The 114,407-nt window shown below is 57.4% G+C and carries 106 protein-coding genes, 12 tRNA genes and 2 pseudogenes (1 of these 120 running past the window's edge); 55 read left to right on the top strand and 65 right to left on the bottom strand.

What is annotated here, in order from left to right:
• Nucleotides 1-20: 20 nt before the first annotated feature.
• From lipB to leuS, 13 genes are all read right to left on the bottom strand, one after another.
• Nucleotides 21-665, bottom strand: coding sequence for a lipoyl(octanoyl) transferase LipB (gene lipB / locus AC1M2H_RS19925; protein ID WP_480148728.1), 645 nt, complete (start codon nt 663-665; stop codon nt 21-23).
• Nucleotides 666-758: 93 nt separating this feature from the next.
• Nucleotides 759-1,022, bottom strand: coding sequence for a DUF493 family protein YbeD (gene ybeD, locus AC1M2H_RS19920; RefSeq protein ID WP_004859527.1), 264 nt, complete (start codon nt 1,020-1,022; stop codon nt 759-761).
• Nucleotides 1,023-1,136: 114 nt separating this feature from the next.
• Entirely contained in the window at nt 1,137-2,336 is a 1,200-nt protein-coding gene (gene dacA, locus AC1M2H_RS19915) for a D-alanyl-D-alanine carboxypeptidase DacA (RefSeq protein ID WP_480148727.1), read from the bottom strand.
• 143 nt (nt 2,337-2,479) lie between these two features.
• Nucleotides 2,480-3,607 (bottom strand): endolytic peptidoglycan transglycosylase RlpA, encoded by a 1,128-nt coding sequence (gene rlpA / locus AC1M2H_RS19910; protein ID WP_480148726.1) that lies wholly within the window; start codon nt 3,605-3,607, stop codon nt 2,480-2,482.
• Nucleotides 3,608-3,618: 11 nt separating this feature from the next.
• Nucleotides 3,619-4,731 carry a peptidoglycan glycosyltransferase MrdB gene (mrdB, locus tag AC1M2H_RS19905; RefSeq protein ID WP_464414824.1) on the bottom strand — a complete coding sequence of 371 codons (1,113 nt, stop codon included), beginning with the start codon at nt 4,729-4,731 and terminating at the stop codon, nt 3,619-3,621.
• A complete protein-coding gene (gene mrdA / locus AC1M2H_RS19900; protein WP_480148725.1) occupies nt 4,731-6,632 on the bottom strand; it encodes a peptidoglycan DD-transpeptidase MrdA in 1,902 nt (633 codons plus the stop codon). Before mrdA ends, mrdB begins: the two co-directional genes overlap by 1 nt.
• Nucleotides 6,633-6,659: 27 nt before the next feature.
• Nucleotides 6,660-7,127, bottom strand: a complete 468-nt coding sequence (gene rlmH, locus AC1M2H_RS19895) for a 23S rRNA (pseudouridine(1915)-N(3))-methyltransferase RlmH (protein ID WP_041144581.1) — start codon at nt 7,125-7,127, stop codon at nt 6,660-6,662.
• Between the two features lie 3 nt (nt 7,128-7,130).
• The gene (gene rsfS, locus AC1M2H_RS19890; RefSeq protein WP_004859547.1) at nt 7,131-7,448 is read right to left on the bottom strand and encodes a ribosome silencing factor; all 318 of its coding nucleotides are present in this window, start codon (nt 7,446-7,448) and stop codon (nt 7,131-7,133) included.
• Nucleotides 7,449-7,657: 209 nt separating this feature from the next.
• Nucleotides 7,658-8,287, bottom strand: coding sequence for an adenosylcobalamin/alpha-ribazole phosphatase (locus AC1M2H_RS19885; RefSeq protein WP_480148724.1), 630 nt, complete (start codon nt 8,285-8,287; stop codon nt 7,658-7,660).
• 54 nt (nt 8,288-8,341) lie between these two features.
• A complete protein-coding gene (gene nadD, locus AC1M2H_RS19880) occupies nt 8,342-8,992 on the bottom strand; it encodes a nicotinate-nucleotide adenylyltransferase (RefSeq protein ID WP_480148723.1) in 651 nt (216 codons plus the stop codon).
• A complete protein-coding gene (gene holA, locus AC1M2H_RS19875; protein ID WP_480148722.1) occupies nt 8,985-10,016 on the bottom strand; it encodes a DNA polymerase III subunit delta in 1,032 nt (343 codons plus the stop codon). Before holA ends, nadD begins: the two co-directional genes overlap by 8 nt.
• Complete coding sequence (lptE, locus tag AC1M2H_RS19870) at nt 10,016-10,591, bottom strand: LPS assembly lipoprotein LptE (protein ID WP_480148721.1); 576 nt, start codon at nt 10,589-10,591, stop codon at nt 10,016-10,018. Before lptE ends, holA begins: the two co-directional genes overlap by 1 nt.
• 14 nt (nt 10,592-10,605) lie before the next feature.
• Nucleotides 10,606-13,188: a leucine--tRNA ligase gene (leuS, locus tag AC1M2H_RS19865; protein WP_480148720.1), complete on the bottom strand. Its 2,583-nt coding sequence runs from the start codon at nt 13,186-13,188 to the stop codon at nt 10,606-10,608.
• Between the two features lie 225 nt (nt 13,189-13,413).
• Between leuS and AC1M2H_RS19860 the strand changes: the two genes are divergently transcribed.
• Entirely contained in the window at nt 13,414-13,896 is a 483-nt protein-coding gene (locus AC1M2H_RS19860; protein WP_426815523.1) for a zinc ribbon-containing protein, read from the top strand.
• Nucleotides 13,897-13,956: 60 nt separating this feature from the next.
• Here AC1M2H_RS19860 and AC1M2H_RS19855 read toward each other — a convergent pair whose 3' ends face one another.
• The 9 genes from AC1M2H_RS19855 to miaB form a co-directional block, all read right to left on the bottom strand.
• On the bottom strand, nt 13,957-14,682 hold the full coding sequence (locus tag AC1M2H_RS19855; RefSeq protein ID WP_045854468.1) for an amino acid ABC transporter ATP-binding protein: 726 nt from the start codon (nt 14,680-14,682) through the stop codon (nt 13,957-13,959).
• Nucleotides 14,682-15,356 (bottom strand): glutamate/aspartate ABC transporter permease GltK, encoded by a 675-nt coding sequence (gene gltK, locus AC1M2H_RS19850; protein ID WP_426812692.1) that lies wholly within the window; start codon nt 15,354-15,356, stop codon nt 14,682-14,684. The genes AC1M2H_RS19855 and gltK overlap by 1 nt, the downstream gene beginning before the upstream one ends.
• A 2-nt stretch (nt 15,357-15,358) precedes the next feature.
• Nucleotides 15,359-16,099: an amino acid ABC transporter permease gene (locus AC1M2H_RS19845; RefSeq protein WP_480148719.1), complete on the bottom strand. Its 741-nt coding sequence runs from the start codon at nt 16,097-16,099 to the stop codon at nt 15,359-15,361.
• A 163-nt stretch (nt 16,100-16,262) separates the two neighbouring features.
• Complete coding sequence (locus AC1M2H_RS19840) at nt 16,263-17,174, bottom strand: glutamate/aspartate ABC transporter substrate-binding protein (protein WP_480148718.1); 912 nt, start codon at nt 17,172-17,174, stop codon at nt 16,263-16,265.
• Nucleotides 17,175-17,551: 377 nt separating this feature from the next.
• Nucleotides 17,552-19,090: an apolipoprotein N-acyltransferase gene (gene lnt / locus AC1M2H_RS19835; RefSeq protein ID WP_480148717.1), complete on the bottom strand. Its 1,539-nt coding sequence runs from the start codon at nt 19,088-19,090 to the stop codon at nt 17,552-17,554.
• Nucleotides 19,091-19,112: 22 nt separating this feature from the next.
• The gene (gene corC / locus AC1M2H_RS19830; RefSeq protein WP_095095048.1) at nt 19,113-19,991 is read right to left on the bottom strand and encodes a CNNM family magnesium/cobalt transport protein CorC; all 879 of its coding nucleotides are present in this window, start codon (nt 19,989-19,991) and stop codon (nt 19,113-19,115) included.
• 98 nt (nt 19,992-20,089) lie between these two features.
• Entirely contained in the window at nt 20,090-20,557 is a 468-nt protein-coding gene (gene ybeY / locus AC1M2H_RS19825; RefSeq protein WP_041144593.1) for an rRNA maturation RNase YbeY, read from the bottom strand.
• Nucleotides 20,554-21,600 carry a PhoH family protein gene (locus AC1M2H_RS19820; RefSeq protein WP_480148716.1) on the bottom strand — a complete coding sequence of 349 codons (1,047 nt, stop codon included), beginning with the start codon at nt 21,598-21,600 and terminating at the stop codon, nt 20,554-20,556. The genes ybeY and AC1M2H_RS19820 overlap by 4 nt, the downstream gene beginning before the upstream one ends.
• Nucleotides 21,601-21,777: 177 nt before the next feature.
• Nucleotides 21,778-23,202 (bottom strand): tRNA (N6-isopentenyl adenosine(37)-C2)-methylthiotransferase MiaB, encoded by a 1,425-nt coding sequence (gene miaB, locus AC1M2H_RS19815; protein WP_480148715.1) that lies wholly within the window; start codon nt 23,200-23,202, stop codon nt 21,778-21,780.
• Between the two features lie 261 nt (nt 23,203-23,463).
• Here miaB and ubiF point away from each other — a divergent pair, with 261 nt between their 5' ends.
• Nucleotides 23,464-24,642 (top strand): 3-demethoxyubiquinol 3-hydroxylase, encoded by a 1,179-nt coding sequence (gene ubiF, locus AC1M2H_RS19810; protein ID WP_480148714.1) that lies wholly within the window; start codon nt 23,464-23,466, stop codon nt 24,640-24,642.
• A gap of 121 nt (nt 24,643-24,763) precedes the next feature.
• On the opposite strand, the gene AC1M2H_RS19805 is transcribed toward ubiF, so the two are convergent.
• From AC1M2H_RS19805 to nagB, 12 genes are all read right to left on the bottom strand, one after another.
• Nucleotides 24,764-24,838 (bottom strand) — tRNA-Gln (locus tag AC1M2H_RS19805).
• Nucleotides 24,839-24,873: 35 nt separating this feature from the next.
• A tRNA-Gln gene (locus AC1M2H_RS19800) sits at nt 24,874-24,948 on the bottom strand.
• 44 nt (nt 24,949-24,992) lie between these two features.
• Nucleotides 24,993-25,069: transfer RNA gene (locus AC1M2H_RS19795), tRNA-Met, on the bottom strand.
• Nucleotides 25,070-25,090: 21 nt separating this feature from the next.
• A tRNA-Gln gene (locus AC1M2H_RS19790) sits at nt 25,091-25,165 on the bottom strand.
• A gap of 37 nt (nt 25,166-25,202) precedes the next feature.
• Nucleotides 25,203-25,277: transfer RNA gene (locus AC1M2H_RS19785), tRNA-Gln, on the bottom strand.
• Nucleotides 25,278-25,299: 22 nt separating this feature from the next.
• A tRNA-Leu gene (locus AC1M2H_RS19780) sits at nt 25,300-25,384 on the bottom strand.
• Between the two features lie 10 nt (nt 25,385-25,394).
• A tRNA-Met gene (locus AC1M2H_RS19775) sits at nt 25,395-25,471 on the bottom strand.
• A 227-nt stretch (nt 25,472-25,698) separates the two neighbouring features.
• Entirely contained in the window at nt 25,699-27,363 is a 1,665-nt protein-coding gene (gene asnB / locus AC1M2H_RS19770) for an asparagine synthase B (protein WP_426812686.1), read from the bottom strand.
• 280 nt (nt 27,364-27,643) lie between these two features.
• On the bottom strand, nt 27,644-28,396 hold the full coding sequence (locus AC1M2H_RS19765) for an HAD-IIA family hydrolase (protein WP_015584887.1): 753 nt from the start codon (nt 28,394-28,396) through the stop codon (nt 27,644-27,646).
• Between the two features lie 51 nt (nt 28,397-28,447).
• Entirely contained in the window at nt 28,448-29,668 is a 1,221-nt protein-coding gene (gene nagC, locus AC1M2H_RS19760) for a DNA-binding transcriptional regulator NagC (protein WP_480148713.1), read from the bottom strand.
• A gap of 8 nt (nt 29,669-29,676) precedes the next feature.
• Nucleotides 29,677-30,825 (bottom strand): N-acetylglucosamine-6-phosphate deacetylase, encoded by a 1,149-nt coding sequence (nagA, locus tag AC1M2H_RS19755; protein WP_480148712.1) that lies wholly within the window; start codon nt 30,823-30,825, stop codon nt 29,677-29,679.
• Nucleotides 30,826-30,965: 140 nt separating this feature from the next.
• Nucleotides 30,966-31,766 (bottom strand): glucosamine-6-phosphate deaminase, encoded by an 801-nt coding sequence (gene nagB / locus AC1M2H_RS19750; RefSeq protein ID WP_045854476.1) that lies wholly within the window; start codon nt 31,764-31,766, stop codon nt 30,966-30,968.
• Nucleotides 31,767-32,079: 313 nt separating this feature from the next.
• Between nagB and nagE the strand changes: the two genes are divergently transcribed.
• The 4 genes from nagE to AC1M2H_RS19730 all read left to right on the top strand — a co-directional run bounded on the left by nagE (nt 32,080) and on the right by AC1M2H_RS19730 (nt 38,100).
• Complete coding sequence (nagE, locus tag AC1M2H_RS19745) at nt 32,080-34,032, top strand: PTS N-acetyl glucosamine transporter subunit IIABC (protein WP_480148711.1); 1,953 nt, start codon at nt 32,080-32,082, stop codon at nt 34,030-34,032.
• Nucleotides 34,033-34,210: 178 nt separating this feature from the next.
• Nucleotides 34,211-35,878: a glutamine--tRNA ligase gene (glnS, locus tag AC1M2H_RS19740; RefSeq protein ID WP_480148710.1), complete on the top strand. Its 1,668-nt coding sequence runs from the start codon at nt 34,211-34,213 to the stop codon at nt 35,876-35,878.
• A gap of 438 nt (nt 35,879-36,316) precedes the next feature.
• Nucleotides 36,317-37,720 (top strand): chitoporin ChiP, encoded by a 1,404-nt coding sequence (gene chiP, locus AC1M2H_RS19735; protein ID WP_480148709.1) that lies wholly within the window; start codon nt 36,317-36,319, stop codon nt 37,718-37,720.
• A gap of 47 nt (nt 37,721-37,767) precedes the next feature.
• Complete coding sequence (locus tag AC1M2H_RS19730) at nt 37,768-38,100, top strand: ChiQ/YbfN family lipoprotein (protein WP_480148708.1); 333 nt, start codon at nt 37,768-37,770, stop codon at nt 38,098-38,100.
• A gap of 79 nt (nt 38,101-38,179) precedes the next feature.
• Here AC1M2H_RS19730 and fur read toward each other — a convergent pair whose 3' ends face one another.
• The 4 genes from fur to ybfF all read right to left on the bottom strand — a co-directional run bounded on the left by fur (nt 38,180) and on the right by ybfF (nt 40,805).
• Nucleotides 38,180-38,632: a ferric iron uptake transcriptional regulator gene (gene fur, locus AC1M2H_RS19725; RefSeq protein ID WP_480148707.1), complete on the bottom strand. Its 453-nt coding sequence runs from the start codon at nt 38,630-38,632 to the stop codon at nt 38,180-38,182.
• Nucleotides 38,633-38,923: 291 nt separating this feature from the next.
• Nucleotides 38,924-39,454, bottom strand: coding sequence for a flavodoxin FldA (gene fldA / locus AC1M2H_RS19720; protein WP_480148706.1), 531 nt, complete (start codon nt 39,452-39,454; stop codon nt 38,924-38,926).
• A 150-nt stretch (nt 39,455-39,604) separates the two neighbouring features.
• Nucleotides 39,605-39,898, bottom strand: coding sequence for a LexA regulated protein (gene ybfE / locus AC1M2H_RS19715; RefSeq protein WP_041144611.1), 294 nt, complete (start codon nt 39,896-39,898; stop codon nt 39,605-39,607).
• 133 nt (nt 39,899-40,031) lie between these two features.
• The gene (gene ybfF / locus AC1M2H_RS19710; protein WP_480148705.1) at nt 40,032-40,805 is read right to left on the bottom strand and encodes an esterase; all 774 of its coding nucleotides are present in this window, start codon (nt 40,803-40,805) and stop codon (nt 40,032-40,034) included.
• A 183-nt stretch (nt 40,806-40,988) separates the two neighbouring features.
• Here ybfF and seqA point away from each other — a divergent pair, with 183 nt between their 5' ends.
• Nucleotides 40,989-41,537: a replication initiation negative regulator SeqA gene (gene seqA / locus AC1M2H_RS19705; RefSeq protein ID WP_480148704.1), complete on the top strand. Its 549-nt coding sequence runs from the start codon at nt 40,989-40,991 to the stop codon at nt 41,535-41,537.
• A 33-nt stretch (nt 41,538-41,570) separates the two neighbouring features.
• Entirely contained in the window at nt 41,571-43,211 is a 1,641-nt protein-coding gene (pgm, locus tag AC1M2H_RS19700) for a phosphoglucomutase (alpha-D-glucose-1,6-bisphosphate-dependent) (protein WP_480148703.1), read from the top strand.
• 99 nt (nt 43,212-43,310) lie between these two features.
• On the opposite strand, the gene potE is transcribed toward pgm, so the two are convergent.
• The 9 genes from potE to kdpF all read right to left on the bottom strand — a co-directional run bounded on the left by potE (nt 43,311) and on the right by kdpF (nt 55,281).
• Nucleotides 43,311-44,630: a putrescine-ornithine antiporter gene (gene potE, locus AC1M2H_RS19695; protein ID WP_480148702.1), complete on the bottom strand. Its 1,320-nt coding sequence runs from the start codon at nt 44,628-44,630 to the stop codon at nt 43,311-43,313.
• Nucleotides 44,627-46,825, bottom strand: a complete 2,199-nt coding sequence (speF, locus tag AC1M2H_RS19690; protein WP_480148701.1) for an ornithine decarboxylase SpeF — start codon at nt 46,823-46,825, stop codon at nt 44,627-44,629. The genes potE and speF overlap by 4 nt, the downstream gene beginning before the upstream one ends.
• 255 nt (nt 46,826-47,080) lie before the next feature.
• Complete coding sequence (gene speFL, locus AC1M2H_RS19685) at nt 47,081-47,185, bottom strand: leader peptide SpeFL (protein WP_143350131.1); 105 nt, start codon at nt 47,183-47,185, stop codon at nt 47,081-47,083.
• 276 nt (nt 47,186-47,461) lie between these two features.
• The gene (gene kdpE, locus AC1M2H_RS19680; protein WP_480148700.1) at nt 47,462-48,139 is read right to left on the bottom strand and encodes a two-component system response regulator KdpE; all 678 of its coding nucleotides are present in this window, start codon (nt 48,137-48,139) and stop codon (nt 47,462-47,464) included.
• Between the two features lie 28 nt (nt 48,140-48,167).
• Nucleotides 48,168-50,855: a two-component system sensor histidine kinase KdpD gene (gene kdpD, locus AC1M2H_RS19675; RefSeq protein WP_480148699.1), complete on the bottom strand. Its 2,688-nt coding sequence runs from the start codon at nt 50,853-50,855 to the stop codon at nt 48,168-48,170.
• Nucleotides 50,856-50,857: 2 nt separating this feature from the next.
• Nucleotides 50,858-51,433, bottom strand: coding sequence for a potassium-transporting ATPase subunit KdpC (gene kdpC, locus AC1M2H_RS19670; protein ID WP_480148698.1), 576 nt, complete (start codon nt 51,431-51,433; stop codon nt 50,858-50,860).
• Between the two features lie 10 nt (nt 51,434-51,443).
• Nucleotides 51,444-53,492, bottom strand: a complete 2,049-nt coding sequence (gene kdpB / locus AC1M2H_RS19665; protein ID WP_480148697.1) for a potassium-transporting ATPase subunit KdpB — start codon at nt 53,490-53,492, stop codon at nt 51,444-51,446.
• 20 nt (nt 53,493-53,512) lie between these two features.
• Nucleotides 53,513-55,192, bottom strand: a complete 1,680-nt coding sequence (gene kdpA / locus AC1M2H_RS19660; RefSeq protein ID WP_480148696.1) for a potassium-transporting ATPase subunit KdpA — start codon at nt 55,190-55,192, stop codon at nt 53,513-53,515.
• Nucleotides 55,192-55,281: a K(+)-transporting ATPase subunit F gene (gene kdpF, locus AC1M2H_RS19655; protein WP_480148695.1), complete on the bottom strand. Its 90-nt coding sequence runs from the start codon at nt 55,279-55,281 to the stop codon at nt 55,192-55,194. The genes kdpA and kdpF overlap by 1 nt, the downstream gene beginning before the upstream one ends.
• 309 nt (nt 55,282-55,590) lie before the next feature.
• Between kdpF and AC1M2H_RS19650 the strand changes: the two genes are divergently transcribed.
• The 3 genes and pseudogenes from AC1M2H_RS19650 to phrB all read left to right on the top strand — a co-directional run bounded on the left by AC1M2H_RS19650 (nt 55,591) and on the right by phrB (nt 57,857).
• The gene (locus AC1M2H_RS19650; protein ID WP_480148694.1) at nt 55,591-55,797 is read left to right on the top strand and encodes a DUF2517 family protein; all 207 of its coding nucleotides are present in this window, start codon (nt 55,591-55,593) and stop codon (nt 55,795-55,797) included.
• Between the two features lie 137 nt (nt 55,798-55,934).
• A pseudogene (locus AC1M2H_RS19645) lies at nt 55,935-56,387 on the top strand (DUF1722 domain-containing protein); the annotation flags it as partial.
• Nucleotides 56,388-56,414: 27 nt separating this feature from the next.
• Nucleotides 56,415-57,857: a deoxyribodipyrimidine photo-lyase gene (gene phrB, locus AC1M2H_RS19640; RefSeq protein ID WP_480148693.1), complete on the top strand. Its 1,443-nt coding sequence runs from the start codon at nt 56,415-56,417 to the stop codon at nt 57,855-57,857.
• On the opposite strand, the gene dtpD is transcribed toward phrB, so the two are convergent.
• A complete protein-coding gene (gene dtpD / locus AC1M2H_RS19635) occupies nt 57,829-59,307 on the bottom strand; it encodes a dipeptide permease DtpD (RefSeq protein WP_480148692.1) in 1,479 nt (492 codons plus the stop codon). The genes phrB and dtpD overlap by 29 nt on opposite strands.
• A 270-nt stretch (nt 59,308-59,577) precedes the next feature.
• On the opposite strand from dtpD, the gene AC1M2H_RS19630 reads away from it, so the two are divergent.
• Genes AC1M2H_RS19630 through nei form a run of 6 tightly spaced genes read left to right on the top strand, consistent with a single transcriptional unit; the run spans nt 59,578 to nt 64,155 of the window.
• Complete coding sequence (locus AC1M2H_RS19630) at nt 59,578-60,321, top strand: type 2 GTP cyclohydrolase I (protein WP_480148691.1); 744 nt, start codon at nt 59,578-59,580, stop codon at nt 60,319-60,321.
• A 14-nt stretch (nt 60,322-60,335) separates the two neighbouring features.
• Complete coding sequence (pxpB, locus tag AC1M2H_RS19625; protein WP_480148690.1) at nt 60,336-60,992, top strand: 5-oxoprolinase subunit PxpB; 657 nt, start codon at nt 60,336-60,338, stop codon at nt 60,990-60,992.
• Nucleotides 60,986-61,918, top strand: a complete 933-nt coding sequence (gene pxpC, locus AC1M2H_RS19620; RefSeq protein WP_480148689.1) for a 5-oxoprolinase subunit PxpC — start codon at nt 60,986-60,988, stop codon at nt 61,916-61,918. Before pxpB ends, pxpC begins: the two co-directional genes overlap by 7 nt.
• Nucleotides 61,908-62,654, top strand: a complete 747-nt coding sequence (gene pxpA, locus AC1M2H_RS19615; protein ID WP_480148688.1) for a 5-oxoprolinase subunit PxpA — start codon at nt 61,908-61,910, stop codon at nt 62,652-62,654. Before pxpC ends, pxpA begins: the two co-directional genes overlap by 11 nt.
• A 49-nt stretch (nt 62,655-62,703) precedes the next feature.
• Entirely contained in the window at nt 62,704-63,348 is a 645-nt protein-coding gene (gene pcp / locus AC1M2H_RS19610) for a pyroglutamyl-peptidase I (protein WP_480148687.1), read from the top strand.
• Between the two features lie 15 nt (nt 63,349-63,363).
• Nucleotides 63,364-64,155 (top strand): endonuclease VIII, encoded by a 792-nt coding sequence (nei, locus tag AC1M2H_RS19605; protein WP_480148686.1) that lies wholly within the window; start codon nt 63,364-63,366, stop codon nt 64,153-64,155.
• 82 nt (nt 64,156-64,237) lie between these two features.
• Here the strand turns inward: nei and gltA are convergent, their stop codons facing one another.
• Nucleotides 64,238-65,521, bottom strand: coding sequence for a citrate synthase (gene gltA, locus AC1M2H_RS19600; RefSeq protein ID WP_426815425.1), 1,284 nt, complete (start codon nt 65,519-65,521; stop codon nt 64,238-64,240).
• Between the two features lie 179 nt (nt 65,522-65,700).
• Nucleotides 65,701-65,832, bottom strand: a complete 132-nt coding sequence (locus tag AC1M2H_RS19595) for a hypothetical protein (RefSeq protein ID WP_421672170.1) — start codon at nt 65,830-65,832, stop codon at nt 65,701-65,703.
• A 324-nt stretch (nt 65,833-66,156) separates the two neighbouring features.
• On the opposite strand from AC1M2H_RS19595, the gene sdhC reads away from it, so the two are divergent.
• The 30 genes and pseudogenes from sdhC (at nt 66,157) to AC1M2H_RS19445 (ending at nt 92,914) form a co-directional block, all read left to right on the top strand.
• The gene (gene sdhC / locus AC1M2H_RS19590) at nt 66,157-66,561 is read left to right on the top strand and encodes a succinate dehydrogenase cytochrome b556 subunit (protein ID WP_426815424.1); all 405 of its coding nucleotides are present in this window, start codon (nt 66,157-66,159) and stop codon (nt 66,559-66,561) included.
• Nucleotides 66,555-66,902, top strand: coding sequence for a succinate dehydrogenase membrane anchor subunit (gene sdhD / locus AC1M2H_RS19585; RefSeq protein WP_480148685.1), 348 nt, complete (start codon nt 66,555-66,557; stop codon nt 66,900-66,902). Before sdhC ends, sdhD begins: the two co-directional genes overlap by 7 nt.
• Entirely contained in the window at nt 66,902-68,668 is a 1,767-nt protein-coding gene (gene sdhA / locus AC1M2H_RS19580; RefSeq protein WP_480148684.1) for a succinate dehydrogenase flavoprotein subunit, read from the top strand. The genes sdhD and sdhA overlap by 1 nt, the downstream gene beginning before the upstream one ends.
• A gap of 15 nt (nt 68,669-68,683) precedes the next feature.
• A complete protein-coding gene (gene sdhB / locus AC1M2H_RS19575; protein ID WP_480148683.1) occupies nt 68,684-69,400 on the top strand; it encodes a succinate dehydrogenase iron-sulfur subunit SdhB in 717 nt (238 codons plus the stop codon).
• A gap of 442 nt (nt 69,401-69,842) precedes the next feature.
• Entirely contained in the window at nt 69,843-72,650 is a 2,808-nt protein-coding gene (gene sucA / locus AC1M2H_RS19570) for a 2-oxoglutarate dehydrogenase E1 component (protein ID WP_480148682.1), read from the top strand.
• Between the two features lie 14 nt (nt 72,651-72,664).
• On the top strand, nt 72,665-73,885 hold the full coding sequence (gene odhB, locus AC1M2H_RS19565) for a 2-oxoglutarate dehydrogenase complex dihydrolipoyllysine-residue succinyltransferase (RefSeq protein WP_480148681.1): 1,221 nt from the start codon (nt 72,665-72,667) through the stop codon (nt 73,883-73,885).
• A gap of 121 nt (nt 73,886-74,006) precedes the next feature.
• Nucleotides 74,007-75,173, top strand: coding sequence for an ADP-forming succinate--CoA ligase subunit beta (sucC, locus tag AC1M2H_RS19560; RefSeq protein WP_426815419.1), 1,167 nt, complete (start codon nt 74,007-74,009; stop codon nt 75,171-75,173).
• Nucleotides 75,173-76,042, top strand: a complete 870-nt coding sequence (gene sucD / locus AC1M2H_RS19555) for a succinate--CoA ligase subunit alpha (RefSeq protein WP_480148680.1) — start codon at nt 75,173-75,175, stop codon at nt 76,040-76,042. Before sucC ends, sucD begins: the two co-directional genes overlap by 1 nt.
• A gap of 1,274 nt (nt 76,043-77,316) precedes the next feature.
• On the top strand, nt 77,317-78,885 hold the full coding sequence (cydA, locus tag AC1M2H_RS19550; RefSeq protein WP_480151993.1) for a cytochrome ubiquinol oxidase subunit I: 1,569 nt from the start codon (nt 77,317-77,319) through the stop codon (nt 78,883-78,885).
• Between the two features lie 15 nt (nt 78,886-78,900).
• Complete coding sequence (cydB, locus tag AC1M2H_RS19545) at nt 78,901-80,040, top strand: cytochrome d ubiquinol oxidase subunit II (RefSeq protein ID WP_480148679.1); 1,140 nt, start codon at nt 78,901-78,903, stop codon at nt 80,038-80,040.
• Nucleotides 80,041-80,055: 15 nt separating this feature from the next.
• Nucleotides 80,056-80,169, top strand: a complete 114-nt coding sequence (cydX, locus tag AC1M2H_RS19540) for a cytochrome bd-I oxidase subunit CydX (RefSeq protein ID WP_480148678.1) — start codon at nt 80,056-80,058, stop codon at nt 80,167-80,169.
• Between the two features lie 130 nt (nt 80,170-80,299).
• Complete coding sequence (ybgE, locus tag AC1M2H_RS19535; protein ID WP_480148677.1) at nt 80,300-80,584, top strand: cyd operon protein YbgE; 285 nt, start codon at nt 80,300-80,302, stop codon at nt 80,582-80,584.
• A gap of 285 nt (nt 80,585-80,869) precedes the next feature.
• Nucleotides 80,870-81,274 (top strand): tol-pal system-associated acyl-CoA thioesterase, encoded by a 405-nt coding sequence (ybgC, locus tag AC1M2H_RS19530; protein ID WP_426815416.1) that lies wholly within the window; start codon nt 80,870-80,872, stop codon nt 81,272-81,274.
• On the top strand, nt 81,271-81,963 hold the full coding sequence (tolQ, locus tag AC1M2H_RS19525; RefSeq protein WP_426815415.1) for a Tol-Pal system protein TolQ: 693 nt from the start codon (nt 81,271-81,273) through the stop codon (nt 81,961-81,963). The genes ybgC and tolQ overlap by 4 nt, the downstream gene beginning before the upstream one ends.
• Before the next feature lie 3 nt (nt 81,964-81,966).
• Entirely contained in the window at nt 81,967-82,395 is a 429-nt protein-coding gene (gene tolR, locus AC1M2H_RS19520) for a colicin uptake protein TolR (protein ID WP_045854505.1), read from the top strand.
• A 102-nt stretch (nt 82,396-82,497) separates the two neighbouring features.
• Complete coding sequence (tolA, locus tag AC1M2H_RS19515) at nt 82,498-83,826, top strand: cell envelope integrity protein TolA (protein WP_480148676.1); 1,329 nt, start codon at nt 82,498-82,500, stop codon at nt 83,824-83,826.
• A gap of 129 nt (nt 83,827-83,955) precedes the next feature.
• Entirely contained in the window at nt 83,956-85,248 is a 1,293-nt protein-coding gene (gene tolB / locus AC1M2H_RS19510; protein ID WP_480151992.1) for a Tol-Pal system beta propeller repeat protein TolB, read from the top strand.
• A gap of 34 nt (nt 85,249-85,282) precedes the next feature.
• Nucleotides 85,283-85,807 carry a peptidoglycan-associated lipoprotein Pal gene (gene pal, locus AC1M2H_RS19505; protein ID WP_004859700.1) on the top strand — a complete coding sequence of 175 codons (525 nt, stop codon included), beginning with the start codon at nt 85,283-85,285 and terminating at the stop codon, nt 85,805-85,807.
• Between the two features lie 9 nt (nt 85,808-85,816).
• Nucleotides 85,817-86,614, top strand: a complete 798-nt coding sequence (cpoB, locus tag AC1M2H_RS19500) for a cell division protein CpoB (protein WP_480148675.1) — start codon at nt 85,817-85,819, stop codon at nt 86,612-86,614.
• Between the two features lie 161 nt (nt 86,615-86,775).
• A tRNA-Lys gene (locus AC1M2H_RS19495) sits at nt 86,776-86,851 on the top strand.
• Nucleotides 86,852-86,981: 130 nt separating this feature from the next.
• A tRNA-Val gene (locus tag AC1M2H_RS19490) sits at nt 86,982-87,057 on the top strand.
• A 3-nt stretch (nt 87,058-87,060) separates the two neighbouring features.
• Nucleotides 87,061-87,136 (top strand) — tRNA-Lys (locus tag AC1M2H_RS19485).
• A 143-nt stretch (nt 87,137-87,279) separates the two neighbouring features.
• A tRNA-Lys gene (locus tag AC1M2H_RS19480) sits at nt 87,280-87,355 on the top strand.
• Nucleotides 87,356-87,485: 130 nt separating this feature from the next.
• Nucleotides 87,486-87,561 (top strand) — tRNA-Lys (locus tag AC1M2H_RS19475).
• A gap of 329 nt (nt 87,562-87,890) precedes the next feature.
• A complete protein-coding gene (locus AC1M2H_RS19470; RefSeq protein ID WP_480148674.1) occupies nt 87,891-88,490 on the top strand; it encodes a TetR/AcrR family transcriptional regulator in 600 nt (199 codons plus the stop codon).
• Between the two features lie 584 nt (nt 88,491-89,074).
• A complete protein-coding gene (locus AC1M2H_RS19465) occupies nt 89,075-89,437 on the top strand; it encodes a YdgH/BhsA/McbA family protein (protein WP_480151991.1) in 363 nt (120 codons plus the stop codon).
• 75 nt (nt 89,438-89,512) lie between these two features.
• Complete coding sequence (locus AC1M2H_RS19460) at nt 89,513-89,824, top strand: DUF6130 family protein (protein ID WP_480148673.1); 312 nt, start codon at nt 89,513-89,515, stop codon at nt 89,822-89,824.
• Between the two features lie 75 nt (nt 89,825-89,899).
• Nucleotides 89,900-91,107 (top strand): annotated as a pseudogene (locus tag AC1M2H_RS19455) (IS3 family transposase).
• Between the two features lies 1 nt (nt 91,108).
• A complete protein-coding gene (locus tag AC1M2H_RS19450) occupies nt 91,109-91,294 on the top strand; it encodes a DUF6130 family protein (RefSeq protein ID WP_480151990.1) in 186 nt (61 codons plus the stop codon).
• A gap of 417 nt (nt 91,295-91,711) precedes the next feature.
• Nucleotides 91,712-92,914, top strand: coding sequence for an MFS transporter (locus AC1M2H_RS19445; protein WP_480148672.1), 1,203 nt, complete (start codon nt 91,712-91,714; stop codon nt 92,912-92,914).
• Nucleotides 92,915-93,065: 151 nt separating this feature from the next.
• Here the strand turns inward: AC1M2H_RS19445 and AC1M2H_RS19440 are convergent, their stop codons facing one another.
• Nucleotides 93,066-93,203, bottom strand: coding sequence for an aldehyde dehydrogenase family protein (locus AC1M2H_RS19440; protein ID WP_480148671.1), 138 nt, complete (start codon nt 93,201-93,203; stop codon nt 93,066-93,068).
• Nucleotides 93,204-93,513: 310 nt separating this feature from the next.
• Here AC1M2H_RS19440 and nadA point away from each other — a divergent pair, with 310 nt between their 5' ends.
• On the top strand, nt 93,514-94,557 hold the full coding sequence (nadA, locus tag AC1M2H_RS19435) for a quinolinate synthase NadA (protein WP_480148670.1): 1,044 nt from the start codon (nt 93,514-93,516) through the stop codon (nt 94,555-94,557).
• A 33-nt stretch (nt 94,558-94,590) separates the two neighbouring features.
• Nucleotides 94,591-95,310, top strand: coding sequence for a nicotinamide riboside transporter PnuC (gene pnuC / locus AC1M2H_RS19430; protein ID WP_480148669.1), 720 nt, complete (start codon nt 94,591-94,593; stop codon nt 95,308-95,310).
• On the opposite strand, the gene zitB is transcribed toward pnuC, so the two are convergent.
• Together zitB and AC1M2H_RS19420 are read right to left on the bottom strand one after the other, a co-directional pair.
• Nucleotides 95,307-96,245: a CDF family zinc transporter ZitB gene (gene zitB / locus AC1M2H_RS19425; protein WP_480148668.1), complete on the bottom strand. Its 939-nt coding sequence runs from the start codon at nt 96,243-96,245 to the stop codon at nt 95,307-95,309. The two genes, pnuC and zitB, sit on opposite strands and share 4 nt — an antisense overlap.
• Nucleotides 96,246-96,359: 114 nt before the next feature.
• Nucleotides 96,360-96,707, bottom strand: coding sequence for a protein YbgS (locus AC1M2H_RS19420; RefSeq protein ID WP_480148667.1), 348 nt, complete (start codon nt 96,705-96,707; stop codon nt 96,360-96,362).
• Nucleotides 96,708-97,032: 325 nt separating this feature from the next.
• Here AC1M2H_RS19420 and aroG point away from each other — a divergent pair, with 325 nt between their 5' ends.
• The gene (aroG, locus tag AC1M2H_RS19415; protein WP_480148666.1) at nt 97,033-98,085 is read left to right on the top strand and encodes a 3-deoxy-7-phosphoheptulonate synthase AroG; all 1,053 of its coding nucleotides are present in this window, start codon (nt 97,033-97,035) and stop codon (nt 98,083-98,085) included.
• A gap of 92 nt (nt 98,086-98,177) precedes the next feature.
• On the opposite strand, the gene gpmA is transcribed toward aroG, so the two are convergent.
• From gpmA to modE, 7 genes are all read right to left on the bottom strand, one after another.
• Nucleotides 98,178-98,930, bottom strand: coding sequence for a 2,3-diphosphoglycerate-dependent phosphoglycerate mutase (gene gpmA / locus AC1M2H_RS19410; protein ID WP_041144652.1), 753 nt, complete (start codon nt 98,928-98,930; stop codon nt 98,178-98,180).
• A 323-nt stretch (nt 98,931-99,253) separates the two neighbouring features.
• Entirely contained in the window at nt 99,254-100,297 is a 1,044-nt protein-coding gene (gene galM, locus AC1M2H_RS19405; protein WP_480148665.1) for a galactose-1-epimerase, read from the bottom strand.
• Nucleotides 100,291-101,439, bottom strand: a complete 1,149-nt coding sequence (gene galK, locus AC1M2H_RS19400) for a galactokinase (RefSeq protein ID WP_480148664.1) — start codon at nt 101,437-101,439, stop codon at nt 100,291-100,293. Before galK ends, galM begins: the two co-directional genes overlap by 7 nt.
• Before the next feature lie 2 nt (nt 101,440-101,441).
• On the bottom strand, nt 101,442-102,488 hold the full coding sequence (gene galT / locus AC1M2H_RS19395) for a galactose-1-phosphate uridylyltransferase (RefSeq protein WP_480148663.1): 1,047 nt from the start codon (nt 102,486-102,488) through the stop codon (nt 101,442-101,444).
• A gap of 9 nt (nt 102,489-102,497) precedes the next feature.
• The gene (gene galE, locus AC1M2H_RS19390; protein ID WP_095095203.1) at nt 102,498-103,514 is read right to left on the bottom strand and encodes a UDP-glucose 4-epimerase GalE; all 1,017 of its coding nucleotides are present in this window, start codon (nt 103,512-103,514) and stop codon (nt 102,498-102,500) included.
• Between the two features lie 206 nt (nt 103,515-103,720).
• Nucleotides 103,721-105,196, bottom strand: coding sequence for a molybdate ABC transporter ATP-binding protein ModF (modF, locus tag AC1M2H_RS19385; protein ID WP_480148662.1), 1,476 nt, complete (start codon nt 105,194-105,196; stop codon nt 103,721-103,723).
• Between the two features lie 67 nt (nt 105,197-105,263).
• The gene (gene modE, locus AC1M2H_RS19380; protein WP_480148661.1) at nt 105,264-106,052 is read right to left on the bottom strand and encodes a molybdenum-dependent transcriptional regulator; all 789 of its coding nucleotides are present in this window, start codon (nt 106,050-106,052) and stop codon (nt 105,264-105,266) included.
• Nucleotides 106,053-106,204: 152 nt separating this feature from the next.
• Here modE and AC1M2H_RS19375 point away from each other — a divergent pair, with 152 nt between their 5' ends.
• The 4 genes from AC1M2H_RS19375 to modC all read left to right on the top strand — a co-directional run bounded on the left by AC1M2H_RS19375 (nt 106,205) and on the right by modC (nt 109,017).
• On the top strand, nt 106,205-106,354 hold the full coding sequence (locus AC1M2H_RS19375) for an AcrZ family multidrug efflux pump-associated protein (RefSeq protein ID WP_480148660.1): 150 nt from the start codon (nt 106,205-106,207) through the stop codon (nt 106,352-106,354).
• A 139-nt stretch (nt 106,355-106,493) separates the two neighbouring features.
• A complete protein-coding gene (modA, locus tag AC1M2H_RS19370) occupies nt 106,494-107,270 on the top strand; it encodes a molybdate ABC transporter substrate-binding protein (RefSeq protein WP_283826737.1) in 777 nt (258 codons plus the stop codon).
• Complete coding sequence (modB, locus tag AC1M2H_RS19365; RefSeq protein WP_464414812.1) at nt 107,267-107,956, top strand: molybdate ABC transporter permease subunit; 690 nt, start codon at nt 107,267-107,269, stop codon at nt 107,954-107,956. The genes modA and modB overlap by 4 nt, the downstream gene beginning before the upstream one ends.
• 2 nt (nt 107,957-107,958) lie before the next feature.
• Complete coding sequence (modC, locus tag AC1M2H_RS19360; protein ID WP_480148659.1) at nt 107,959-109,017, top strand: molybdenum ABC transporter ATP-binding protein ModC; 1,059 nt, start codon at nt 107,959-107,961, stop codon at nt 109,015-109,017.
• On the opposite strand, the gene AC1M2H_RS19355 is transcribed toward modC, so the two are convergent.
• A complete protein-coding gene (locus AC1M2H_RS19355) occupies nt 109,018-109,836 on the bottom strand; it encodes a pyridoxal phosphatase (RefSeq protein ID WP_480148658.1) in 819 nt (272 codons plus the stop codon).
• A 173-nt stretch (nt 109,837-110,009) separates the two neighbouring features.
• On the opposite strand from AC1M2H_RS19355, the gene pgl reads away from it, so the two are divergent.
• Nucleotides 110,010-111,005 (top strand): 6-phosphogluconolactonase, encoded by a 996-nt coding sequence (gene pgl / locus AC1M2H_RS19350; RefSeq protein WP_480148657.1) that lies wholly within the window; start codon nt 110,010-110,012, stop codon nt 111,003-111,005.
• Between the two features lie 87 nt (nt 111,006-111,092).
• On the opposite strand, the gene AC1M2H_RS19345 is transcribed toward pgl, so the two are convergent.
• From AC1M2H_RS19345 to AC1M2H_RS19330, 4 genes are all read right to left on the bottom strand, one after another.
• Nucleotides 111,093-111,896, bottom strand: a complete 804-nt coding sequence (locus tag AC1M2H_RS19345) for an anti-sigma factor family protein (RefSeq protein ID WP_480148656.1) — start codon at nt 111,894-111,896, stop codon at nt 111,093-111,095.
• The gene (locus AC1M2H_RS19340; RefSeq protein ID WP_426815519.1) at nt 111,893-112,468 is read right to left on the bottom strand and encodes an RNA polymerase sigma factor; all 576 of its coding nucleotides are present in this window, start codon (nt 112,466-112,468) and stop codon (nt 111,893-111,895) included. The genes AC1M2H_RS19345 and AC1M2H_RS19340 overlap by 4 nt, the downstream gene beginning before the upstream one ends.
• The gene (locus tag AC1M2H_RS19335) at nt 112,431-112,982 is read right to left on the bottom strand and encodes a tetratricopeptide repeat protein (RefSeq protein ID WP_480148655.1); all 552 of its coding nucleotides are present in this window, start codon (nt 112,980-112,982) and stop codon (nt 112,431-112,433) included. The genes AC1M2H_RS19340 and AC1M2H_RS19335 overlap by 38 nt, the downstream gene beginning before the upstream one ends.
• Before the next feature lie 183 nt (nt 112,983-113,165).
• Nucleotides 113,166-114,407: the 3' portion of a putative acyl-CoA thioester hydrolase gene (locus AC1M2H_RS19330; RefSeq protein ID WP_480148654.1), read on the bottom strand. 42 nt of this gene lie beyond the right edge of the window; the window shows 1,242 of its 1,284 coding nt (coding positions 43-1,284); the start codon falls outside the window, past its right edge; its stop codon occupies nt 113,166-113,168.

The following is a 114,407-nucleotide window of genomic DNA, read 5'->3' as shown; positions in this document are numbered from 1 at the left end:
GAAAGCCGGGACGCGCGGATTTATTCTGCGGAAAGATACTCGTGCGGCGGGTTGTCGAGCAGCGCCAGCAGGTTGGCAACCAGGCGCGGCGCCACGATTTGCGGCACCGCTTCGGGCTGCCACTGGCGCATTTGCGCCATCTCCATTCCGGCATAGCCGCAGGGGTTAATCCGCAGGAACGGCGAGAGGTCCATTGCGATATTGAGCGCCAGGCCGTGGAACGAGCAGCCTTTGCGAATGCGCAAGCCCAGCGAGCAGATCTTTTGCTCTCCGACGTAAACCCCGGGCGCATCGGCGCGCGGGTGCGACTCAATGCCGTACTCGGCGAGGGTATTGACCACGGTCTGCTCGAGCAGCGTCACCAGCTCGCGTACGCCCAGCTTGCGGCGCTTGAGATTGAGCAGCACGTACATCACCTGCTGGCCCGGCCCGTGATAGGTCACCTGGCCGCCGCGATCGCTTTGAATGACCGGAATATCCCCCGCCACCAGAACGTGCTCCGCTTTCCCCGCCTGGCCCTGGGTAAAGACCGGGTGATGCTCAACCAGCCAGATTTCGTCGAGGGTTGTTTCATCGCGCGCGTCGGTAAAGTCGTGCATTGCCTGCGAAACGGGGGCGTAAGGCTGCAGGCCGAGTTGCCGAATGAGGATTTTATTGTGCTGCAAAACAACGTCTCCGCACAGAGAAGTGATTTAAGTCAGCGAGTATATCACAGCGGGGAGGGGGATTGCCCGGCGCGGGGCCGGGCAAGGGGATGGTTACAGCACCATCCGGACGATGTCGATATTACCCAGCTCTTCGTACAGGGTTTCGACCTGTTCGATGTGGGTGGCGTTGATGGTGATAGAAACCGAGTGGTAGTTACCTTTGCTGCTCGGCTTTACCTGCGGAGAGTAATCACCAGGCGCATGGCGCTGTACCACTTCCACCACCTGATCAACCAGCTCAGGCAACGCCTGCCCCATTACTTTGTAAGTAAATGGAGTAGGGAATTCAAGCAGTTCGTTAAGTTTGGTTTTCATGTCAGCTCCGGTGTTACGACAAAAAATAATAACTCCCACAAGATGCGGGAGTTATCAGGTTACTTTGATAGTTAGTATATGGGGATGTAAATCACACTTTCAAGCGTTCGATTTTTAACCAAACCAGTGATGGAACATTAATTTAATGTAATCAATCATTTTGCCGAAGAAATTACCTTCCGGGATCTCCTGCAGCACCACCAGCGGGCGCTGGTCGATAGTTTTGCCGTCCAGCTGGAAGTTAATGGTGCCGACAACCTGGTTTTTCTGCAGCGGCGCGTGCAGCTCGGTATTGCTCAGCACGTAGCTGGCCTTCAGGTCCTTCATGCGGCCGCGCGGAATGGTCAGGTACACGTCTTTATCGACGCCCAGCGATGCGCGATCGCTATCGCCAAACCAGGCCGGCTCGTAAGAGAACTCTTTGCCCGCCTTCAGCGGATTGACGGTTTCAAAGAAGCGGAAGCCCCAGGTCAGCAGCTTTTTGCTCTCGGACTCGCGACCTTTATAGGTGCGGCCCCCCATCACGGCGGAGATCAGGCGCATCTGACCTTCGGTCGCCGAGGCGACGAGGTTATAGCCCGCTTTATCGGTGTGGCCGGTTTTGATGCCGTCGACGTTGAGGCTGTTGTCCCACAGCAGCCCGTTACGGTTGAGCTGGCGGATGCCGTTAAAGGTGAACTCTTTTTCTTTGTAGATGGTGTATTCGTTCGGCACGTCGCGGATCAGCGCCTGGCCAATCAGCGCCATATCGCGCGCGGAGCTGAACTGCCCTTCGGCATCGAGGCCGTGTACGGTCTGGAAGTGGCTGTTTTTCAGGCCGAGGGCGTTGACGTAGCTGTTCATCAGACTGACGAAGGCGTCCTGGCTACCGGCGACGTAGTCGGCCATCGCCACGCAGGCGTCGTTCCCGGACTGCAGGTTGATGCCGCGGATCAGCTGGGAAACCGGCACCTGCATTCCTGGTTTAAGGAACATCAGGGAGGAACCTTTAAATACCGGGTTCCCGGTGGCCCATGCGTCGTTGCCCACGGTGACCAAATCAGACTCTTTGAACTTACCCGCCTTCATGGCCTGACCAATCACGTAGCTGGTCATCATTTTGGTCAGACTCGCCGGATCGCGGCGGGAATCGGCGTTATTTTCCGCCAGCACTTTGCCTGAATTGTAATCGATAAGTATCCAGGATTCGGCGTCAATCTGCGGCGCGCCTGGGATCATGGTTTTGAGATTCAGGTCATCGGCGTGGGCTGCGGAGGAGAGCGCGGCAACGGAGAGGGCCGTAACGAGTAAACGTGCGGTGAAAGAGATCTTCATGGTCTGAACAACGGCATCCGTGATGGAGTTAAAAAAAGTGCCCTACTATAACAAATGCTCTGCGGACCGGCATCCGACATCGCGCATGACTTTGTTAACGATTTTGTCATGCGCAATGCGCTACGGACGGCGGCCCGCCGCGTTTAGTTGGCGTGAGTAATAAATGACTGCAGCTGCGCTTCGCTTTGCAGACGCTGCTGAACGGTGCTGGCCTGCGGCTTGCTGGCGAACGGACCCAGCTGAATACGCCACACCGCGCCGTTTTGCACCACGCGGCCGGGAACGGAGAACTGCTGGCTCAGGCGCTGCTGATACTGCCGGGCGCGGGCCTGGTCGCTCACGGCGCCAACCTGCACCACATAATCGCCGCTGGCAGCCGCGCTGGAGCCGGTAGAGGCGGCGACAGCCGCAGTCGCAGTCGCAGTCGCCGTCGTCGCAGCGGCTGGCGCAACGCTACCCTGGATGGACCCCGGCGCGGTGACCGGCGCGGCCGGCTGTGCTACGGGTTCACTGCCTTCCAGCACGCCGTTATTCAGCGGCGTAGGGGCGCCAAGGAAGCCGCCGCTGTTGACCGGCGCGCCGACGCTATCGTCGGATTTCAGCGTTGAGTTACTGATGGCGCGCACGTCGGTTTGCGCCGGCTGATTGGTCGAGACGCCGCTGCCGCCGTCGAGATCCGGACGCGCCGGCAAAGCATAGGTTTGTTTGGCGACGGTGGTACAGGCCATTCCTGGGCCCGAGAGCGAGCCGTCCGGCGCGACGACGATCGGGTCGATGCGCACTTTGGTATTGTTCGAGGTGTTCAGGCGATCGGCGGAGGCGCGCGAAAGCGAGATCACGCGATCGTTGCCGTACGGGCCGCGATCGTTAATGCGCACCACGATCATCCGGCCGTTGGCGACGTTAGTAATACGCGCGTAGCTGGGAATGGGCAGCGTCGGATGCGCCGCGGTGAGCTGGGTTGGATCGAAGGCTTCACCGGAGGCGGTCAGGTTGCTGTTGGGCTCAGCATCATAAATCGCCGCCAGGCCAGTCTGGGTAAAATTAGACGGGTCCTGCACGATTTTATAGCTTTTACCGTCGCGTTCGTAATCCTGATTCGCCGTCGGATTCGGCGCTTCATAATGCGGATCGGCGCCGCTGATTTCGACGCTTGGGCCATTACAAACCGCCGGCTGCGGCGTGCTGACGGTTTTTTGTTGAACGTCTTCACCCGAACATGCCGCCAGCAGCCCCGCTGCTATGCAGATCCCCAGCCATTGCTTACGCATTGCGAACCCCTTTAAACGCTTTTCGACAACATTTTTCTGTGGGTGTGGATCGACATTACGATACCAAACCCGGCCATCAAGACGATCAGGGCTGAGCCCCCGTAGCTGACCAGCGGCAACGGTACCCCCACCACTGGCAAAATACCACTCACCATACCAATATTTACGAAGACATAAACGAATAAAATCAACATTAAACCACCGGCCATGACCCGACCGAAGGTGGTTTGCGCCTGGGCGGCAACCCACAGCCCGCGCATAATGAGCAGAATATAGAGCGCCAGCAGAACCAGCACGCCAATCAGCCCAAGCTCTTCGGCCAGGACCGCGAAGATAAAGTCGGTATGGCGTTCCGGCAGAAACTCCAGCTGCGACTGGGTGCCGTGCAGCCAGCCTTTGCCGCGCAATCCGCCGGAGCCAATAGCAATTTTAGACTGAATAATGTGATAGCCGGCGCCCAGCGGGTCGGTTTCCGGATCGAGCAGCATCATCACGCGCTGACGCTGGTAGTCGTGCATCAGGAAGAACCACAGAATAGGGATAAAGGCGGCGACCAGCACCACCGCTACGCCTATAAGGCGCCAGCTCAGCCCGGAAAGGAACAGCACAAACAGGCCGGAGAGGGCGATAAGGATAGAGGTCCCGAGGTCAGGCTGCGCCGCAACCAGCAGGGTCGGCAGGAAAATCAGCACCAGCGCAATGGCGGTATTTTTCAGCGAGGGCGGGCAGACGTCGCGGTTAATAAAGCGCGCCACCATCAGCGGAACGGCGATTTTGGCGATTTCCGAGGGTTGAAAGCGCACCACGCCGAGATCCAACCAGCGCTGGGCGCCTTTCGAGATCGCGCCGAAGGCATCTACCGCCACCAGCAGGATAATACAGAAGATATAGAGATAGGGCGCCCAGCCTTCATACACGCGCGGCGGGATTTGCGCCATGACGATCATAATCACGATGCCCATCGCGATCTGGCCAATTTTACGTTCCATCATCCCGATATCCTGGCCGCTCGCGCTCCAGATAACCAGCGCGCTGTAGGTCAGCAGCGCCAGCAGTATCAGCACCATGGTGGGATCGAGATGGATTTTATCCCATAGCGATCTTTTGTTTGGATTATCGGTCATTATTGATCCTCCCCCGCCGTCACCGCCGGATTTTCGCTCGGCAGATTCGTGTTGTTATCGCCCAGCATAATGTGATCGAGAATCTGGCGCATAATCGTACCGACCGCCGGACCCGCGCCGCCGTTCTCGAGAATGATCGCCACGGCAACCTGGGGGTTGTTGTAAGGCGCAAACGCCGTCATGAGCTTATGGTCACGCAGGCGCTCAGCGATTCTGTGCGCGTTATAGGTTTCATTGGCCTTCAGGCCGAATACCTGTGCCGTACCGGATTTCGCCGCGATTTTATAAGGCGCGCTGGCGAAGTACTTATGCGCGGTGCCGTTGCCGCGGTTGGCGACGCCGAACATGCCGTCTTTGGCTATCTCCCAAAAACCGGAGTGAATATCGCCGACCGGCGGCTCGTGCGGCTGAACCCACGGCACCTGCTTGCCGTCTTCGACGGTGCTTTGCAGCAGATGCGGCACTTTTACCACGCCGTCGTTAATCAGGATCATCAGCGCCTTGTTCATCTGAATTGGCGTGGCGGTCCAGTAGCCCTGGCCGATACCGACCGGAATGGTGTCCCCCTGATACCAGGGTTTTTTAAAGCGCTTCAGCTTCCATTCGCGGGTGGGCATATTCCCGGAGCGCTCTTCCGACAGATCGATGCCGGTATAGTTGCCGTAGCCGAACTTGTTCATCCATTCCGACAGGCGGTCGATGCCCATATCGTAGGCCACCTGATAGAAATAGGTATCCGCGGACTCTTCCAGCGCTTTGGTCACATTCAGGTGCCCGTGGCCCCACTTTTTCCAGTCGCGATAGCGTTTATCGGAGCCGGGCAGCTGCCACCAGCCGGGATCGAACAGGCTGGTGTTGCGGGTAATAACGTTGGCACTCAGCGCCGAAACGGCGACGTAAGGTTTCACCGTCGAGGCCGGCGGATAGACCCCCTGGGTGGCGCGGTTGACCAACGGCGTATTAGGATCGTTTAGCAGCCCGGAGTAGTCCTTGCTGGAGATGCCGTCGACGAACAGATTCGGATCGTAGCTCGGGGTGGAAACCAGCGCCAGAACGCTGCCGGTGCGCGGATCGGTGACCACCACCGCGGCGCGGCTGCCGGCCAGCAGCGTTTCAATATACTGCTGCAGCTTGAGATCGAGGGTTAAATAGATATCGCGCCCGGCCTGCGGCGGTACTTCTTTGAGCTGGCGAATGACGCGGCCGCGGTTGTTGACCTCAACCTCTTCGTAGCCGGTCTGCCCGTGCAGGACGTCTTCATAGTAGCGTTCGATACCCAGCTTGCCGATATCGTGGGTTGAAGCGTAGTTCGCCAGCTTGCCCTCTTTATCCAGGCGATCGACGTCTTTATCGTTAATTTTTGAGACATAGCCGATAACGTGGGTGAGGGCGGAGTTGTAGGGATAATATCGGCGCTTATAGCCTTTAACTTCGACGCCGGGAAAGCGGTACTGGTTGACCGCGAAACGGGCAACCTGCACTTCCGTCAGGTTAACCTTGACCGGAATAGAGGTGAAGCGATGGGAACGCGCGCGCTCCTTTTTAAACCCGGCGATGTCGTCATCCGTCAGGTCAATGACGTCACGCAGCCCGTCCAGCGTCTGCTGCACGTTATCGACTTTTTCCGGCATCATTTCCAGCTGATAGATGGTGCGGTTCAGCGCCAGGGGCGTGCCGTTACGGTCATAGATAATGCCGCGGCTTGGCGGGATGGGAACCAGCTTGATGCGGTTTTCGTTCGAGCGCGTCTGATAGTCCGTGTAGCGGACTATCTGTACGTTATAAAGATTGGCAACCAGTATGCCGGAAAACAGCAAAATCCCCAAAAAAGCGACCAGCGCCCGGCGCACAAAAAGCGAGGATTCAGCCGTATAGTCGCGGAAAGAATTCTGTAATTTCATTCGCTGCTTAGTCTACCCTGGTCATCATTATTCACGGTGGTAAGGGTGGTTGGTTGTAATACTCCACGCCCGATACAGGCTCTCCGCAACCAGTACGCGCACCAGCGGGTGAGGCAGGGTCAGGGTAGAGAGCGACCAGCTCTGTTCCGCCGCGGCTTTACACGCCGGAGAGAGCCCCTCCGGGCCGCCGATCAGCAGGCTGACGTCGCGGCCATCCTGCTTCCAGCGCTCCAGCTCGCGCGCCACCTGCGGCGTATCCCACGGCTTCCCCGGAATATCCAGGGTCACGATGCGGTTTTTACCCGCCGCCGCCAGCATCATCTCCCCTTCTTTTTCGAGAATGCGCTTGATATCGGCATTTTTACCGCGCTTACCGGCGGGGATTTCCAACAGCTCGAACGGCATATCTTTTGGAAAACGACGCAGATATTCACTAAAGCCGGTCTGAACCCAGTCCGGCATTTTGGTGCCAACGGCCACCAGCTGCAGCTTCACGCATTAACTCCAGAGTTTTTCCAGCTCGTACAGACGACGGCTCTCTTCCTGCATGACGTGAACCATGACGTCGCCAAGGTCGACAACAATCCAGTCGGCAGCGCTTTCGCCTTCTACGCCCAGCGGCAGCATGCCGGCGGCGCGGGACTCTTGTACCACATGGTCGGCGATGGACATGACGTGGCGCGTAGACGTGCCGGTGCAAATAATCATGCAATCTGTAATGCTGGATTTGCCATGAACGTCAATGGCGACGATGTCCTGACCTTTCAGGTCATCAATTTTGTCGATAACAAAATCCTGGAGTGCTTTACCCTGCAAGAGTTCCCCCTGGGTGAGTGAAGAGTGATAATAACAAACAGCCCGGCAGTATACCTGAACTCATAAAAAAGTCGGGATAAATGTCTGCCAACGGGCGCTGGAGGCGGCTATCATCCCATCCATCGCCGCTGATTGCATCGCCATTTTTGTAAAACATCTGTATGGCGGATACCTTCAGGCTGCGGAGAATAGCAGCCTGCTCCGACCTGTCAATGGTCTGGGCTGAATTCTTCTTCCGCCCGCCAGACGGCCCGGCTATTTAGTACCCGCAGGGTGGTGAAATCTGCACGCAGATCGAGCATGCTCCACGCGCCTTGCGCGATGGGGAAGCGCCACATAGTCGCCGCCGGCATCGCCAGCAGCAGGGCGGTTAACAGGCTAAGCACGCCCTGATGGCCGACGATGAGCAGATGGTCAAGATGCTGATACTGCGCCAGCTCCTCGCGAAATGCCGCGACCCGTCGGGCAAAATTCTGAAAACTTTCGCCGTTGGTGGGCGCCGCGTGCTGCCAGTCCGCGCACCAGGCGGCATAGTTTTCCGCATCTTCATGCTGTAAATCGCGATGGTGGCGCATTTCCCAGTCGCCGAAGAACATCTCGTTGAGGTTGGGAACAATCTCGCGGGGAATTGTCCTGTCGCCCAGCAGCAGGCTGGCGGTGTGCTGCGTGCGCTCAAGCTCGCTGCAAAGGACGCGGTCAAACGCCACCGCCCGCAGCTGCTGGCCAAGCCTGGCGGCCTGGGCCTCGCCGCGTTCGGTCAGGGGGGTGGGGGCCCGTCCGCTGTACAGACCGGCGGCGTTAGCCTGGGTTTCGCCATGACGAACTAACCATAATCTCATGATTATCCTCACTGAGCCGAAAAGGGAACGCCGGTCGGGCATTCGCGCTGAGGGTTAGCAATAGAGCTTTTGCTGATGAATATAGTCCAGGACGGCGGCCGGCAGCATATCGGCACAGGATTCGCCCTGCTCAAGGCGCTGGCGAATGAGGGTGGCTGAAATATCAAACCACGGCGTTTCCGCCAGATAGATAGCCCCGGCGGGGCGGCGGTGCAGCTGCTCGACATCGTGCGTTAAGTGTTTATCGAGCCAGCGCTGATCCTCCGGGCGCTTCATCGTCAGCGGGTAGCCCGGACGGCGGCAGACGATCAGGTGCACGTTATCCAGAATGCTGGCGTAGTCGTGCCAGGTCGGGAAGGTGAGCAAGGAGTCCTGGCCGATGATAAATGCCAGCGACGGCTTCGGCCCCTGATCCTGACGCCACTCCCGCAGCGTTTGCGCCGAATACGAGGGCGTCTGGCGCTGCAGCTCGCGATCGTCGAGCACGAACAGCGGCTTATCGGCGATAGCCAGTTCGAGCATATGCCTGCGCTGGGCGCTGGTTGCCTCCGGCTGGGGGCGATGCGGCGGCACGTTGTTAGGCACAATAATCACCTTCGCCAGGCCTATCTGATTTGCCAGAATCTCGACCGGTTTGAGGTGGCCGTAGTGCACCGGATCGAAGGTACCGCCGTACATTGCCTGCAGCTGAGCCATATCAACCATCGATAAACACGTCCGCCAGCGCTTTGTGGCAGAACAATAAAGAAAGGCTCTCTAATTCGGGCCAGATGCTGGTTCCGTAATCCTGCTTGAAGGTGAGCTCCGTGCGGGTCAGCAGAGTGACGGCCTGGCGCAGCTGGTCGCTACCCAGGCGGGTGAGCGCGTCGGTTAACAGCGGCCGGCGGTTTTGCCACACGCGATGCTTATCGAACAGCGCGCGCAGCGGCGTATGGGCCGACTGGCGCTTCAGGTTTACCAGCAGCAGCAGTTCTCGCTGCAGCGTGCGCAGCAGGATTGCGGGTTCGCTGCCTTCAAGCCTGAGCTGCTGCAGAATATGCAGCACGCGCTTGCTTTTGCCCGCCAGCAGCGCATCGACCCAGTGATACGGCGTAAAGTGGGCGGCATCGTTTACCGCCTGCTCGACGCGCGGCAGCGTGAGCTTGCCGTCCGGCCACAGCAGGGACAGGCGCTCCAGCGCCTGCGACAGCGCCAGCAGGTTGCCTTCGTAGCAGTAGCACAGCAGCTGGCTGGCGGCGTCGTCAAGCTGCAGATTATGCTGTTTGGCCCGCGCCGCCAGCCAGCGTGGGAGCTGCGCATGTTCCGGCGTCTGACAGCTTACCTGCACCGCGCGGCTGGCGAGGGCGGTGACCCATCCGGCGTTCTCCTGGGCTTTGGTCAGCTTATTGCCGCGCACTATCAGCAGCAAATCGTCATGCAGCATGCCGATAAGCGTCGCCAGCTGTTCGTTAATGGCCGCATTGGGGCCGTTTTCCGGCAGGACGAGAAGCAGCGTTTGACGGCTGGCGAACAGGCTCATGGCCTGGCTCAGCGAGAAGAGGGCGGGCCAGTCGGTACTGGCATCGAGGGTCGCGGTGTGGTGTTCGGTAAAGCCCTGGGGCGTAGCGGCTTCGCGAATCGCATCCTGGCTTTCCTGCAGCAGCAGAGGATCGCTGCCCAGCAGTAAATAGGCCGCGCGCAGCCCTTCGGTAAGCTGCGCGCGGAGTTGTTCAGGGTACAGCCGAATCATCAGTTACCCAGCGTGGTGGAGACGCGATTGCCAGAGGTTGAGGTGGCGGCGTTCTCCTCCTCTTTCGTGGCTTCGACATCCGCAACGTGGACGCTTGGCAGCTTACGAATCAGCTGCTCCGCCGCTTTGTCGTACATCTCCTGGATAATCATATCCTGCTCGGCATCTTTCGCTAACGCCGCCTGCGGGTTATCGAAGAACGAGCGGTAGACTTTCGTCGTGATCGGATAGATATCATGACCCGGGATCAGCACGCTGGCGTGAACCGTCATCACCATCTGATACTCAGCGGTACGTCCGTCTTGGAAAATGGAGGCCGTATCTTTCTGAATAGACGATGATTCCAGACGCAGAGAAGCAACATCCTTACGCAGCGTGCTGCCATCGAGCAGTTCAACCCCGTTGAGGCGCAGCTGGTTACGCACCGAACGGCTCAACGGCCCGTTCGGATCGCCCGACTGGAAGATCATGGTTTTCATTGCGGTTGGGACCTGGGTAGTACTGCGCAGGTGCCAGCCGCATCCGGCGGTGATTAACACCGCCAGAGATAACAACAATGTTGCCAGATATCGCACGCTTCCTCCTGCGCTTAGCCAACGACCAGATTGAGCAGTTTGCCCGGAACGTAGATCACTTTACGTACGGTGACGCCGTCAAGATACTTCGCGACCAGATGTTCCTGACCCGCGCGGGCGCGGACCTGATCTTCGGTGGCATCGACCGGTACGGTAATTTTACCACGAACCTTACCATTAACCTGGACGACGACCAGAGTGGTATTTTCCACCATTGCGCTGTCGTCGGCGACCGGCCACGGCGCGCTGTCGATATCGCCTTCGCCGCCCAGCTCCTGCCATAAGGTGAAGCTCGCGTGCGGGGTGAACGGGTTAAGCATACGCACTACCGCCAGCAGCGCTTCACGCATCAGCGCGCGATCCTGCTCGCCTTCCTGCGGGGCTTTCGCCAGCTTGTTCATCAGCTCCATGATCGCCGCGATCGCGGTGTTGAAGGTCTGACGACGGCCGATATCATCGGTAACTTTAGCAATGGTTTTGTGCACGTCGCGGCGCAGCGCCTGCTGATCTTCGCTCAGGCTGGCAGCGTCGAGGGCGATAGCCGGGCCCTGAGTCGTGTGCTCGTAGACCAGCTTCCAGACGCGCTTGAGGAAGCGGTTTGCCCCTTCAACGCCGGACTCCTGCCATTCAAGAGTCATATCCGCCGGAGAGGCGAACATCATGAACAGACGCACGGTATCCGCGCCGTAGCGCTCAACCATCACCTGCGGGTCGATGCCGTTGTTCTTCGACTTGGACATTTTGCTCATGCCGGTATACACCAGCTCGCGGCCCTGCGGATCGAAGGCTTTGACGATACGGCCTTTCTCATCGCGCTCGACGGTGGCATCAACCGGGGAGACCCAGTTGCGCTCGCCGTTTTCGCCGAGGTAGTAGAAGGCGTCTGCCAGCACCATACCCTGGCACAGCAGCTGCTTAGCCGGCTCGTCAGAGTTAACCATGCCCGCGTCGCGCATCAGCTTGTGGAAGAAGCGGAAGTAGAGCAGGTGCATGATCGCATGTTCGATGCCGCCGATGTAAATATCAACCGGCAGCCAGTAGTTTGCCGCTTGCGGATCCAGCATGCCCTGGTCGTACTGCGGGCAGGTGTAGCGCGCGTAGTACCAGGAGGATTCCATAAAGGTATCAAAGGTGTCGGTTTCACGCAGCGCAGGCTGGCCGTTAACGGTGGTTTTGGCCCACTCCGGGTCGGCTTTAATCGGGCTGGTGATGCCGTCCATGACCACGTCTTCCGGCAGAATAACCGGCAGCTGATCTTCCGGTGTCGGCATAACGGTGCCGTCTTCGAGGGTGACCATCGGGATCGGCGCGCCCCAGTAGCGCTGACGGGAAACGCCCCAGTCGCGCAGACGGTAGTTCACTTTACGCTCGCCGACGCCCATTGCCGCCAGCTTGTCGGCGATGGCGTTGAAGCCCGCTTCAAAGCTCAGGCCGCTGAACTCGCCGGAATTAAACAGCACGCCTTTTTCCGTCAGCGCCTGTTCGGACAGATCTGGCTCAGAGCCGTCCGCCGCGAGGATAACCGGCTTGATGTTGAGGCCGTATTTGCTGGCAAACTCGTAGTCGCGCTGGTCGTGGCCCGGAACCGCCATCACCGCGCCGGTACCGTACTCCATCAGCACGAAGTTGGCCGCCCATACCGGAATTTCTTCGCCGGTCAGCGGATGAATCGCTTTAAAGCCGGTGTCGACGCCTTTTTTCTCCATCGTCGCCATTTCAGCTTCCGCGACTTTGGTGTTGCGGCATTCGTCGATAAACGCTGCCAGCGCCGGGTTACCGGCCGCCGCCTGCTGTGCCAGCGGGTGGCCCACGGCTACGGCCAGGTAGGTGCAGCCCATAAAGGTATCGGGACGGGTGGTGTAGACGGTCAGCTTGTCGGCGTAGTCGTTGACGTTGAAGGAGATTTCGGCCCCTTCAGAACGGCCGATCCAGTTGCGCTGCATGGTCTTAACGGTATCCGGCCAGTGATCCAGGTTATCCAGATCTCTCAGCAGTTCGTCGGCGTAGGCGGTAATTTTGATAAACCACTGCGGGATCTCTTTGCGCTCAACTTTGGTATCGCAGCGCCAGCAGCAGCCGTCGATAACCTGTTCGTTGGCGAGCACGGTCTGGTCGTTAGGGCACCAGTTCACCGCGGAGGTTTTCTTATATACCAGACCTTTTTTATACAGTTCGGTGAAGAACTTCTGCTCCCAGCGGTAGTATTCCGGGGTGCAGGTCGCCACTTCACGGCTCCAGTCGTAGCCGAAGCCCAGCTTTTTCAGCTGGTTTTTCATGTAGGCGATGTTGTCATAGGTCCACGGCGCCGGCGCCGTATTGTTTTTCACCGCCGCGCCTTCTGCCGGCAGGCCGAACGCATCCCAGCCGATGGGCTGCAGGACGTTTTTGCCGAGCATGCGCTGGTAGCGGGCGATCACATCGCCGATGGTGTAGTTACGCACGTGGCCCATGTGTAGTCGGCCAGAAGGATAAGGTAGCATCGACAGGCAGTAATATTTCTCTTTGCTCTCGTCTTCAGTGACTTCAAATGTACGATTATCGTCCCAGTGAAGCTGGACTTTCGATTCTATCTCTTCCGGGCGGTATTGCTCTTGCATGGCAGCCAGTGGTCCTGTTTTCAATACAGCTACAAATGTAGCCAATGGATGTGTTATTTCAGATCGGCATAGCATAGCCCAAACGCCCACGTCAAAACAGCCTTTCGCACATTAACATCGGCAAAAGCGGCGCAGAATATTTAGCGACTCTGTGGCCTGAATGGCAAAGCAGCCGGCAGATAACGTCTATTATTAGAATAAGTTAACCACACTGGAGGCGAAATGATGAACAAGGTTGCTCAATTCTACCGCGAGCTGGTGTCAACGCTCAGCGAACGGTTACGCAGCGGAGAGCGTGATATAGACGCGCTGGTGGAGCAGGCGCGGGTGAAAATCAGCCAGTCCGGTGAGTTAACGCATCGCGAAGTGGAGACGCTGACTCAGGCGGTAAGGCGCGATCTGGAAGAGTTTGCCCGCAGCTACGAGGAGAGCCAGGACGAGCTGACGGACAGCGTATTTATGCGGGTTATAAAGGAGAGCCTGTGGCAGGAGCTGGCCGATATTACGGATAAAACTCAGCTCGAGTGGCGCGAGGTGTTTCAGGACCTTAATCACCACGGCGTCTACCACAGCGGCGAGGTGGTTGGGCTGGGCAATCTGGTGTGCGAGAAGTGCCACCATCATCTGGCGGTTTACACCCCGGACGTGCTGCCGCGCTGCCCGAAGTGCGGCCACGATCAGTTCCAGCGCCGGCCGTTTGAACCTTAATATTCCGCGTTGAGCATGATCCTGAACAGCGCGCGCACGAGCCCGTGCGCGCCTTGAGCGTTAGTGGAGGATTTTGGCGAGGAAGTCCTTGGCGCGCTCGGACTGCGGGTTGGCGAAAAATGCTTCTTTATCGGCATCTTCGACGATCTTCCCTTCATCCATAAAGATCACCCGGTTGGCAACCTTGCGCGCGAAGCCCATTTCGTGGGTCACCACCATCATGGTCATCCCTTCGTTTGCCAGTTCGACCATGACGTCCAGCACTTCGTTGATCATCTCCGGATCCAGCGCCGACGTCGGTTCGTCAAACAGCATGGCAATCGGATCCATGCACAGCGCGCGGGCGATGGCCACGCGCTGCTGCTGGCCGCCTGAAAGCTGCGCCGGATATTTTTCCGCATGGGCGGAGAGCCCCACGCGCTCCAGCAGCTTCAGGCCCTTAGCGCGGGAAGCGGCTTTATCGCGGTTGAGCACTTTGACCTGCGCCAGCGTCAGGTTGTCGATAATCGACAGATGCGGAAACAGCTCAAAGTGCTGGAATACCATCCCGACCCGGGAGCGCAGCTTCGCGAGGTTGGTTTTTTTATCGTTTACCTGAGTGCCGTCAACGGTTATCTCGCCCTGTTGAATCGGCTCCAGGCCGTTAACGGTTTTAATCAGCGTGGATTTTCCCGAGCCGGACGGCCCGCAAACCACCACCACTTCACCTTTTTTCACTTCCGTGGAGCAGTCGGTCAGCACCTGAAAGTGACCATACCATTTTGAAACGTTTTTCAGGGTAATCATTACACAGTCCTTTTCTTCAACCAGCTGACCAACAGCGATGCGCTGAGACTAATGACAAAATAAACGGCGCCTGCGAACAGGACCATTTCGACCTGGGTTCCGTCACGCTCGCCGATCGTCGAGGCGGTGCGGAAGAAATCTGCCAGGCTCAGAACATAGACCAGCGAGGTATCCTGGAACAGGACGATCCCCTGGGTTAACAGCAGCGGCACCATCGCGCGGAAGGCCTGCGGCAGAATAATCAGCTTCATCGACTGCCAGTGGGTCATCCCCAGCGCCAGCGCGGCGCTGGACTGCCCGCGGGAGATACTCTGGATGCCCGCGCGGATAATTTCCGAATAGTACGCCGCTTCAAACATAGAGAACGCAATCATCGCCGAAATGAGTCGGATATCGGTCTTCGGCGACAGGCCAAGCACGTTCTGTAAAAAGCCGGGAACAATCAGATAAAACCACAGCAGCACCATCACCAGCGGAATGGAGCGGAAGACGTTAACGTAGGTTTTGGCGAACCACGCCAGCGGTAAAAAGCTCGACAGACGCATGACCGCCAGCAGGGTGCCCCAGACAATACCGATAACGATGGCGATAACGGTGATTTTTAGGGTGATAACCAGCCCCGCCAGCAGATACGGCATGGATGGTAAGATGGAACTCCAGTCAAAATCGTACATTGTTATTTGCCCCCCATATTGCCCGGCAGGCGAACTTTGCGCTCAACCACATACATAATCAGCATAATCACCGCGTTAATGAACACATAGGCGAGGGTAATGGCGGTAAACGACTCCCAGGCGTGGGCGGAGTAATCCAGCAGCTTGCCCGCCTGCGCCGCCATATCCGCCAGACCGATGGTGGAGGCGATGGCCGAGTTTTTTACCAGGTTCATCATTTCCGAGGTCATCGGCGGAACGATCACCCGATAGGCGTTGGGCAGCAGCACGTAGCGATAGGTTTGCGGCAGGGTGAGGCCCATTGCCAGCCCGGCATTTTTCTGCCCGCGCGGCAGCGACTGGATCGCCGCGCGCACCTGCTCACAAACGCGCGCGGCGGTAAACAGTCCCAGGCACATCATCGAGGAGAGGAAGAACTGAATATTGGGATCGAGCTCGGATTTAAACCACATGCCGATATTTTCCGGCAGCAGCTCCGGTACCACCAGGTACCAGGTAAAGAACTGCACGATCAGCGGAACGTTGCGGAACAATTCGACGTAGCAGGTGCCGATGCCGGATAGCAGCCGATTCGGGACGGTACGTAAAATACCGAACAGCGAGCCGACGAGAAAAGCGATAACCCAGGCGGTAACTGACAGGGCGACGGTGACCTGGAAGCCGCTCCATAGCCAGCCCAGATAGGTGGTATTGCCGAACGGGGCCTGTTGCAGGAATATCCCCCAGTTCCAGTCTATTGACATAAATGACTCCTGGAAAAAAAAGGGTAGCAGCGCTACCCTCGAAGATCCTTGCCCAGCGTACTTCGGTATTCACGGCGGCTGGGGAACGACCAGCCAGCGTATAGTCTGTCCGTGCTGCGACAACAATCGGGAGGGCAGGCTATCCTGCCCCTTGTTGTTTTAATTAGTTAAGAGCCTTGTCATTCGGTGATTTGAACAGCGCCTTCATATCTTCAGAGAGTTCGAAGTTCATGTTCAGGTTCTTCGGCGGGATTGGGTTTTTGAACCACTTGTCGAACCATTTTTCCGCTTCGCCAGAGGTCTGCGCCCTGGCGACGGTGTCGTCTATCAGAGTTTTGAACTGCGGGTCGTCTTTACGCAGCATACAGCCGTAGGCTTCTTTGGACTGCGGCGTGCCGATGATTTCCCAGTTGTCCGGTTTCTTGGCCTTGGCGCGTTCGCCGGCCAGCAGCGCGTCATCCATCATAAAGGCCACCGCGCGGCCGCTTTCCAGAGTACGGAAGGAGTCGCCGTGATCCTTGGCGCTGATGATGCGCATATTCATTTTTTTCTCATCGTTCAGCTTATGCAGCAGAATTTCTGAGGTGGTCCCGGAGGTAACGACGACGGCTTTATCTTTCAGGTCAGCAAAGTCTTTGATCGCGCCGCCTTTTTTCGCCAGCAGACGGGTGCCGACGACGAAAATGGTGTCAGAGAAAGCCGCCTGTTTCTGCCGTTCCAGGTTGTTGGTGGTGGAGCCGCATTCGAAATCGTAGGTCCCGTTTTGCAGCAGCGGAATACGGTTCTGCGAGGTCACCGGAATCAGTTTTACCTGCAGGTCAGGCTTGTTCAGCTTTTTCTTGATCGCATCGACAATGGCGTTGGAGTAATCCTGCGAGTAGCCGACGACCTGCTGCTGGTTATCGTAATAGGAGAACGGTACGGAAGATTCACGATGGCCAACGACGATCACGCCGTTTTTGGCAATTTTATCCAGAGTGCTCTGGCCTGTAGCCGGTGCGGCATCTTCCGCGTGCGCCAGGCCAGCGGTCATACCCATGACCAGCATTGCTGTGGCCAGTTTACGTAATTGCATATCCAACTCCTTATCCGCAGCGCCAGGGACGCCATTGATGCCCATTGTGGTGGTGTGTGAGCTTTATTATCGCTGCCGCCTTTAAGTGCAGCGTTTGTATGTGTTTGTTAGCATTTAGTTTGGCTTAATGTAAAGATTTTGCTGTGATATTGTTTATTTTTGCGAAGCGCTCCGCACCATTTAAAGGCAAAAATCATCCATTGCACCAAAATGACGCGCGAAAGGTCTGCCTGTGGTGCAGCCCGGTTGTACCAGCAGCCATAACGTCGCGACGTCAATGTATTAAGCAATGAACGTGCCAGGTTGGACAGGTAAGGGAGAATTCCCCGGCGACAGGCATCACCGGGGCACAGCGGAGAGGGCTCGCGAAGCGGAGATTAGCGACGGCGCTGGCGCAGGCTCATCAGCAGAGCGCCAAAGCCAAACAGCGCGGTCAGCGCCCACAGCGGCCAGTTGCCGGTACGGGCGTAGGGGGTCAGGCCCGTAGTCGGAGTCACCTTTGTGGTTAACACGGCGCGGGTGAACTGCGGGATTGTGTCCTGAATTTCACCCCGCGGGCCGATGACGGCGGTAATGCCGTTATTGGTGCTGCGCAGCAGCGGACGCGCCAGCTCCAGCGCGCGCATGCGCGCCATCTGGAAGTGCTGCCACGGGCCTATCGACTTGCCAAACCAGGCGTCGTTGGAGATGGTCAACAGGAAGTCGGTATCCGGACGGAAATTATCGCGCACCTGCTCGCCGAGGATGATCTCGTAGCAGATGGCGGCGGTCAGCTTCAGGTTGTGCGCCACCAGCTGCGGTTGAACGTATGGGCCGCGGCTGAAGGAGGACATCGGCAGATCGAAGAACGGCGCCAGCGGGCGCAGAATCGATTCCAGAGGCACAAACTCGCCAAACGGAACCAGATGGTTCTTGTTATAGCGATCGGTGGAGTTGTAGCTATAAGGGTTATCCTTGCCCAGCGTAATAATGGTGTTGTAGGTGTCGTACCGATTCTGCTTGTTCAGCCGCGCATCGACGATGCCGGTGACCAGCGAACTGTTTTTCGACCGCAGCAGATCATCCATCATGGTGAGGAAATTCTGCTGGTTGATCTCCAGATCCGGAATGGCGGATTCGGGCCAGATAATCAGCTGGGATGAGCCCATATGCGGCTGGGTCAGGTCCATATAGGTCTTCAGCGTGTTGAACAGCTGTTTTTCATCCCACTTCAGGGCCTGTGGAATATTCCCCTGCACCAGCGACACTTCGGTCGCGCGCTCCGGCTGCAGCTGATACCACTGAATGTAGCGCAGCGGGAAGGGCAGGGCGAAGAGCAGCGCGGCGATGATCAGCGGTTTCCAGCTGCGCCGGACCGCGGCCAAGGCCAGCAGACCGCTGACCACCATCAGCAGGAAGTTAATCGCCTCGACGCCCACGATCGGGGCCAGGCCCTTCAGCGGGCCGTCAATCTGGCTGTAGCCGAACTGCAGCCATGGGAAGCCGGTCAGCACCCAGCCGCGCAGGAATTCGGTGATTTGCCAGACTACCGGCGCGGCGATGGCGACGCGCAGCCAGCTGGTTTTCGGCCACAGGCGGGAGAGCAGGCCGGCGAACAGCCCGGTGTACAGCGACATGTACGCCGCCAGCAGCACCACGAGGAACACGTTGACCGGGCAAGGCATGCCGCCAAACTGCGCGATGCTGACGTAGACCCAGTTAATCCCCGAACCGAACAGCCCCATGCCCCAGAAGAAGCCAATCCAGGTACTTTGCAAAGGGCGACGGTTAAGGGTTAAGCCCTGCAGGCCGATGAGCGAAATAATCGCCGCGGGCCAGATGTCATAAGGAGAAAAAGCCAGCGTTCCGCTGGCTCCGAATAATAACGCCAGCAGCAGACGTACGCGCTGGCGTTCAAGAAGAGAGGCAAATACCATTTAGGTTAATCGTCCCGTGTGATTAGTCTTCCAGCTTCGGCTGCGGCGCGTCGTCAGGAAGTTTGACATGTACCTGGATAATACGTCGGCTATCGGCCATTGCGACCTTGAATTGGTAACCATCAATGTCGATAGATTCGCCGCGAGCCGGCAGATGGCCAAAGGCCTGCATCACCAATCCGCCAATGGTATCAACTTCTTCATCGCTGAAGTGGGTGCCGTAGGCTTCGTTGAAGTCCTCAATGGAGGCCAGCGCGCGGACCGTCCAGGTGTGGCGGCTCAGCTGACGAAAATCGATATCTTCTTCTTCATCGTATTCGTCTTCGATCTCGCCGACGATAAGCTCGAGGATGTCTTCAATGGTCACCAGACCGGAGACGCCGCCAAACTCATCGATAACGATCGCCATATGATAACGCTGGGAGCGGAACTCTTTCAGCATGCGGTCAACGCGCTTGCTTTCAGGCACGACAACCGCCGGGCGCAACACTTTTTCCATGCTGAAGGCTTCGGAGTCGCTGCGCATAAACGGCAGCAGATCTTTAGCCATCAGAATCCCTTCGATGTGATCTTTGTCTTCGCTGATCACCGGGAAACGCGAGTGGGCGGATTCGATGATGACATCGAGGCACTCGTCCAGGGTCTGGTTGCGTTTCAGGGTAATCATCTGCGAGCGGGGGATCATAATGTCGCGGACGCGCTGGTCGGCGATATCCATTACCCCTTCGAGCATATCGCGGGTATCTTCGTCGATAAGGTCGTTTTGCCCGGAATCACGGATCAGCGCCAGCAGTTCATCACGGTTTTTGGGTTCTCCGTGAAAGAGCTGGCTGAGTAACAGGGAGAAGAATCCCTTTTTGCTGTTTACTGTGTCACTACTGTGTGAGTTGTCGTCGCTCATGGCGTCGTGTGGGTTCTCATGTTAGTTAAATCGTCGCCCGTCGCGCGTATACTCAGCGCCCGGCATAGCGGCCAGTCGCCGGCAAAGCCGGCGGCAGGTTATTCCTTCTCGGCAATGTACGGATCCTCATAGCCCAGAGCAAGCATTATCTCTGTTTCGAGGCTTTCCATCTCTTCCGCTTCTTCATCAACGATATGGTCATAGCCCAGCAGGTGCAGACTGCCGTGAATCACCATATGCGCCCAGTGCGCTTCCAGCGGTTTTTCCTGCTCTTTCGCTTCCTGCTCAACCACCTGGCGGCAGATGATCAAATCGCCGAGCAGCGGCAGCTCGATACCCGGCGGCGCTTCGAAGGGGAACGACAGCACGTTGGTTGGCTTATCCTTGCCGCGATAGGTCAGGTTTAGCTCGTGGCTCTCGGCTTCGTCGACCAGGCGTACGGTCACTTCCGACTCCTCCTGGAACTGGGGGATCACGGCATCCAGCCAGCGCTGAAACTGCGCCTCATCCGGCAGCCCGCCGTTCTCTTCGCAAGCCAGCTGTAAATCGAGAATGACCTGACTCATTTCTGCTCCTGTTCCTGGGCTTCGCGTTTGCGCTCGGCGGCCAGTTCTGCTTTACGTTTTTGATCCGCTTCTTCCCACGCTTCATAGGCGTTGACGATACGGGCAACCACCGGGTGGCGCACCACGTCTTCGCTATTGAAGAAGTTGAAGCTGATTTCATCGACTTCCGCCAGCACTTCGATGGCGTGACGCAGGCCGGATTTGGTATTGCGCGGCAGGTCAATCTGGGTGACGTCGCCGGTGATCACCGCTTTAGAGTTAAAGCCGATGCGGGTCAGGAACATTTTCATCTGTTCGATGGTGGTGTTCTGGCTCTCATCGAGAATGATAAAGGCGTCGTTCAGCGTGCGGCCGCGCATATAGGCCAGCGGCGCGACCTCAATCACGTTGCGCTCGATCAGCTTCTCAACTTTCTCAAAGCCCATCATTTCGAACAGCGCGTCGTACAGCGGACGCAGGTAGGGATCGACCTTCTGGCTCAGATCTCCCGGCAGGAAGCCCAGCTTCTCCCCGGCCTCAACGGCGGGACGGGTCAGCAGAATACGACGCACGTCCTGACGTTCAAGCGCATCGACCGCGGCGGCAACCGCCAGATAGGTTTTCCCGGTCCCGGCGGGGCCGACGCCGAAGGTAATATCGTGGTCGAGGATATTGGCGACGTACTGCGCCTGGTTCGGCGTACGAGGCTTAATCACGCCGCGCTTGGTCTTGATATTAATCGCCTTACCGTACTCCGGAACGCTCTCGGCGCTCTGCTCCAGCACGCGGGCCTCTTTGATGGCGAGGTGAATCTGCTCCGGCTCGATATCGTTAATCTGCCCGCGCATCGGGGCGGTATCGACGTACAGGCTGCGCAGAATATCCGCCGCCGCGTTGACGCAGATTGGGCGTCCGGTCAGCTTAAAGTGGTTGTCACGGCGGTTGATTTCGATGCCCAGCCGGCGCTCAAGCTGTTTGATATTGTCGTCAAACGGGCCGCACAGCCCAAGCAGGCGTGCGTTGTCCGCTGGTTCCAGGGTGATTTCGCGAGTTTCTGTGTTCAAGCTGTTCCTCTTTTCTGCGTTTTGCCGGGCGGTAAACGGGTATGCCCGCTTTGCAGGCGTTACCCCGGCGGGTAAGGAAATTATTCACGTCACGGGAATATGGCGCAAGCATTGCTATGAATATTGGGTCCGGGAGAGGAAATACAAGGCCTGCCGGAGCCGGCAGGCCTGAATGGATTATGGCTGATACAACGTGACGCCCGAATCGTTTTCTTTGCGGGTCCGCGCGATGACGGATTGCGGTGATTCCACAATGCGCAGCCCCATCTCCTCTTCGGTACGCACGATTTTTCCGCGCAGCGAGTTGGTGTAGACGTCGACGATCTCGACATCGACAAACTTGCCGACCATATCCGGCGTCCCTTCGAAGTTGACGACCCGGTTATTTTCGGTGCGTCCGGTGAGCTCCATGATGCTCTTACGGGAGGTTCCTTCGACCAGAATACGCTGGGTGGTGCCGAGCATCCGACGGCTCCAGGCCATCGCCTGCTGGTTGATGCGCTCCTGCAGAATATAGAGGCGCTGCTTCTTATCTTTTTCCGGGACGTCGTCGACCATATCCGCCGCCGGCGTGCCCGGACGCGCCGAGAAGATAAAGCTGTAGCTGATGTCGAGATTCACATCGGCAATCAGCTTCATGGTCTTTTCGAAATCTTCGTTGGTTTCGCCGGGGAAGCCGACGATAAAGTCGGAGCTGATCTGGATATTCGGCCGCGCCTCATACAGCTTGCGCACGATGCCTTTATACTCCAGCGCCGTGTGGGTGCGCCCCATCAGGTTCAGCACGCGGTCAGAACCGCTCTGTACCGGCAGATGCAGGAAGCTTACCAGCTCCGGGGTGTCGCGATAGACGTCAATAATGTCATCGGTAAATTCAATCGGGTGGCTGGTGGTGAAGCGAATGCGATCGATCCCGTCGATCGCCGCGACCAGACGCAGCAGATCGGCAAAGCTGCCGGTGGTGCCGTCGTAGTTTTCACCGCGCCAGGCGTTAACGTTCTGTCCGAGCAGGTTGACCTCGCGGACGCCCTGCGCCGCCAGCTGGGCAATCTCGAACAGGATATCGTCAGAAGGACGGCTGACCTCTTCGCCGCGGGTATAGGGCACCACGCAGTAGGTACAGTACTTGTTACAGCCTTCCATAATAGAGACGAACGCGGTTGGGCCGTCGGCGCGAGGTTCCGGCAGACGGTCGAACTTTTCGATTTCCGGGAAGCTCACGTCGACCACCGGGCGGCGGTTGCCGCGCACCGAGTTAATCATTTCCGGCAGGCGGTGGAGCGTTTGCGGGCCAAAAATAATATCAACATAGTGGGCGCGCTGACGGATAAGCTTGCCTTCCTGCGAGGCGACGCAGCCGCCGACGCCGATAATCAGGTTGGGATTTTTTTCTTTCAGTAGCTTCCAGCGGCCCAACTGGTGGAAGACTTTTTCCTGCGCCTTCTCACGGATTGAACAGGTATTGAGCAGCAGGACATCCGCTTCTTCAGCGACTTCAGTGAGCTGATACCCGTGCGTGGCATCCAGCAGATCGGCCATCTTTGATGAATCGTATTCGTTCATCTGACAGCCCCAGGTTTTAATATGGAGTTTTTTTGTCATCGACATGCTCATGCTCAATTATAGATATCCAAAATGACGGGTACGGACGCTCTTTTATTTCGAATTGCAGGCGGCGGCCGCGGAATCACAGGCCATCAGGGGGCCGGGGCAACTGCAATTTGAAAAACGACGAGTATAGCCAGGATTGCAGGGGGCATATTGTAATGCTTTGGTCGTGCCCTGACCAGTGCGAGCGTAATCACCGCAGGGCGGCTGAAAATCCGGTAAACTGAACAGATTGAGGTTTTAAGGATAATTGCCATGACAATTCACGCAGCGGATGTCGCCATTATTGGCGGCGGAATGGTCGGCGGCGCCCTGGCGCTGGGGCTGGCACAGCACGGTTTTACGGTGACGGTGATCGAGAAGGCCGCGCCGGCGGCTTTTGACCCGACGCAGCCGCCGGACGTGCGCATTTCGGCGATCGGCGCTTCTTCCGTCGGGCTGTTGAAAAGCCTCGGCGTCTGGGAGGCGATACGCGCGATGCGCGTGCATCCCTATCGTCGTCTCGAGACCTGGGAGTGGGAAGCGGCTCACGTCTCCTTCGACGCCGCGGAGCTGGCGCTGTCCGAGCTGGGTTATATGGTTGAGAATAACGTATTGCAGCTGGCCCTGTGGCAGGCCCTGGAGGCGCATGAGCGGGTCACGCTGCGGGTGGGCGTTTCGCTACAGGCGCTGCAGCGCGAATCCGCACATACGCTATTGCGCCTGAGCGACGGCATCGAGTGCGTAGCCCGGCTGGTTATTGGCGCCGACGGCGCAAACTCCGAGGTGCGTCGGCTGGCCGGAATTGGCGTACAGGCGTGGCAGTACCAGCAGTCCTGCATGCTGATTAGCGTCCGGTGCGCCGACGATCCCGGCGACAGCACCTGGCAGCAGTTTACGCCCACCGGACCGCGCGCGTTCCTGCCGCTGTTCGATCGCTGGGCCTCGCTGGTCTGGTATGACGCTCCCGCGCGCATTCGTCAGCTGCAGGGGATGAGCATGGCGCAGCTCCAGCAGGAGATCGCGCGCAATTTCCCGTCGCGCTGCGGCGAGGTCACTCCCCTCAGCGCCGGCGCGTTTCCGCTGACCCGCCGCCACGCGCTGCAGTACGTGCAGCCGGGGCTGGCGCTGGTGGGCGACGCCGCGCACACCATTCATCCGCTGGCGGGGCAGGGGGTTAATCTCGGCTACCGCGACGTCGACGCGCTGCTGGATGTCTTAACGCGCGCGCGGGAGCGCGGCGAGGAGGAGTGGGACGGTCTGCCGGTGCTCAAACGCTATCAGACGCGGCGCAGAACCGATAATTTGCTGATGCAGTCGGGGATGGATCTGTTTTACGTTGGCTTCAGCAACGATCTGGCGCCGGTGCGCGCGCTGCGCAATATCGGCCTGATGGCGGCGGCGCGCGCGGGTATTTTAAAGCGTCAGGCGCTGAAGTACGCGCTGGGGCTATAGCGAAGAGGCTCCCCGGCCTGCGCGATGCGAGGCCGGGGACCGCGTTGAAATTATGGCAGGCTGAAAGCGGCGGACGACAAAAACAAAAAAGCTCGCCGAAGCGAGCTTTTTTGTTACTAAGTGGCTGGGGTACGAGGATTCGAACCTCGGAATGCTGGTATCAGAAACCAGAGCCTTACCGCTTGGCGATACCCCAACGGGTGCGCCCACAAGTGAGCGACTTTTTTAAATTGGCTGGGGTACGAGGATTCGAACCTCGGAATGCTGGTATCAGAAACCAGAGCCTTACCGCTTGGCGATACCCCAACAATTTTTTCGGATTTATCGAACTAAATCAATAAGTCCCTATCTGGTGGCTACGACGGGATTCGAACCTGTGACCCCATCATTATGAGTGATGTGCTCTAACCAGCTGAGCTACGTAGCCAAATCTTATCACATTCTTCGATGGCTGGGGTACCTGGATTCGAACCAGGGAATGCCGGTATCAAAAACCGGTGCCTTACCGCTTGGCGATACCCCAAGAACCGTCGCGGCAAACCGCTAACCTCGAAGAAATATGGCTGGGGTACCTGGATTCGAACCAGGGAATGCCGGTATCAAAAACCGGTGCCTTACCGCTTGGCGATACCCCATCCGTGCAACGCGTTCGGTGAATGGTGCGGGAGGCGAGACTTGAACTCGCACACCTTGCGGCGCCAGAACCTAAATCTGGTGCGTCTACCAATTTCGCCACTCCCGCAAAAAAAAGATGGTGGCTACGACGGGATTCGAACCTGTGACCCCATCATTATGAGTGATGTGCTCTAACCAGCTGAGCTACGTAGCCATCTTTTTTTTCGCGTTACCTTATCGGCGTTGCGGGGCGCATTATGCGTATTGGGCCTGCGAGCGTCAACCTCTTTTTCAAGGAAAATCGCCGGAATGTGACTGTTTGGTTAGGTTGCAACCAGCATGATGTAATAATCAGCAATTATTGGTTATTTATCGCTTTTAAGCCGTAAATAAAGGCATAAAAAAACGGACCCCGCGGGGTCCGTTTGTCGTCTGGCGCGATTATTTATAGGCCGACTGGTGCACGCCTACCGCGCGTCCTGACGGATCGTTCATGGTTTTGAAGGCTTCATCCCATTCGATCGCTTTAGCCGATGAGCAGGCAACCGACGGACCGCCGGGGACGCACTCCGCGGCGCTCGGCAGCGGGAACAGCTCTTCGAAGATTTCACGGTACAAATACGCCTCTTTCGACGACGGTGTGTTGTACGGGAAGCGGAAGGCGGCGGTTTCCAGCTGCTGGTCGGAAATCTGCCCGGCCGCGACCTCTTTCAGCGTATCGATCCAGCTGTAGCCGACGCCGTCTGAGAACTGCTCCTTCTGACGCCACGCCACGCTCGCCGGCAGGTAGGATTCAAAGCATTCGCGCAGGATATGCTTTTCCATTTTACCGTTGCCGCACATTTTATCCTGCGGGTTGATGCGCATGGCGACGTCGAGGAACTGTTTGTCGAGGAACGGCACGCGGGCTTCCACGCCCCACGCCGACATCGCTTTGTTGGCGCGGGCGCAGTCAAACATATGCAGCGCCTGCAGCTTGCGCACGGTTTCTTCATGCAGCTCTTTGGCGTTCGGCGCTTTGTGGAAATAGAGATAGCCGCCAAAAACCTCATCAGAACCTTCGCCTGACAGCACCATCTTGATGCCCATCGCTTTGATTTTACGCGACATCAGGTACATCGGAGTTGACGCACGGATGGTGGTCACGTCGTAAGTTTCGATGTGATAGATCACGTCGCGAATGGCGTCGAGGCCCTCCTGCACGGTGAAGTGGATCTCGTGGTGGACGGTGCCCAGATGGTTGGCCACTTCCTGCGCGGCTTTCAGGTCTGGCGATCCCTCAAGGCCGACGGCAAATGAGTGCAGCTGCGGCCACCAGGCTTCGCTACGCTCCTGATCCTCAACGCGGCGGGCGGCGAACTTTTTGGTGATCGCGGAAATAACCGAAGAGTCCAGGCCGCCGGAAAGCAGCACGCCGTAAGGAACGTCGGACATCAGGTGGCTTTTCACCGACTCTTCCAGCGCCTGACGCAGCTCGTTTTTATCGGTAACGTTGTCTTTTACCGCGTCGTAATCAAACCAGTCGCGCTGGTAGTATTCGCGGATTTCGCCATCTTTGCTCCACAGGTAGCTGCCGGCCGGGAACTCTTTAATGGTGCGGCACACCGGCACCAGCGCCTTCATTTCTGATGCGACGTAGAAGTTACCGTGTTCGTCGTGACCCATATACAGCGGAATAATACCGATATGGTCGCGGCCGATCAGATAAGCATCCTTCTCGCTGTCGTACAGCGCGAAGGCAAACATTCCCTGCAGATCGTCAAGGAAGGCCGGGCCTTTTTCCTGATACAGCGCGAGGATGACTTCGCAGTCCGAACCGGTCTGGAAGGTATAGCGGTCGCCGTACTCTGCGCGCAGCGCCTGGTGGTTATAAATTTCGCCGTTCACCGCCAGGGCGTGAGTTTTTTGTTGGTTATACAGCGGCTGAGCGCCGGCGTTAACGTCAACGATAGAGAGACGTTCATGTACCAGAATGGCTTTATCGCTGGCGTAGACGCCGGACCAGTCCGGCCCGCGGTGGCGCATCAGGCGGGAAAGCTCCAGTGCCTTTTTACGCAGCTCGACCGCGTCAGTTTTAATATCCAGTACGCCGAAAATTGAACACATAGCCTTCTCCGTTACCCTGTCGTATTTGATGTTGTGCAGACGTCGTCTTGTTACGAGGTCTCTTAGTGCGTGTTTAAGAAAATGCCGCAAAGGAGAGGGCGGTGCAAGGGATTTACGGGGGCAACAGGAAAAAACGCAATGGTGATTGTTGAATATTAAAAAATGAGTATGTTTTGAGCGTCTTTATTGATGAAACTTCAAAAAATAGCCGGTTTTATTAGATGTGGCTTTCTGATTGCGGGCGATAAATGAAAAACCACGTCCTGGGACGTGGTTTGGCTTAGAAAATATCAATTTCGGCCACCGACGGATAGATCCACGACGGGCGGAACGGCAGGCTGTCGATATCGTCGAGCGTCGAGACGCCGGAAAGTACAAGGATCGTTTCCAGACCGGCCTGGAAGCCCGCCAGAATATCGGTACGCAGGTTATCGCCGACAATCACGGTTTGCTCGGAGTGCGCCTGCATCTTGTTCAGCGCGGAGCGGATAATCCACGGGCTCGGCTTGCCGACGTAAAACGGCTTGCGGCCGGAGATCTTCTCGATCCCCGCGCACAGCGCGCCGCAGGCGGGGTAGAAGCCGCGGCCGTGGGTGTCCGGATTGGTGGCGATAAAGCGCGCGCCGTTTGCCACAAAGAAGGCCGCCTTGTGCATCATCTCCCAGTTAAAGGAGCGGGTCTCGCCGACGATGACAAAATCCGGGTTGACGTCGGTGATGGTGAAGCCCGCCTTATAAAGCTCATGGATTAGCGCGCCTTCGCCCACGACGTAGGCTTTTTTACCCTCCTGACGGCGCAGAAAATCGGCGGTCGCCATGGCTGAGGTGTAAAAGGCGCTATCCGGGACGTCAATGCCCGCGGTAGCGAAGCGGTTGGCCAGATCCTGGCCGGTCTGGGACGGATAGTTGGTCAACATCACCAGCGGCATATCTTTTTCGAGAATGCGTTTGATAAATTCAGCAGCGCCCGGTACGGCCACATTGTCGTGCATCAGCACGCCGTCAATATCACAAATTACGTTTTGAATGGTCATGGACAGTCCGACATCGTTGAATAAAAGCAGAAATTCGTGAACCAGAATAGGCTAACTTTCCAGTAAACGCTGGAGCAGGCTTCCGTTGAGCATCGCGCGCTTCACCAGCGCAAAGGCGCCGATCGCCGAACGATGATCGAGCGTGGAGCGCACCACCGGCAGATTTTTACGAAACGCCTTTAGCGCCTGGGCGTTAATGCAGCCTTCGATGGCCGGCAGCAAAACCTTTTCTGCTTCGATGATTTCACCGGCGATTACCACTTTCTGCGGGTTGAACAGGTTAATGGCGATGGCAATGGTTTTTCCCAGGTGGCGACCGACGTGTTCGATAACCTCGCAGGCCAGCGTATCTCCCTTATTAGCGGCTTTGCAGATGGCTTTAATATTACACTCATCCACGCTAAGGCGACTCTGATAGCCCTGTTCCAGCAGGTGACGTACCCGCTGTTCGATGGCCGCATTGGCGGCAACCGTCTCCAGGCAGCCGAAGTTGCCGCAGTGGCAGCGCTCGCCGAGCGGGTCGACCTGGATGTGGCCGATCTCACCCACGTTACCGTTGCGGCCGATAAAAATGCGCCCGTTGGAGATGATTCCCGCCCCGGTGCCGCGGTGGACGCGCACCAGAATAGAGTCCTCGCAGTCCTGACTTGCCCCAAAGTAGTGCTCCGCCAGCGCCAGGCTGCGGATATCATGGCCGACAAAACAGGTGACGTTAAAGCGTTTTTCCAGCGCTTCTACCAGGCCCCAGTTCTCAACCTGAATGTGCGGCATGTAGCGGATGACGCCGCTTTCCGGGTCGACAAGACCGGGTAAAATCACCGAGATAGCGATGAGCTCGCGGATCTTACGCTGACAGCGCTCGGTAAAGGCGGCGATGATGTTCAGCAGCGCGTGCTCGAGGGTTTCCTGGGTGCGTTCCGGCAGCGGGAAGTGCTCCTCTTCCAGCGTCTTGCTGCTTAAATCGTACAGGGTCAGGGTGGCGTCGTAGCGGCCGAGGCGTATGCCAATGGCCTGGAAGCTGCGGGTCTCGGCTATAATGGAGATGGCGCGGCGGCCTCCGGTGGAGGCCTGCTGATCGACTTCTTTGATCAGCCCGCGTTCAATCAGTTGGCGCGTGATTTTCGTCACGCTGGCAGGGGCAAGCTGGCTTTGTTCCGCGATCTGAATGCGCGAGATGGGGCCATGCTGGTCAATCAGGCGGTATACGGCCGCGCTATTCAGCTGTTTTACGAGATCAACGTTACCAATTTGAGCATGTCCGCCTGCTGTCATACTTTTACTTACTCAGTGACGACCTCGTTACCATTAACGATGGTCTTGATGATTTTATAATCGCGGGTAAAGGCGGTCAGGTTAGCGACCATTCCCGGCGCAATGCCGCCGAGCTGCTTTTCCACGCCAATAGCACGCGCAGGGTAGAGGGTTGCCATCCGCAACGCTTCTTCCAGCGCGATACCGCAATGTTCAACGAGATTACGCACGCCTTCAATCATGGTCAGCGAAGAACCGCTGAGGGTTCCGTTTTCATCTACGCACAGCCCGTTACGGTAGTATATTGTTTTACCAGCAAAAATGAACTGTTCAATATTGGCGCCCGCCGGCGCGGTGGCATCGGTTACGAGGCACAGCTTGTCGCCCTTCAGGCGCTTCGCATTGCGTACGTTAGCATAATCAACGTGCATACCGTCGACGATAATACCGCAGTAAACGTCCGGCTCGTCAAAAATAGCGCCCGCCAGGCCCGGCTCGCGTCCGGTAATATACGGCATGGCGTTATAGAGATGAGTGGCGAAAGTGATGCCCGCGCGGAAACCGATTTTGGCTTCTTTAAGGGTGGCGTTGGAGTGCCCGGCGGAGACGATAATCCCGGCGTTAACCAACTGGCGAATCACTTCTGGCCCGACGCGCTCCGGAGCAAGGGTCACCTTGGTGATGACATCGGCGTTTTCGCACAGGAACGCCACCAGCGCGGCGTCCGGTTTACGCACGTAGTCCGGGTTGTGGGTCCCTTTTTTAACGATGTTCAGCCACGGACCTTCAAGATGAAGGCCCAGCGCCTGGTTAGGATATTTTTGCAGGTACTCGCGCATGACGCGCACGCCCTGTTTCATCAAATCGTCGCTGGAGGTAATTAGCGTTGGCAGATAGCTGGTGCAGCCGGAGCGCTCGTTGGTCTTCTGCATGATTTCCAGCGTTTCGACGGTTACCGCATCCGGGCTGTCGTTAAACTGCACGCCGCCGCAGCCGTTCAGCTGGACGTCGATAAAACCGGGGGCGAGAATAGCGCCATTGACCGAGCGTTGCTCAATCCCGGACGGCAAATCAGCCAGTGGACAGATCCGTTCGATAAGGCCATCAGCGATAACTATCGCATGGTCATCCAGAATTTCATGACCGGTATAGATCCGGCCTTGGGTTAATGCATACATACGACCCCCGGTTACGCACGCCATCCTTCAAGCCGGCCTCTTTAGCAGGCCGTTAATTGACCGTTTACTGCCGCCTGAAGGATTTTGTGCATCAGAAAAAAAGAAATGTCCCGCGGGGGTAGCCGCAGGACGGGACCAGATTACAACCCTTTGACGTTTTCGGCTTCTAATTCGTTGAAGTATTTCAGCGTCTTCACTTTTAGTTCCATGGTGGACGGTTCGTCGCAAACGATCACTGCTTTCGGGTGCAACTGCAGACAGGTAATGGTCCACATGTGGTTGACGTTGCCTTCTACCGCCGCCTGCAGCGCCAGCGCTTTCTGATGGCCCAGCACCAGAATCATCACCTCTTCGGCATCCAGCAGGGTGCCCACGCCCACGGTCAGCGCGTATTTCGGCACAAGGTCAACGTCGCCGTCGAAGAAGCGGGAGTTTGCCACGCGGGTGTCATGGGTCAGGGTTTTAATACGGGTACGGGAAGCCAGGGAAGAAGCCGGCTCGTTGAACGCGATGTGGCCATCGTTACCCACGCCGCCCATAAACAGGTTAATTTTGCCGTAGGAGCGGATTTTTTCTTCATAGCGGCGGCATTCTGCATCGATGTCTGGCGCATTGCCGTTGAGCAGGTTAATGTTTTCTGCCTGAATATCAACGTGATCAAAGAAGTTGCGGTGCATAAAGCTATGATAGCTTTCCGGGTGCTCTTTCGGCAGGCCAACGTACTCATCCATGTTGAAGGTGACGACGTGTTCGAAGCTAACCTGGCCCGCTTTGTGCATCTCAACCAGAGCTTTGTAGGCGGTCAGAGGTGTACCACCGGTAGGCAGACCCAGTACAAACGGACGGTCCGCAGTCGGTTTGAACGCATTGATGCGGTTAACGATGTGGCGAGCAGCCCATTTACCTACTTGTTCAGCTGTTACCAGGGGAATCAGTCTCATTCTTCACCTCTATAGTTAAATTAGAACCTGGCGGATTGGCGCCAGTACTCTATGAAGAGTATTGCAGTAACTACGCAGACCGGGGTCAATCCGTGTTGATTTTTTGAATGATAAAATAAGTTTTCGTTGTTAGCCAGTCCGGGGGAGGGGTTAATACGATATTTGGTGATTATAGTCACAAAAAATACGCGTTTAATTTGCGATACGAATTAAATTTTCACACACTTTGCGGGTAAGTTAAAAAACTGACCTTTTTACACAATAAAAAAATGGCTTTGAGTGAGCCTCATCGGGGTCTCATAGGGGGAATAAGATGAATATTTTAGGTTTCTTTCAGCGTCTCGGTAGGGCGTTACAGCTCCCTATCGCAGTGCTGCCCGTCGCGGCGCTGCTGCTGCGATTCGGTCAACCCGATCTGCTTAACGTGGCGTTCATCGCGCAGGCAGGCGGGGCGATCTTTGATAACCTGGCGCTGATTTTTGCGATCGGCGTGGCGTCCAGTTGGTCTAAAGACAGCGCCGGCGCCGCGGCGCTGGCCGGTGCGGTAGGTTATTTCGTATTAACCAAAGCAATGGTCACCATCAACCCAGAGATCAACATGGGCGTGCTGGCGGGTATCATTACCGGTCTGGTCGGCGGTGCCGTTTATAACCGCTGGGCCGGCATCAAGCTGCCTGACTTCCTGAGCTTCTTCGGTGGGAAGCGTTTTGTTCCGATCGCTACCGGCTTCTTCTGTCTGGTGCTGGCGGCCATCTTCGGCTACGTCTGGCCTCCGGTGCAGCACGCTATTCACGCCGGCGGTGAGTGGATCGTGGCCGAGGGCGCGGTGGGTTCCGGTATCTTCGGTTTCATCAACCGTCTGCTGATCCCAACCGGCCTGCATCAGGTGCTGAATACCATTGCCTGGTTCCAGATTGGCGAATACACCAACGCCGCAGGCGCGGTGTTCCACGGCGATATCAACCGCTTCTACGCCGGTGACGGCACTGCGGGGATGTTCATGTCCGGCTTCTTCCCGATCATGATGTTCGGTCTGCCGGGCGCGGCGCTGGCGATGTACTTCGCTGCGCCGAAAGAGCGTCGTCCGATGGTTGGCGGTATGCTGCTGTCGGTCGCTATCACCGCGTTCCTCACCGGTGTGACCGAGCCGCTGGAATTCCTGTTCATGTTCCTGGCTCCGCTGCTGTACCTCCTGCACGCGGTCCTGACCGGCATCAGCCTGTTTGTGGCAACGTCGCTGGGTATTCATGCGGGCTTCTCCTTCTCCGCAGGGGCCATTGACTACGTTCTGATGTACAGCCTGCCGGCAGCCAGCAAAAACGTCTGGATGCTGATTGTCATGGGCGTGGTGTTCTTCTTCATCTACTTCCTGCTGTTCACTGCGGTTATCCGCATGTTCAATCTGAAAACGCCGGGCCGTGAAGATAAAACTGACGACGTGGTGACTTCAGAAGCCAACAGCAACACCGAAGAAGGTTTGACTCAGCTGGCTACGCAGTACATTGCGGCCGTCGGCGGGACTGACAACCTGAAGGCGATTGATGCCTGTATTACCCGTCTGCGTTTGACCGTTGTAGATTCCGCCCGCGTTAACGATGCGGCCTGCAAACGCCTCGGCGCTTCCGGCGTGGTTAAACTGAACAAGCAAACCATCCAGGTAATCGTCGGTGCGAAAGCAGAATCCGTCGGTGATGAGATGAAAAAAGTGGTTGCGCGTGGTCCGGTAGCCGCGACCGTCGCCGCAGCCAATAGCGCGCCTGCCGCCGCCGCGGCGGTAAAACCGCAGGCCGTGGCTAACGCGAAAACTATCGCCGCGCTGGTTTCACCGATTACCGGTGATATCGTGGCGCTGGAGCAGGTCCCGGACGAAGCGTTCGCCAGCAAGGCCGTCGGCGACGGCGTGGCGGTGAAACCGACCGATAAGATCGTGGTCTCACCGGCGGCGGGTACCATCGTTAAGATCTTCAATACCAACCACGCGTTCTGTCTGGAAACGGAAAACGGCGCGGAAATCGTCGTCCATATGGGCATCGATACCGTCGCGCTGGACGGCCAGGGCTTCAAACGCCTGGTTGAAGAGGGCGCGGAAGTGCAGGCCGGCCAGCCGGTTCTGGAAATGGATCTGGACTTCCTTAACGCGAACGCCCGGTCGATGATCAGCCCGGTAGTCTGCAGCAACAGCGATGATTACAGCGCGCTGGTGATTCAGGCGACCGGTAAAGTTGTCGCCGGCCAGACGCCGCTGTATGAGATTAAAGGCAAGTAAGGCTCCTGAGTAGAGTTTATGCCTGTGCGGCGGGGGGAAACCTCCGCCGCTTTTTTTTGCCGCAAATGACCCCATAATCTCCTTCAGATACGTATTTTCAGTAACTAATAGTTGTCTCTACGTCCTGCTTGTAAGATCATGTCCCGTTATACGTTGTTTACGCTTTGAGGAACCCATGATGAGTGAGGCAGAAGCCCGCCCAACTAACTTTATTCGTCAGATCATCGATGAAGATCTGGCTACTGGTAAGCACACCACCGTTCATACGCGCTTCCCGCCGGAGCCGAACGGTTATCTGCACATTGGCCACGCCAAATCAATTTGCCTGAACTTCGGCATTGCTCAGGATTATCAAGGCCAATGCAACCTGCGCTTCGATGACACCAACCCGGTGAAAGAAGATATCGAATACGTTGAGTCGATTAAAAACGACGTGCAGTGGTTAGGTTTCCACTGGTCCGGGAAAGTTTGCTACTCGTCTGATTATTTCGATCAGCTGCACAGCTACGCCGTTGAACTGATTAATAAAGGTCTGGCATACGTTGACGAGCTGTCGGCGGAAGAGATTCGCGAATACCGCGGTTCGTTGAAGGCGCCGGGCAAAAACAGCCCGTACCGCGATCGTAGCGTAGAAGAGAACCTGGCGCTGTTTGAAAAAATGCGCGCCGGCGGTTTTGCGGAAGGTAAAGCCTGCCTGCGTGCGAAAATCGATATGGCTTCGCCGTTTATCGTTATGCGCGACCCGGTGCTGTACCGCATTAAATTCGCCGATCACCATCAGACCGGCAGCAAGTGGTGCATCTACCCGATGTACGACTTTACCCACTGCATCAGCGATGCGCTGGAAGGTATCACGCACTCTCTGTGCACACTGGAGTTCCAGGACAACCGTCGCCTGTACGATTGGGTGCTGGATAACATCAGCATCCCGACTCATCCGCGTCAGTACGAATTCTCGCGTCTGAATCTCGAATACACCGTGATGTCCAAGCGCAAGCTGAACCAGCTGGTGACCGAGAAGCACGTGGAAGGCTGGGACGATCCGCGTATGCCGACCATTTCCGGCCTGCGTCGCCGCGGCTATACCGCCGAATCGATTCGCGAGTTCTGTAAGCGCATCGGCGTAACCAAACAGGACAACACTATTGAAATGGCGTCGCTGGAGTCCTGCATTCGCGAAGACCTGAACGAAAATGCCCCGCGTGCGATGGCCGTTATCGATCCGGTAAAACTGGTTATCGAAAACTATCCGCAGGGCGGCAGTGAAAATGTGACCATGCCGAATCATCCGAGCAAGCCGGAGATGGGCAGCCGTGACGTGCCGTTCAGCGGTGAAATCTGGATCGATCGCGCGGACTTCCGTGAAGAAGCCAACAAGCAGTACAAGCGTCTGGTGCTGGGCAAAGAGGTTCGCCTGCGTAATGCTTACGTGATCAAAGCCGAGCGCGTAGAGAAGGACGCAGAGGGCAATTTCACCACGATCTTCTGTACCTATGATGCCGATACGCTGAGCAAAGATCCGGCGGACGGCCGCAAGGTGAAGGGCGTTATCCACTGGGTGAGCGCGGCGCACGCGCTGCCGGTAGAAATTCGCCTGTATGACCGCCTGTTCAGCGTGCCGAATCCGGGCGCCGAAGAGGATTTCCTTGCCGTCATGAACCCTGAATCGCTGGTTATCAAGCACGGCTTTGCCGAGCCGAGCCTGGCGCAGGCGCAGGCCGGTAAGGCCCTGCAGTTTGAGCGTGAGGGCTACTTCTGCCTCGACAGCCGCTATGCAAGCGCTGACCATCTGGTGTTCAACCGCACCGTTGGTCTGCGCGATACCTGGGCGAAGGTCGGCGCATAAACCCGCGTCGCCGCATTGCCATCAAAAACGCCGCATCCGCGGCGTTTTTTTATGCCCGCAGCTATTGGCTGGCGTAGTTATTTTCGCGATGCGAATTAATCTTGTTTACAGCCGGTAATATATCCCGTCGGGTCCGTTCGTTATTATTGTGTAAAAATCCTTTGTAAGCGCTTTCATCTCAACTTTTATCCTGATTTTGCAAATACTTCCGCGCTAAATGTACGAAATATAAGGCTGTAACAAACAGACATAGATTATGTGCGCTTTGTCATAATCTTAAGCTTTGGTCGGCGAAAGAGATTGATAATTCGCGTCACGAAAAATAGTCTATCCATAGCGGATATGCGAACTTTTACCGCCCCGCTTTTTAGCAGTCTTATTTATTTTTCGCGGCTTGCCTTTGGCTCCGCGTTTTAAAACGTCAAAGAGGATATGCACATGCGTACGTTTAGTGGCAAACGTAGTACGCTGGCGCTGGCTATTGCCGCCGTCACCGCGATGTCGAGCTGGATCGTTGTTCCGCAGGCCAGCGCAGCAGGTTTTATTGATGATTCCACATTAACCGGCGGTATCTATTACTGGCAGCGCGAGCGCGACCGTAAAGACGTCACCGACGGCGATAAGTACAAAACCAACCTTTCGCATTCAACCTGGAACTCCAACCTGGATTTCCAGTCCGGCTACGCTGCCGATATGTTTGGTATTGACGTGGCGGCCTTTACCGCCATTGAAATGGCGGAAAGCAGCGAAAGCGGCCACCCCAACGAAATTGCCTTCTCCTCAAGAAATAAAGCCTACGACGAAGATTACTCCGGCGATAAGAGCGGAATTAGCCTCTACAAAGCGGCGGCGAAATTTAAGTTTGGCCCGGCGTGGGCGCGCGCTGGCTATATTCAGCCAACCGGGCAAACGCTGCTGGCCCCGCACTGGAGCTTTATGCCGGGCACTTATCAAGGTGCCGAAGCCGGAGCCAACTTTGATTACGGCGACGCCGGCGCGCTGAGTTTCTCCTACATGTGGACCAACGAATATAAAGCGCCGTGGCATATCGAGATGGATGATTTCTACCAGAACGATAAGAAGACCAAAGTCGATTATCTGCACTCTCTGGGCGCCAAATATGATTTTAAAAATGACCTCGTGCTGGAGGCCGCGTTTGGCCAGGCTCAGGGCTATATCGACCAATATTTTGCCAAGGCCAGCTATAAATTTGACGTTGCCGGCACCCCGTTAAACACCAGCTATCAGTTCTACGGCACCCGCGATAAGGTCAGCAACGGCGGCGTGAACGATATTTATGACGGCACCGCCTGGCTGCAGGCGCTGACCTTCGGCTACAAGGTTGCCGACGTGCTGGACCTGCGTCTGGAAGGCACCTGGGTTAAGGCCGAGGGCCAGCAGGGCTACTTCCTGCAGCGTATGACTCCAACCTACGCATCCTCTAACGGCCGCCTGGACGTGTGGTGGGATAACCGCTCCGACTTCAACGCCAACGGCGAAAAAGCGGTGTTCTTCGGCGCCATGTATGACATGAAAAACTGGAATATGCCGGGCTGGGCGTTTGGCGCGTCTTACGTTTACGCATGGGATGCGAAGCCGGGCAAAATGGCGACGCCAGATGCCTACTACAACGCGGATAAGCGTCTGGAAGAGTCGGCCTACAGCCTCGATGCCATGTATACCGTACAGGACGGCCGGGCGAAGGGCACGCTGTTCAAGCTCCACTTCACCCAATACGACAACCACTCCGATATTCCAAGCTGGAGCGGCGGCTACGGCAACATCTTCCAGGATGAGCGCGACGTGAAGTTTATGGTTATTGCCCCGTTCACTATTTTCTGATGCCGCAGCGGCGGGCGTAAGCCTGCCGCCAGTCCGTGAGGTTGATTATGAAAAAGCTATTGCTCATCGCCATGCTGGCATCGGGCCTGGTGGCCTGTACGCAGTCACCGGCGCCAAAAGAAGACAGTAAACTGAAGGATGCCTATAGCGCCTGTATCAATACGGCGGAAGGGAATCCGGATAAAGTTCAGGCCTGCCAGAGCGTGCTGAACGTTCTTAAAGAGGATAAGCAGCATCAGCAGTTCGCCACGCAGGAAAGCGTGCGCGTGCTGGATTATCAGCAGTGTATCCAGGCGACCCGCACCGGCAACGATCAGGCGGTGAAGGCCCGCTGCGACCAGATCTGGAAAGAGATCCGCCGCAACAATACCCGGCCCTGATTTCCCCCGTACTTCCTATTTGTGGGCATAAAAAAAGCCAACCTTCGGGTTGGCTTTTTGCTGCTTACGCTGCGGGAAATTATTTTTCCAGCGGATCATGCGCGTGTTCATCTTCGCGGCAATCGCCTTCCGCACAGTGGCCGTACAGGTACAGGCTGTGGTTGGTCAGGCGGATGCCGTGACGGTGGGCAATTTCACGCTGACGCGCTTCGATGGAGTCATCGCTGAACTCAATCACTTTGCCGCAATCGAGGCAAATCAGATGATCGTGATGATGCTGCTGCGTCAGCTCGAAAACGGATTTACCGCCTTCAAAGTTATGGCGGGTAACAATGCCGGCATCATCAAACTGGTTCAGTACGCGATAAACGGTAGCCAGACCGATCTCTTCACCCATGTCGATCAGGCGTTTGTATAAATCTTCCGCGCTGACGTGATGGTTATCCGGCCCCTGCAGCACTTCCAGAATTTTTAATCGTGGAAGTGTGACTTTCAGGCCAGCCTTCTTCAATGCGGTATTGTTGTCAGTCATGCGGAATCTGTCCTGTTGCTAAACGATCTACTTCCATTAGCGGAAGTAATACAGAGAATCACCCGATGTAACGCGTCTCATTATAGAACTGCCATGATGAAATGAAAACCGCAAGCATCGAGCCTTGTATGCTGTCAAAAACGAGGCACAGGCTACAAACTGCGTCACGTCTCCTCGTTAAATCAGAGGACATTGTACAGATATGTGATTAAAAGTTAAAAACTTGTAGCTATTAGTTTTATTGCTTTTACCTATTAATACGGCGATATCCCAAGATAGCGCCGTTAACGATCAGGCGTTTTTGATTTCTTCGAGGTGCAGTTCTTCAGAAACCTGCTTAACCCATTTCTCTACGCGCTCGTTGGTCAGCTCAGGCTGACGGTCTTCATCGATAGCCAGACCGACGAAATGGTCGTCATCGGCGAGACCTTTAGAGGCTTCGAAATGGTAGCCCGCGGTTGGCCAGTGGCCGACGATGGTTGCGCCGCGCGGTTCGATGATATCGCGAATGGTACCCAGCGCGTCACAGAAGTATTCAGCGTAGTCTTCCTGGTCACCGCAGCCAAACAGGGCGACCAGCTTACCGTTGAAATCGACCTCTTCCAGCGTCGGGAAGAAATCGTCCCAGTCACACTGCGCTTCACCGTAGTACCAGGTCGGGATGCCCAGCAGCAGAATGTCATGAGCCTGCAGATCTTCTTTGCTGCTTTTGGCAATGTCGTGAACATCAGCAACGTCTTTACCAAGCTGCTTTTGGATCATTTTTGCAATATTTTCGGTGTTGCCGGTGTCGCTGCCAAAAAAGATGCCGATGATTGCCATGAGTAAAATAACCTCTTGATACTTAATGATGTGGTAGTGGCGTAATGCCCGCAGATAACGGCAATCATAGCAGAACAGGGGAGGGGGCGGAAACAGCAATCACGCCCGACTGCACACTCTGCTACATGAAAGTGCTGTTTTTGCGGTTTCTCAGACTTTACCCTGGCTATGCAGGGCTGCCAGCTGGTTCATCAACATCTCTTCAATCAGATCGCTGCGGTTCATATTGCGGGCATCGGCCAGCTCATTGAGCGCATCGACCGCTTCAGCGTTGAGCTTAAGCTCCACGCGCTTTAAGCCGCGAACTTTGTCGCGTTTAAGCTGATTGCGTTTATTGATGCGCAGCTGTTCGTCGCGCGAAAGCGGATTGGTCTTTGGTCTACCCGGGCGACGCTCGGTTGCGAACAAATCTAATGTCGTACGGTCCGTTTGTTCTTTTGCCATGATTCAGAGTGACTTCGGGGAAACGAGTTGTCGGGCCATTGCCGACACAGATAGCGCGCCATAATACATCAGGCGAACCGCTGCGCCAACGACCGCGGGCATTCTGCGGCGCGGTCGGGCAGTTTTTAGCCAGTTATGCCGCTAAAGAGGAGAGATATCGGCGAATGGCGCGCAATACCGCTTCCGGTTTCTCCGCATGGACCCAATGGCCCGCGCCGGCAATCACGTGCGCGCGGGCCTGGGGGAACTGCGCCAGCAGCGCGTCGCGATACTCGTCGGTCACGTAGGGAGAGTTGCCGCCCGGGATAAACAGGGCCGGATGCGGCCAGGCGGGAACCGGCTGCCAGCCAACGATATGGCTATATTGATCCCACAGGACCGGCACGTTAAACCGCCACTGGCCGTCAACGAAGGACTTCAGCAGAAACTGAATCACCCCCTCTTCCTGCAGATGCTGGCGCATGATTGCCGCCGCCTGCTGACGGGTCGCGGCGCCGGTGGCGGTCACGGCGTTGATGGCGGCAAAGATTTCGTCATGGCGGCGGACGTGATAATCCACCGGCGCGATATCGATAGCCACCAGGCCGTCGATGCGCTCCGGGGCCAGGGCGCTTAGCGCCATCACCGCTTTACCGCCCATTGAGTGGCCAATAAAGGTCGCTTTTTCCAACTGCAGATCGTCAAGGGTGTCGAGCAGATCCTGCGCCATAGCGGCGTAGGTCATCTGCGGATCGCGCGGGGAAAGACCGTGATTGCGCATATCGACCTGCAGGATATCGTAGTCGGCAACCAGGTCGCGCGCGAGGATCCCCAGGTTATCAAGGCTGCCAAACAGACCGTGAACGAGGACCACCGGGGAATTATTGTGCGGATTTTGCGCAGATTGCGCGCGGCTATTTAATTTCATGGCAAAGTTCTTTTTTTCGCTCCGTCGGGTTAGGGTATTATGTTGGACATTCTGCCATCCGGCTGCAAGACCCAGAGCTATCTGAGTTTTACCGCCATCCTGGTTTGACGCTATCCGCGGTTAGGATTTGTCCTTATAATCCTGACAACTTGTATTCAGAAAAAGATATCGCACTGGATTAAGATGAAAACAATTGAAGTTGATGATGATCTCTATCGCTATATTGCCAGCCACACCCAGCATATTGGTGAGAGTGCATCCGACATTTTACGGCGCATGCTGAAATTTTCCGCCGCTTCCCAGACCGCCACCGCCGTCGCGAAAGCCGCGCCGGCGCAGGCTCCGACCGCTGCCGTTGAGGTCAAGCCTGCCAACCCGGTGAAAGATAAGGTTCGCGCGATGCGCGAGCTGCTGTTATCTGATGAATACGCCGATCAAAAGCGCGCGGTAAACCGTTTTATGCTGGTGCTAACGACGCTCTACTCGCTGGACGGCAAAGCGTTTGCTGCGGCCACCGAATCACTGCACGGACGTACGCGTACCTATTTCGCTGAAGACGCCCGCGTTCTGCTGAAAAGCGGCAATCAGACCAAACCTAAGCAGGTACCCGGCACGCCGTGGTGGGTGATTACCAATACCAATACTGGCCGTAAATGCAGTATGATTGAACATATCATGCAGTCAATGCAATTCCCCACGGAGTTGATTGAGAAGGTTTGCGGCACGATCTAGCTTTATTCACCCTTGCATCAGAAGGATCAGGCAATGGCAATCGATAAGCGTGCGGGGCAGCCTGCACAACAGAGTGATTTGATTAACGTCGCCCAGCTGACTGCCCAGTACTATGTACTGCAGCCGGAAGCAGGCAACGCGGAGCATGCGGTGAAGTTCGGGACCTCTGGCCATCGCGGCAGCGCGGGTCGCCATAACTTCAACGAGCAGCATATCCTGGCGATTGCTCAGGCGATTGCGGAAGATCGCGCGAAGAACGGTATTACCGGTCCTTGCTACGTCGGTAAGGATACCCATGCGCTCTCCGAGCCGGCCTTTATTTCCGTTTTGGAAGTGCTGGCCGCTAACGGTGTTGATGTGATCGTGCAGGAAAACAACGGCTTCACTCCGACGCCGGCGATTTCCAACGCCATTCTGGTGCACAACAAAAAAGGTGGTCCGCTGGCGGACGGTATCGTGATTACGCCGTCGCATAACCCGCCGGAAGATGGCGGTATCAAGTACAACCCGCCGAACGGCGGTCCGGCTGATACCAACGTCACCAAAGTGGTGGAGAACCGGGCTAACGAGCTGCTGGCTTCCGGCCTGCAGGGCGTGAAGCGCATCTCCCTCGATGCGGCTCTGGCTTCTGGCCACGTCAAAAAGCAGGATCTGGTTCAGCCGTTTATTGAAGGGCTGGCGGATATCGTCGATATGGCGGCGATTCAAAAAGCGGGCCTCAAGCTTGGCGTCGATCCGCTGGGCGGCTCCGGGATTGAATACTGGAAGCGTATCGCCGAGCATTACAAGCTGGATCTGACCATCGTTAACGATCACGTCGATCAAACCTTCCGCTTTATGCACCTGGATAAAGACGGCGCCATCCGTATGGACTGCTCGTCCGAGTGCGCGATGGCCGGCCTGCTGGCGCTGCGCGATAAGTTCGATCTGGCCTTCGCCAACGATCCGGATTACGACCGTCACGGCATCGTGACCCCGGCCGGGCTGATGAACCCGAACCACTATCTGGCGGTGGCGATTAACTATCTGTTCCAGCACCGTCCGCAGTGGGGTAAAGAGGTTGCCGTCGGCAAAACGCTGGTCTCCTCGGCGATGATCGACCGCGTGGTCGGTGACCTCGGCCGTAAGCTGGTGGAAGTGCCGGTTGGCTTTAAGTGGTTCGTTGACGGCCTGTTTGACGGCAGCTTTGGCTTCGGCGGTGAAGAGAGCGCGGGCGCTTCGTTCCTGCGTTTTGACGGCACGCCGTGGTCCACCGACAAAGACGGTATCATCATGTGCCTGCTGGCCGCGGAAATCACCGCCGTCACCGGCAAAAACCCGCAGCAGCACTACGATGAGCTGGCCGCACGCTTCGGCGCGCCGAGCTATAACCGCCTGCAGGCATCGGCAACTTCCGCGCAAAAAGCGGCGCTGTCGAAGCTGTCGCCGGAGATGGTCAGCGCAAGCACGCTGGCGGGCGATCCGATCACCGCTCGCCTGACCGCCGCGCCTGGCAACGGCGCGTCGATCGGCGGTCTGAAAGTGATGACCGATAACGGCTGGTTTGCCGCTCGTCCGTCAGGCACGGAAGACGCCTACAAGATCTACTGCGAAAGCTTCCTCGGCGAAGAGCATCGCAAGCAGATTGAGAAAGAGGCGGTAGAAATTGTCAGCGAAGTGCTGAAAAACGCCTAAACGAAAAAGGAGCCGCAGGGCTCCTTTTTTATATCACTGTACTCAGATTACCTCACCAGCCGCTCCTGCGCATCGCCGATAATCCGGGTTCGCCAGGTATCAGCCGTGTTTGTTTTTCAGCTCAAAACGTGGCGATACCAGACCATAAAGCGTCCAACCGAGGAAGGTGACGATCGAGCCGTACAGCATGGCTTCTTCGCCGGAGGAGTAGAGCGCATAAAAGCTATACAGTGCGCCGATAAAGGCCACAACGTTGGCGGATTTGGCTTTCGCCGGATTGACGTTCGCCATTTTCTGGATAATCACCAACGCGGCCATCGACAGAATATACGGGATGATATTGGTCACTACTGCCAGGTTTACCAGTACATTGAACTGGCTGTTCAGCGACGGACTGATAGTCATCAGCGCGAGTCCGCTCTGGATGATCACGATGGTCAGCATACCCTGAACCGGTGCGTCCACTTTTGTGACCCGAGAGAAGATTTTCGGGAAATAGCCTTCATCGGCCGATGATTTAAAGACCTGAGCGATAGTGAACTGCCAGCCGAGCAGCGAGCCGCAGCAGGACATCACCATCAGGGCCATGATGACCTTACCCACTTCCGGAGTAAACATCTGCGCGAAGGCCAGCCCGAACGGCGCCGTGGAGTTAGCTAAATCCATATTTGGCACAATCCCTGCAATCACGTTGGTTGAGACGATATAAATTATCGCCGCACCCAGTGTACCTCCCAGCACCGCGATCGGCACGTTGCGTTCCGGATTTTCCACGACTTCGGCGTTGGCGCAGGCCGACTCAAGCCCGAGGAAGGCCCACAGCGTCATCGCAATGGAAGAACCAACGGCCGAGAAGAACGGCACGTGGTGCGGATTCCATGAGTTGGCGTAGAGGGTTGGACTAAACCAGAACCAGCCGATGACGCACAGGCCGACAACCGGAATGATCACCCCCCAGACGGTGATACTACTGATCTGTCCGGTAATGCGCGCGCCGCCAAAGTTGGCGACGGTGCACAGCCACAGCACGCCGATGGTTGCGAGACCGATCTGTACCGGCGACAGCGCGGCGCCGAACAGCTCGGTGCCGTAGCCGACGGCGGAGATCGCGATTGCGACGTTGGCAATCAGCAGCGAAACGCCATAGGTATAGTTGGCCATAAAGTTGCCGGATTTACCGAACGCATACTCTGCGTAGCCGCCCATCCCACCGGATTTACGGCTGAACATCCCGCACTTAGCGAATGCCCATGCCAGCGCCATTGAACCGACGGCGGTCACCAACCATGAAATGATCGAGATGGTACCCACCTCCGCAAGCTTGGTCGGCAGCATAATGATCCCGGAGCCCATCATATTCACGATGGTCAGAATGGTGAGCTGGACAACGCCCATTTTGTTGGACTTAGGCTTGCTCATAGTTTTTCCCCTTTCAGCAGAGCGTGCCTGGGGGCGCATTGCTGAATAACGTAGCACCATACCTGCTTACGGCCGTCCTGTTCTTCGATATACACACCCTGCAACTCAGGTGCAAAACCTGGCAACAGATTGATCCCTTCTTCCAGTGCGCTGAAATAACGCAGCGCTGAGCCGCCCCAGACTTCGCCGGGTACAACGCAAAGAACGCCCGGTGGGTAAGGAAGCGCGCCTTCCGCCGCAATTCTTCCTTCCGCATCCCCAAGGCGAACCAGCTCAACCTCTCCGCGCAGATAGGCGTAGTTGGCCTGTTGAGGATTCATACTGACGAGAGGAAAGTGTGTTTTGCGGAACATCTCTTTTTGCAGCTGTTTCACATTGTGGCGGGAATACAGGTCGTGCATCTCCTGGCACAGCTGGCGCAGGGTGTAACCGGCATAACGCGCTTCATGTTGCCGGTAGATTGATGGCAGAACGTCGGCCAGCGGCACGTCGGACGCCAGCAGGCTTTCGAAACGCACCAGCAGGGCAACGAGCTGCTGCAGCTTGGCCATATCTTCCGCAGGCGTCAGCAGAAAAAGGATCGAGTTGAGGTCGCATTTCTCCGGGACAACGCCGTTTTCACGCAGAAAGTTGGCGAGAATGGTTGCCGGTACGCCAAAGTCATCATATTCGCCGCTGCGTGCATTGATACCGGGGGTGGTGAGCAGAAGTTTGCAGGGATCAACGAAATATTGCTGTTCCGCGTAGCCCTCGAATGCATGCCACTGTTCGCCGGGGACAAAGTGGAAGAAACGCAGATCGTTGGCGATTTGAGCGGTGGGGTAAGATGCCCAGGGTTTTCCATCGACCGTTTCCGGTACAAACGGTCGAATATGTTGGCAGTTATCGAGGATCAGTTTGCGCGCATCAATGCCGTTCGCCACACAATTCATCCACATGTTACGCCCGCCGATCCCCTCATGCATTTTGGCGTTGATATCAAGTGCCGCGAAGAGCGGGTAGAACGGGCTGGTGGAGGCGTGCATCATGAAGGCGTTATTCATGCGTTTATGCGGCACGTAGCGCGGCTGTCCTTTGATATGGTTATCTTTTTTATGGATCTGCGAGGTCTGGGAGAAGCCGGCTTGTTGCTTGTGCACGGACTGGGTGACCAAAATACCCGGATCGTTCTCATCCAGCTCTAATAACAGCGGAGAGCAATCGGCCATCATCGGAATGAACTGTTCATAACCCACCCAGGCGGAGTCAAACAGAATATAGTCGCATAGATGGCCAATCTTATCAACGACCTGACGGGCGTTATAAACAGTACCGTCATAGGTTCCAAGCTGAATGACCGCCAGGCGGAAGGGGCGCGCGTCCGTGGCCCGCTGCGGCGCGACTTCGCAAATAAGCTCGCGCAGGTAGCCCTCTTCAAAGCAATGGGCGTCAATCCCGCCGATAAAACCATAGGGGTTACGCGCTGTCTCCAGGTAGACCGGCGTGGCGCCGGCCTGTAGCAAGGCGCCGTGATGGTTGGATTTATGGTTATTACGGTCAAAGAGCACCAGGTCACCCGGCGTTAGCAGGGCATTAAGCACAACCTTATTGGATGATGACGTCCCGTTGAGGACAAAATAGGTTTTATCCGCGTTAAAGACTTTTGCCGCGTGCTGCTGGGCGATGCAGGGCGCGCCTTCATGGATAAGCAGATCCCCCATGGCTACATCGGCGTTGCACAGGTCGGCGCGGAAAAGCGTCTCTCCAAAGTACTCAACGAACTGATTTCCCGCCGGGTGGAGCCGGAAAAACTCGCCTCCTTGATGACCGGGACAATCAAAAGCGCTGTTACCCTGATTGACATAGTCGACCAGGGCGCGGAAGAAAGGCGGACGCAGCTGGGTTTCATAGTGACTGGCTGCGGTTTCCAGCTGGCGGCCGTAGAATGCGCTGCGCGCTTCATTGTGTTCGAAAACACCCGATATACGCGGTAAATATTCCGCCGGCACCCGCTCTTCGCCATGCGTCGTAACGAAGACCGGGATGCCGTAGCCTGTTGCATCGATTTCGTCGAGTTTTCCTTCTTCAATATCATTGATGGAAAGTACCACTGCAGCAATATCAATAAAACTTGTCTCATTAACATTAATGATGCTGCGCTGCGTCGAAAAACTATCCGGGCAGAGACGACTTACGGCTATTTTTAATTTTGACATTATTCAACTCTTTATTTTTGGTAATGGTTGGCCCTCAACTTCTCGCATGAGAAATTGATATCTCCGGAAAAAAGCAAAACCATCTCGCTGATAATAAAATCAGTAAATTGCTTTTTTTAGATACAATAAACCCTACCGTATCCGGTTATGGTTAATTCAGGGTTTATGTGGGTGAGCACCACGCGGAGTGCAGGAATTTCCCCGTATCACAAGGGATCGGGAAGTCCTGCATACTGAGTGCCCGAAGTCAGAAGACTATCGGGCATTAAAGAAATGAAAATCGAAACTATTGCGGTGAGAGAACATCATAATATGCGTTGTACGCCTTATATGAGGCATTAGTCGGTTATTGTTTTCCATTTTTAACGTTCCTTTCATTTTCTGTTGAAAGTTCAGTTATTCTATTTGTAAAACTGATAGTTTCCGTGAAGTTGATCAATAAAATAGATCAATGGCAATATATATGACTGGTTTTTGTTGCACTTTTGTTATGATGTTCTTTATTGTTCTTGTTTAGTTGGTTTTTTGTTACATTTTGATGGTGAAATGATTCGTTGCCGGGGAAATATCGTTTCCTCAGCAATGAAATTTTTCTGCAAATAAAATTATTTTTATTAAAAATAAATGAAAAAGAATTTACGGCATAAACCGGTAGCCGATGCCGGTCTCGGTCAGCAGATGCTGCGGCCGCGCGGGATCAACCTCCAGCTTTTGCCGCAGATGCCCCATATAAATTCGCAGATAGTGGCTGTGCTCTACCGCGTTCGGCCCCCAGACGTGATTCAGCAGATGGCGCTGGGTTAACACCTTGCCGGCATTATTCAGCAGCGCAGCCAGCAGGCGGAACTCAATCGGGGTCAGATGAATCTCCTCCTCGCCGCGCAGGATGCGCCGCGCCGGGATATCAACCTGGATAGTCGAAAAGCGGACGACGGGCTCGTCGGCCCGGGCGCCGGCGTGACGGCGCAGCGCGACCCGCAGCCGCGCCTGCAGCTCGCCAATGCCAAACGGCTTGCTCAGATAGTCATCGGCGCCGGCATCCAGCGCGGCAATCTTATCCTGTTCTTCCGTACGCGCCGACAGCACGATAATCGGCATCTGGCTCCACTGGCGCACTTCGCGAATAAAATCACCGCCGTCGCCATCGGGGAGGCCAAGGTCAAGGATCGTCAGGTCGGGCTTGCGGGTTGCGGCTTCGAGCAGACCGCGCTGCAGCGTTTCGGCTTCAAATACGCGCATGCCGTCGGCTTCCAGCGCGGTGCGCAGAAAGCGGCGAATAGCATGTTCATCTTCAATAATAAGAACGTTGATCACGGTTCCTCGGCTAGTGCTTGCAGTCAGGTCAGGCGTCGCCGCACCACTCATCCAGCTCCGGCGGCGCTTCTCGCGGCAGTGTAACACGGAAGCAGGCGCCGCCCTCAGGGCGCGTGTGCGCGGCGATGGTGCCGCCGTGGACCTCGACGATCGCCTGGCAGATCGCCAGTCCCAGTCCTACGCCCGGGATCGCGGACTCCTTATGACCGCGAGCGAACTTATCAAAGATAGCCTGCTCCTGGCCCAGCGGGATCCCCGGGCCATTATCCCACACGTCGAGCAGCAGCTGGCGATCGTCGGCCTGTGCCGTAATGCCGATTTGCGCCTGCGGTCCGGCGTACTTCAGCGCATTCTCCAGCAGATTGATCAGCACCCGCTCAAACAGCGGCCCGTCAACGTGAACCAACAGCAGCGGATCGGGCAGCGCCAGCTGAATGCGCTGGCCGCCGAGGCCCGGCTCCAGCATCCGCAGCGCGCTGCCGACCACCTCTTCGAGAGTGAGCCACTCTTTATGTAAATTAAAGCCACCGGACTGGATGCGCGCCATATCCAGCAGATTATTCACCAGCCGGGTGGTGTTGAGCACGTGCTGGCGAATTTCGTTGGCCTGCGGGGCATGCTTCGAGCCTTCGCTCGCCAGGTCGAGGGTCAGAATTTCCGCCTGACCGAAGAGGATCGTCAGCGGGGTGCGTAAATCATGCGACAGCGCCGCCAGCAGGGAGTTACGCAGGCTTTCGCGTTCGCTGTTAAGCCGGGCCTGCTCTTCGCTGGCGGTGAGCGTCAGCCGCTCGAGGGCGCTGGCTACCAGCAGGGTAAAGGTCTCCAGCAGCCGCTGCTGCTCGGGGATCATCAGCTGGCGCAGGTTATCCGGCTCAACCACCAGCAGCCCCCAGCTGCGGGCGGCGCTTTTCAGCGGCAGAATCTGATAGGGAACGCCGGGCAGCGTATCGGTCCCCGCGCCGGCGGGCTGGCCTTTATCGAAGCTCCAGCGCGCAATCGCATCATCCCACGAGGTGAGCCCCGTCTGCCGGGTCAACGGGTGCAAAGTCCCGCTCTCGTCGGGCAGCAGGAGCTGGCCGCGGGCCTGGAAGGTCGAGGCGATAAAGCGCTCGCTGGTCAGGGCGATATCCTCCCGGCTGCGCCCGACCGCCAGCGCTTTTGACATCTCATACAGATGGCGGGTGCGCTGCTCGCGGTAGCGGGCCACGCGGGCCTGGTAGCGTACGCCGGCGGTAAGGTTGCCGATCACCAGACCAACGGTGAGCATGACCCCGAAGGTCAGGAGATACTGGACGTCGGAAACCGCCAGCGTCCCGCGCGGGGCGATAAAGAACAGATCGAAGCTGACGACGTTGATAACCGTCGCCAGCACCGACGGCCAGCGGCCGTACAGCAGGGCGATAACGACCACCCCGAGCAGGTAGATCATCACCAGGTTAGCGGCCTCAAAGGCCACCAGCCACTGCATGGCGACGAGCGTAATCACCGCGCAGATGGCCACCGCGACGCAGCAGCCCTGCAGCTGCAGCCGCCACTTCTCCATCGCGGGACGGCTATCGCTGGCGCGGGCGGGCAGGGGGGCGCTCTTTTCATCAAGGGCAATCACTACCAGATCGAGGTCCGGCGCGTGGCGGGCCAGGCGCTCGGCAAAGCCCTGGCGATCCCACCAGCGGCGCTGACGCTGACGGCCGATAACGATCTTGCCGAGGTTATGCTCGCGGGCGTAGTGCAAAACCGCTTTCTCTTCCGAAGGATCGGACAAGGTGGCGGTCTCCGCGCCCAGCTCCTGGGCGAGCCTGAGCGCCGCGAGGATCGCCCGCCGCCTGGCTTCCGGCAGGCGATGCAGCGACGGGGTTTCAACGTAGACCGCGTGCCAAACGCTGCCGAGCCTGGCCGCCAGCCGGGCGGCGGCGCGTACCAGCTTCTCGCTGCCGGTATTGTGGCCAATGCACAGCAGGATGGCGTCGCGGGTGTGCCAGACCTTCTCCTGACCCTGGCGGTCGCGCCAGGCGCGCATCTGCTCATCGACCCGGTCGGCGGTGCGGCGCAGCGCCAGCTCGCGCAGGGCAATCAGGTTGCCTTTGCGAAAGAAGTTTTCGATGGCGCGTTCGGCCTGGCCGCCGATATACACCTTCCCTTCATTAAGGCGCTGGCGGAGATCGTCGGGCGGGAGATCCACCAGCACCACGTCATCGGCGGCATCAAAGAACGGGTCGGGGACGGTTTCGCGGACCTGCACGCCGGTGATGCCGCTGACCACGTCGTTCAGGCTTTCCAGATGCTGGACGTTAACGGTGGTAAAGACGTCGATGCCGGCTTCCAGCAGCTCCTCGACGTCCTGCCAGCGTTTGGGGTGACGTGAGCCAGGAGCGTTGCTGTGCGCCAGCTCGTCGACCAGAATCAGCGCCGGACGGCGGGCCAGGGCGGCGTCGAGATCGAATTCGTGAACGTAGCGCCCGCGGTGGGAGAAACGGCGCGGGGGGAGGGTGCTCAGCCCTTCCAGCATCGCCGCCGTCTCTTTACGCCCGTGGGTCTCCGCCACGCCAATCAGAATATCGAGCCCCTGGGTGCGTAGCCGCTGCGCCTCCGCCAGCATCGCCCAGGTTTTACCGACGCCCGCGCAGGCGCCAAAGAACACCTTCAGCTTCCCGCGATGCGGCGCGGCGGCGTGTTGCAACAGACGGTCAGGGTCCGGGCGCAGCGGCTCGTCACTCATTTTTAGTTATCCTTCAGGGCATCCAGCGCCATATTCAGCTGCAGTATATTTACCACAGGTTGGCCGAGAAAACTGACCAGCGGTTTTTGCGTCGCCTCATTGACCAGCCGGGTGACCTGTTCAGCGCTCAGACTGCGGGCTTTGGCGATGCGCGGAACCTGCCACAGCGCCGCCGCCGGCGTCAGGCCGTTATCCAGCCCGCTTGCCGAGGCGGTGACCAGCTCCACCGGCACCCGCGGGCTGGCGTCCGGATTGGCGCGGCGCAGCGCCGCGACCCGTTCGTCGATGGCTTTATCCAGCGCCGGGTTGCTGGCGGCGAGGTTGCTTCCGCCGGACGCCAGCGGACTGTCCGCCGTCTGGGCGATGGCCGAAGGACGCCCCTGGAAATAGCCTGCGGCGGTAAAGTTTTGCCCAATCAGGCTCGAACCGCGCACCTCGCCATCAATGCGGAGCAGCGAACCGTTGGCCTGCTGGGGGAACCACCACTGTCCCAGGGCGGTGGTGAGCAGCGGATAGAGCCCGCCGGTGAGCAGCGTTAACAGAATAAACAGCACAATAGCCGGACGAATAAATGACATGGTATTTTCCTCACGCCAGCCCGGTCAGGGTCAGCAACAGATCGATGGCTTTGATGCCGATAAACGGCACCAGCAGCCCGCCAAGACCGTAGACCCACAGGTTACGGCGCAGCATGGCCGATGCCGACAGCGGGCGATAGCTCACGCCTTTCAGCGCCAGCGGGATCAGGAAGACGATAATTAGCGCGTTAAAGATAACCGCGCTGAGGATCGCCGATGACGGCGAGTGCAGGCGCATCACATTGAGCATGGCGAGCTGCGGGTAGACGGCGGCAAAGGCGGCCGGAATAATGGCAAAATATTTCGCCACGTCGTTGGCGATACTGAAGGTGGTTAACGAACCCCGGGTCATCAGCATCTGTTTACCGATATGCACCACCTCAATTAATTTGGTCGGGTTGGAGTCGAGGTCGACCATATTGCCGGCCTCTTTTGCCGCCTGGGTGCCGGAGTTCATCGCCACCGCCACGTCGGCCTGGGCCAGCGCCGGGGCATCGTTGGTGCCGTCGCCGGTCATCGCCACCAGCCGACCTTCGGACTGGTACTGGCGAATCAGCGCCAGCTTGGCTTCCGGCGTGGCTTCGGCAAGAAAATCATCGACCCCGGCTTCGGCGGCAATCGCCGCCGCGGTCAGGCGGTTATCGCCGGTGATCATCACCGTTTTGATGCCCATCTTGCGCAGCTGGGTAAAGCGCTCCTTGATCCCGCCTTTGACGATATCTTTCAGCGAAATAACCCCCAGCACGCGCTCGCCTTCGGCCACCACCAGCGGCGTGGCGCCCAGGCGGGCAACCTCTTCCACCTGTTTGTCGACGTCCGCCGGGAAGTGGCCGCCGTTGGCCTCGACGTGGCGACGAATGGCGTCGACCGAGCCTTTGCGGATCATGCGCCGGTCGATGTTGATGCCGCTCATCCGCGTTTGGGCGGTGAACGGCACGAAGGTCGCCTGCAGCGACTGCAGGTCGCGTTCGCGCAGGTTGAACCGCTGTTTAGCCAGCACCACGATGCTGCGGCCTTCGGGCGTCTCATCCGCCAGGGAGGAGAGCTGCGCTGCGTCGGCGAGGGTTTTCTCCTCCACGCCGCGGGCCGGCAGGAAGGCCGAGGCCTGACGGTTGCCGAGGGTGATGGTGCCGGTTTTATCCAGCAGCAGAACGTCAACGTCGCCGGCGGCTTCAACCGCGCGCCCGCTGGTGGCGATAACGTTCGCGCCGAGCATGCGGCTCATCCCGGCGACGCCGATGGCCGACAGCAGGCCGCCGATGGTGGTGGGGATCAGGCAGACCAGCAGCGCCACCAGTACCGTTACGCTGACCGCATTGCCGCTCCACGCGGAGAAGGGCCAGATAGTGGCGGTGGCCAGCAGAAATACCAGCGTCAGGGCGATCAGCAGGATCGTCAGCGCGATCTCGTTCGGCGTTTTGCGCCGCTGGGCGCCTTCCACCATCGCGATCATCCGGTCAAGGAAGGTTTCGCCGGGGTTGACGCTGCAGCGAATCACCAGCCAGTCGGAGAGAATGCGCGTCCCGCCGGTGACCGACGCGAAGTCGCCGCCGGATTCGCGGATCACCGGCGCCGATTCCCCGGTGATGGCGCTCTCATCCACCGACGCGCCGCCTTCAATCACTTCGCCATCGCAGGGAATGATATCCCCGGCTTCCACCAGCACCACGTCGCCTTTGCGCAGATCCTCGGCCGGAATATGGTCGACTGGCGCATCGTGCTGCGGGGCGCGCAGCTTGCGGGCGAATGAGGTCTTTTTAACGCCTTTCAGGCTGTTGGCCTGGGCTTTACTGCGCCCCTCGGCCATCGCTTCGGCGAAGTTAGCGAACAGCACGGTAAACCACAGCCAGACGCTTACGGCGGCGGTAAAACCGGCGCTGCCGGCAATATACCCGCCGGCCATGCCGACGGCGAGCAGGGTGGTGACCAGGCTGCCGATCCAGACAATGAACATCACCGGGTTACGCCACTGCACCGCAGGGTTGAGCTTTTTCACCGCGTCCAGCAGCGCCTGGCGTACCAGCGTCGGCTCCAGCAGGGCCAATTGTTTGCGACTCATAACAGGTTGCTCCGCATCGCTTAAAGTAAGGAGAGGTGTTCCGCCAGCGGGCCGAGCGCCAGCGCGGGGATAAAGGTCAGGGCGCCAACCAGCAGCACGGTACCGATCAGCAGCCCGATAAACAGCGCGTCATGGGTGGCGAGCGTGCCGCTGCTGGCGGGCTGGATTTTCTTGCCGACCAGCGAGCCGGCAATCGCCATTACCGGAACGATGACCGCGAAGCGGCCGAGCAGCATGCAGAACGCCAGCAGCAGGTTCCAGAACGGGGTAGCCGCGCTCAGGCCGCCGAAGGCGCTGCCGTTGTTATTGGTCGCCGAGGTGACGGCGTACAGCACTTCGCTAAAGCCGTGCGGGCCGGGGTTAAACATCGCCGCCCGTCCGGCATCGGTCATCATCGCCAGCGCGGTGCCGAGCAGAACCAGGGTCGGGGTAACGAGGATCGCCAGGGCGATCATTTTCATCTCGCGCACGTCGATCTTTTTACCCAGATATTCCGGCGTCCGGCCGATCATCAGCCCGGCGATAAACACCGCCAGCATGACGAACAGCAGCATGCCGTACAGGCCCGATCCGACGCCGCCGAAGACCACTTCGCCGATCTGCATCAGCCACATCGGCACCATGCCGCCGAGCGCGGTAAAGGAGTCGTGCATGGCATTTACCGCCCCGCAGGAGGCGGCGGTGGTCACCACCGCAAACAGGCTGCTGGCTAAAATGCCAAAGCGGCTCTCTTTGCCTTCCATATTCGCGCTGCTATCGGCGCCAAGCGTCAGCAGGTGCGGGTTGCCGTGGGTTTCCGCCCACATCACCACCGCCGCGCAGATGATGAAGATAAGCGTCATGGCCCACAAAATGGCCCGCCCCTGGCGGCGATCGCCCACCGCCTCGCCGAAGGCAAAGCACAGCGCCGCAGGGATCAGGAAAATCGCCAGCATCTGCACCATATTGCTGAGCGCGGTCGGGTTTTCGAACGGATGCGCCGAGTTGGCGTTAAAGAAGCCTCCGCCGTTAGTCCCCAGCATTTTAATCGCCTCCTGCGATGCCACCGGCCCCATCGGCAGCGACTGGCGCACGCCCTCCAGAGAGGTGAAGGCCTGGTACGGCAGCAGATTTTGCGGCACGCCCTGCTGAATAAAGAACAGGGCTAGCAGCAGCGAGATCGGCAGCAGCAGCCAGAGCGTGATGCGGGTGAGATCGACCCAGGCGTTGCCGAGGGTGCTCACCTGCTGACGTGACCAGGCGCGGATGAAGGCGAAGATCACCGCTATCCCGGTTGCCGCCGAGAGGAAGTTCTGCACCGCCAGGCCCACCATCTGGCTGAAATAGCTCATGGTGGTTTCGCCGGCGTAGGCCTGCCAGTTGGTGTTGCTGACGAAGCTCACCGCCGTGTTCAGCGCCAGGTCCCAGGAGAGGCCGGGTAGATGCTGAGGGTTCAGCGGTAGCGATCCCTGCAGCATCAGCAGAACAAACAGCGCCGCCAGCCCGAGGGCGTTAAACAGCAGAATGGCGAAGAGATACTGAGACCAGTTCATCTCCTGTGAACGGATACCTGCGACGCGCCAGATTCCGCGCTCGATGCCGGCAAGGCCGGGCAGCGGGCTATCGTTGATCATTCTGGCAAGCGCCGCTCCCAGCGGACGCGCCAGAACCATCAGCAGCAGAATAAAGCTGGCGATAAGTAAAAATCCTTGAGCGGCCATTAGAATGTCTCCGCGTTGATCAGGGCATAAACCAAATAAGCCAGCAACAGGAACACCAGCGCCACGCCAGCGATTACGCCTGCACTCACAATCCACCTCCGGGTGTATTTACGATTTACCCGCAGGATAGGAATTGCGGCGCAAAGATTTTGCAAAAATCGGCGGGGGCGGTGTAAAAAAAGTATAAAAATGCCAAAGACCACTATTTAACTAATGGTTAGTATTAATTTAACTTTTTTGTAACTCAGTTACCGGATGAATGTAAATAAAGGCTAAATAGTCCGTTTTTAGTGGTCGGATGAGTAGTAAAATTACAGCCAAAGCGCTATTATTTTGCGCAGAGAAACATTGAAACTTTACCGGCGTAGCTTGCCGGCCTGACATAAGGGAGAGAAATTATGGCGTTATACAAAACTTATCCTGCTCACGTAGTCTTCTTACGTCGTGCTTTCGCCGTCGTGGCCGGCGTCGCGGCGCTTCCGGTGATGGTCTTCTGGAAAGATCGCGCCCGCTATTACAGCTGGCTGCACCGCGTATGGGCCAAGACCAGCGAACAGCCGGTGTGGATGGCGCAGGCCGAAAAGGCCGCCGTTGATTTTTACTGATAGCCATCCCGTCGACTAACAAAGCAACCGCCGGTTTTCCGGCGGTTTTTTTTCGCCCGTAGTGGCTTACACTGATAGCTCTTAGCGAAAAAGGAGCCGTCATGAGCGATTACTGGCTAGAGGACGATGATAAAACCCGGCTTTACACCCTGCGCGAGCTGGACAATCTGCACCGCGATGGGCTGACCCGGGGCCGGCTGATGGATTTTCACAGCCGCTACAAGCTTTTACTGCTGGCCCATTCACAGCCTGAATACCGCCAGATTGGCCCCTTCGTGGCGGAGATCGCCCGCTGGCCGTCTCTGGAGGATTTTTTTGTTGCCTACCGCGAGCGGCTGGCGCATCTGCTGGCCCACCCCTCCACCCGCGCCAATCACACCAACGTGCTGATGCACGTTCAGGGCTACTTCCGCGAGCATTTAACCGCGCAGCAGAAGCAGGAGCTGACCTCGCTGATTGATCAATATCGCCGCGGCGAACGGCCGCTGCTTGCGCCGGTGAGCCTCCTCCAACACTATATGAGCGAATTTCCCGATCCCTGGCTCGCCGGCCAGCGCTATTTCAACCCCTGGCCCGAGATGCAGGATTAACGAGACGCTACTGAGAGCAGGAGTTTTATGGCCACCCATCTGGTCTGGTTTCGCGCGGATCTGCGCGTTCACGATAATCTGGCGCTGGCTGCGGCCTGCCGCGATCCCGATGCCACCGTTCTGGCGCTGTTTATCGCCACGCCAGAACAGTGGCGTCGGCACGGGATGGCGCCGCGTCAGGCGGCGTTTATGGTCAGCCATTTGCGCAGCCTGCAGGCCGCGCTGGCCGAGCGCGGTATCGCCCTACAGGTGGCGCAGGCGACCGATTTTGCCGCCAGCGTCGCCCTGCTGGCGAGGTTCTGCGAGGAGCAACAGGTCAGCCATCTGTTTTACAACTATCAGTATGAAATCAACGAGCGCCAGCGCGACGCGGCGGCGGAGAAAAAGCTGAGCAGCGTGGTGTGCCAGGGATTTGACGACAGCCTGCTGCTGGCGCCCGGCAGCGTGCTGACCGGCAGTCGTGAAATGTATAAGGTGTTCACGCCGTTCAAAAACGCCTTTATCCGCCGTCTGCGCGAGATGCTGCCGGAGTGCGTGGCGGCGCCGAAGGCGCGTAAAAACGGGCCGCTGACGCCGGCAGCCCTGCCGGAGATTGACTACCCGCAGACGGCGTTCGATCCGCTGCTGTTTGCCGCCGATGAAAAAGCGGCCATCGCCGGCCTGCGCGCTTTTTGCCAGCAGAAGGCCGCCGATTATGACCAGCAGCGCGACTTTCCGGCACAGGAGGGCACCAGCCGGCTTTCGCCGTGCCTGGCGATAGGCGCGCTCTCGCCGCGCCAGTGCCTGCACCGCCTGCTGGCGGAGCAGCCCGGCGCGCTGGACGGCGAGGGCGGGGCGGTATGGCTCAACGAGCTTATCTGGCGCGAGTTCTATCGCCACCTGATGGTTTACTACCCGGCGCTGTGCAAGGGGCGGCCGTTTATCGCCTGGACCGACGGGGTGGCGTGGCTCGACGACGAGCCGGGGCTGCAGGCATGGCAGGAGGGGCGCACCGGTTTTCCGATTGTCGATGCCGCCATGCGCCAGCTCAACGCGACGGGCTGGATGCATAACCGCCTGCGGATGATTGTCGCCAGCTTTCTGGTCAAGGATCTGCGCGTCGACTGGCGCGCCGGCGAGCGCTATTTCATCAGCCAGCTGATCGACGGCGATTTAGCCGCCAATAACGGCGGCTGGCAGTGGGCGGCCTCTACCGGGACCGACGCGGCGCCCTATTTCCGCATCTTCAACCCCACCACTCAGGGCGAGAAGTTCGATAAAGCGGGAAGGTTTATTCGCCAGTGGCTGCCGGAGCTGGCGGAGGTGCCGGAAAAGGCCCTGCACCAGCCGTGGATCTGGGCCGATAAGCAGGGCGTAACCCTGGCGTATCCGCGCCCGCGGGTCGATCACAAGCAGGCGCGGCTGGAGACGCTGGCCGCCTGGGAGGCCGCCAGCAAAGGCGCTACTCCAGCGCCAGGCGGCGGGTCCTGACCCTTAGGGAGTGATAGAGCCAGATTGCCAGCACCAGGCCGACGCAGGCCAGCGCGCCCCAGGTAATCTGGCTGAAGACGTCGATGTAGGCCTCAATCGCGTAGTGCGCCGCGCCGGCCGCATCGAACGAACCCTGCGACGTCTGGTCGGCGATAACCCCTGCCAGATAGTTGGCGATGGCCCCGGAGAGCAGCATGTAGATGCCGGTCAGCACCCCGGTGACGCCGGGGATTTCAATTCGCGTAATCTGCGACATCGCCACCGGATCGATAAACAGCTCGGCGAAGCCCATTACCGCCAGCCCCAGCACCATCAGCGGCATTGAGGAGTGGCCGTAGGTGGCCGACCAGCGGGCGCTCAGCGTCAGGATGCAGAAGCCGGCGCTCATCAGGCCAAGGCCGAGGGCAAATTTACCCCAGATGCGCACGGTGCGGTTGCCGCTGATATTCTCTTTGACCAGCCACGCCAGAACCATTCCGCAGAGCATCACCGCAAAGGCGTTCACCGACTGGAACATCGCGGTCGGAACTTCGTAGCTCATCACGTGGCGGTTAACGAAGCGGTCGATGTACAGGCTGATGGAGCTGCCGCCCTGCTGGGCGAAGGCCCAGAACAGCAGGCTGAAGCCGGTGAGGACGATAATCAGGCGCAGATCCCGGCGCTGTTTAGCGGTTTCCGCCCGCAGATAGATTCTTGCCAGCACCGCCAGGCCAACGACGGTGGCGACGATCAGCGCATAGACCGACCACTCCTGCCAGAACAGCACGGTGATCAGCAGCGGGGTGGCCACCAGCAGCACCAGCAGCCAGCCCCAGTTCGGCAGCATAAAGCGGCGGGCGCGCAGCGCCTCGCGGTTGACGCCGGCGGTGTGGCGAAAGTGGCGGCTGCCGCAGAGGAAAATCACCAGCCCGGCGATCATGCCGATGGCCGCCAGCGCGAAGCCCATTGCCCAGCTGTACTCCTCCTGCACGTATCCGCAGGCGATAGGGGCGATAATCGAGCCGATATTGCCTGCGGCGTACATTAGCGAGAAGCCGCCGTCGCGGCGCGGGTCGGCCGGCTCGTACAGCTCGCCGAGCAGGCAGCTGACGTTGGACTTAAACAGGCCGTAGCCGCAAACGATAATCGCCAGCGACAGGTAGAGGAAGGCAGGGGCGATTTCGCTGGCGCCGAGCACCAGGTGGCCAATGGCCATCAGCAGCGCGCCGATCATCACCGCCATGCGGTTACCTAACAGCTTATCGGCGAGAAAGCCGCCGAGGATCGGCGTGACGTAAACCAAAGAACAGTAGGCGCTGAAGAGGGCGTAGGCGTGGTTATCATCATATTTAAGCTGATTAGTGAGATACAAAATCAGCAGCGCCCGCATACCGTAAAAACTGAAATATTCCCAGATTTGCAGCGCGACGACGTAGTAGATGGCGCGCGGCTGTGATGATTGTGTGTTCATGTAACGCTCAGTTCCTGCCGTAAAACGAAAGTCGATCTTCCTGTATGAATAGCGCTTAGGTAGTGGAATTCATGGTTTTAAAGGCTTTCTGATTATTTAATATGCTGTAATAGTGCATAAATATACACGAATACGCGATGGAGATGGTAGACAAATTGCGGCTTTACGCTAAAAGTCAAAATAGAGGGCGTCGCGAGCGGGCTATCGACGATCGGCGCGGTTATCGTTATGTTATCTTTGCAGATAACCTGACGACCTGAAGGAGCGATAATGAAAAATAGCGAACTGGAACAACTCATTAACGAAAAGCTTAACAGCGCGACGTTCAGCGACTATGCGCCGAACGGCCTGCAGGTGGAAGGACGCGAGACGGTGCAAAGGATCGTTACCGGCGTGACCGCCAGCCAGGCGCTGCTGGATGAGGCCGTGCGCCTGCAGGCGGATACGGTGATTGTTCATCACGGCTATTTCTGGAAAGGGGAGGCGCCGGCTATCCGCGGCATCAAGCGCCAGCGCCTGAAAACCCTGCTGGCCAACGACATCAACCTCTACGGCTGGCACCTGCCGCTGGATGCTCACCCTGAACTGGGCAATAACGCCCAGCTGGCCCAGCTGCTGGGTATCACCATTATGGGGGAAATTGAGCCCCTGGTGCCGTGGGGCGAACTGTCGATACCGGTCTCCGGCCTCGAACTGGCCTCTTGGATTGAAGCGCGTCTGGGGCGTAAACCGCTGTGGTGCGGCGATACCGGGCCGGAAAAAGTTTCGCGGGTAGCGTGGTGCACCGGCGGCGGCCAGGGCTTTATCGACAGCGCGGTGCGCTTTGGCGTCGATGCCTTTATTACCGGCGAAGTCTCGGAACAAACCATTCACTCGGCGCGCGAGCAGTCGCTGCATTTTTATGCTGCCGGCCACCATGCCACCGAGCGCGGCGGCATTCGCGCCCTCAGCGAATGGCTGACGGAAAATACCGATCTGGACGTCACGTTTATTGATATCCCTAACCCGGCCTGAGGGGAGAGAGAAAAGTGCAGCGAGCGCGTTGTTATCTGCTAGGCGAAACGGCGGTGGTTCTCGAGCTGGAGCCCCCGGTGACGCTGGAAAGTCAAAAGCGCATCTGGCGTCTGGCCCAGAGGCTGACGGACCATGAAGATGCGGTGGATGTTATACCGGGCATGAACAATATCACCGTGGTGCTGCGCCACCCGCAGCTCATGGCGTGGGACGCGATTGAGCGTTTGCAGCGCTGGTGGGAAGAGAGCGAAGCCCTTGAGCCCGAGTCGCGGGAGATTGCGATCCCGGTTATCTACGGCGGGGAAGCGGGGCCCGACCTCGGCGAGGTGGCGCGCCACTGCGGGCTGACCGAGAAGCAGGTGGTGGAGCTGCACTCGTCGGTGGAGTACGTGGTGTGGTTTCTCGGCTTCCAGCCGGGTTTTCCCTATCTCGGCGGCCTGCCGGAGCGGCTGGCAACGCCGCGTCGCGCGGAGCCGCGTCTGCAGGTCGCGGCGGGTTCAGTCGGCATCGGCGGCGCGCAAACCGGCATCTATCCGCTGGCGACGCCGGGCGGCTGGCAGCTGCTGGGGCGGACGCCGCTGGCGCTATTTGATGCGCAGCGCAGGGAGCCGGCGCTGCTGCGCTCCGGCGACCGGGTGCGCTTCGTGCCGCAAAAGGAGGGAATATGCTGAAGATGATTCGCGCGGGGATGTACACCTCGGTGCAGGACGGCGGGCGGGAAGGGCAGCGCCGGTCGGCCATCAGCCGCTGCGGGGCGCTGGATAAACCGGCGCTGACCATCGCTAACCTGCTGGTAGGGAATAACGCCAACGAGGCGGCCCTGGAGATCACCCTTGGGCAGGTGGATATTCAGTTTGAACGCGACTGCTGGTTTGCGCTGACCGGCGCCGCCTGTGAGGCGACGGTGGACGGCCGGCCGGTATGGGTAGGCTGGCGAACGGCGGCGCAAGCCGGCCAGCATCTGGTGCTAAAAAACCCTCAGTACGGCATCCGCAGCTATCTGGCAGTGGCGGGAGGCATCGACGTACCGCTGGTGCTGGGATCGCGCAGCACGGACCTGAAGGTCGGAATTGGCGGCCTGGAAGGGCGACGTCTGCAGGACGGCGATCGGCTAAAACTGGGTAAAGCGTCCCGTGATTTTAGCGCCCCGCAGGGCGTCAAGCAGCTGCCGATCGGCAACCGCATTCGCGCGCTGCCGGGGCCGGAGTATCATGAATTCGACAGCGTCTCGCAGGGCGCCTTCTGGCGTTCGCCGTGGCAGCTCAGCGCGCAGAGCAACCGGATGGGTTATCGCCTGCAGGGACAGCCGCTGACGCGCACTACCGACCGCGAAATGCTCTCTCACGGCCTGCTGCCCGGCGTGGTGCAGGTGCCGCACGGTGGTCAGCCGATTGTGCTGATGAACGATGCGCAAACCACTGGCGGCTATCCGCGGATCGCGAGCATCATTGAGGCGGATATGTACCAGCTGGCGCAAATCCCGCTGGGTCAGCCGATTCACTTTGTTCCCTGCTCGCTGGAGGAGGCGCTGAAAGCGCGCGCCGACCAGCAGCGCTACCTTGACCAGCTGGCGTGGAGACTTAACGATGAAGATTGATTTAAATGCCGATCTCGGCGAAGGCTGCGCCAACGATAGCGCGCTTTTGCAGCTGATCTCTTCCGCCAATATCGCCTGCGGCTTTCACGCCGGCGATGCGCTGCTGATGCATCAATGCGTGCGCGAGGCGCTAAAATACGGCGTTGCCGTCGGGGCGCACCCCAGCTTCCCGGACCGGGAAAACTTCGGCCGCACCGCGATGCAGCTGCCGCCGGAGACGGTTTACGTCCAGACGCTGTACCAGATTGGCGCCCTGGCGGCGATAGTTCGCGCCGAGGGCGGCGAGCTGCAGCACGTTAAGCCGCACGGCATGCTGTATAACCAGGCGGCGAAAGAGGCGCCGCTGGCGGATGCGATTGCCAGAGCCGTGCGTGATTTTAATCCCGAGCTGGTGCTGGTTGGGCTGGCGGGGAGCGAGCTGATTCGCGCGGGCCAGCACTACCGGCTATCCACCCGCCAGGAAGTGTTCGCCGACCGGGGATATCAGGCCGACGGCAGCCTGGTGCCGCGTTCGCAGCCCGGCGCGCTGATTGTCGATGAGGAGCAGGCGCTGGCGCAAACGCTGGAGATGGTGCAGCACCACCGGGTGCGTAGCGTGACCGGCGAATGGGCGCCCGTCGTGGCAGAAACCGTTTGTCTGCACGGTGACGGGGAGCACGCGCTGGAGTTTGCCCGCCGTTTACGCGCGGCGTTTGCCGGACGCAACGTGCAGGTTAGCGCGGCGGTGGAAGAGTAGGAAGATAGTTACAACAGACTATAAAGATACCGGGAGAAGAGAAGGGAGCATGGCTGGCGTATTGATCACCGGTTTCGAGCCGTTTGGCGGCGAAACGGTTAACCCTTCGTGGGAAGTGGTAAAGCGGCTTGACGGCGCTATCATTGCCGGAGAGCGCGTCGTGGCGCGGCAGCTGCCCTGCGTTTTTAACGAGGCGCTGACGGTGCTTCACGCCGCGCTGGATGAGCTCAGGCCCGCTCTGACCCTGGCCATTGGCCAGGCGGGAGGGCGGGCTGATATTACCGTTGAACGCGTGGCCATCAACATCGACGATGCGCGGATCCCGGATAACAAGGGCCAGCAGCCGATCGACGAGCCGATCGTTGACGGCGGCCCCGCCGCCTGGTTCAGCAGCCTGCCGATCAAAGCGATCGTCGCCGCGCTGCGCCAGCAGGGTATTCCCGCCTCGGTATCGCAAACGGCGGGGACGTTCGTGTGTAATCACGTTATGTATGGTTTGCTGCATAAGCTACAGGGCAGCGCTGGCGCAAAAGGCGGCTTTATTCATATTCCGTATTTGCCGGAGCAGGCTGCGGCCCATCCCGGCGAGGCGAGCATGGCGCTGGAAACGATACGAGCAGCTCTGGAAACGGCGATAGCCGTGGCCCTGACCCACGATGAAGATCTCAGCATTACCGGTGGCGCAACGTACTAACAGAAGGATGATATTATGCCGGAAGGTCCGGAAATCCGCCGCGCGGCGGATAGCCTGGAATTGGCGATTAAAGGCGAACCCCTGACCGAGGTCTGGTTTGCCTTTCCGCAGCTGCAGCGCTGGCAGCCGGAGCTGGTGGGCCAGCGGGTGACGCATATTGAGACGCGCGGCAAAGCGCTGCTGACGCACTTCTCCGGCGGGCTGACGCTCTACAGCCACAATCAGCTGTACGGCGTGTGGCGCGTGGCGGCGGCGGGGGAGCAGCCGTCGACCAACCGCATTCTGCGCGTCAGGCTGCAGACGGCGCGGAAGGCGGTGCTGCTCTACAGCGCGTCGGATATTGAAATATTGACCCCGGAGCAGCTGGCGGTACACCCTTTCTTACTTCGGGTTGGCCCCGACGTGCTGGACATGACCTTGACGGCTGAAGAGGTAAAGGCCCGCCTGCTGTCGGCGAAATTCCGTCAGCGTCAGTTTTCCGGCCTGCTGCTGGACCAGGCGTTTCTCGCCGGGCTGGGCAACTATCTGCGCGTCGAAATCCTCTGGCAGGTGGGGTTAACCGGGCGGCACAGGGCTTCGGATCTGACGGACCAGCAGCTGGATGCCCTGGCGCAGGCGCTGCTGGCGATCCCGCGTTTATCCTACAATACCCGCGGCCAGGTGGATGAAAATCAGCACCATGGGGCGCTGTTTCGCTTTAAGGTTTTCCACCGCGACGGCGAGCCCTGCGAACGCTGCGGCACGCTTATCGAGAGAACCATGCTCTCATCCCGGCCGTTCTACTGGTGCCCAGGCTGCCAGCATTAAGGCGTTAACCCGGCGGGCTGGCATCGTGATCGGTCATAAAAAAACGCGCCCTGGGGCGCGTTTTTTGTTGCCGCTATTCGGCTTAGTGCTTGATGTCACACTTGAAGTCGCGTTTGTCGTAGCCGGTGTACAGCTGACGCGGACGGGCAATTTTCATGCCGTCGCTGTGCATTTCGTTCCAGTGGGCAATCCAGCCTACGGTACGCGCCATCGCGAAGATAACGGTAAACATGGAGGACGGAATACCCATCGCTTTCAGGATGATGCCGGAGTAGAAGTCGACGTTCGGGTAGAGTTTCTTCTCGATGAAGTACGGGTCGTTGAGCGCAATGTGCTCAAGCTCCATCGCCACTTCCAGCAGATCGTCTTTGGTGCCCAGCTCTTTCAGCACTTCATGGCAGGTTTCACGCATTACGGTGGCGCGCGGGTCGTAGTTTTTGTACACGCGGTGGCCAAAGCCCATCAGGCGGAAAGAGTCATTTTTATCTTTCGCGCGACGAACAAATTCCGGAATGTGCTCAACGGAGCTGATCTCTTCCAGCATCTTCAGCGCTGCTTCGTTTGCGCCGCCGTGCGCCGGTCCCCACAGGGAGGCGATGCCCGCAGCGATACAGGCGAACGGGTTCGCGCCTGAGGAGCCTGCGGTACGGACGGTGGAGGTGGAAGCGTTCTGTTCGTGGTCAGCGTGGAGGATCAGAATACGGTCCATTGCGCGTTCCAGTACCGGGTTCACCTCGTAGGTTTCGCACGGCGTGGAGAACATCATGTTGAGGAAGTTACCCGCGTAGGAGAGGTCGTTGCGCGGATAAACAAAAGGCTGGCCGATTGAATATTTGTAACACATTGCTGCCATTGTCGGCATTTTGGACAGCAGACGGAACGCAGCGATATCACGGTGGCGCGGATTATTCACGTCCAGGGAGTCGTGATAAAACGCCGCCAGCGCGCCGGTAATACCGCACATTACCGCCATCGGGTGCGAGTCGCGACGAAACGCATGGAACAGACGGGTAATCTGCTCATGGATCATGGTGTGGCGGGTAACGGTGGTTTTGAACTCTTCGTACTGGGCCTGGTTCGGCTTTTCGCCGTTCAGCAGGATGTAGCAGACTTCGAGGTAGTTGGACTCGGTCGCTAGCTGATCGATCGGGAAACCACGGTGGAGCAGGATACCTTCATCACCGTCGATAAACGTGATTTTAGATTCACACGATGCGGTTGAAGTGAAACCAGGGTCAAAGGTAAATACGCCTTTTGAACCAAGACTACGAATATCAATAACATCCTGGCCGAGCGTGCCTTTTAGCACATCCAGTTCGATAGCAGCATCACCGCCTAGGGTGATTTTTGCTTTTGCATCAGACATTTATGGTCTCCTTAGCGCCTTTATTGCTTAAGACTGCCGGGGGGATTTGCCTTCGGCTCGTGCCTGATTACGTTACCAGTTTGTTATGTTGCACACAGCTCTGCGACAGCGGAATTGGCAGGGTACAGAGCAAAGGCGCTTGATGGAACGTTTTCAGTTTACGACGAAATAACAGCAAATCAGCGTTTTAGCAGCCCGAATTTGAAAATCGTTATACCACTAATAACCGTCCTGATTACGTTGGTCAATACCGTCACACTGTTGCATAACTTATTCTCAGGTGAAAGAGTGACCCCATAACTTTTGAGCATTATTGCATTTATCTGGTGATGGTTGTAACAAGAATGTTTAATATTTGTCAAATCAGGTGATTAAATTTTAAAATAATGTTGTTATCGTGACCTTGATCACTGTTCGGGACAAAACCCGACAAACTATATGTAGGTTAATTGTAATGATTTTGTGAACGGCCTATACTGCCGCCAGGTCTCCGGAACACCCTGCAATCCCGAGCCACCCAGCGTTGTTTGGTCACGGTTTCGCTCCTGGAAAGGGGTTTATTCATGACTACAGGTTATAGAAAGGACGCTGTCTGACCCGCAAGCAGACCGGAGGAAGGAAACAATAAGAACAGCATGTGGGCGTTATTCATGGTAAGAAATGTGAAAAAACAAAGACCTGTCAATTTGGATCTGCAAACGATCCGATTCCCAATCACGGCGATAGCGTCCATTCTCCATCGCGTATCCGGTGTGATCACCTTCGTGGCGGTCGGGATCCTGCTTTGGCTGCTGGGCACCAGCCTTTCCTCTCCTGAAGGTTTCCTCACCGCGGCATCCATTATGGATAGCTTCTTTGTGAAATTCATTATGTGGGGCATTCTGACCGCATTGGCTTATCACGCCGTGGTCGGTATCCGCCACCTGATGATGGACTTTGGCTACCTGGAAGAAACCCTCGAAGTAGGGATACGCTCCGCCAAGATTTCTTTTGTTATTACTGTCGTGCTTTCACTTCTCGCAGGAGTCCTCGTATGGTAAGCAACGCCTCAGCACTGGGACGCAACGGCGTACATGACTTCATTCTGGTTCGTGCTACCGCCATCGTTCTGACCCTCTACATCATCTATATGGTCGGCTTTTTTGCCACCACCGGCGAAATATCCTGGGAAGTCTGGACGGTTTTTTTCTCCTCCGCATTCACTAAAGTCTTCACTCTGTTGGCCCTCGTCTCCATCCTGATCCACGCCTGGATCGGTATGTGGCAGGTACTGACGGACTACGTTAAACCACTGGCTGTGCGCCTGGTTCTGCAGCTGCTTATCGTTGTTGCGCTGGTGGCTTACGTTCTTTATGGATTTGTTGTGGTGTGGGGTGTGTAATGAAATTGCCTGTCAGAGAATTTGATGCTGTTGTGATTGGTGCCGGTGGCGCAGGTATGCGCGCGGCGCTGCAGATTTCCCAGAGCGGCCAGTCCTGTGCGCTGCTCTCCAAAGTGTTCCCGACTCGTTCCCATACCGTTTCCGCGCAGGGTGGCATCACCGTTGCGCTCGGTAATACCCATGAAGATAACTGGGAATGGCACATGTACGACACCGTAAAAGGGTCGGACTACATTGGTGACCAGGACGCCATTGAATATATGTGCAAAACCGGTCCGGAAGCGATTCTCGAACTGGATCATATGGGCCTGCCGTTCTCGCGCCTCGAAGATGGCACCATTTATCAACGTCCGTTTGGCGGCCAGTCGAAAAACTTCGGCGGCGAGCAGGCGGCGCGTACCGCGGCGGCAGCTGACCGTACCGGCCACGCCCTGCTGCACACGCTGTATCAGCAAAACCTGAAAAACCACACCACTATCTTCTCCGAATGGTACGCGCTGGATCTGGTGAAAAACGCCGACGGCGCCATCGTTGGCTGTACCGCGCTGTGTATCGAAACCGGCGAAGTGGTCTACTTCAAGGCCCGGGCGACCGTGCTGGCGACCGGCGGCGCAGGCCGTATCTATCAATCAACTACCAACGCCCATATCAATACCGGTGACGGCGTTGGGATGGCGATCCGCGCCGGTGTGCCGGTGCAGGATATGGAAATGTGGCAGTTCCACCCGACCGGTATCGCCGGGGCAGGGGTGCTGGTCACCGAAGGCTGCCGCGGCGAAGGCGGCTATCTGCTGAATAAACACGGCGAGCGCTTTATGGAGCGCTATGCGCCGAATGCGAAAGACCTGGCGGGTCGTGACGTGGTGGCGCGTTCCATCATGATTGAGATCCGCGAAGGCCGCGGCTGCGACGGTCCGTGGGGCCCGCACGCCAAGCTGAAGCTTGACCATCTGGGTAAAGAAGTTCTCGAATCCCGCCTGCCGGGTATCCTTGAGCTGTCCCGCACCTTTGCGCACGTTGACCCGGTTAAAGAGCCGATCCCGGTTATCCCAACCTGCCACTACATGATGGGCGGCATTCCGACCAAAGTGAGCGGCCAGGCGCTGACCGTTAACGAGCAGGGCGAAGATGTCGTTATCCCTGGGCTGTTCGCCGTCGGTGAAATTGCCTGCGTATCGGTCCACGGCGCTAACCGTCTGGGCGGCAACTCGCTGCTTGACCTGGTAGTGTTTGGCCGCGCGGTTGGCGTGCATCTGCAGGAATCTATCGCCGAGCAGGGCGTACTTCGTGACGCCACGGAAGAAGAGATCGAGGCTTCCCTGGCGCGTCTCAACCGTTGGAACGGCAACCGTGATGGTGAAGACCCGGCTGAGATCCGCAAAGCGCTGCAGGAGTGTATGCAGCACAACTTCTCGGTGTTCCGTGAAGGCGATGCGATGGCGAAAGGGCTTGAGCAGCTGAAGGCGATCCGCGAGCGTCTGAAAAACGCGCGTCTGGACGATACCTCCAGCGAGTTCAACACCCAGCGCGTTGAGTGCCTGGAGCTGGATAACCTGATGGAAACCGCTTACGCCACCGCGGTGTCGGCAAACTTCCGTACCGAAAGCCGCGGCGCGCATAGCCGCTTCGACTTCCCGGAACGTGACGATGAAAACTGGCTGTGCCATTCCCTGTATCTGCCAGAGTCGGAAGCCATGACGCGTCGTAGCGTCAATATGGAACCGAAGCTGCGCCCGGCATTCCCGCCGAAGATTCGTACTTATTAATGCGGAGACAGGAAAATGAAACTCGAGTTTTCAATTTATCGTTATAACCCGGACGTTGACGATGCTCCGCGTATGCAGGATTACAGCCTGGAAGCGGAAGAGGGTCGCGACATGATGCTGCTGGATGCGCTGATGCAGCTGAAGGAAAAAGACCCGTCGCTCTCATTTCGTCGCTCCTGCCGTGAAGGGGTCTGCGGCTCCGACGGCCTGAACATGAATGGTAAAAACGGTCTGGCGTGCATCACGCCGATCTCCGCGCTAAGTCAGCCGGGTAAGAAAATTGTTATCCGTCCGCTGCCAGGTTTGCCGGTTATCCGCGATTTGGTGGTAGACATGGGGCAATTCTATGCACAATATGAGAAGATTAAGCCTTACTTATTGAATAATGGGCAAAATCCTCCGGCTCGAGAACATCTGCAGTCGCCGGCACAGCGTGAGAAACTCGACGGGCTGTACGAGTGTATCCTGTGCGCATGTTGTTCAACGTCCTGCCCGTCGTTCTGGTGGAACCCGGACAAATTCGTCGGCCCGGCAGGTTTACTGGCGGCGTATCGCTTCCTGATCGACAGCCGCGATACCGAAACAGCCAGTCGTCTGGAAGGGTTAAGCGATGCTTTCAGCGTATTCCGCTGTCATAGCATTATGAACTGCGTCAGTGTCTGTCCTAAGGGGCTGAACCCGACGCGCGCCATCGGCCATATCAAGTCGATGCTGCTGCAGCGCAGTGCGTAAGTAACCCGGTCTGTCCCGGATGGCGCTATCGCTTATCCGGGCTACCCGAAGCAGTAGCCCCGGTAGCATTTGTGCCGCCGGGAAATGAATACCCTAAATAATTCGAGTTACAGGAAGGCGGCGACGCCACGAATCCCCAGGAGCTTACTCAAGTAAGTGACTGGGGTGAGTGAGGAAAGCCAACGCACATGTAACCTGAAGTATGAAGGGGATGGCAGGAAATCTTTAAAAACCGCCAAATATGTACCAGTAATCAAGGCGTTCAGAGTGAGGTAAGGCGGCAACGCAGCCTGAACGCCGAAGATTAATGGCAGTTTTTAAAGGTTCCTTAGCGGACGCAGAAGCCACAACTCGTCCGTAATGAGTGAACCCCGGCACGTACAATCCATGTGCGTGGTAGTTTCTACGGCGAAATAAGCATATAAATGCTTAAGGGATCACGATGCAGAACGGCGCAATGAAAGCCTGGCTGGACTCTTCTTACCTCTCTGGTTCGAACCAGAGCTGGATAGAACAGCTCTATGAAGACTTCTTAACCGATCCTGACTCTGTTGACGCCAACTGGCGTTCTATGTTCCAGCAGTTACCTGGCACCGGAGTCAAACCGGATCAATTTCATTCCAAAACGCGTGATTATTTCCGTCGATTGGCGAAGGATGCCTCACGTTACACTTCTTCGATTTCCGACCCTGACACCAATGTGAAGCAGGTTAAAGTCCTGCAGCTCATCAACGCCTACCGCTTCCGCGGTCACCAGCACGCGAATCTCGATCCGCTGGGACTGTGGAAACAGGATAGAGTGGCGGATTTAGACCCGGCATACCACGATTTGACCGAGGCCGATTTCCAGGAAAGTTATAACGTAGGTTCCTTTGCCATCGGTAAAGATACGATGAAGCTGGGCGAGCTGCTGTCAGCGCTCAAACAGACCTACTGCGGCGCTATCGGCGCGGAATACATGCATATCACCTCTACCGAAGAGAAGCGCTGGATCCAGCAGCGTATTGAATCGGTAGCAGGGAAAGCCAGCTTTACCGCTGAAGAGAAAACACGCTTCTTAAGCGAACTGACCGCCGCTGAAGGTCTGGAGCGCTATCTTGGCGCGAAATTCCCGGGCGCGAAACGCTTCTCGCTGGAAGGCGGCGATGCGCTGATCCCGATGCTGAAAGAGATTATCCGCCACGCCGGCAAAAGCGGCACCCGCGAAGTGGTGCTGGGCATGGCGCACCGCGGCCGTTTGAACGTGCTGGTCAACGTCCTCGGTAAAAAGCCGCAGGATCTGTTTGACGAGTTCGCCGGCAAGCACAAAGAACATCTCGGCACCGGCGACGTGAAGTACCACATGGGCTTCTCTTCCGATATGGAAACCGAAGGCGGTCTGGTGCACCTGGCGCTGGCGTTCAACCCGTCGCACCTCGAAATCGTCAGCCCGGTGGTTATCGGCTCCGTGCGCGCCCGTCTGGATCGTCTGGACGAACCAGGCAGCAATAAAGTGCTGCCGATTACTATTCACGGCGACGCCGCGATAACCGGTCAGGGCGTGGTTCAGGAAACCCTGAACATGTCGAAAGCCCGCGGTTACGAAGTGGGCGGTACCGTACGTATTGTTATCAACAACCAGGTCGGCTTCACCACCTCGAACCCGCTGGACGCGCGCTCTACGCCGTACTGCACCGATATCGGTAAAATGGTTCAGGCGCCGATCTTCCACGTTAACGCCGATGACCCGGAAGCCGTGGCTTTCGTCACCCGCCTGGCGCTGGATTTCCGCAATACCTTCAAACGCGATGTTCTGATCGACCTGGTGTGCTACCGCCGTCACGGCCATAACGAAGCCGACGAGCCGAGCGCAACCCAGCCGCTGATGTATCAGAAAATCAAAAAGCATCCGACTCCGCGCAAAATCTACGCCGACAAACTTGAGCAGGACAAAGTGGCGACGCTGGAAGACGCCACCGAGCAGGTTAACCTCTACCGCGACGCGCTGGATGCCGGCGAATGCGTGGTAGAAGAGTGGCGTCCGATGAACCTGCACTCCTTTACCTGGTCGCCGTACCTCAACCACGAGTGGGATGAGAGCTACCCGAGCAAGGTCGAGATGAAGCGCCTGCAGGAGCTGGCTAAGCGCATCAGCACCGTGCCAGAAAGCATTGAAATGCAGTCCCGCGTCGCCAAAATCTACGGCGATCGTCAGGCGATGGCCGCCGGCGAGAAGCTGTTTGACTGGGGCGCGGCGGAGAACCTCGCCTACGCGACGCTGGTCGATGAAGGGATCCCGATTCGCCTGTCCGGCGAAGATTCCGGTCGCGGCACCTTCTTCCACCGCCATTCGGTTATTCATAACCAGGTGAACGGCTCAACCTATATTCCGCTGCAGCACGTGCACAACGGCCAGGAGCATTTCAAAGTCTGGGACTCCGTGCTCTCTGAAGAAGCGGTGCTGGCGTTTGAATATGGCTATGCCACCGCGGAACCGCGCACCCTGACCATCTGGGAAGCGCAGTTCGGCGACTTCGCCAACGGCGCCCAGGTGGTTATTGACCAGTTCATCAGCTCCGGCGAGCAGAAATGGGGCCGGATGTGTGGCCTGGTGATGCTGCTGCCGCACGGCTACGAAGGCCAGGGGCCGGAGCACTCCTCCGCGCGTCTGGAGCGCTATCTGCAGCTCTGCGCCGAGCAGAACATGCAGGTTTGCGTCCCGTCTACCCCGGCACAGGTTTACCACATGCTGCGTCGTCAGGCGCTGCGCGGGATGCGCCGTCCGCTGGTGGTGATGTCGCCTAAGTCGCTGCTGCGTCACCCGCTGGCGGTCTCCAGCCTTGACGAGCTGGCAAACGGCACCTTCCTGCCGGCGATCGGCGAAGTGGACGACCTCGACCCGAAAGCCGTGAAGCGCGTGGTGCTGTGCTCTGGTAAAGTTTATTACGACCTGCTGGAGCAGCGTCGTAAGAACGACCAAAAAGATGTCGCTATTGTGCGCGTAGAACAGCTCTATCCATTCCCGCATCAGGCGGTACAGGAAGCGCTGAAGCCTTATGCGCAGGTGCATGATTTTGTCTGGTGTCAGGAAGAACCGCTCAACCAGGGCGCGTGGTACTGCAGCCAGCATCACTTCCGCGAAGTGATTCCGTTTGGGGCCTCTCTGCGTTATGCAGGCCGCCCGGCCTCCGCCTCTCCGGCGGTAGGATATATGTCCGTTCACCAGAAACAGCAACAAGATCTGGTCAATGACGCGCTGAACGTCGATTAATTAAAGGATACATAATGAGTAGCGTAGATATTCTGGTTCCCGATCTGCCTGAGTCCGTAGCTGACGCGACCGTTGCGACCTGGCATAAAAAACCGGGCGATAGCGTCCAGCGTGATGAAGTGCTGGTGGAAATCGAAACTGACAAAGTGGTACTGGAAGTACCGGCATCAGCGGACGGCATTCTGGAAGCAGTGCTGGAAGATGAAGGCGCAACCGTGCTTTCTCGTCAAATTCTGGGGCGTCTGCGCGAAGGCAACAGCGCCGGCAAAGAGTCCGACGCGAAAGCCGATGCGAAAGAGTCCACTCCGGCTCAGCGCCAGCAGGCTTCTCTGGAAGAGCAGAGCAACGATGCGCTCAGCCCGGCGATCCGTCGTCTGCTGGCTGAACACAACCTCGATGCGAGCGCGATTAAAGGCTCCGGCGTTGGCGGCCGTCTGACCCGTGAAGATGTTGAGAAACATCTGGCGGCAGCGCCGGCGAAAGCGGAAGCCAAAGCGCCGGCCTCGGCCGCTGCTCCGGTTGCTCAGCTGGGCAATCGCTCTGAAAAACGCGTTCCGATGACCCGTCTGCGCAAACGCGTGGCCGAACGTCTGCTGGAAGCGAAAAACTCTACCGCCATGCTGACGACCTTCAACGAAGTCAACATGAAGCCGATTATGGATCTGCGTAAGCAGTACGGCGACGCGTTCGAAAAACGTCACGGCATCCGTCTGGGCTTTATGTCCTTCTACGTGAAAGCCGTGGTGGAAGCGCTGAAGCGCTATCCGGAAGTGAACGCCTCCATCGATGGCGACGACGTGGTGTATCACAACTACTTCGACGTCAGCATGGCCGTATCGACGCCGCGTGGCCTGGTAACGCCGGTTCTGCGCGATGTCGATCTGCTGGGCATGGCGGATATCGAAAAGAATATTAAAGAGCTGGCAGTGAAAGGCCGCGACGGCAAGCTGACCGTAGACGACCTGACCGGCGGTAACTTCACCATTACCAACGGCGGCGTCTTCGGTTCTCTGATGTCTACGCCAATCATCAACCCACCGCAGAGCGCAATCCTGGGTATGCATGCCATTAAAGATCGTCCGATGGCGGTCAATGGCAAGGTAGAAATTCTGCCGATGATGTACCTGGCGCTCTCCTACGACCACCGTCTGATCGATGGACGTGAATCGGTAGGCTTCCTGGTGGCGATTAAAGAGCTGCTGGAAGACCCGACTCGTCTGCTGCTGGACGTGTAGTGATAATGGCCCGGCGGCGTTTCGCCTACCGGGCCAATAAAACATCATCAGCGCTGTAAAGCGGCGATTTATCGCCCTACAGACTAAGTGATAACGATTACCTGAAGGATGGACTGAACACATGAACTTACATGAATATCAGGCAAAACAACTGTTTGCCCGCTATGGATTACCGGCGCCGGTGGGCTATGCCTGTACTACTCCGCGCGAAGCAGAAGAAGCCGCTTCAAAAATCGGTGCGGGTCCGTGGGTAGTGAAATGTCAGGTTCACGCTGGTGGCCGCGGTAAAGCGGGCGGTGTGAAAGTAGTTAACAGCAAAGAAGACATTCGCGCATTCGCGGAACATTGGCTGGGCAAACGCCTGGTGACCTATCAGACGGACGCGCACGGCCAGCCGGTTAACCAGATTCTGGTTGAAGCGGCGACCGATATCGCCAAAGAGCTCTATCTTGGCGCGGTAGTTGACCGTAGCTCCCGTCGCGTGGTGTTCATGGCTTCCACCGAAGGCGGCGTGGAAATCGAAAAAGTGGCGGAAGAGACGCCGCACCTGATCCATAAAATTGCTATCGATCCGCTGGCGGGCCCGATGCCTTACCAGGGCCGCGAGCTGGCGTTCAAGCTGGGTCTGGAAGGTAAGCAGGTTCAGCAGTTCACCAAAATCTTCATGGGCCTGGCGACCATTTTCCTTGAGCGCGACCTGGCGCTGATCGAAATCAACCCGCTGGTTATCACTAAGCAGGGCGATCTGATCTGCCTCGACGGCAAGCTGGGCGCTGACGGCAATGCGCTGTTCCGTCAGCCGGATCTGCGTGAAATGCGCGACCAGTCTCAGGAAGATCCGCGCGAAGCGCAGGCGGCACAGTGGGAGCTGAACTACGTTGCGCTGGACGGCAACATCGGCTGTATGGTTAACGGCGCAGGCCTGGCGATGGGTACCATGGACATCGTTAAGCTGCACGGCGGCGAACCGGCTAACTTCCTTGACGTGGGCGGCGGCGCAACCAAAGAGCGTGTCACCGAAGCGTTCAAAATTATCCTCTCTGATGACAACGTGAAAGCCGTGCTGGTGAACATCTTCGGCGGCATCGTGCGCTGTGACCTGATTGCTGACGGCATCATCGGTGCAGTAGAAGAAGTCGGCGTTAACGTCCCGGTGGTCGTGCGTCTGGAAGGTAACAACGCCGAGCTCGGCGCGAAAAGATTGGCTGACAGCGGCCTGAATATTATTGCAGCGAAAAGTCTGACGGACGCAGCACAGCAGGTTGTTGCTGCAGTGGAGGGGAAATAATGTCCATTTTAATTGATAAGAACACCAAGGTTATCTGCCAGGGCTTCACCGGTAGCCAGGGGACCTTCCACTCTGAACAGGCGATCGCTTACGGTACGCAAATGGTCGGCGGCGTGACGCCGGGCAAAGGCGGCACCACGCATCTGGGCCTGCCGGTGTTCAACACCGTGCGCGAAGCCGTAGAAGCAACCGGCGCAACCGCGACCGTTATCTACGTCCCGGCGCCGTTCTGCAAAGACTCCATTCTGGAAGCTATCGATGCGGGCATTAAGCTGATCATCACCATCACCGAAGGTATCCCGACGCTGGATATGCTGACCGTGAAGGTGAAGCTGGATGAAGCCGGCGTACGCATGATCGGCCCTAACTGCCCGGGCGTTATCACCCCAGGCGCATGCAAAATCGGCATCATGCCGGGGCACATTCATCAGCCGGGTAAAGTGGGCATCGTCTCCCGTTCTGGTACGCTGACCTATGAAGCGGTTAAGCAGACTACCGACTACGGCTTCGGCCAGTCTACCTGCGTCGGTATCGGCGGTGACCCGATCCCGGGCTCTAACTTTATCGATATCCTGAAGCTGTTCCAGCAAGACCCGCAGACCGAAGCGATCGTAATGATCGGTGAGATCGGCGGCAGCGCTGAAGAAGAAGCGGCAGCCTACATCAAAGAGCACGTGACCAAACCGGTGGTTGGTTACATCGCCGGTGTAACCGCGCCGAAAGGCAAGCGTATGGGCCACGCTGGCGCCATCATCGCCGGCGGTAAAGGCACGGCTGACGAGAAGTTCGCTGCTCTGGAAGCGGCCGGCGTGAAAACCGTCCGTAGCCTGGCAGACATCGGCGAAGCGCTGAAATCTATTATTAAGTAAATGTAGTAAAACGGCTCCCGCTATTTAATCGTTGAGATGGAATAGTGCGGGGCCGGTCCAGTTTCGACATGGTTGGCCACCTTGCGGTGGCCTTTTTTATGCCGCTCCCTCCGGGATCCCCGATGTTTTTCCGTTACGCCGGCTATGGCGCTCAGCGACAATAATGTTCCTGGCGCGGGTTGGTTTTTCACGCTCTTCCCCCGAAAACGCCGACGATCGCAGGTAAGATGGTTTTAACTTTAAATAGCCCTATTTAATCAATGGGTTACTCTAATTCCGTTTGCGGGATTGCGCTCGATAATAACGTCTTAAATAAGCATGGCTCTCTATTTTTACGCGATTTTGTATTATGCCGCTGATGCGAATAGCTATTTAATAGCGGTGCTCATCCGTTTTTAAATTATATCGCTAACGGCCTGACTAAATTGCCATATTTGACGGTAATTCTCTGTCGATGCGTTTTTAAATGCGGACAATAACAGCGGAAGCGTTTGTTATATATTCATTTTTTTTGCAGGGCACTGAAGGGGGGAGGGGCGGTGCACAAGCGTCATTATTTTTTGCGCCAGCGGCGGTGGGACGCGATGCATTTCTGCAACTCCGGGACGCCGATGGGCAGGAGCCCGGTTTCGTCGATGCGGAGATAGTTTCCCCTTGGTGTTAATTGTAAGTAAAAACAATGATAAATAAAATAAGTTGAAATTAATCGGGTAATAACTTGATAAAAAAAATCCGTGAGCTACGCGACATTATTTGCCAATAGTATCTGGTCCTGGCATCACTTCTTCCGCTTAAAAGGTAATGCGGCTTTAAATAAATCGACTATCATTTTTGGTAACTGATGATACCTTCGCAAAACATATTTTTAACCTATTGTTTACTAGAGTCGTACGTAGTAAACATAATTAACATTCCCAATAAAAATTGATTTAAATCAATGTTTAACTATTGGTAAAAAATGAGAAATGGAGTTAAATTGTTGCCGATCAAATTGGCCGAAAACCGGTATTTTCGCTATAAATTGATCGCCGTCGAAAAGTGCAAATTTATCTCAATAAAAACCTATTTATTGTAAGGGATTTGCAGCGTAATATAACCACGGGATCAATTTGGGTGTTTTTTTAACATGTTTGTAACTTTTCCCCATTACCGTTTCTTCTCAGGAAGAAAGGGGTCGGAGAAAGGTCGCATATAAATTTGTATTGGGGCATGTGTGTGACCCTTTCTAACGGGGTTCACTCTCGGAGTCTTCATGCGATGAGCAAGGAGTCATGATGTTAGATATAGTCGAACTGTCGCGCTTACAGTTTGCCTTGACCGCGATGTACCACTTCCTTTTTGTGCCGCTGACGCTCGGTATGGCGTTCCTGCTGGCCATTATGGAGACGGTTTACGTCCTTTCCGGCAAACAGATTTATAAAGATATGACCAAATTCTGGGGCAAGTTGTTTGGTATCAACTTTGCGCTGGGTGTGGCAACCGGTTTGACCATGGAGTTCCAGTTCGGGACAAACTGGTCTTATTACTCTCACTACGTGGGCGATATCTTCGGTGCGCCGCTGGCCATTGAAGGGCTGATGGCCTTCTTCCTCGAATCTACCTTTGTCGGTCTGTTCTTCTTCGGCTGGGATCGTCTGGGTAAAGTTCAGCACATGGCGGTGACCTGGCTGGTGGCTCTGGGGTCCAACCTTTCCGCACTGTGGATCCTTGTTGCTAACGGCTGGATGCAAAACCCGATCGCCTCGGACTTCAACTTCGAAACCATGCGTATGGAGATGGTCAGCTTCTCCGAGCTGGTGCTGAACCCTGTTGCTCAGGTCAAGTTTGTCCACACCGTCGCCTCCGGTTACGTCTGCGGCGCGATGTTCGTGCTGGGCATCAGCTCCTACTATATGCTGCGCGGTCGCGACTTCGCCTTCGCTAAACGTTCCTTTGCCATCGCGGCAAGCTTCGGTATGGCCGCTATTCTCTCGGTTATCGTGCTCGGCGATGAGTCCGGTTACGAAATCGGCGACGTGCAGAAGACTAAACTCGCGGCTATCGAGGCCGAATGGGAAACGCAGCCGGCGCCGGCCGCCTTCACCCTGTTTGGTATTCCCGATCAGGATGCGCAGCAAAACCGCTTCGCGATTCAAATCCCGTATGCGCTGGGGATCATTGCCACCCGCTCCGTGGATAAGCAGGTTACCGGCCTGAAAGAGCTGTTAGTTCAGCACGAAGCGCGTATCCGCAACGGCATGAAAGCCTACTCCCTGCTGGAAGAGCTGCGGGCCGGTTCGAAAGATCAGGCCGTGCGTGACGAATTCAACAGCGTCAAAAAAGATCTCGGCTACGGTCTGCTGCTGAAACGCTATACGCCGAACGTCTCCGACGCGACGGAAGCGCAGATTGCGCTGGCAACGAAGGACTCTATCCCTCGCGTTGCTCCGCTGTACTTTGCTTTCCGTATCATGGTTGCCTGCGGCATCCTGATGCTGGGTATCATTGCCGCCTCCTTCTGGACGGTTATCCGCAACCAGATCGGCGAGAAAAAATGGCTGCTGCGCATCGCGCTTTACGCGATTCCGCTGCCGTGGATCGCCATCGAATCCGGCTGGTTCGTTGCGGAGTATGGCCGTCAGCCGTGGGCAATAGGTGAAGTCTTGCCGACAGCGGTGGCGAACTCCTCGCTGACCGCCGCTGACCTGCTCTTCTCAATGTTGCTGATTTGCGGTCTGTACACCCTGTTCCTGGTGGCGGAGCTGTACCTGATGTTCAAATTCGCACGCCGTGGCCCAAGCAGCCTGAAAACCGGTCGCTACCATTTTGAGCAGTCTTCCGCGACTACTCAGCCGGCACGCTAAGACAGGAGTCGTCAAATGATCGATTATGAAGTATTGCGTTTAATCTGGTGGCTGCTGATCGGCATTCTGCTGATTGGTTTTGCCGTCACTGATGGCTTCGACATGGGGGTGGGGATGCTCACCCGCTTCCTCGGTCGTAACGACACCGAGCGTCGAATCATGATCAACTCCATTGCCCCGCACTGGGACGGAAACCAGGTATGGCTGATTACCGCGGGCGGCGCGCTGTTTGCCGCCTGGCCGACGGTCTATGCCGCGGCGTTTTCTGGCTTCTATATGGCAATGATTCTGGTGCTGGCGTCTCTGTTCTTCCGTCCGGTTGGCTTCGACTACCGCTCGAAGATTGAGGACACCCGCTGGCGCAACATGTGGGACTGGGGCATTTTCATCGGTAGCTTCGTGCCGCCGCTGGTCATCGGCGTGGAGTTCGGCAACCTGCTGCAGGGCGTACCGTTCCACATGGATGAATATATGCGCCTGTACTACACGGGTAACTTCGTCCAGCTGCTGAACCCGTTTGGCCTGCTGGCCGGTATTGTTAGCGTGGCGATGATCCTGACCCAGGGCGCGACCTACCTGCAGATGCGTACCGTCGGCGAACTGCACCTGCGCGCTCGCGCAACCTCTCAGGTTGCGGCGCTGGTGACGCTGGTCTGCTTCCTGCTGGCAGGCGTTTGGGTGGTCTACGGTATCGATGGCTACGTGGTGACCTCGGTTATCGATCGCGCAGCGCCGTCTAACCCGCTGACGAAAGAAGTGGCGCGTCAGGCCGGCGCGTGGATGGTCAACTTCAACAACATGCCGTCGCTGTGGGCGATCCCTGCGCTGGGCGTTGTGCTGCCGCTGTTGACGATTCTGACCTCGCGTATGGAGAAGGGCGCTCTGGCGTTTGTCTCTTCTTCCATCACCCTGGCGTGTATCATCCTGACCGCGGGTATCGCTATGTTCCCGTTCATCATGCCGTCGAGCACGATGATGAACGTTAGCCTGACCATGTGGGATGCGACCTCCAGCCAGATGACGCTGAATCTGATGACCTACGTGGCGATTGTCTTCGTGCCGATTATTCTGGGCTACACCAGCTGGTGCTACTGGAAAATGTTTGGCCGCATCACCCGCGAAGACATCGAAAAGAACACCCACTCGCTGTACTAAGGTAAGGAGCTATATATGTGGTACTTCGCATGGATTTTGGGAACGCTTCTTGCCTGTGCTTTTGGGGTTATTACCGCGCTGGCGCTTGAGCACGTGGAAGCCACCAAAGCAGGTAAAGAAGAACGCTGATGACAGTTATCGCGGTGCGATATACGAAATCATTCGGGTTGCATCGAGGCGGCAAGCCAGGGAATCCCCGGGAGCTTACACAGGTAAGTGACCGGGGTGAGCAGGCGTAGCCAACAAGGAGGCAACATAAATGATTAAGTATCTCTATGCGATAATGGATAAGCGCCCGCTCAGGGCGCTTTCTCTGCTGATGGCGCTGCTGCTGGCGGGCTGCATTTTCTGGGATCCGTCGCGCTTTGCGGCGAAAACCAGCGAGCTGGAAATCTGGCATGGTTTCCTGCTGATGTGGGCCGTCTGCGCCGGCGTTATTCACGGCGTGGGCTTTCGTCCGCGAGCCGTCTTCTGGCAGGGGATTTTCTGTCCACTCATCGCTGATATTGTCCTCGCTACAGGGCTTTTCTTTTTCTTCTTTTGAATGATAAAAGTATAAGAGAAGTCTGTTAACCTCATGGGCTTGCATAAGCCCATAAAAATTTACTCGCCGTTTACTTTCTCCCATTCCAAACCACGATTCCCGCGCGTATAGTAGCGAAGTTTGAAAGCACTAATCTTTTTTTGCATTACCGGGATGTAAAGTGAACACAGCGCGATATACCACGGCATTCTCAATGCATCGCGGCGGCAGGTACGCAACTCACCGGGAGCTTACAAGAGTAAGTGACTGGCGTGAGCGGACGAAGCCAACAAAGAGGCAGCAGGAATGAATAAGTATATGTTTCGATGGCCGGTTCGGGTCTACTACGAAGATACCGATGCCGGTGGTGTGGTTTACCACGCCAGCTACGTTGCTTTTTATGAAAGAGCGCGTACGGAGATGCTGCGCCACCATCACTTCAGTCAGCAGGTATTGCTGGCTGAGCGAGTTGCCTTCGTGGTTCGCAAAATGACGCTTGAATATTTTGCGCCCGCCAGGCTCGACGACATGCTCGAAATCCAGACGGAAATATCTTCGATGCGCGGCACCGCTTTGGTCTTCACGCAGCGAATCGTCAACGCCGAGAATACAGTGTTAAACGAAGCTGAAGTTCTTATTGTGTGCGTTGATCCACTCTTAATGAAGCCTCGTGCGCTTCCCAAGTCTATTGTCGCGGAGTTTAAGCAGTGACTGACATGAATATCCTTGATTTGTTCCTGAAGGCCAGCCTTCTGGTTAAACTTATCATGTTGATTTTGATTGGTTTTTCTATCGCTTCCTGGGCTATCATTATTCAGAGAACGCGTATCCTCAATAGCGCAACCCGCGAGGCCGAGGCCTTTGAAGATAAGTTCTGGTCGGGTATTGAGCTGTCTCGCCTGTATCAGGAAAGCCAGGGCCGTCGCGATAACCTGGCCGGTTCGGAACAGATTTTCTACAGTGGTTTCAAAGAGTTTGCCCGCCTGCATCGCGCCAACAGCCATGCGCCTGAGGCGGTGGTTGAAGGGGCCTCGCGCGCCATGCGCATCTCCATGAACCGCGAGCTGGAAACCCTGGAAACGCATATCCCGTTCCTCGGAACCGTCGGCTCCATCAGTCCGTATATCGGCCTGTTTGGTACCGTTTGGGGGATTATGCACGCCTTTATCGCCCTTGGGGCGGTGAAACAAGCGACTCTGCAGATGGTTGCGCCGGGTATCGCCGAAGCGCTTATCGCCACGGCAATCGGTCTGTTTGCGGCAATCCCGGCGGTAATGGCCTATAACCGTTTGAACCAGCGGGTGAACAAACTTGAACTGAACTACGACAACTTTATGGAAGAGTTCACCGCGATTCTGCACCGTCAGGCCTTTACCAGCAGCGAAAGCAATAAGGGGTAAGCCATGGCCAGAGCACGTGGACGCGGACGTCGCGAACTGAAGTCCGAGATCAATATCGTTCCGCTGCTGGATGTCTTGTTGGTGCTGCTGCTGATCTTTATGGCAACAGCGCCGATCATTACGCAGAGCGTAGAGGTCGACCTGCCGGATGCTACCGAATCGCAGGCGGTTAAAAGCAACGACGAACCGCCGGTGATTGTTGAAGTTTCCGGCGTCGGGCAGTACAGCGTGAAGGTTGGCCAGGAGACGCTGTCGCAGTTGCCGCCGGAGCAGGTTATTGCCGAAGCGAAGCGCCGACTCGAGGCCAATGAGAAAGCGGTGTTCCTGATCGGCGGCGCGAAGGACGTACCTTACGATGAAATTATTAAAGCGCTTAACCTGTTGCATAGCGCAGGGGTTAAATCGGTTGGCTTAATGACCAAGCCTATTTAATCGCTACAGATATGTGCGCCCGCAGGACGCAGGCGACGAGAGAAACAGGCTCGTCGCCTGCGAGAAAAGCGGGAACAGGCGAACAGTTTTTGGGAACCGATAGTGTCAAAGGCAACCGAACAAAACGACAAGCTTAAACGAGCCATCATAGTTTCAGTCGTGCTGCACATCATTCTGATCGCGCTGCTGATCTGGAGTTCGTTCGATGAGCATCTGGATACCTTATCCGGTGGCGGAGGAGGCTCTTCCATTGATGCGGTGATGGTCGATCCTGGGGCGGTCATTAACAACTACAACCGTCAGCAGCAGCAGCAGGCCAGCTCGCGCCGCGCCGCGGAGCAGCGTGAAAAGCAGGCTCAGCAGCAGGCCGAAGAGCTGCGTGAAAAACAGGCCGCAGAGCAGGAGCGTCTGAAGCAGCTGGAGCAGGATCGCCTGCAGGCTCAGGAAGCGGCTAAAGAAGCGAAAGAGCAGCAGAAGCAGGCCGAAGAGGCCGCAGAGAAAGCGGCCGCAGCGGCGAAGGCGAAGGCTGACGCTCAGGCGAAAGAGGCGCAGGAAACGGCGGCTAAAGCCGCAGCTGACGCCAAAGCGCAGGCGGATGCCCAGGCTAAAGCCGCGGAAGCTGCCGCAGCCAAGGCTGCCGCCGATGCGAAAAAGCAGGCGGAAGCGGAAGCGGCGAAAGCCGCAGCGGACGCGCAGAAAAAAGCCGAGGCGAAAGCGGCGGCAGACGCGCAGAAGAAAGCTGAGGCCGAAGCGGCCAAAAAAGCGCAGCAGCAGGCCGAGAAGAAAGCGCAGCAGGACGCGGCTAAGCAGGCCGCCGCCGAGAAGGCTGCGGCGGACAAAGCGGCTGCAGCGAAAGCCGCCGCTGAAAAGGCCGCGGCCGATAAAGCAGCAGCGGCAGAAAAAGCCGCAGCAGAAAAGGCGGAGAAAGCCGCCGCCGCCAAAGCAGCAGCAGCGGAAAAAGCGGCCGCGGATAAGGCTGCCAAGGCCGCCGCGGCGAAAGCTGCCGCAGCGAAAAAGGCAGCAGCGGCGAAAGAGGCGAGCGGCGTTGACGATCTGCTCGGCGACCTGAGCTCGGGTAAGAATGCGCCGAAAGGTGGCGGAGCGAAAGGGCAGGGGCAGCCGGCGAATTCAACCGGCACTTCGGGCAGCAACGGCGGGGCGTCTGGCGCGGATATCAGCGGCTACGCATCGCAGATTCGTAATGCTATTCAGAGCCGTTTGTACGGTGCTGATTTATATGCAGGAAAGTCTTGTGTGCTGCATATTAAGCTAGGTCCTGATGGACAATTGCTTGATATACAACAGGAAGGTGGGGATCCGGCTCTTTGCCAGGCCGCATTGACGGCGGCTAAAACGGCGAGGATTCCGAAACCACCTAGCCAGGCAGTTTATGAGAAAATAAAAGATGCCAAACTAGACTTTAAACTGTAATAGTTTTCCCCGTGCAAACGGGGCAAAACAACCTATGGTTGTAACCGGGTTTTGGTAGTTTTGTGTATTTGAGTTTGTTAACATTCTGCTAAATTATCGTGGGCTTTCCGCCCGGATAAGGGAGATATGATGAAGCAGGCATTACGAGTAGCATTTGGTTTTTTAATGCTGTGGGCGGCAGTGCTGCACGCAGAAGTACGTATCGAGATCACCCAAGGGGTGGACTCGGCACGCCCGATCGGCGTCGTACCGTTCCAGTGGGCCGGGCCGGGTGCTGCTCCTGAAGATATTGGCGGCGTGGTGGCGGCTGACCTGCGCAACAGCGGTAAATTCAACCCGCTGGATCGCTCGCGCCTGCCTCAGCAGCCGGGAAGCGCGCAGGAAGTTCAGCCTGCCGCATGGTCCGCGCTGGGTATTGACGCCGTGGTCGTCGGCCAGGTTACGCCAAACCCGGACGGTTCTTACAACGTTGCCTACCAGCTGGTCGATACCGGCGGTGCGCCGGGCACGATTCTGGCACAAAACTCTTATAAGGTGACTAAACAGTACCTTCGCTATGCGGGTCACACCGCCAGCGATGCGGTATTTGAGAAGCTGACCTCGATTAAGGGTGCGTTCCGTACCCGTATCGCTTTCGTTGTGCAGACCAACGGCGGCCAGTTCCCGTATGAGCTGCGCGTGTCCGACTACGACGGCTACAACCAGTTTGTTGTCCACCGTTCGCCGCAGCCGCTGATGTCTCCGGCCTGGTCTCCTGACGGCTCTAAGCTGGCTTACGTGACCTTCGAAAGCGGTCGCTCCGCGCTGGTCGTGCAGACCCTGGCTAACGGCGCGGTGCGTCAGATTGCCTCGTTCCCGCAGCATAACGGCGCGCCGGCTTTCTCGCCGGATGGCAGCAAGCTGGCCTTCGCGCTGTCGAAAACCGGTAGCCTGCAGCTGTACGTGATGGATCTGGGCTCGGGTCAGATGCGTCAGGTGACCAACGGTCGCAGCAACAACACCGAACCAAGCTGGTTCCCGGACAGCCAGAGCCTGGCCTTTACATCTGACCAGGCCGGTCGTCCGCAGATTTATAAAGTTGGCATTAACGGCGGTACTCCGCAGCGTATTTCCTGGGAAGGTTCGCAGAACCAGGATGTTGACGTGAGCGCCGACGGCAAATTTATGGTGATGGTAAGCTCGGCCAGCGGCCAGCAGCACATTGCCAAACAAGATCTGGTAGCGGGTGGCGTACAGGTTCTGTCGTCAACGTTCCTGGATGAAACGCCAAGTCTGGCACCTAACGGCACTATGGTTATCTACAGCTCTTCTCAGGGGATGGGATCCGTGCTGAATCTGGTTTCTACAGATGGGCGTTTCAAAGCGCGTATTCCGGCGACTGATGGACAGGTAAAATCCCCTGCCTGGTCTCCGTATCTGTGATAATAAATAATTGATTATTAAAGGAATCAAAGAAATGCAACTGAACAAAGTGCTGAAAGGGCTGATGATCGCTCTGCCGGTTATGGCAATCGCGGCATGTTCTTCCAACAAGAACGCCAGCAACGACCAGAGCGGTGAAGGCATGCTGGGTGCCGGCACTGGTATGGATGCTAACGCTAACGGCGGCAACATGTCTTCTGAAGAGCAGGCTCGTCTGCAGATGCAGCAGCTGCAGCAGAACAACATCGTTTACTTCGATCTCGACAAGTACGATATCCGTTCTGACTTCGCTGCAATGCTGGATGCGCACGCTAACTTCCTGCGCAGCAACCCGTCCTACAAAGTGACCGTTGAAGGTCACGCGGATGAGCGCGGTACTCCGGAATACAACATCGCTCTGGGCGAACGTCGTGCTAACGCCGTGAAGATGTATCTGCAGGGCAAAGGTGTTTCTGCTGACCAGATCTCCATCGTTTCTTACGGTAAAGAAAAACCTGCAGTACTGGGCCACGACGAAGCGGCTTACGCTAAAAACCGTCGCGCCGTACTGGTTTACTAAGAGAATTGCATGAGCAGTAACTTCAGACATCATCTGTTGAGTCTGTCGTTACTGGTTGGCATAGCGGCCCACTGGGCCGCTTTTGCTCAGGCGCCAATCAGTAGTGTCGGCTCAGGCTCGGTCGAAGACCGCGTCACCCAACTTGAGCGTATTTCTAACGCTCACAGCCAGCTTTTAACCCAGCTTCAGCAACAGCTCTCCGATAACCAGAACGATATTGATTCCCTGCGCGGGCAGATTCAGGAAAGTCAGTATCAGCTTAATCAGGTTGTTGAGCGCCAGAAACAGATCCTGCTGCAAATTAACGGTATGAGCAGCGGTGGAGCGACGACGGATGCGCAGGCGCCGGCGGCATCGTCTGGCGACGGGCAGGGCGCAGCGGCCGCTCCTGCGGCACCCGCGGCGAACTCCGGCGTTCCGGCGCTGACTGGCGATGCGAACACCGATTACAACGCCGCTATTGCGCTGGTGAAGGACTCGTCCCGCCAGGATGATGCGATGGCTGCGTTTCAGAATTTCGTTAAAAAGTACCCGGATTCAACCTATCAACCGAACGCCAACTACTGGCTCGGTCAGTTGAATTACAACAAGGGGAAAAAGGACGATGCGGCCTACTATTTCGCTTCGGTGGTGAAGAATTACCCTAAATCCCCGAAAGCGCCGGATGCGATGTTTAAAGTCGGCGTGATCATGCAGGACAAAGGTGATACCGCAAAAGCGAAGGCTGTTTACCAGCAGGTGGTCGGTAGATTTCCTGGTACCGATGGCGCAAAACAGGCTCAGAAACGTCTTAACGCGCTCGGATGATTATGCCATGACCAGAAATTGCAGTATTTCTGGTCTTGTCGCGTGAATCCTAAGCAGTCAGATGTTTTTTATCGAAATACTTGTTGCGCTGAATTCTTAAATCAGTAATATATGCCGCCGTTGCCACGGGATATCAAACAAGCCTGAAGCGATGAAAAAGCGGGTCGTTAGCTCAGTTGGTAGAGCAGTTGACTTTTAATCAATTGGTCGCAGGTTCGAATCCTGCACGACCCACCAATCGTTCTGGTGGAACGCGATAGTAAAACGTGAAGGATAACGTTGCATTAGCAACGGTGCCGTAGGGCGAGGCGAAGATCCTGCACGACCCACCGCTAACTTAGTTAGCAGCAGTATCCAGCGTAGTATCGGGTGATTAGCTCAGCTGGGAGAGCACCTCCCTTACAAGGAGGGGGTCGGCGGTTCGATCCCGTCATCACCCACCACTCGGGTCGTTAGCTCAGTTGGTAGAGCAGTTGACTTTTAATCAATTGGTCGCAGGTTCGAATCCTGCACGACCCACCAATTTTAACGTCTTACTCAGATGTTAAGCGTGAAGGATAACATTGCGCAGCAATGGCCCGTAGGGCGAGGCGCAGCCAAGTCATCCTGCACGACCCACCAATTTTATTGGTGACGAGTAAAAATTATTCAGGCAGTACCCGAGCGGGTCGTTAGCTCAGTTGGTAGAGCAGTTGACTTTTAATCAATTGGTCGCAGGTTCGAATCCTGCACGACCCACCAATGCTTAAAGTATTTAGCGGTAGAAAAAGTGAAGGATAACGTTGTGCAGCAACGGCCCGTAGGGCGAGGCAAAGACGAGTCATCCTGCACGACCCAGCATCCGGAATGATTAAAGCAGTAAACCCGTAAGGGGTCGTTAGCTCAGTTGGTAGAGCAGTTGACTTTTAATCAATTGGTCGCAGGTTCGAATCCTGCACGACCCACCAATGTAAAAAGGCGCCCTAAAGGCGCCTTTTTACTATGCACAGAACTTAACGATTCGAACCTGCCGCCGTTATGACAGCACCTTACGTGCTTCCTCAAAGATGTGCATATAGATGCAAGAAACGGCTCTGGATGCTTTCTGTGGCGCATATGAATAACATCAGGCTCTTCACTATCGCTGCAGGCGTTTTCTATTAATAGTCTCTACCTGCCAGATCAGACCCGGGAAAATACCAATGATAGGCACTAATACGTCCGGACTTATTCTGGCATCGCTTGTTAAGGCTTTCTGTATCGAGTAGTATTTAAGTTCTGATAACCGGAGGATTTAATGGCACAAATGGGGCGCCCCAGGACATTCGATCGTCAGCTGGCCGTTGAGCAGGCGATGCTTCTCTTCTGGGAACAGGGCTACGAATCGACCTCGCTCGCTCAATTAAAGGCGAAAATCGGGGGAGGGATCTCCGCACCGAGCTTTTATGCTGCCTTTTGTTCTAAGGAGGCGCTGTTTACCGAAGCGGTACAGTGCTATCTGAATAGCTATGGCCGGGTTACCGACTGCCTTTGGGACGATACTATTGCGCCCAGGGAGGCGATTGAACTGGCCCTGCGGCGCTCGACGAAAATGCAGTGCGAGTCCGGGCATCCCAGGGGCTGTATGGTGGCGTTGGGCACCATGAGTGCGCCTATGCCAGAGTATGCTCATGTTGTAAAACCACTATCTGATTCGCGTGCGCGAACGCTAGAAGGATTTATCCACTGCGTCGAACGCGGCATCGCGGCAGGTGAGCTTTCGGCGGAAACCGATGCCCGGTCTTTAGGAATAACGTTTAACGGTTTCCTGCTGGGGGTCTCTCTGTTAGCCCGGGATGGGATAAAAATTTCGGCTCTTAATGCCTCGATTACGGCGCTGATGAAACTATGGAATTAATGCGTAGTAAAGGGCTCCTCATATAGCGAGCCTCGCTCCTTTCCCCCGAACTTTCAGGCGAGGTCGAGGACTTCTTCGGAAACGAGACCGATCATGATATCTCCTTAACAATATAGCGCCGCAATGGTGACAAGTTGCAACCGCCAGCGTAGCCGTGACGTTCGTGGAGAGATGTTTCTGGCGCTCGGGCCTGCGGTCACCAGGCCGCAGCGGGCGAAGATCATTTTCCGCAGCGCTGAAATCTTATCAATATTCGTATCCGTCACGCTTCGCCTTATCACCGGCGCGTTGTCGAGGCAGTCCGAGGTTTTCTGCGGGACATTTGTATATCCAGGATGATAACGTCAGGATCATATTTCCGCACATAATCGATGCCTTACCAGTATCGAAAACGCTAAAACCTTTACGGTCTAATTAATCTATTAATACTCTGGCGATATCGACATCACCTTCGGTAAGGATAGCTTTTATTATATTACCGGAATGTGATTTCATTTATTAACACTTCTCCATCCAGCCTCCATGTAACCTCCACATAAAAGAGAAAAATAGTCGATAGCATTTAAATGTCAGATGTGAGAGCGATGTTAAGGCCAGATAGCGCTGCGGAGGATTTCTCTGGCATATCCGTTGTACCCCGATGTTTTTTATTATGGTTAACGGCGGCTTTGAATTTAATTATGTTTGTAGAGGATTTGATGGCGAAGAAATATTTTATTGCGGCAATTTTAGCGGGTCTGGTGGCGTCTACGCCGTTAATCGCCGCGCAGCAGGAGCCCGCATCGGGAAGCATTATCGGTCACGTTTCCGTCACGGGCGCCGGGACCCTGGACCAGTCTGAGCAGATTCTGCATGCAAAAGCCAAAAGCATGGGAGGGAGTGCGGTTCGTATCACGGGGGTGGGTGGTAAAAATAAGCTGTTCGCGACCGCGGAAATCCTGAAGTAACAGCTTAACTTTTGAGTTAATACCGCTTTTATCTGCCTCTTTTAACGTACGAAAATCACCGACAGGAAGATAGCCATGTATGCAGCTTTATCCTTTTTGGGTTTGTTCTATATGTTCTCCGCACATGCTGCCGAACAGCATGTCCATTCTCAGCCTGATGCACAGTTATCCGGCGCATCCCAAATGGCCAATGAAGCTAAGCCTAAATTAACGCTCTTTGAGCCAGAAAAAGATGTTCTGAAAGATGGATATGTCTTTTTGCCTTTTCAGGTTGATAATATGAAAATTCTTCCGCTGTATACGGAAATACACGGCAAAGAGGCGACAGCGCTCAGGCCAATGATTGGTCATCTGCACGTGATGGTTGATGGTGATGTAGCCCCCTGAAACACCGGACAGTAGCTGTATCTCCAGATAAGAGATAGGCTTAAATATATGTCTAACAACCATGTTAATTTTGAGATGACCGGGATCCTGTTAGGGCAAGAAGCCCGTAAGCGTAAGACTCCGCAAGAGAAAATTGCCATCATCCAGCAAACAATGGAGCCGGGTATGAATGTCTCCCACGTTGCTCGTCTGCACGGTATTCAGCCCAGTCTGCTGTTTAAATGGAAGAAGCAATATCAGGAAGGTAGCCTCACCGCCGTTGCGGCCGGAGAGGAAGTGGTTCCGGCTTCGGAGCTGGCGACTGCACTCAAACAGGTCCGGGAACTACAGCGTCTCCTGGGTAAGAAGACGATGGAAGTTGAGATCCTCAAAGAAGCGGTGGAGTACGGCCAGTCGCGAAAATGGATAGCGCACGCGCCCTTGTTGCCAAAGGACGGGGAATAGCTCTGGTTAGTCGCACCATGAGCGTGTCGCGTGCGCAGTTATCACTGCGGGTGAGCCGCTCTGCCGACTGGCAGGACAGGCGCAGCAACCGGCGTAATGACGAAGCTGATGCAGAGATACTGTCGGAGATCCTCGGCATCATCAGCGACATGCCCAGCTACGGTTACCGGCGGGTGTGGGGTATCCTGCGTAAGCAACGCCGTGTAGAGGGACTTCCACCGGTGAACGCCAAACGGCTTTACAGGATAATGAGCGAGCATAACCTGCTGTTGTTGCGTGATAAACCAGAGCGTCCGAAGCGGGAGCATAAAGGCAAAATCGCGGTAGCGGAAAGCGATATGCGCTGGTGTTCAGACGGCTTCGAGTTCGGTTGTGACAACGGCGAGAAGCTTCGGGTGACGTTCGCACTGGACTGTTGCGACCGGGAGGCCATAGACTGGGCAGCGAGCACGGGAGGCTACGACAGTTCAACGGTACAGGATGTGATGCTGAGGTCAGTGGAAAGGCGCTTCGGTAGCACGCTGCCGGGTAAACCAGTGCAGTGGCTGACAGATAACGGTTCAGCGTACACCGCGCATGAAACGAAGAAGTTCGCGCGAGAACTGAATCTGGAGCCGTGTACAACAGCGGTGAGCAGCCCACAAAGTAACGGCATGGCCGAACGGTTCGTGAAAACGATGAAGGAAGATTACATCGCGTTCATGCCAAAACCAGATGTGGGAACAGCGCTACAGAACCTTGCAGCGGCGTTCAATCACTAGAATGAAAATCACCCGCACAGTGCGCTGGGATATCACTCTCCGAGAGAGTACCGGCGGCAGCGGGCATCGTTAACTTAAGATACAAAAGCTGTCCGGAGATGGCGGGTCAAGATCAAATGGCAACGGGTGGAACTGGATACATGCAATAACTGACCCTATTTATTTTGGCCCGCTGACGCACGGCGAGCATAAGGTAAAAATCGAGCTTGTCGATGCCGCCCATAGCGTTATTGAGGTTCAGACAATTAAGATTATGGTGCCCTGATTTAAGCCGGCAGGATAAACTGAATGCCGGAAAATAAAAGGCCAGTCTGATAGCTGGCATTTTATTTTGCTCATCGCGCACGGTAAATCTGATATTACTCCTGAGATAATAATGCGTCATTTAAGTTGAAGCGGCTTACCGAAATGCCGCCGTCAGGGCCCGCTTTAAGCCAGCCCGGCGACGCTGGCCCATAACCTTTTGCCTGCAGAGATGCAGCGCGCGTGCCGCCGCCTTATCCGATCGAAGGCCCTTTTCTGCCACTTTTCTCCCCCGCAGTCTTTTATTAGATATGTACTGATCGATACGTAATTTGTTGACAGACCGCCTGTGGGTCATTAATGTACCGATCGATACATATATGGCAGCTGTCCGGCAGCGGTAGCCTTGCCAGACCTCCCTTTAATGAGAAAGAACACCATGACGACTTCGTTTTCAACGGCCACTGCCAGGGATGAGCGTTTGCCTCTGGCGGCGCTCCTGGCGCTGGCCATGACCGGGTTTATCTGCATTATTACCGAAACCCTACCGGCCGGTCTGCTACCGCAGATGGCTGCGGGGCTCGGCATTTCCACCGCTCTGGCGGGCCAAACCGTCACGGTCTACGCGCTGGGTTCGCTGCTGGCCGTTATCCCGTTAACCATCGCCACGCAAGGCTGGCGCAGGCGTAGCGTGCTACTACTGGCCATCATCGGCTTCCTTGTTTTTAATTCGGTCACAGCGCTCTCAACGAACTACTGGCTGACGCTTGTCGCCCGCTTCTTCGCGGGCGTTGCCGCGGGGCTGGCGTGGAGCCTGCTGGCCGGCTACGCCCGCCGCATGGTGCCGATCCATCAGCAGGGCAGGGCGCTGGCGGTGGCGATGGTCGGCACGCCAGTCGCGCTCTCCCTCGGTGTGCCCTTGGGTACATGGCTTGGTACGGCAATCGGCTGGCGCAGCGCATTCGGGATCATGTCTGCGCTGACCCTGGTGTTAATCGTATGGGTGCTTGCCCGGGTACCGGACTATCCGGGGCAGGGCGGCCACGAGCGTTTGTCTTTACGTCAGGTGTTCATGACGCCCGGAGTGCGGCCGGTGCTCGGCGTGGTGGTGTCCTGGATGCTGGCGCACAACATTCTCTATACCTACATTTCGCCGTTTGTCGCGCAGGCGGGGCTGGCTGATCACGTGGACGTGGTGCTGCTGATATTCGGCGTGGCCGCGCTCGTTGCTATCGGCGTCACCGGTCGCCTTGTTGATAACCGACTGCGCGGCACGGTGCTGGGTAGTCTGGCGCTATTCGCCATTGTCTCTCTGCTGTTCATCTGGCTGGCACGCGTACCGGCTTTCATCTACATCGGTGTGGCCGTTTGGGGGCTCACGTTCGGTGGTGCGGCAACCCTGCTGCAAACCGCACTGGCGGATGCCGCCGGCGAGGGGGCCGATGTGGCGCTGTCGATGAACGTTGTGGTCTGGAACGGCGCCATCGCGGGCGGTGGGCTTGTCGGCGGCATTTTGCTCAATACGTGGGGGGCCGCGTCTTTCCCGATTACGCTGGCGCTGGTGCTGATTGTCGGATTCCTGATTGCCCTGTCGGCGCGTACGCACGGCTTCAGGGCCGGGGCTCGTCATACGCACGTTTAGCAGAGACTGTTTAATTATTTGCATATCACCGGAGAAATACCTCGTGTTCAGAAAGTTACTTTCGACCCTTATCGCAGTGAAACGATTGTCACCTGTGTTTGCCGTGCTATGTACTTCAAATGGAGCACCCAGATCGTACAGAATCGTTGCCTCATAGAATAGGCTTCGCACGCGGTTTCCCGCCCAGACGAACGGTCGCTCCTCTGGCGACGGCGTTGTTAACCAGAGTGGTGACTTTATCGATCGCCCGCTGATTAATCAGCGGGCCGACGACAAACTCCGGCTGCATGAGAGAGCGTCGGGATAAGGGAAGCGAGCCGTGGCGTTTAGCGCCACGCGGTAGCGCGAAGGGCTTCAGCGTCTGCCGATCTGGCAATGTTCAGATGCCGCGCGCACCAGGAGCTTTTTAAAATAGTGAGGTTGACAGTTACTCTCGGCGATTGAAAAGGCTTAACTCGCACTCCCGCAGATAAATTTCCCACGACATTTTCTGTACAATCGGCTATCTTGTTTAGCATATAAAACACTACGGCCGTCCCGGTGCCGCGTGAAGGCATTTTAACGGTCTTTGAGTTAAGCCAGTAAAACGAGATTGCAAGATGAGCGTAATGTTTGACCCTGAAACGGCGATTTATCCTTTTCCCCCCAAGCCGATGCCGTTAAACCGCGATGAAAAGCACTTTTATCGCGAAAAGATCAAGCGCCTGCTGCGCGAACGCGATGCGGTCATGGTTGCCCACTACTATACCGACCCCGAAATCCAGCAGCTGGCGGAAGAGACCGGCGGGTGTATCTCGGACTCTCTGGAAATGGCGCGCTTTGGCGCCCGGCACCCGGCATCCACGCTGCTGGTTGCCGGCGTGCGTTTCATGGGGGAAACGGCAAAAATCCTCAGTCCGGAAAAAACCATCCTGATGCCGACGCTCCACGCCGAGTGCTCCCTCGATCTCGGCTGCCCCATTGATGAGTTCAGCCAGTTTTGCAATGCGCATCCGGATCGCACCGTAGTGGTCTACGCCAATACCTCCGCGGCGGTAAAAGCCCGTGCTGACTGGGTGGTGACCTCCAGCATTGCGGTTGAGCTGATTGAGCATCTTGATAGCCTGGGCGAAAAGATCATCTGGGCGCCGGACCGCCACCTGGGCAATTACGTACAAAAACAGACCGGCGCAGACGTCCTGTGCTGGCAGGGGGCCTGTATCGTTCACGATGAATTTAAAACCCAGGCGCTGACCCGAATAAAGGCGCTGTACCCCGACGCCGCGGTGCTGGTGCATCCGGAATCGCCGCAGTCGATTGTGGATATGGCCGATGCCGTCGGTTCTACCAGCCAGCTCATCAATGCGGCGAGAACGCTGCCTCAGCGCCAGCTGATTGTCGCCACCGATCGCGGCATCTTCTATAAAATGCAGCAGGCGGTGCCGGAGAAAGAGCTGCTGGAGGCGCCAACGGCCGGCGAAGGCGCTACCTGCCGCAGCTGCGCCCACTGCCCGTGGATGGCGATGAACGGCCTGAAGGCGATTGCCGAAGGTCTCGAGCACGGCGGCGCGGCGCACGAGATTCAGGTTGACGAGCAGCTGCGCACCGGCGCATTAATTCCGCTTAACAGAATGCTGGATTTTGCGGCTACACTACGGGGATAACCGACAACGCGTGTAATACGCTCTGGGGAAAAGATGGATTTTTTAAGTACGCAGAATATTTTGGTACATATACCCATTGGGGCCGGAGGGTACGATCTCTCCTGGATTGAGGCCGTCGGGACGATTGCCGGGCTGCTGTGCATCTGGCTGGCGAGCCTGGAAAAGATCGGCAACTATGCCTTTGGGCTGATTAACGTCACCCTGTTTGCCATTATCTTCTTCCAGATCCAGCTCTATGCCAGCCTGCTGCTGCAGGTATTTTTCTTCGTGGCTAACGTCTACGGCTGGTACGCCTGGTCGCGGCAGACCAGCAGCCACGAGGCCGCGCTGCAGATCCGCTGGCTGCCGCTGCCCAAAGCGCTGGGCTGGCTGGCGGCGTGCGCGGTGGCGATTGGCCTGATGACGGTATTTATCGATCCGGTGTTCGCCTTCCTGACGCGGGTGGCGGTGGCGCTGATGCAGGGGCTGGGGTTACAGGTCACTATGCCGGCGCTACAGCCGGATGCTTTCCCGTTCTGGGACTCCTGCATGATGGTGCTGTCGATCGCCGCCATGATCCTGATGACCCGCAAATACGTTGAGAACTGGCTGCTGTGGGTGATCATTAACGTGATCAGCGTGGTCATTTTTGCGCGGCAGGGCGTCTACGCGATGTCGCTGGAATACATGCTGCTGACCTTTATTGCCCTCAACGGCAGCCGGTTGTGGATCAACAGCGCGCGCGAGCGGGGTTCTCACGCGTTTTCTCGTTAGTGATGATGCTGATGGGCGTGCCCGGAGTGAGCCGTGTTAAGGCGGCACTCCGGGCCGCTGCAGGGCTGATACTCCATCTGTACGGTGGCGTGCTCAACGTCATACTTGTGGTGCAAAAATTCCTGGATACGATTCAGCAGGGCGTCGTGATCGTGCGGCGGGATGACCTGCACGTGCAGCGTCATCACCGTTTTTTCCCCGACCAGCCAGACGTGGACATGATGCACGTCGCGAACTTCGGCCACCGAGCGGCGTAAATCACGTTTCAGAGCGTCAACATCCAGCGAATGCGGCGCCCCCTCCAGCAGCTCGTTCAGGCTCTCCTTCAGCAGCCGCCAGGCGCTGCGCAGCACCAGGCAGGAAACCAGCACCGACAAAATCGGGTCAATTGGCGTCCAGCCGGTGGTTAAAATCACGATCGCGGCGATAATCGCTCCCACTGAACCGAGTAAATCCCCCAGCACGTGCAGCGCCGCGGCGCGAACGTTAAGGTTGCGCTCCTCGCCGCCGCGGTGAAGGATCCAGAAGGCCAGAATATTGGCCAGCAGCCCGGCGACGGCGATCGCCATCATCGCCGCCCCGGCGACGGGCTGCGGATGATTAAAACGCTGAATCGCTTCCCATACGATTAGAATGGTAATCACCACCAGCGCGATGGCGTTGACGAAGGCGGCGAGGGTCGTCAGGCGCAGCCAGCCGAAGGTATGGCGGGCGTTGGGTGGGCGGCTGGCAAAACGAACGGCCAGCAGGGCGAAGAGCAGGGCGGCGGAGTCGGTAAGCATATGGCCGGCATCGGCCAGCAGCGCCAGAGAGCCCGAGAGCGCGCCGCCGATCGCCTCAACCACCATAAAGCCGGCGGTGACGATAAAGGCCAGCAGCAGGCGGCGAGCGTTATTATCCTGCGGCTGCTGAGGTGAAGTATGCGAGTGCGCCATGGTGTCATCCCCTGATTATTCTCATTATTACTGTATGACATCATACCGATTTTCGGTGAACAAAATGAAAAAGGAGAGCCGCGGCTCTCCCCTTATTTTCAGGCGTGAAGATTATTACTGCGTGGTCCCGTCCGTTTTGCTACCGGTATCGCTCGGGGTGCTTTCCGGGCAGCGGCCGTCCTTACACATCGTGTTTTTATGGGCCTCGTCGCTCGTCATCCCGTCATGGCTCATGGTTGAACCGTCGGAGTTAAGCATCTTGTCGCCGGAGTTGATCTTGTCGTTATCCACCTTGTTTGGCGCGATGTTGGTACGGGCGTCGGGCGCGACCTGTCCGGCATCGGCGGAGGCGTTAGCCTGTCCGTTATTGGACTGGGCGCCGGTATCTGCCGCCAGCGCGGCGGCGCTGGTCAGGCCAAGGGTGACGGCTAAAAAGAGTGGGGTGAGGGTAGTCGTTTTCATAGGATGCTCCTGTTATGGTCGATAGGTCGGATAACCTCTTCCAACGGTGCATGTGCCAGAGCCCGCTTGCGCTCCGCGCTCTATGATTAAAAGCTTCACATCAATAAGTTACATCAGCATGGAATACTGATTAGAGGCGTGAAGATTGGTCTTAACAGTTAAAAATTGTAGTTCATGGCCTGTTTTTCGCTTCTTTATTGCGTATTTTAGCCTATTTTCAGGATTAATCTGTTGTCACTGTAAAATCACGTTTACACTTTTTGAACGAAGAGATAGATTGGAGGGATTGCATTTACATAGATAAGATGGCAGAGCTGGAAAGAACATGAATTATCAGAACGACGATTTACGCATTAAAGAGATCAACGAATTACTTCCTCCCGTTGCGCTCCTCGAAAAGTTCCCCGCGACCGAAAATGCTGCTAATACCGTGGCGCATGCTCGTAAAGCGATCCACCAGATCCTCAAGGGCAACGACGATCGCCTGCTGGTTGTGATTGGGCCCTGCTCAATTCACGATACCGCAGCGGCGAAAGAGTACGCTGAGCGCCTGTTGACGCTGCGAGAAGAGCTGAAAGGCGAGCTGGAAGTGGTAATGCGCGTCTATTTTGAGAAGCCGCGCACCACCGTCGGCTGGAAGGGGCTGATCAACGATCCGCATATGGATAATAGCTTCCGCATCAACGACGGCCTGCGCATTGCGCGTAAGCTGCTGCTGGAGATTAACGACAGCGGGCTGCCGGCGGCGGGCGAATTCCTTGATATGATCACCCCTCAGTACGTGGCTGACCTGATGAGCTGGGGCGCAATCGGCGCGCGCACCACCGAATCTCAGGTGCACCGCGAGCTCTCCTCAGGCCTCTCCTGCCCGGTTGGCTTTAAAAACGGCACCGACGGAACGATTAAAGTCGCGATTGATGCGATTAACGCCGCCGGCGCGCCGCACTGCTTCCTGTCGGTGACCAAGTGGGGCCATTCGGCGATTGTGAACACCAGCGGCAACAGCGACTGCCATATCATCCTGCGCGGGGGCAAAGAGCCGAACTACAGCGCGAAGCACGTTGCTGAAGTGAAGGTGGGGCTGGCGAAAGCCGGTCTGCCGGCGCAGATCATGATTGATTTCAGCCACGCCAACTCCAGCAAGCAGTTCAAAAGACAAATGGACGTGGGCAGCGACGTTTGCCGGCAGATTGCCGGCGGCGAGCAGGCGATCATGGGCGTGATGATTGAAAGCCATCTGGTGGAAGGCAACCAAAGCCTGGAGAGCGGAGAGCCGCTGACCTATGGTAAGAGCGTCACCGATGCCTGCATTGGCTGGGAAGACACGGATACCATCCTGCGCCAGCTGGCGGATGCGGTGAAAGCCCGCCGCGGCTAGCGCTGCTCATCGCCCGGTCGGGCGTTGCGAGCCGGAATTAAGGCAATAAAAAAGCGTGGAGCAATCCACGCTTTTTTTTATACCGGCGAAAATTACTTCGCTTTACCCTGGTTCGCTACCGCCGCCGCTTTGGCCGCGATTTCATCAGCGTTGCCCAGATAGTAATGTTTGATCGGCTTAAAGTTTTCGTCGAACTCATAAACCAGCGGTACGCCGGTCGGGATATTCAGTTCGAGGATCTCTTCTTCACCCATATTGTCGAGGTACTTCACCAGCGCGCGCAGGGAGTTACCGTGAGCGGCAATAATGACGCGCTCACCGCTTTTCAGACGCGGCAGAATGGTTTCGTTCCAGTAAGGCACCACGCGCTCGATGGTCAGCGCCAGGCTTTCAGTGACCGGCAGCTCGGCATCGGTCAGCTTCGCGTAGCGCGGATCGTGGCCCGGGAAGCGCTCGTCGTCTTTGGTCAGCTCCGGCGGCGTGATGGCAAAGCCGCGGCGCCACTGCTTAACCTGCTCGTCACCGTATTTTTCAGCGGTTTCGGCTTTGTTCAGACCCTGCAGAGCGCCGTAGTGGCGTTCGTTCAGTTTCCAGGATTTCTCAACCGGCAGCCAGGCTTGATCCAGTTCGTCCAGCACGTTCCACAGGGTATGGATGGCACGTTTCAGCACAGAGGTATAAGCAAAATCGAAGCTGAAGCCTTCCTCTTTCAGCAGTTTACCTGCCGCTTTTGCTTCACCCACGCCTTTCTCGGACAGATCGACATCATACCAACCGGTGAAACGGTTTTCGTTGTTCCATTGGCTTTCGCCGTGACGGACCAGTACCAGCTTAGTTACAGCCATTCTCTCACTCCTCAATACAACACGCCGTCCTTCGCGCTGTGGCTCAGCGGCCGCCTGCATTTACCCGGTGAACAGCGTTCGCGGGAGTCGCTCTGCGGCCGAATCGATACAACCCGAATGCTGCGGTGTATGCGTTTATTGATTGATAACTATTCTCATTATATTGCCGTGATTTACCTCACGGCAACGCTTATCCCTAACCATAGCGAAAATAGTGGCTCAGTGTAAGGTGCTTGTAAATCCGCGGTTATATTTTTGTCGGCAGGTGGCGTAATTTACGCCAAAGCGGCGAAAAAAAGCCCTCCATCGGGAGGGCGGGGGCATTATCTGGCGATGAACTGGTACTCCGTCAGGCTGACGTACTCCTCGCCCGGGCGCAATACGCAATCCGGCTGCGGCCAGTGCGGATGGTTTGGCGAGTCGGGCAGGAATTCGCTCTCCAGCGCCAGGCCCTGCCAGGCCGCGTAGTCATGTTCCGTGCGCGACGGCGTGCCGTCGAGGTAGTTGCCGGAATAGAACTGCAGCGCCGGGGCGGAGGTATACACCGTCATCTGCAGCTTTTCATCCTGCGACCAGAGGTGGGCCGCAGGCCGGCCGGCGTCGCCCTGCGCCTGCAGCAGGAACGCATGATCGTAGCCTTTCACCTTGCGCTGATCGTCATCGCTCAGGAAGCGCTCCGCCAGCACCCGAGGCTCGCGGAAGTCAAAGCTGGTTGCGGTAACGTCGCGCAGATCGCCGCCCGGTATTCCGTCGCTCTCAACCGGCAGATAGCGGTCGGCGAAGAGCTGCAGCCGGTGCTGGCGAACGTCGGTCTGCTGGCCATCGAGGTTGAAGTAGACGTGGTTGGTCAGGTTCACCGGGCAGGGCCGATCGACGGTGGCGCGATATTCAATGGCGATACGGTTATCGTCGGTCAGGCGATAGTGCGCCGTAGCCCGTAGATTCCCGGGGAAGCCCTGGTCACCGTCGGCGGAAGCGAGGGAAAACAGCGCCTGACGCTCGTCGGCGCTGACTATCTGCCAGCGGCGCTTATCAAATCCGTCCGGTCCGCCGTGCAGCTGGTGGCCGGCGTCGGTGGACGGCGCCAGGTTGACGGTATGGCCGTCGAGAACAAACCGACTGTTGGCGATGCGATTGGCATAGCGGCCGACCGAGGCGCCGAAATAGGCCGCCTGGCGGGTATACTGTTCCGGCGAGGCGCAGCCGAGCAGAGCCTCGCGGACGCTGCCGTCGGCCAGAGTGACCCGGGCGGAGAGCAGGGTCGCGCCCCAGTCCATCAGCGTCACCACCATCCCGGCGTCGTTGCGCAGGGTAATAAGCCGCCACGGCTGGCCGTCGGGCGCGCGTTCTGTTGTTTGAGTTAGCACTGGCCGGCTCCCTGGGAAGGTTTGCAAACGTAGAAGGTCTCTTTGATTCCGGTTTTCGCTTCATACTGCGCGGCAACGGCCTGCTGAACCGGCGTGACGAGTTCTTCCGGCACCAGCGCCACGACGCAGCCGCCGAAGCCGCCGCCGGTCATGCGCACGCCGCCTTTGTCGCCGATGGTGGCTTTGACGATCTCAACCAGAGCGTCGATTTGCGGAACGGTGATTTCAAAATCATCGCGCATCGAGGCGTGGGATTCGGCCATCAGCTCGCCCATCCGCTTCAGGTCGCCTTTTTCCAGCGCGGTTGCCGCTTCGACGGTGCGGGCGTTTTCGGTCAGCACGTGCCGAACGCGCTGCGCAACGATCGGATCCAGCTCGGCGGCCACGGCGTTGAACTCGGCAAGGGTCACGTCACGCAGCGCCGGCTGCTGGAAGAAGCGCGCGCCGGTTTCGCACTGTTCGCGGCGGGTATTGTATTCGCTGCCGACCAGGGTGCGTTTAAAGTTACTGTTGATGATCACCACCGCCACGCCTTTCGGCATCGAGACGGCCCTGGTGCCCAGGGTGCGGCAGTCAATCAGCAGGGCGTGATCCTTCTTGCCGAGGGCGGAGATCAGCTGGTCCATAATGCCGCAGTTGCAGCCGACGAACTGGTTTTCCGCCTCCTGACCGTTTAGCGCGATTTGCGCGCCGTCCAGCGGCAGATGGTAGAGCTGCTGGAATACGGTACCGACGGCTACCTCCAGCGAAGCGGAGGAGCTTAAGCCTGCGCCCTGCGGAACGTCGCCGCTAATGACCAGATCCGCGCCGCCGAAATGGCTGTTGCGCTTCTGCAGATGCTTCACCACCCCGCGCACGTAGTTGGACCACTGCTGGCTATCGTGGCTGACAATTTTTTCATCCAGCGAGAACTCGTCGGACTGATTTTCATAATCGGCGGCAATTACGCGTACTCTGCGGTCCGCGCGCGGCGCGCAGCTGATAACCGTTTGATAATCAATGGCGCAGGGCAGCACGAAACCGTCGTTATAATCGGTATGTTCGCCGATCAAATTAACGCGGCCCGGAGCCTGAATGGTGTGGCTGGCAGGGTAGCCAAATTTCTCAGCAAACAGGGCTTGGGTTTTCTCTTTCAGACTCATTGTTATTCTCCGGATTCGCGAAAATGAACGTCGCTGACCGCGCGCAGACGCTCGGCGGCCTGCTCAGCCGTCAGGTCACGCTGGGTTTCGGCCAGCATTTCGTAGCCGACCATAAATTTGCGTACCGTCGCGGAACGCAGCAGCGGCGGATAAAAGTGGGCGTGTAGCTGCCAGTGATTATTCTCTTCACCGTTAAACGGCGCGCCGTGCCAGCCCATCGAGTAGGGGAACGAGCACTGGAACAGGTTGTCGTAGCGGCTGGTCAGCTTTTTCAGCGCCAGCGCAAGGTCGCTGCGCTGCGCTGCGGTTAAATCGGTCAGACGCAGGATGTGCGCTTTCGGCAGCAGCAGGGTCTCAAACGGCCAGGCCGCCCAGTAGGGAACGACCGCCAGCCAGTGTTCAGTCTCGACCACCGTGCGGCTGCCGTCGGCGAGCTCGCGCCGGGCGTAATCCACCAGCATCGGCGAACCCTGGTCGGCGAAATAGGCTTTCTGCAGGCGATCTTCTCGTTCGGCTTCGTTCGGCAGGAAGCTGTTGGCCCAGACCTGGCCGTGCGGGTGCGGGTTGGAGCAGCCCATCGCGGCGCCTTTATTCTCAAACACCTGCACCCACGGATAGCGCTGGCCGAGATCGGCCGTCTGTTCCTGCCACGCTTTAACCACGCCGTCCAGGGCTTCAACGCTCAGCTCAGGCAGCGTTTTGCTGTGGTCTGGCGAGAAGCAGATGACCCGGCTGGTCCCGCGAGCGCTTTGACAGCGCATCAAGGGATCGTCGCTTTCCGGCGCGTCCGGAGTATCGGTCATCAATGCCGCAAAGTCGTTCGTAAACACGTACGTGCCGGTGTAGTTCGGGTTGGTATCGCCGGTGACGCGGGTGTTACCCGGGCACAGGAAACAGTCCGGATCGTGCGCCGGCAGGGTCAGCTTTGCCGGCGTCTCCTGCGCCCCCTGCCAGGGGCGCTTTGCGCGATGCGGGGAAACCAAAATCCACTGCCCGGTTAACGGGTTATAGCGACGGTGCGGATGGTCGACGGGGTTAAATACGCTCATGACGGTTCCTTAGTCTGGGTAACCCTGCGGATGACGGGACTGCCAGTGCCAGGTGTCCTGCGCCATCTCATCAAGGTTGCGCGTGACGCGCCAGTTCAGTTCACGGTCGGCCTTTTCGGCATCAGCCCAGTAGGCCGGGAGATCGCCTTCACGGCGCGGCGCGAAGTGGTAGTTAATCGGTTTGCCGCAGGCTTTGCTGAAGGCGTTAATGACGTCGAGGACGCTGCTGCCAACGCCTGCGCCAAGGTTGTAAACGTGCACGCCCGACTTACCGGCCAGTTTTTCCATCGCCGCAACGTGGCCGTCCGCGAGGTCCATGACGTGAATATAGTCGCGCACGCCGGTGCCGTCTTCGGTCGGGTAATCGTTACCGAATACCGCCAGCGACTCGCGGCGACCCACCGCCACCTGCGCAATGTACGGCATCAGGTTGTTAGGGATGCCCTGCGGGTCTTCGCCCATATCGCCGGACTGGTGGGCGCCAACCGGGTTGAAGTAGCGCAGCAGCGCGATGCTCCACTCCGGCTGGGCTTTCTGCAGGTCGGTAAGAATTTGCTCGACCATCAGCTTGCTTTTGCCATACGGGCTTTGCGGCGTGCCGGTCGGGAAGCTTTCAACGTAAGGGATCTTTGGCTGATCGCCGTAGACGGTAGCGGAGGAGCTGAAAATAAAGTTTTTGACGCCGGCGGCGCGCATGGCGGAAACTAATTTTAATGTGCCGGTCACATTATTGTCGTAGTATTCCAGCGGTTTGGCGACGGATTCGCCGACGGCCTTCAGCCCGGCAAAGTGGATCACCGCCTCAATGGCGTGATCGTGCAGGATCTCGGTCATCAGCGCTTCATTGCGGATATCGCCTTCAACAAAGGTCGCTTTTTTCCCGCCAAGGCGCTCAATCACCGGCAGCACGCTGCGCTTACTGTTGCAGAGGTTGTCGAGAATAATCACCTCGTGTCCCTGCAGCAGCAGCTGTACGCAGGTATGACTTCCAATGTAACCGCTACCACCTGTAACCAATACTTTCATGACTCGCTCCAATAGGCTTATCGTATGTGAAGACGATAGCATATCAAAGAACGAAAAAGTGTGACACAGACCAAATTGGTGGTATCGCTTACACCAAAATACATAAACGCGATATTTAAATAAATACTGTTTTAAAACATGGTGTTAATGGTTTCTTGTCAACCTTATCTGAAAAAATACAGGGATCCGCAGACCCCTGGGTTGGCTTATTTTGCCAGCGGACCGATCCGATAAGTGTAACCGTCTCCACTCGGAATAAATTCCAGACGGTGGGTGATGCAGTCCGGGGCGTCCTCGGCGTGGTGGGAAACAAACAGCAGCTGGGTGGCCCCTTCGCTAATCAGCACGTCAACAAAGCGGCGCACCAGCTGGCGGTTGAGAGGGTCGAGCCCCTGCAGCGGCTCGTCAAGGATCAGCAGCGTCGGGTGTTTCACCAGCGCGCGGACAATCAGCGCCAGGCGCTGCTGGCCCCACGACAGACTGTGGAACGGGGCGTCGGCGGTTCGGCCGTCGATACCCAGAATCTCCAGCCAGGTCTGCACCAGCTTGCGCTGCTTATCGGAAACGGCCTGATAGATGCCGATCGAGTCGAAATAGCCCGACAGAATAACGTTGCGCACGGTGGTGCTGACGCGATACTCCAGGTGCAGGCTGCTGCTGACGTAGCCGATATGCTTTTTGATATCCCAGATGGTTTCGCCGCTGCCGCGACGGCGGCCAAAAAGGGTCAGCTCGTTGCTGTATCCCTGGGGATGATCGCCGGTTATCAGGCTGAGCAGCGTCGATTTCCCGGCGCCGTTGGGCCCGACTATCTGCCAGTGCTCGCCGGGATTGACCTGCCAGCTAAGGTGATTGAGGATTGGCCGATCGTTGTATGACACCACCCCGTCGTTGAGGATAATGAGCGGCGTATCGGCGACCAAAGAGTGGCGGGCGGCGGGGGCATCCGGCTCCGGCAGCGCGATCCCGTCAAGCCGCTCGCTGTGGGCCAGCTGGGCGATTAGCGCCTGCTGCAGTAGCGCCTGTGTCTCCCCGATTTCGCTTAACGTACAGTCCGCCAGCACGCCGGCAAACTGCACGAAGTCGGGAATTTCGTCGAACCGGTTGAGCACCAGCACGAGGGTAATACCTTCTCCGTTCAGGGCGGCCAGCAGTTCGGCCAGCTGGCGGCGGGAGGCCACGTCAAGGCCGTCGAAAGGCTCATCAAGGATCAGTAAATCCGGTTTGGCCATCAGCGCCTGGCACAGCAGCGTTTTGCGCGTCTCGCCGGTGGAGAGATATTTAAACCGGCGCTGCAGCAGGCCGGAAATGCCAAACAGTTCGGCAAGATGCGCGCAGCGGGCGGCATCTTTGTACTCCTCCTGGATTATCTCATGGGTAAAGCGGCCGGTATCCTCTTCGCCCGGACTGAGTAGATCGGTGTTGTTGCGCTGCCACTCGTCGCTGACCAGCTTCTGTAGCTGTTCAAAGGAGAGGCGGGTGATGCGGGTAAAATCGCTTTCACGCTCGCCGGAGAGCAGGGTGAGTTCGCCGGATAGCGCGCGGGCCAGCGCGGATTTACCGCTGCCGTTGCTACCGACGAATGCCCAGCTTTCGCCGGAGCCAACGGTGAGGCGTTCAATATTTAGCGTTTTTGTGTCGCTCAGGCGGAACGTGCCTTGCGATATTTGCAATGATGACATTGTGTATCCCACTTTTTGCAGCAAAGTGCTTCAGGGATACGTCTTCAGGCGGATAATGTCAATCCCGTCAGCACAAGGTGGCAAGAATGATGCGATCGGCATTAAAATAGGCGAGCGCCTCGGCGCCTTCAGCCAGTCCTTCCGTCTGCTCGCGCGGCAGAGTCGCGCAGAGGGTCTGACCATCCGGCAGCGTCATCAACACTTCGCACTGCTCCGGCCCGTATTCGATATGGCCGATCCTTCCTGCCAGCTGATTGTCCGCTTTTGCGGCCACCGCCGGGTCCAGGGTAATACCGACCCACGGCGCTTTGAGTAAAACCAGCACTTCCTGGCCTTCATCGAGGCCGAGTCGTTCGGCGCTTTGGGCGGTGATCGCGACTTTAAAACGAGTCTGACCGTTGGCCAGCAAAACCTCAACGTGCTGCTGCACCTGCTGATGGTCGCGGCCGGTGATGGTGCCAAACCACTGGTTGCGGGCGCTGGTTTGCAGGGAGAAGCGGGAGATGGCGGCGAGCAGGCTGTCGAGGGGCAGCGCGTCGTCGTCGCTCAGCACATCAAAAGCCTTCTGTTGAATCTGCGCCAGCAGATCGTAAAGCTGAATCAGCCGCTGGCCGTAGCGGGTCAGCACCGCGCCGCCGCCGCCCTTACCGCCGGTGGCGCGGTCAACCAGCGTCTGCTCGCTGAGCTGATTCATTTCGTTAATGGCATCCCACGCGCTTTTATAGCTGATGCCGGCATTTTTCGCGCCCTGGCTAATTGAACCCGTCTGATCAATCTGTTTCAGCAGGGAGATGCGGCGAGGGTCGGCGAACAGGCGCTGCTGTAATTTCAGGGTAAGAAGAATTTCGGCCTGCATAATAATATCCTGGCAAAAAGGGTATTGTGACCGATAGCGAGCATCTTGCAAGATAGATCTATGACTCTGGTCGGCGAGGCATCGCACAAATGGGGCGTGTTTTTCCTGCTGAAACGGTTACAATTAAGCATTCGTACTTTCTGGAGCCCACTATGTTAGAGCTATTGAAAAGCCTGGTTTTTGCCGTGGTCATGGTCCCGGTGGTGATGGCCGTCATCCTCGGTCTGATTTACGGCCTGGGCGAAGTGTTCAACATCTTCTCCGGCGTCGGTCACAGAGATCGCGGCCAGCAAAAAAACTGATTACCTGACGCCCGGTTTCTCCGGGCGTTTTTTTATCCCTTCCTTTTGATCCTCATCTGGTTACCACCAATTCGCGCTGGGAAAACCCCAATCTTGTCGTTATATTAGCCCGTACATAACGTACGCACAGGAGTTTCAGATGGCACGTCAATGGTTACGTCTTTTTGTTGGAGCAACGCTAACGCTCTCCGTTGCTGGACACGCGCTGGCAGAAGAGGGAAAGATAACGGTCTTCGCGGCGGCTTCCTTAACCAACGCGATGCAGGATATCGCGAAGGCCTATAAGCAGGAGAAAAAGGTGGACGTGGTCTCGTCCTTTGCCTCCTCTTCAACGCTGGCGCGGCAAATTGAAGCGGGCGCGCCTGCTGACCTGTTTATCTCCGCGGACCAGAAGTGGATGGATTACGCGGTCGAGAAAAAAGCGATTGATACCGCCACGCGCGCAACGCTGCTGGGAAATAGCCTGGTGGTCGTTGCGCCGAAGGCCAGCGCGCAGGGCGACATTACCATCAGCAGCAAGACCGACTGGACCAGCCTGCTGAAGGGCGGTCGTCTGGCGGTGGGCGATCCGGAACATGTGCCGGCCGGGATTTATGCGAAAGAAGCGCTGCAGAAGCTGGGCGCGTGGGATACCCTGTCAGCGAAGCTGGCTCCGGCAGAAGACGTGCGCGGCGCGCTGGCATTAGTTGAACGCGACGAAGCGCCGCTGGGCATTGTTTACGGATCCGATGCGGTTGCCAGCAAAGGCGTTAAAGTGGTCGGTACCTTCCCGGAAGATTCGCATAAGAAAGTTGAGTATCCGCTGGCTATCGTCGATGGGCATAAAAATGCGACCGTTAGCGCATTCTATGACTATCTGAAAGGGCCTGAGGCATCGGCTATCTTCAAACAATACGGATTTACCACGCGCCAATGATTTTAAGCGATCCCGAATGGCAGGCGGTGCTGCTGAGCCTCAAAGTGTCATCCCTGGCGGTGGTATTTAGCTTACCTTTTGGGATCTTTTTTTCATGGCTGTTGGTCCGGCGCAGCTTCCCCGGAAAAGCGCTGCTCGACAGCCTTCTCCACCTGCCGCTGGTGCTGCCGCCGGTGGTGGTGGGGTACTTGCTGCTGGTGGCGATGGGCAGGCGCGGTTTTATCGGCAGCTGGCTGTACGACTGGTTTGGCCTGACGTTTGCCTTTAGCTGGCGCGGCGCGGTGCTGGCGGCGGCGGTGATGTCGTTTCCGCTGATGGTGCGGGCGATTCGCCTGGCGCTTGAAGGGGTCGATATCAAGCTGGAGCAGGCGGCGCGCACCCTTGGCGCCGGGCGCTGGCGGGTGTTCTTTACCATCACCCTGCCGCTGACGCTGCCGGGCATTATTGTCGGCACCGTGCTGGCCTTCGCCCGCTCGCTGGGCGAGTTTGGCGCGACCATTACCTTCGTTTCCAATATCCCCGGCGAAACGCGCACCATCCCCTCCGCGATGTATACCCTGATTCAAACGCCGGGCGGCGAGGGCGCCGCCGCGCGTTTATGCTTAATTTCCATCGTGCTGGCGCTGATCTCGCTGCTGGTTTCCGAATGGCTGGCCCGCCTCAGCCGCGCGCGGATGGGTAAATAACGATGCTGGAACTCGATTTTACCCAGACGCTGGGAACCCACTGCCTGAGCATTCAGGAGACGCTGCCCGCCAGCGGTATTACCGCGGTATTTGGCGTCTCCGGCGCCGGTAAAACCTCGCTTATCAACGCCATCAGCGGCCTCACCCGGCCGCAGAAAGGGCGGATCGTACTCAACGGCAGGGTGCTGAACGATGTCGAAAAGCGCATCTGCCTGGCGCCGGAAAAGCGGCGCATTGGCTACGTTTTCCAGGACGCCCGCCTGTTTCCGCACTACAAAGTGCGCGGCAATTTGCAGTACGGCATGGCGAAGAGTATGGCCGGCCAGTTCGATAAGCTGGTGGCGCTGCTGGGGATTGAGCCGCTGCTCGATCGTCTGCCCGGCGGGCTCTCCGGCGGCGAGAAGCAGCGGGTGGCCATCGGACGGGCGCTGCTGACCGCTCCCGAGCTGCTGCTGCTCGACGAGCCGCTGGCCTCGCTGGATATTCCGCGCAAGCGCGAGCTGTTGCCCTATCTGCAGCGGCTGGCGCGCGAAATCAATATCCCGATGCTGTACGTCAGCCATTCGCTGGATGAGATCCAGCACCTGGCGGATAAAGTGCTGGTGCTGGAAAACGGCAGCGTGAAGGCGTTCGGCGATCTCGAAGAGGTATGGAGCAGCAGCGTGATGCACCCGTGGCTGCCGCAGGAGCAGCAGAGCACGATCCTGAAGGTTGCGGTTGCCGCCCGGCATCCGCAGTATGCGATGACCGAACTGGCCCTCGGCGAGCAGCGGCTGTGGGTCAACCAGCTCGACCGTCCGCCGGGCGAGTCGGCGCGCATTCGCATTCAGGCCTCCGACGTGTCGCTGGTGCTGGAACGTCCGCAGCGGACCAGTATTCGCAATATTTTGCGCGCGCAGGTGGTGCAGTGTATTGAAACCAACGGGCAGATTGAGGTGCAGCTGGAGGTCAGCGGCCGCACGCTGTGGGCGCGCATCAGCCCGTGGGCCAGGGATGACCTGGGGGTTACGCCCGGCCAGTGGCTGTATGCGCAAATCAAGAGCGTGTCGATTAGCGCCTGATCACAACAGGTTGCGGTTGATAAAGTCGGCTATGCTGCTGCTTTCGTTCTCGCCAATCACCACGTTCGCGCGGGCTTTGACTTCATCAACCGCGTTACCCATCGCCACGCCGGTACCGGCGGCTTCCAGCATGCTGAGGTCGTTATAGTTGTCGCCGAAGGCCACCACGTCCTGCATCGACAGCCCCTGGGCCTCAACCCACTGCGCCAGGCGCTTGCCTTTGCTGTTGCCGGCGCGGGCGATATCGACCTGATCGTGCCACGACCACTCGCACTCCAGCCCCAGCGTCTGGCCGACGTGCTGCGCGAACTGCTGCAGTTTAGGAATATTTTCATCGGTGAGGGCAAACTTCCACACCGCCTTCACCTCGCGCGCCGCCTGCGCCAGGGAGTCCACCAGGGTGAAGACCGGGCGCTGTTCCGGCGGCAGCGACTCCGCCCAGCGGGCGGTACGGATGACGTGCCCGGTTGGGTGCTCGTAGAGCATGGCGTCGTCGACGTACATCAGGCCGTGCACATCGTGCTCAGCCAGCATGTCGGTGAGGCTCAGCGCCTTATCGACCGCCATCGGATCGGCCTGCAGAACCTTTTTTGCCTGATAATCATACAAATAAGTGCCATTACAACAAATTGCAGGTGTATCCAGAGCCAGTGCCTGATAAAAAGGATGGATCGCGACGTGATGTCGACCCGTGACGACGATCACCTGGTAGCCTGCCGCGCGGGCGCGCGCCAGCGCCTCAAGCGAGGCGGGCAGGATGGTCTTGCTGGAGGTCAATAAGGTGCCGTCTAAATCCAGGGCAATCACGCGTGAGGTCATCTGTTGTTTCCGGTTAATGGTGAAAAGTTAGCAGGCCATGATGGTACACCGCTGCGCCTCAGGGGCAAATTTTTCAGCATCTACCGTTAAAAGAGTCTATACATTGCATCGAAGAAGCAGCTTGCTGAATGAAATGTATAAGTTTTCCATGTGCAGTGAGGAAAGGAGCAGTCATGAAACAAACCGTTTATACCGCCAGCCCGGAAAGCCAGCAGATTCACGTCTGGAGTCTGGATGTTGCGGGAAATTTGACCCTGGTACAGGTTGTTGACGCCCCGGGTCAGGTGCAGCCGATGGTGGTTAGCCCGAATAAAGAGTATCTCTACGTCGGCGTGCGTCCGGAGTTTCGCGTACTGGCCTACCGCATTGCGCCAGATAACGGGGCGCTGACCTTCGCCGGCGAAGCCGCGCTGCCGGGAAGCCCGACGCATATTTCTACCGACCGCCTGGGCCGCTTTGTGTTCAGCGCCTCCTACAACTCGGGCTGCGTTAGCGTCACGCCGCTGACCGACGGCCTGCCGGGTGAAACGGTGGCGGTGGTTGAAGGGCTGGAAGGTTGCCACTCGGCCAACATTGCCCCGGATAACCGCACGCTGTGGGTGCCGGCGCTGAAGCAGGATCGCATCTGCCTGTTTACCCTCAGCGATGACGGCTTCCTTGCGGCGCAGGAACCGGCGGAAATCACCACCGTTGAAGGCGCGGGCCCGCGCCATATGGTGTTCCATCCGAACCAGCAGTACGGCTACTGCGTGAACGAACTGAACAGCTCCGTTGACGTCTGGGAGCTGAAGGACCCGCACGGCAAGATTGAGTGCGTGCAGACCCTGGATATGATGCCTGCCGACTTTACCGGTGTGCGCTGGGCGGCGGATATCCACCTGACCGCCGACGGCCGTCACCTGTACGCCTGCGATCGTACCGCCAGCATTATCACCATCTTCAGCGTCTCCGAAGACGGCAGCGTGCTGGCGATTGAGGGCTACCAGCCGACCGAGGCCCAGCCGCGCGGCTTTAACCTCGATCACAGCGGCAAATATCTGATTGCCGCCGGGCAGAAATCGCACCACGTCGCGGTGTATGAGATTAGCGGCGAGCAGGGCCTGCTGCAGGAGAAAGGGCGCTATGCCGTCGGCCAGGGGCCGATGTGGGTGGTGGTTAACGCTCACTAAGCCGCCCGGCTGACAAAACCTCGCCTCGGCGAGGTTTTTTTATGCGCTGAGCGGGGCGCAGACCGCCCGGTTAGGGCGGCGTGGCGCTTATGATAGCGCCGCCTGCAGCGTGCGGGCGCTGTTTTGCAGCTGCGCGTCAGGGTTGCGGCCAATTAATACAAACTGATATCCCCGATCGCGCCACCAGGCGAGATTCATCCCGTGGCGCTGCTCGCGGCTAATCTCCGCGCTACCCGGCTGGCGCAGCGGGGAGATGCACAGCGCCATAGGACCATACTCGACGTGCATCCAGGCGATCTGCGCTATCGAGGTGCTGTCGTAGCGCAGCATGCGGACCATCTTAAGCTCCGCGCCCTGCAGCCTGAGCTGATGCGCATTGAGATGCAGGCCAAGATCCTCGGCGGTGCGCGCCAGGCCGCGCTGTAGCAGCGGCGGCGAGCTGTCGAGATCGAGCAGCGTTTCGGTGCTGTAGAGCGACATGTAGCGGGCCTCAAGATCGCGGATGTTTTCATTTTCGTCCGGCTCGTGCTCCGCGGGGCGCGCCAGATAGCCGAATCCACCACCTATCAGCAAAAAGCTCAGCGAGGCGGCAATCATGGAGCGACGGCTAAACGACGGCCGCGGCGCAGGCGCGCGGCTATCATCGGCCTTCGCCAGCTGCGCTTCCAGCCTCGCCTGCATCCGCTCCAGCGGTGCCTCATCGAGTAACGGCGCAAAGGCCTGGCGATAGTTCTGATTGCTGCTCATCAGCCCGGCGGTGCGGGCGGCAAGCTCCCCGTCGCTCTTCAACGCGGCCTCGAAGCGGCGGGCGTCGGCGTCGCTCATCTCACCATCCAGCCAGGCAACGATGGCCTCATCGCTATAGGGTGGCGTAAAACTTAATGATTTCAAGAGCGTTTCTCCTTCGCAGAGGGCGGGGTGGCTATCGATTTTGCCAGCGTCAGTCTTGCCGCCGCCAGCCGGCTCATTATGGTACCCACCGGCACCGACAGGGTGTCAGCCGCCTCCTGATAGGTAAAGCCTTCGACGTACACCAAAAATACGGCATTGCGCTGGGCTTCCGCCAGCGCGCCCACGCGCCGCATAATCTGCCGGTACTGTAGGCTATCTTCCGCCATTTCACGAGAGTCCGGCGCAACCAGCTCCTCGCTGTCGACGAATCCTTGCCCCATCCGCACGTGGCGCGCACGCAGCTCTGAAATCCAGATTGAGTGGAGAATAGAAAACAGCCATCTGTCGATGCGCGTGCCCGGCGTATACTGCGCGCTCTTTTCGAGCGCCCGTACGCAGGTGGACTGTACCAGCTCCTCGGCGACGTCGCGGCTGCGCGACAGAACCAGCCCGTAGCGCCAAAGGCGGGCCAGATGTGCGGCAAGCTGTAAGCGAACTTCACTGGTTGTGATTTTCTTATCCTCGTGACGATATTCAGGATTCAGGATGGCCGCTAATGGCCGCCTGCAAATCGCGATACTCCTCGCAGCCCTGGCCGCAGATCCCGGCAATCACCTTCAGCTGCGCCTTCGCCAGATCCGGACGACCTTTTATCATCCAGGCTTCACCCAGATACTCCCGCGCTTTGGCATAATTCGGCTCAAGCGCCAGCGAACGCTGATAATAGCCGATACCTTCGTCGGTGCGCCCGAGCTTGCGGGTCGCATAGCCGCGGTAGTTCCAGGCCTCGGCCGTATTACCGTTTTTTAACGAATCCAGCAGGTTCAGCGCCGTCTGGTACTCGCCTTTTTTCGCCAGATGATAAGCGTAGTTGGTTTTATCCTGGTCGCTGAGGCTGCTGGTTATTTCCGCCACGCACTGTTTGGTGACGCTGTCGTAAACCTGCCCGCTCGGGCAGTCCGGCGTTTTACTCTCGGTACTATCATCGCCCATAGCAAAAGCCGGCGGCACGGATAAGAAAAGGAGCAGCGCCGGAACGGCCATGCGGCGCGAGGCGGGGCGTAGTGCGGATCTAAGTGCGTTCATTTTAGTCTCCATAGTGGGCGAATGCGCGACCGGACGTACGGCCGAACCGCGAGGGTTAAGCGTCGTTATGGTCTTTCATCGTGTAAACGCGCCAGCGGGAGTTTTTATTCGCCGACAAAGGGTCTTTTTTTGCGGGGGGGAAGTAAAAGGGGGGATGGCTCCCCCCCTTTGGCGTGGCGACGGTTACTGCTTAGGTTCAGCCACGATAAAGCTGCCTACGCCGCGGTTGTTGTACTCCCACATGCGGTTGAAGCCGCTGTCGTTCAGGTTACGCTGCGCAACGCCTTTTGCGTCTACCGCGCCGGTATCGCCGCTGAAGGCGCGGTTAGAGACCGCCGCGTCGGCCCACGGCTTAGCGACATTAAAGCCTTCGTTAATCACGCTATCGCGGATAACCACCTGACCGTTGGTGTTCCTGTCAACGTCGAGAGAGCGGCCCAGCTGCGCAAAGCCGTCGCCGGAAGCGGTGAAGCGGCTGTTGATGGCGAGGAAGCCGTAGGTAACGCTCTTCAGCGTCGCCGGCGCAAAGACGTAGCCCTCTTTCTGCGTACGGGAGTTCACCACGCGGAAATCGGTGTTATCGAATACTACGGCGCCGCGGCCGGCAACGATATCGACGTCGCCTTCAATGTAGCTGTTGCTGACCAGCGTACGGGTCTGGCGATCGTTTTGCAGGCGGTTCTGCACGCCGCTGTTGGTGACGAAGAAGGTGTTCTGGCGGCCTAAGATATTGACGTTGTTAAGCTGCACCTGGTCGCCGTCGCTGCGCAGCGCAACGGCCTGGTGGGTGCCGGCATCAACGCTATCGCCGAGGTTGTTGGCGATGGTCAGGTTCTGCAGCTGCAGGCCGTTATTCTGCGACCAGAAGACCGCCGAGCACATCACGCCGACGGTGGCCGCGCGCTTGCTCTGGCAGCTGTCGAACATATACCACGCCGGTTTGCCTGGCATATATTTTCCGCCCGGATTGACCAGGTGGCGCCAGCTGGTGACGTCCATTTCCGAATCGATCGCCTGGCTAATTTTCACATCCAGCGGCTTCTCGCCGGTGCCGTACAGGGTCAGCGCGCCGGGGGCGGCCGGGACGTACACGGTACCGCTATATTCACCCGGCATAATCGCAATGAACAGACGGCGATTGGAATGGCGGGTGATTGCCGCATCGACGGCGGCCTGAATCGTGGTATGGGTCACGCCTTGGGCGCCCGCAGGCCCGACGACGAAGTCAGGCTGGGCCGGCACGGCAATGGCCGCCGGCTTCCACGCCGCGGCGTTCGGATCCAGCGACTGGAAATAGCTCTCCGGCAGGAAATTCTTCGCTTCATCGGCGCTTAAAACCGGGCGCGAGGCGGTACCCGGCGCTGCCTGGGTCGAGGGTTGCTGATCGGCAGGAGTTGAGCTGCAGGCGGATAACGTCACGCCGAA

Source organism: Klebsiella sp. F11 (assembly GCF_056712265.1).
The sequence above is the reverse complement of the archived record's forward strand: the minus strand, read 5'-3'. Positions and strand labels throughout refer to the sequence as shown.

Coding starts and splice junctions, on each gene's coding strand:
- AC1M2H_RS19440 (WP_480148671.1), bottom strand. CDS start 93,203: ATGCAGCCGGAGTTTGTCGTCGGCCCGCTGATTAATCAGCGGGCGATC.
- potE (WP_480148702.1), bottom strand. CDS start 44,630: ATGAGCAAGCCTAAGTCCAACAAAATGGGCGTTGTCCAGCTCACCATT.
- modB (WP_464414812.1), top strand. CDS start 107,267: ATGATTTTAAGCGATCCCGAATGGCAGGCGGTGCTGCTGAGCCTCAAA.
- pgm (WP_480148703.1), top strand. CDS start 41,571: ATGGCAATCGATAAGCGTGCGGGGCAGCCTGCACAACAGAGTGATTTG.
- pcp (WP_480148687.1), top strand. CDS start 62,704: ATGGCTGGCGTATTGATCACCGGTTTCGAGCCGTTTGGCGGCGAAACG.
- nadA (WP_480148670.1), top strand. CDS start 93,514: ATGAGCGTAATGTTTGACCCTGAAACGGCGATTTATCCTTTTCCCCCC.
- sucA (WP_480148682.1), top strand. CDS start 69,843: ATGCAGAACGGCGCAATGAAAGCCTGGCTGGACTCTTCTTACCTCTCT.
- cydA (WP_480151993.1), top strand. CDS start 77,317: ATGTTAGATATAGTCGAACTGTCGCGCTTACAGTTTGCCTTGACCGCG.
- speF (WP_480148701.1), bottom strand. CDS start 46,825: ATGTCAAAATTAAAAATAGCCGTAAGTCGTCTCTGCCCGGATAGTTTT.
- modF (WP_480148662.1), bottom strand. CDS start 105,196: ATGTCATCATTGCAAATATCGCAAGGCACGTTCCGCCTGAGCGACACA.
- pal (WP_004859700.1), top strand. CDS start 85,283: ATGCAACTGAACAAAGTGCTGAAAGGGCTGATGATCGCTCTGCCGGTT.
- corC (WP_095095048.1), bottom strand. CDS start 19,991: ATGAGCGACGACAACTCACACAGTAGTGACACAGTAAACAGCAAAAAG.
- AC1M2H_RS19730 (WP_480148708.1), top strand. CDS start 37,768: ATGAAAAAGCTATTGCTCATCGCCATGCTGGCATCGGGCCTGGTGGCC.
- kdpD (WP_480148699.1), bottom strand. CDS start 50,855: ATGAGTGACGAGCCGCTGCGCCCGGACCCTGACCGTCTGTTGCAACAC.
- fur (WP_480148707.1), bottom strand. CDS start 38,632: ATGACTGACAACAATACCGCATTGAAGAAGGCTGGCCTGAAAGTCACA.
- nei (WP_480148686.1), top strand. CDS start 63,364: ATGCCGGAAGGTCCGGAAATCCGCCGCGCGGCGGATAGCCTGGAATTG.
- odhB (WP_480148681.1), top strand. CDS start 72,665: ATGAGTAGCGTAGATATTCTGGTTCCCGATCTGCCTGAGTCCGTAGCT.
- phrB (WP_480148693.1), top strand. CDS start 56,415: ATGGCCACCCATCTGGTCTGGTTTCGCGCGGATCTGCGCGTTCACGAT.
- ybfE (WP_041144611.1), bottom strand. CDS start 39,898: ATGGCAAAAGAACAAACGGACCGTACGACATTAGATTTGTTCGCAACC.
- AC1M2H_RS19765 (WP_015584887.1), bottom strand. CDS start 28,396: ATGACCATTCAAAACGTAATTTGTGATATTGACGGCGTGCTGATGCAC.
- galE (WP_095095203.1), bottom strand. CDS start 103,514: ATGAAAGTATTGGTTACAGGTGGTAGCGGTTACATTGGAAGTCATACC.
- AC1M2H_RS19885 (WP_480148724.1), bottom strand. CDS start 8,287: ATGAGATTATGGTTAGTTCGTCATGGCGAAACCCAGGCTAACGCCGCC.
- modA (WP_283826737.1), top strand. CDS start 106,494: ATGGCACGTCAATGGTTACGTCTTTTTGTTGGAGCAACGCTAACGCTC.
- kdpB (WP_480148697.1), bottom strand. CDS start 53,492: ATGAGTCGCAAACAATTGGCCCTGCTGGAGCCGACGCTGGTACGCCAG.
- ybeY (WP_041144593.1), bottom strand. CDS start 20,557: ATGAGTCAGGTCATTCTCGATTTACAGCTGGCTTGCGAAGAGAACGGC.
- cydB (WP_480148679.1), top strand. CDS start 78,901: ATGATCGATTATGAAGTATTGCGTTTAATCTGGTGGCTGCTGATCGGC.
- asnB (WP_426812686.1), bottom strand. CDS start 27,363: ATGTGTTCAATTTTCGGCGTACTGGATATTAAAACTGACGCGGTCGAG.
- sdhD (WP_480148685.1), top strand. CDS start 66,555: ATGGTAAGCAACGCCTCAGCACTGGGACGCAACGGCGTACATGACTTC.
- AC1M2H_RS19335 (WP_480148655.1), bottom strand. CDS start 112,982: ATGAACGCACTTAGATCCGCACTACGCCCCGCCTCGCGCCGCATGGCC.
- rlpA (WP_480148726.1), bottom strand. CDS start 3,607: ATGCGTAAGCAATGGCTGGGGATCTGCATAGCAGCGGGGCTGCTGGCG.
- AC1M2H_RS19630 (WP_480148691.1), top strand. CDS start 59,578: ATGAAAAATAGCGAACTGGAACAACTCATTAACGAAAAGCTTAACAGC.
- gpmA (WP_041144652.1), bottom strand. CDS start 98,930: ATGGCTGTAACTAAGCTGGTACTGGTCCGTCACGGCGAAAGCCAATGG.
- AC1M2H_RS19375 (WP_480148660.1), top strand. CDS start 106,205: ATGTTAGAGCTATTGAAAAGCCTGGTTTTTGCCGTGGTCATGGTCCCG.
- glnS (WP_480148710.1), top strand. CDS start 34,211: ATGAGTGAGGCAGAAGCCCGCCCAACTAACTTTATTCGTCAGATCATC.
- modC (WP_480148659.1), top strand. CDS start 107,959: ATGCTGGAACTCGATTTTACCCAGACGCTGGGAACCCACTGCCTGAGC.
- mrdA (WP_480148725.1), bottom strand. CDS start 6,632: ATGAAATTACAGAATTCTTTCCGCGACTATACGGCTGAATCCTCGCTT.
- AC1M2H_RS19650 (WP_480148694.1), top strand. CDS start 55,591: ATGGCGTTATACAAAACTTATCCTGCTCACGTAGTCTTCTTACGTCGT.
- sdhA (WP_480148684.1), top strand. CDS start 66,902: ATGAAATTGCCTGTCAGAGAATTTGATGCTGTTGTGATTGGTGCCGGT.
- holA (WP_480148722.1), bottom strand. CDS start 10,016: ATGATTCGGCTGTACCCTGAACAACTCCGCGCGCAGCTTACCGAAGGG.
- kdpA (WP_480148696.1), bottom strand. CDS start 55,192: ATGGCCGCTCAAGGATTTTTACTTATCGCCAGCTTTATTCTGCTGCTG.
- dacA (WP_480148727.1), bottom strand. CDS start 2,336: ATGAAGATCTCTTTCACCGCACGTTTACTCGTTACGGCCCTCTCCGTT.
- nagB (WP_045854476.1), bottom strand. CDS start 31,766: ATGAGACTGATTCCCCTGGTAACAGCTGAACAAGTAGGTAAATGGGCT.
- nagA (WP_480148712.1), bottom strand. CDS start 30,825: ATGTATGCATTAACCCAAGGCCGGATCTATACCGGTCATGAAATTCTG.
- aroG (WP_480148666.1), top strand. CDS start 97,033: ATGAATTATCAGAACGACGATTTACGCATTAAAGAGATCAACGAATTA.
- AC1M2H_RS19465 (WP_480151991.1), top strand. CDS start 89,075: ATGTTAAGGCCAGATAGCGCTGCGGAGGATTTCTCTGGCATATCCGTT.
- AC1M2H_RS19460 (WP_480148673.1), top strand. CDS start 89,513: ATGTATGCAGCTTTATCCTTTTTGGGTTTGTTCTATATGTTCTCCGCA.
- AC1M2H_RS19595 (WP_421672170.1), bottom strand. CDS start 65,832: ATGCTCAAAAGTTATGGGGTCACTCTTTCACCTGAGAATAAGTTATGC.
- AC1M2H_RS19355 (WP_480148658.1), bottom strand. CDS start 109,836: ATGACCTCACGCGTGATTGCCCTGGATTTAGACGGCACCTTATTGACC.
- ubiF (WP_480148714.1), top strand. CDS start 23,464: ATGACAATTCACGCAGCGGATGTCGCCATTATTGGCGGCGGAATGGTC.
- AC1M2H_RS19470 (WP_480148674.1), top strand. CDS start 87,891: ATGGCACAAATGGGGCGCCCCAGGACATTCGATCGTCAGCTGGCCGTT.
- tolB (WP_480151992.1), top strand. CDS start 83,956: ATGAAGCAGGCATTACGAGTAGCATTTGGTTTTTTAATGCTGTGGGCG.
- tolR (WP_045854505.1), top strand. CDS start 81,967: ATGGCCAGAGCACGTGGACGCGGACGTCGCGAACTGAAGTCCGAGATC.
- miaB (WP_480148715.1), bottom strand. CDS start 23,202: ATGACAAAAAAACTCCATATTAAAACCTGGGGCTGTCAGATGAACGAA.
- sucD (WP_480148680.1), top strand. CDS start 75,173: ATGTCCATTTTAATTGATAAGAACACCAAGGTTATCTGCCAGGGCTTC.
- pxpA (WP_480148688.1), top strand. CDS start 61,908: ATGAAGATTGATTTAAATGCCGATCTCGGCGAAGGCTGCGCCAACGAT.
- AC1M2H_RS19420 (WP_480148667.1), bottom strand. CDS start 96,707: ATGAAAACGACTACCCTCACCCCACTCTTTTTAGCCGTCACCCTTGGC.
- sucC (WP_426815419.1), top strand. CDS start 74,007: ATGAACTTACATGAATATCAGGCAAAACAACTGTTTGCCCGCTATGGA.
- nagE (WP_480148711.1), top strand. CDS start 32,080: ATGAATATTTTAGGTTTCTTTCAGCGTCTCGGTAGGGCGTTACAGCTC.
- AC1M2H_RS19845 (WP_480148719.1), bottom strand. CDS start 16,099: ATGTCAATAGACTGGAACTGGGGGATATTCCTGCAACAGGCCCCGTTC.
- AC1M2H_RS19860 (WP_426815523.1), top strand. CDS start 13,414: ATGAACAAGGTTGCTCAATTCTACCGCGAGCTGGTGTCAACGCTCAGC.
- dtpD (WP_480148692.1), bottom strand. CDS start 59,307: ATGAACACACAATCATCACAGCCGCGCGCCATCTACTACGTCGTCGCG.
- sdhC (WP_426815424.1), top strand. CDS start 66,157: ATGTGGGCGTTATTCATGGTAAGAAATGTGAAAAAACAAAGACCTGTC.
- kdpC (WP_480148698.1), bottom strand. CDS start 51,433: ATGTCATTTATTCGTCCGGCTATTGTGCTGTTTATTCTGTTAACGCTG.
- fldA (WP_480148706.1), bottom strand. CDS start 39,454: ATGGCAATCATCGGCATCTTTTTTGGCAGCGACACCGGCAACACCGAA.
- speFL (WP_143350131.1), bottom strand. CDS start 47,185: ATGGAAAACAATAACCGACTAATGCCTCATATAAGGCGTACAACGCAT.
- galT (WP_480148663.1), bottom strand. CDS start 102,488: ATGAGCGTATTTAACCCCGTCGACCATCCGCACCGTCGCTATAACCCG.
- gltA (WP_426815425.1), bottom strand. CDS start 65,521: ATGTCTGATGCAAAAGCAAAAATCACCCTAGGCGGTGATGCTGCTATC.
- nadD (WP_480148723.1), bottom strand. CDS start 8,992: ATGGTTGATATGGCTCAGCTGCAGGCAATGTACGGCGGTACCTTCGAT.
- ybgE (WP_480148677.1), top strand. CDS start 80,300: ATGATTAAGTATCTCTATGCGATAATGGATAAGCGCCCGCTCAGGGCG.
- pgl (WP_480148657.1), top strand. CDS start 110,010: ATGAAACAAACCGTTTATACCGCCAGCCCGGAAAGCCAGCAGATTCAC.
- cpoB (WP_480148675.1), top strand. CDS start 85,817: ATGAGCAGTAACTTCAGACATCATCTGTTGAGTCTGTCGTTACTGGTT.
- pxpC (WP_480148689.1), top strand. CDS start 60,986: ATGCTGAAGATGATTCGCGCGGGGATGTACACCTCGGTGCAGGACGGC.
- galK (WP_480148664.1), bottom strand. CDS start 101,439: ATGAGTCTGAAAGAGAAAACCCAAGCCCTGTTTGCTGAGAAATTTGGC.
- gltK (WP_426812692.1), bottom strand. CDS start 15,356: ATGTACGATTTTGACTGGAGTTCCATCTTACCATCCATGCCGTATCTG.
- chiP (WP_480148709.1), top strand. CDS start 36,317: ATGCGTACGTTTAGTGGCAAACGTAGTACGCTGGCGCTGGCTATTGCC.
- cydX (WP_480148678.1), top strand. CDS start 80,056: ATGTGGTACTTCGCATGGATTTTGGGAACGCTTCTTGCCTGTGCTTTT.
- zitB (WP_480148668.1), bottom strand. CDS start 96,245: ATGGCGCACTCGCATACTTCACCTCAGCAGCCGCAGGATAATAACGCT.
- sdhB (WP_480148683.1), top strand. CDS start 68,684: ATGAAACTCGAGTTTTCAATTTATCGTTATAACCCGGACGTTGACGAT.
- pnuC (WP_480148669.1), top strand. CDS start 94,591: ATGGATTTTTTAAGTACGCAGAATATTTTGGTACATATACCCATTGGG.
- ybeD (WP_004859527.1), bottom strand. CDS start 1,022: ATGAAAACCAAACTTAACGAACTGCTTGAATTCCCTACTCCATTTACT.
- AC1M2H_RS19840 (WP_480148718.1), bottom strand. CDS start 17,174: ATGCAATTACGTAAACTGGCCACAGCAATGCTGGTCATGGGTATGACC.
- mrdB (WP_464414824.1), bottom strand. CDS start 4,731: ATGACCGATAATCCAAACAAAAGATCGCTATGGGATAAAATCCATCTC.
- leuS (WP_480148720.1), bottom strand. CDS start 13,188: ATGCAAGAGCAATACCGCCCGGAAGAGATAGAATCGAAAGTCCAGCTT.
- ybfF (WP_480148705.1), bottom strand. CDS start 40,805: ATGAAATTAAATAGCCGCGCGCAATCTGCGCAAAATCCGCACAATAAT.
- seqA (WP_480148704.1), top strand. CDS start 40,989: ATGAAAACAATTGAAGTTGATGATGATCTCTATCGCTATATTGCCAGC.
- lnt (WP_480148717.1), bottom strand. CDS start 19,090: ATGGTATTTGCCTCTCTTCTTGAACGCCAGCGCGTACGTCTGCTGCTG.
- ybgC (WP_426815416.1), top strand. CDS start 80,870: ATGAATAAGTATATGTTTCGATGGCCGGTTCGGGTCTACTACGAAGAT.
- AC1M2H_RS19855 (WP_045854468.1), bottom strand. CDS start 14,682: ATGATTACCCTGAAAAACGTTTCAAAATGGTATGGTCACTTTCAGGTG.
- AC1M2H_RS19445 (WP_480148672.1), top strand. CDS start 91,712: ATGACGACTTCGTTTTCAACGGCCACTGCCAGGGATGAGCGTTTGCCT.
- nagC (WP_480148713.1), bottom strand. CDS start 29,668: ATGACAGCAGGCGGACATGCTCAAATTGGTAACGTTGATCTCGTAAAA.
- modE (WP_480148661.1), bottom strand. CDS start 106,052: ATGCAGGCCGAAATTCTTCTTACCCTGAAATTACAGCAGCGCCTGTTC.